Source organism: Albidovulum sediminicola, assembly GCF_025751575.1.
Lineage (GTDB): Bacteria > Pseudomonadota > Alphaproteobacteria > Rhodobacterales > Rhodobacteraceae > Albidovulum > Albidovulum sediminicola.
This window is the reverse complement of the sequence record NZ_JAOWLA010000007.1, coordinates 57,033-170,498: the sequence shown is the minus strand read 5'-3', so window position 1 is coordinate 170,498 and position 113,466 is coordinate 57,033. Positions and strand designations below refer to the sequence as shown.

Below are 113,466 nucleotides of genomic sequence, written 5' to 3'. Positions count from 1 at the left end.
GCCCGAGGATGCCGGGTTCGGCATGACGACGTGGCCTGCATATTCCGGCTTCGTCAGGTCCGCCCAGCTGGTCGGCGCGCTCAGGCCAAGCTTTTCGCCCTCGACCGTATTGTAGCAGATCGCGGCCACCCAGGCGTCCATGCCCACCCACGAAGGCGGGTTGTCGCTGTCACGGAACTTGGGGTCCATGGCGTCCAGCCCGGCGGGCGCGTAGGGCTCCAGCATGCCTTCGGTCTTGAGTACCAGAAGCGAGGTCGCCGCCAGGCCCCAGATCACGTCCGCCTGCGGGTTGTTCTTTTCCGCCAGAAGCTTGGCAGTGATGACCCCGGTCGAATCGCGAACCCAGTTGATCTTGATATCCGGATGATCCTCGTTGAAGGTCGCGGCGTAGCGTTCCAGGTCCTCCGCTTCCACGGCGGTGTAGACCGTCAGTTCGGTTTCCGCCCAAAGTGCCGTGGTGCTCAGCGCCAAGGCGAACGCGCCGAGAGCCAGAGTTTTCGAATTGGTCATGGTTTACCCCAGTGTTGGCCAGTGTGATGTCACTGTGTGTGAGCCCGTGGGCGCGGCGCGCCCCAGACTTCTCGCTGCTGGTAGCGCGCCAATGTGACAACCCGGTGAAACGGAAGCCCATTCGACGCGACCCGAGAGGAAGTTTGCGGAGGGTCGAACAATAAGTAAAATCTATTTATCTTATATATCTGAAAATTCCGCAGATGAACTTGCGCGGCATTCACCCGGTTGCGGCGAAGTTCACGGCGCTTCCGCAGCGATCGCCTGCGCAACGATGTCGAGGGCGCGGTCAAGATCTTCCCGCCCGATGGTCAGGGGCGGCGACAGCGTCAGCACGCATCCCGCGCTGATCTTGAAACTCAGGCCCGCCTCAAGGCAGCGGTAATAGATGCGCTCGGCCGCCGCCCTGCCCGGCACCTTCGCCGCGCGGTCCTCGACGATCTCCACCCCGAACATGAGACCGCGCCCGCGAATCTCGCCGACAAGCGGGCTGCCGCCGACACTGTCCCGCAACCGTTCGAGCGCGTGCGCCCCAAGCTCGGCCGCCCGCGCGACAAGGCCCTCGTCCTGGATCACGGCCAGGGTTTCGAGCGCCGCGCGTGCCGTCACCGGGTTCTTTTCATGCGTGTAATGCCCAATCGCGAAATCGCCACAGACATCGAGATCCCGCCGCGCGAGGACAGCGGCGAGGGGCAGGATGCCCCCGCCAAGCGCCTTGCCCAGCGTAACGATGTCGGGGACCACCTCGTCATGCTCGAAGGCGAACATCCGGCCAGTCTTGCCCAGGCCGGTCGGGATCTCGTCCATGATCAAAAGCGCGCCATGACGGTTGCAGGCGTCGCGGACATGCTTCCAGAAGCCAGGCGGCGGAACCGTGGGCACCGCCCGCATCGGCTCGGCGATGACGGCGGCCACATCGCCCTCGCGCTCCAGCACGAACTCCACCATCTTCGCGCAGGCAAGACCGCAGGCCTCGGGCCCGGCATGGCCATACGCGCATCGATAACAGTTGAACGGCGCGACATGCTCCGCCCCGGGCAGCAGCGGTCCCGCGATATGGGAGCGGAAGGTCGCCTCCCCCCCCACGCTCGAGGCCCCGAAACCTGCCCCATGGAAGGCATCCCAGAAGCTGACGGTCTTGAACCGCCCCGTTGCGGCCCGCGCGATCCTGAGCGCCACCTCGTTCGCGTCCGATCCGCCGGTGGTGAAAAGCACCTTGCCCAGGTCACCCGGCGCGATCTGCGCCAGCCGCTCCGCCAGGTCCACCGAGACCTCGTTGGTGAACCGGCGCGGCGAAAAGCTCAGTGCATCAAGCTGCGCCTTGATCGCAGCGACCACGCGGGGATGACCATAGCCGATGTGATGGACCGAGTTGCCATGGAAATCCATATAGCGCCGCCCGGCCGTATCCTCGATCCAGATCCCCTCGGCCTTGGCGATGGTCGAAAGGCAGGGCGAGGACAGCGACTGGTGCAGGAATGCCTCCGCGTCGCGCGCGAGGAGGTCGCGCGTCGCGGCATCGGGGTGGCGGGACGCCCAGACCCGGCGCGCCTCCGACGTATTGGATTCGCCTTCGGTATGGGTAATCACGGCCTGCCCTTCTTCTTTTTCCAAATATCCCCGCCGGAGGCTCCCGCACGCCCCGCGCGGCTCAGCGTGGCCAGGGGAGCGAATAGGTTTTCACGTTTGTGAAGAACTTCATGGCCTCCGAGACGCCTTCCTTGACGCCGTTGCCCGAGTCCTTGATGCCGCCGAAGGGGGAGGTCTCGATGCGGTAGCCGGGCTGTTCCCAGATGTTCACGGTGCCGACGTTCAGCCCCTCGATATAGGCCTGCATGCGGCGGAAGTCGTTGGTGCAGACGCCGGAGGACAGGCCGAACTCGGTCCCGTTCGAGATCCGCATGACCTCTTCGTCATTGTCGGGCACGCGCACGATGGGGACGATGGGGCCGAAGGTCTCCTCCATCACCAGTTCGCTGTCATGGGGCACATGATCGACGACGATCGGCGGCAGCAGCGCCCCCTTGCGGCCCGGGTCGTAGAGCACCTTCGCGCCCTCATCGGCGGCCATGTAGACGCGCTTCTCGAAGAGTTCGGCCGCCTGCGCGTGGATCACGCAGCCCAGTTCGGTCGCGGGGTCCATCGGATCGCCGAAGCGGATCTTCCTGGCCTTTTCCAGCACCATCGGCACGAAACGGTCGGCGACGCTTTCCTGCACCAGGATGCGCTTGACCGCCGTGCAGCGCTGACCCGAGTTGCCCGTCGCCCCGGCAACGGCGATCGTCGCGGCCTTGTCGAGGTCGGCATCGTCGAGGTCGTTGAGCACGATCAGCGGATCGTTGCCCCCCAGTTCCAGCGCCTGGCGCTTGTAGACCCCCTTGGCCGCGATCATCTTGCCCACCGGCACGCCCCCGGTGAAGGTGATGATGTCGATGTTCTCGTTGGTGATCATCTCGTCGCCGATATCGGCGGGCAGGCCCGTCACCACCTGGAACATCTCCGGCGGCAGGCCCGCCTCGTAGAGGATATCGGCCAGCGCGATCGCGGTCAGCGGCGTCAGCTCGGTCGGCTTGCAGACCATGCAGTTGTTGGTCGCGATCGAGGGCGCGATCTTGTGGCTGACCATGTTCAGCGGATGGTTGAAGGGCGTGATCGCCGAGATCGCCCGCACCGGCTCGCGCTTGGTGTAGATCTTGCGGTCCTTGCCGTTATGGGTCAGGTCGCAGGAAAAGATCTGCCCGTCGTCCTGAAGCGCCTGGGCGGCGGCGAAGGTGTAGACATCCTGCGCGCGCTTGGTCTCGTAGATCGCGTGCTGCCAGCAGATGCCCAGCTCCAGCACCAGCCCCTTGGCCAACTCATCGCGCCGTTCGCCGATCAGCTCGCCCGCGCGCTTCAGGATCTGGCTGCGCTCGTAGCGCGAAAGCGTCGCGCGATAGCTGGCCGCGATCTCGAAGGCGCGGCGGGCATGTTCGGCCGTTCCCGCCGGGACCGTTCCCACCACCTCGTCCGTGTAGGGGTAGCGGACCTCGATCACGCGGTCGGTGAAGACCTTTTCGCCACCGATCCGCATGCCTTCGTGCCGGATCTCGAAAGTCGTCATGCTCGCGTCCTTCATGCTCAGAGCGCCGCCGCCGTGCAGGCGTAAAGGAAGGCGTCGAAATTGCGCAGGACCGGGGCGTTCGGCAGATCGACCTTGCGGTTGACGATGAAGGGCACCTCCTGCTCGGTCAGCCCGCCATGGCTGCGCAGCGGCTCCTTCAGCGCCGCCAGGTCGTGGCGGTGGGCCGAGGTGCCGATGGTCATGTTCTCGCCCGAGATCATGACGATATCGCCGATCCGGTCGGCGGGCAGTTCGAAGCGCGTCACCGCCTCCTCGCGGGTGACGACAAGGGTGATGCCCTCGACCGCGCGGAGGCGCGCCATGATGTCCGCGCGGTCCGCGCCCTCGGGCAGGTAGGCGGTCGCGAAGGACCCCAGCGCGCCGTGGTGGACGACATAGGGGTCGGTGATCGGCAGGATCACGCGGGCCGCGGCCTTGCCCAGCCAATCGTCCAGCAGGTCCTGGACATAGACCACGGCGGGGCTGCCGTCGGCCTTGTGCTTGGGCTTCATGCCATGGTCGGCCGTCACCACGATCGCCGCGCCAAGCGCGTCAAGCTCTCCCAGGTAGCGGTCGAACATGGCGTAGAAGTCCTTGGCCCCCTGCTGGTCGGGGGCGTATTTGTGCTGGATGTAATCGGTCGTCGAGAGGTACATCACGTCGGGCTTCCATTCCCGCAGAAGCTTCACGCCCGCCGCGAAGACAAACTCCGACAGGTCGGCCGAATAGACCTCCGGCACCGGGCGGCCCAGCCAGGCACTGGCGTTGTCGATCCCGTGTTCGGCCTTCGTCGTGGTGTCGGCGCGTTCCGAGGAAAAGGCGATGGCCCGATCCGCGTCGAACTTCAGCCCCGCGCCCAGAAGCGCGCGCAGCTTGTCCTTGGCGGTCACGACCGCGACGCGCGCGCCGGCGTCGTAGAACTGCTTGAAGACCGTCGGCGCGCGCAGGAAACGCACGTCGTTCATCATCACCTCCTGCCCGGTCTCTGGCTCATAGAGGTAGTTGCCGCAGATCCCGTGCACGACGGGCGGGCGCCCGGTCGCGATCGAGAGGTTGTTGGGATTGGTGAAGGACGGGATCACCGAATGCGCCAGCCGGTCCGTCCCCTCCGCCCGCATCCGCTTCAAGGTCGGCATCAAGCCCTCGGCAATCGCCACTTCCAGATACTCCGGCTCGCAACCGTCAAGGCAGATCGCAATCGCAGGCACCTTCGGCCAGGGATAGACGCGGTCATTGGCCGTCACGGGCGCGCGGTTGATCATGTTCATACTCAGTCCTTCCGTCAGATCTCGGGGCCGCCTCAGGCGGCAAGTTTCGCGCGTTCGGCGATGGCGGCTTCGGGCGGCGCGGCTGAGGCGACGCCCATTTCAGCCAGCGCCTCTTTGGCGGCCTGAACCACGCGCCGCATCACATGTTCGTCCATCCGGCCGATGCAGCCGACGCGGAAACTGTCCACGACCGTCAGCTTGCCGGGGTAGATGATGAACCCCTTCGCCTTCATCAGATCATAGAAGCGCGCGAAGACGAAGTTGGGATCCGCCGGGCAGAAGAAGGTCACGATGATCGGCGACAGCCAGCGGTCCTTCAGCAGCGTCTCGAAGCCCAGGCCGCGCATCCCCTCGACCATCACGTCCCGGTTGCGGGTGTAGCGCGCGCCGCGGGCTGGAACGCCGCCTTCCTCTGCATGCAGGCGCAGCGCCTCGAGGAAGGCCGCGACGACATGGGTGGGCGGCGTGTAGCGCCACTGGCCGGTCTTTTGCAGATAGGCCCACTGCGCATGAAGGTCGAGCGCGAGCGAGTGGCAGTTGCCCTTCGCCGCCTCAAGCTCTGACCGGCGGGCGACAACGAAGCCGAAGCCCGGCACACCCTCGATGCACTTGTTGGCGGAGGAAACCATCGCCTCGTACCGGATGCGGTTCACGTCGAGGTCGATGGCGCCGAAGGCCGACATCGAGTCGATCAGCAGCTTGCGGCCGCGCGCATAGACGGCCTCGGAGATCTCGGCCACGGGGTTCAGGATGCCGCTGGAGGTTTCGCAGTGGATCGCGACGACATGGGTAATTGCGGGGTCGGCGTCCAGCGCCGCGCCCACCTCGTCCCCGCGCGGGGGCATGTAGTCGCCCTTGTCGATCAGCGTATAGGCGCGCCCCAGGTAGCGCATGGTTTCCGCCGCGCGCAGACCGTAGGCGCCGTTCGCCAGCACCAGTGCCTTGCCGTCGCGCGGAACGAAAGTGCCCAGCATCGCCTCGACCGAGAAGGAGCCCGAGCCCTGCATCGGCACGCAGACGAATTCGCCCCGCGTATCGCCCGCCAGCGCCACGATCTGATCGCAAATGGATTTCGTCATCGCGCGGAAGTCGGCGTCCCACGACCCCCAGTCCTTCAGCATCGCCTCCTTCGTCGAAAAGGCGGTCGTCAGGGGGCCAGGCGTCAGCAGATAGGGCTCCCCCAGGCGGGGGGCGGGAAACGGGGCGGCGGAAGCGGTCATCGGAGTGTCCTGACTTCGGGTTGCGGCGGGTCGGGGCGTTGCAGCCCCGTATCTCTCACGCGCCGGGGCCATCTGTAAAATCGTTAATTTGTATTGTCATATAAGCCTGACTTACCGATACTTCCCCGCGAAAGCGGGTCAAGCCCCGTGGCGATCGGCAAGGGGAATGACCGGATGCGCTATGTTCAGCTTCGCGCCTTCCACTATGTCGCGATCTGCGGCGGGTTTTCCCGCGCCGCAGAGGAATTGCGCCTGACCCAGCCCGCGATCTCCGACCAGGTGCGCAAGCTGGAGGAGGAATATGACATCCTGCTCTTCAACCGTCACAAGAAACAGGTCGTCCTTACGCCCGCGGGTGAGCGCTTGCTGGAGATCACGCGACGGCTTTTTGACAACGAGCAACAGGCGCTTGAGCTGCTCTCCGAATCCCGTGCGCTGCGGGCCGGCACGCTCAGGATTGTCGCCGACAGCGCCCACCACCTGCTTCACATCCTTGCCAGGTTCCGCCAGCGCTATCCGGGGGTGCGCATCGCGATGCGGGCCGGAAACACCGACACCGTCCTTGAAAGCCTTTACAGCTACGAGGCCGACATCGGCGTTCTGGGCGACATCCCGCAAAGCCGCGACTTCGAGGTGATCCGCCTGAACTCGACCCCGATCGTCGCCTTTGCGGCACGGGGTCATCCGCTGGCCGGGCGCGGCTCGGTCTCCTTTTCCGATCTGGCGGAGCATCCGCTGGTCATGCGCGAATCCGGCTCGCGCACCCGCCAGAAGCTGGAGGCCGCCGCGCGGACGCGCGGGATCGAGCTGACCCCCGTGATCGAAGCCGAGGGCCGCGAGGCCGTGCGCGAGATCGTGGCTTCCGGCGCCGGGGTCGGCTTCGTTTCCGAAGCCGAGTTCGGGCAGGACCCGCGGCTTGTCCAGATCCGGATCGAGGGTGAGGACACGATGCGCATGGACGAGGCCCTGATCTGCCTGCGCGAGCGCCGCGGAAGCACGCGCGTCGCCGCTTTCTTCGACATTTCAAAGGCCTTCACGGAAAAGAAGGCGGGGGCATAAGCCGGGTTTTTCGCCCTTTGTTCAGAAAGTGCGGCCCCTTGGCTGCAAAATCGTCCCACCCTTGGGCATTCTACACTAACCTCAGGTCAAGAGGCCCCGAAACCCGAATCGCAGCGCGCCACCCGCAGGCAAGGCGCGCGCATGCCCCAGACAGGAGAGGGACACCATGCCGATGTCACCCGAAGCGACGGACGAACTGAAGGCCATGATCCCCGTGGCGCGCAAGCGGACGATCGGATTCGGCCTTTGCCTTGGCAAGAAGCCCGAAGGCACGGTGATGATGCTTCACCGGATGAAGGACCCCTCGATCCTTGCGCGCCAGGCCAAGAAGGAAGGGGAGTCGCCGAAGGTCACTTTCGGGATGGTCGAGATCAAGGGCAAGAAGATGATGCTGCATTGCCAGGGCGATATCCTGCCCGGCATGTCGAAGACGCTGCGCAAGTTCCTTGCCGGGATCGACATCAAGATGAAGATCGTCGCGCTCGACCCCGACGGCAACCTGGCCGACGATGACGGCGAACCGGAGGAAGAGGGCGATCAGGCCGAGGACCGCGCGGACGAGCCCCAAAGCCCCGAGGCGCAGAACTGGGCCAAGATCGCGGGTCCGATGGCGGCGATGGTCGAACGGCTTGTCGCCGGGGGCCATGAAAAGGCCGCGCAGATCCAGGCCGCCTGGGCGCGCGCCGAACAGGCGGCGGACGCCGACAACCACCAGGAGGCGCTCACGATCGCCGCCAAGCTGCGTCCCCTGCTCACCGCACCGCAGCCGCAGGGTGGTCCGCAGGACGGCGCGCCCAGCGACAGCCCCGACGCCAAGCGCTGGGGCGCTATCGCCCCCGCGTTGGAGCAGCTTTTCCAGAAGGCCCTGTCCCTCAATCCCGAGAACCGGAGCCAGCTTGGCGCCGCCTGGGCCATGGCGACGGAAAAGGCCGAAGCCGGCGATCACGCCGCGGCGCTCCAGATCGCGGCCCGGCTGAAGACCGCGCTTGAGGCCGTCCTTGCCAAGGGCGGCAGCGGGACGGAGCGCGAGATACCCAAGGACGTCGTGCCATTCCAGAAGTCCCGTGTCCTTTGGGGCGCGACCCGCTCGACCATGATGAAGGAGATGAGCAAGCTCGAATCGGCGATCGTGGATGCCTGCGCGGGCGACCCGGAACTTGCGCCCATCGCCGCGGAGGCGAGCGAACTGCGCCGGCGGCTCGATGTCTTCGACGCGCGGCTTGAGGACGTTCTCGACCGGATCACGAACACCCCCGAAGGGGACGAGCGCACCGCGCTGAAGAACGAGGCCCGCGTCGCGCTGAAGGATTACAGCACCGCGCTTCAGGGCGATTTCTTCGCCGAGGTCGACAATGACAACGGCTTTGCCCAGGTGGCCGTCGCGGCAAGCGCGCGCAAGGCGCTCGAAGCCATCGCCAAGGTCCTTGGCTGACCGCCGCCCCCGCTTGCCGCCCCCTCCGACCTGAGTCCGCCCCGAGGAGACACCCATGCCGTTTTCATCGCTCGACCCCAAAGCCCAGAAGTTCGTGAAGAAATATTTCAAGTCCGGGGGCCTGTTTGGAAAGGGCACCAGCCAGGGCGACAAGGACCAGATGGCCGATGAATATCAGGCCTATGTGAATGCCTGCGCGGCGTTCTCCCTCAAGATCCAGAACTACCCGCCCTACATCGGCACGAAACCCATCGTGAATGCGTTCGACGCAGCGCGAAAGGTTGTCGAGAAGGACAAGAAGACCCTGAACGCGGCGGCGGCGACGCAGGAGATCGCGCAGCTCAGCGCCGCGCTCGAAACGACGGGGGCGAACTATGTGGCCCGGCTGCAAAACGAGGCGCAGCAGGCCGTGACGCGGATGCAGGCGCTGAAAGGCACCGTCCTTCACCGCCAGAAGGCCGAGGCGCGCCTGGGCGAACTGCAGACCGCCGGCGCCAAGACCCCGCCGGATTTCGACACTGTCCGTTCGGCCCATGCGTTTGTCCTGTCGGAAGAAAACCGCGTTACGCAGGTCGCCGCCGCCTATCTGGAAGACTACAACAAGTGCAAGGCTTCGATACAGTCAGTGCGCACCAATTACAGCTACATCAGCGATCCGTTCGTCGCGACCGAACGCCAGGACATCGAAGCGATGATGGTGCAAGCGGACACCAAGCTTGAGGAGCACGGGGTCTCTGTCGCGCGTAAGCTGGTGGACGATGCCCGCGGCAAGCTTTACGCGGCATGGAAGCTCAACAAGGACCGCCTGGAATATGAACAGGTGCGAACCGAGGCCGAGACGGAGATCAACAAGCTTCTGGCCAAACGCTGTCCCGGGGTGGAGGAGGAATGTGCCGACATCGTGCGCCTTCAGGGCGAAGCGGCCAATGCCGTCGCAGCGCGCGATTTCCTGACCCCTTGGCACATCATGAAGGACCTGAAGAAACGCGCGGTGGCGGAACTGCCCTTCGCGCAGGGCTACCTCGACTTCGAGGCCGCGGCGAAAACGGCCAGCGAGGCCATCGATGCGCTGGCAAAGCACCCTCAAGGCAAGTTCGCCCTTGGTCAGGTCGCCGAGGCGCGATCGGTCTTCGCCCAGGCCGAGTCGTTGGCGGGGGTCCGTAAATACGCCCAGTCCGTCGCGCGGCTGGATCTGATCCCGGACATATGCAAGGCCGCGATGGAAAAGGCCGCGGAAGGCGCGCCGTTCACCCGGCTTGAGCAGGCCGTGGGAAGCGAGCCGCCCGAGCGGATCATCGCCCAGGCCGAGACCTTGATCAAATCGCTCGAAGCGCACCCGCGTGCCGCCCAGATCGCCCAGGCGATCGCCGACCTCAAGGCGCGCCACAAGGCCGCCGACGAGGGGGTGGAGAACTTCGACGACGATACCGCGCGCACCCATCTGAAGGAACTGGCCGAGTTGGCCAGCGGCGCCCGGCGGCTGGCAGAGATCATCGACGCCCTGATGAGCCGGGCCGACCGGATTATCGACCGGATCGCGAACCTGCGCGACACCCATGGCCAGGCGAAATACGCCGAGGCCAGCCTCAAGACCGCGATGGAAACCGCCAAAAAGGGCCGCGAGGCGGCCGAAAAGGGCGACGACGCGGCCAATGGGATCCTCGACCGCGCCGAAGCCGGCCTGGACCGCGCGCGCATGCTCGCCGACGGGCAGGAGGTCTACCTGATCCGGCGCGCGGAGGTGAAGTCGGAGGCCGACAATGCCTTGAAACTCAACTTCCCCGACAAGCCGGGCGCGCAGGGCCGCGTCGACAATGCGATGGCGCGGGCTGAGGAGTTCTCCAAGGGACTGGAACCGGCCAAGGCCAAGGGCGCGTTGGAAGGCGTCATGGCGGAGGTCGCCAGCATCAAGGTTGCCGCGAAAGCCAAGGCCGGCACGCCGCCGTCGAAGCAAGAGGTGCTCGACATCATCGCCATGCCGAACGGCCAGAAGATGCTCGACGCGCTGATCGAGCAGCTGGACCCAAACACCGTGACGCAAGAAGTCATGACGGCCATGCTTGGCGCGCGCTTCGACATGAATGTGTTGCTCTTCGACGACAAGGCGAGCCATGAACAGGGCACGGCAAGATCCACGCTGACGGGACCGGCGCCCAACCTGCTGGCCTATTACAAGATGATGACCAAGGTTCCGGACGCCCACACCAAGCTGAACGAAAGCCTGCTTCGGTTCGATGAGGTCGAGGGGCCCGCTGAAACCACGTCCTCCTTCACGGGCGGAGAAGGCAAGATCGTGATGGGCGTCGCGGTCTCCCGGGACGTTCCGGCCGGCAAGCTGAGCGACCCGGGCAAGCTCGAGAATGTGGAACCCGACTGCGTCTGCGTTCCGGATTCCGAAAAACCCCAACCCTCGTACGGGACTTGGACCACCTTGCACGAGATTGGACATGCGGTGGACGACGCCAAGGGCTTCATGAAGGGCCGCGCGGGCAACGCGGCCTTTGGTGGCTGGCGGGAATACGGCGGCAATGTCCGCCCGATCGCCGACGCCGTGGCGAATGAGTACGAGTATGACGCATTCTACGTCGAACGCCTGATCTCGGGCGGCAAACCCGAGGATGCGGACCTGCCTGACGAGTTGAAGGACGACCCGAACGGCCCCGCGACCTGGGAGGCGCGCAAGCAGATGGTTATCAAGTGGTACGATGCGATGAAGACCGGCGCCAAGCCCTGGGACAACAAGCGCGCAAGCACCGACTTCAACATCGGCGGCCTTGTCTATCACGAGGCCTACGATGACTCTTGGGTGTCCTACAGTGCCGCCGCGCGCAAACAGGGGATTACCGGCTACCAGTTCCGGGCGCCGGGGGAATGGTTCTCGGAGCTTTATGCGGCCTATCACACGGGCAAGCTCAACCCCAAGCATCCGGCGGCCAAGTGGCTCTCGGCTCTCTGACACAGTGAAAGGATCAAGCCATGTCGATGTTCTCCACACTGCCGGTGGCCTGCCCGAACTGTGGGACGGAAAACGAAATGGACATCTTCCAAAGCGTCAACGCAGACCGACGGCCGGACCTGAAGGCCGCCATCCTCGATGGGCGTTTTCAGACGAAGCCCTGCACCAGTTGCGCGACGGAGTTTCGGCCCGACCCAGACTTCAACTATCTGGACAGCGCGGCCGGGATCTGGGTGTCAGCGCGCCCGATCGCCGCGCTTGGCCAGTGGGACGCCGAAATCGCGAAGGCCGCGGATGACTTCGCGCTGGCCTATGGCGACCGCGCCGGCGAGGCCGCGCGCGAGATCGGGCGAAACCTGAAGGCCCGGCTGACCTTCGGCTGGCCGGCGATCCGCGAAAAGATCTTGATCGCAGATGCGGGCCTAGATGACGTGGCGATCGAGACGGTGAAGCTCGTCATTCTCCAGACCCGCTCCGGCAACATACTGCAGGAGGGAGCCGAACTGCGCCTGATCGACGCGGATGACGCGCGACTGACCTTCGCCTGGGTCTCGATCGGCGGCGGCGAAACACTGCAAAGCTTTGCCGCCCAACGTGAGCTTCATGACGCTGTGCGCGATGGCGAAGACTGGGCGGAGACACGCACGGGCCTGTCGGGCGATCTTTTCGTGGATATCCAGCGCAATTTCATCGTGCCAGAACCCGTCGCGGGATAAGACGCTTCGGGCGGGGGCCTCAGCCCTCGCTCTCGCGGCGGTGGCTTGCGGCATCAAGCTTCAGCCGGGTTTCGAAGGCCTTGGAGATATGGGCGCGCAACGCGCTTTGCGCGGCGGCCTCTTCGCCGTTGGCGATGGCATTGACGATGGCTTCGTGTTCGGCCAGCGCGGCCTCGCCCCGGCCCTCGGCGGCAAGGGAGGTTGTCGCCAGAAGCGCCATCGAACGGTGAACCAGACCCAGTTGCTGCACCAGGTAGCGGTTGTGGGAGGCCAGGTGGATCTGCTTGTGGAAGCGGCGGTTCGCGCGCGACAGCGCTTCGGGGTCACCCAGATGCGCGCGGTCTTCGTCGATCATGTCCTTGAGAACGCGAATCTCCTCTTCGGTCGCGTGCTTGGCCGCAAGGCGGGCGGCCAGCCCTTCAAGCTCGGCCCGGACGACGTACAGTTCGGCAAGCTGGTTGTGATCAAGCGAGGCCACGATCAGCGACCGCCCGTCCCGCGTCAGCATCGACTGTGTTTCCAGCCGCTGGAGCGCCTCGCGCACGGGCGTGCGCGACACGCCCAGCCGTTCGGCCAGTTCGGATTCCACCAGACGATCTCCGGGGCGGTAGGTCCCGCCCTCGATCGCTTCAAGGATCAGCGTATAGGCGTCTTTCTGCATCGGCATGTCCTGGCCGTCTTTGACAGGGCGCCAACCTAGGGCGCAGACCGCACCCTAGGCAAGAGCCTTCGCCGCCGCAGGGCTGTCCGACCGGCTTGCCCCTCGCGCCCCGGCATGAGACAAACCCAAGGTGCGCCCCAAAGCGATGCCAGCCATGCCCGCCGCCGAGTTCGATCATGTGACCGCCTGGGTCTTCGACCTGGACAACACGCTCTACCCGCCCGAGGCGCGGCTTTTCGATCAGATCGAGGTCCGGATGACCGCCTATGTCATGCAGTCCCTGGGCGTCGCCCGGGACGAGGCGGACCGCCTGCGCCGGCACTACTGGGCGCGCTACGGAACCACGCTTGCGGGCCTGATGAGCGAACATGGCGTCGATCCCGCCCCCTATCTGAATGAGGTCCACGAAATCTCGCTCGACGCGCTGACCCCGGATGCGGCGCTGCGTTCGGCGATCACCGCGCTGCCGGGGCGGCGAATCGTCTATACCAACGGGAGCGGCCCCTATGCCGAACGGGTTTTGGCCGCGCGGGGGCTTTCGGGGATCTTCGATGCAATCTACGGCGTCGAGCACGCAGGCTTCCGTCCCAAGCCAGAGCGCAGCGCGTTTGAGGCCATCTTTGCCCGCGACGGGATAAACCCCACGCGCGCGGCAATGTTCGAGGACGATCCGCGCAACCTCGCCGAGCCGCACGCGATGGGCATGCGCACCGTCCATGTCGCGCCAGAGCCCGCCCCGGCGCCGCATATCCATCACCACACGCGCGACCTTGCGCGCTTTCTCGGGTGTCTGACCTGAGGGCTGCGGCGATCCGCCCCCTCCTGCAAAGCACGGCGTTCGGCTAGGTGGGCGCCGCGAACAGGAGATAGACATGACGGACATGCCCATTGCCGCCGACCGCCCCGGCCGGTCCTGGTTTCATCACATCCCGGTCCTTGGCTGGATCGCCTACGACATCGCCCACGGCGAGGCGGACACGATCTGGTACGCGCTGACCATCCTGGTCACGATCCTCGTGCTGATGGTCAAGACCTGGGGCCTCGTCGCGCTGGCCATGACCGCGCTGGCCACAGTGCCCGTGGTCTTCGCGACGCTGATCCTGATCACGCTGGGCAAGTAGCCCTGGGGCGAAAGTCGCGCGCGGGACGGAAAGTCGCTTGGCCCCCCGGTGCCGGACCGCATATCATCCGGCCGAAGGAGAGCGTGATGCAGGCTGAGGCGACAGATATCCTGATTTCCGGCGGTGGCGTCGCGGGACTGACCGCGGCCGCCGCCTTTGGTGCTGCGGGTTTTTCGGTGATCTGCGTCGATCCCGCCCCCCCGGTGACCGAGGCCGAGGCCGCAGGCGCGGACATGCGCACCACAGCCTTCCTGCAACCTGCGCGCCAGGTGCTGGAACAGGCGGGGCTTTGGGGCCGCCTTGCCCCACATGCCGCCGCGCTGAAGATCATGCGGATCGTTGATGCGGGTGGCGAAACGCCGGAACCCCGGATCGTCAAGGATTTCGACGCCTCGGAGATCGGCGAGGAGCCCTTCGGCTGGAACTTCCCCAACTGGCTCCTGCGCCGGGAAATGGTCGCGCGGATCGCCGAACTGCCCAACGTCGATTTCCGCCCGGGGGTCGCCACGCGCGCCGTTCTGACACGCGAAAGCGAGGCGCGCGTCACGCTGTCGGACGGGGCGACGGTGACCGCCCGGCTGCTGCTGGCCGCCGACGGCCGGGCAAGCCCGGTGCGCGAGGCGGCGGGCATCGGCGTCAAGACGATGCGCTACGGGCAAAAAGCCCTGGCCTTCGCGGTCACCCATCCGGTCCCGCATCAGAACGTCTCGACCGAGATCCACCGGACGGGCGGCCCCTTCACGCTCGTGCCCCTGCCCGACCGCGACGGGCGCCCCTGTTCGGCCGTGGTCTGGATGGAGCGCGGGCCGGAAGCCGAGCGTTTGGCCGTCCTGCCCGTCCCGGAGTTCGAGGCAGCGATGCTTGCCCGCTCGGCGGGGCTCTTCGGACCGCTCACCTTGGTCACGCGGCGTTCTGTCTGGCCGATGATCGCCCAGATCGCGGATCGGTTCGAGGCGGAGCGGACCGCGCTTATCGCGGAAGCCGCCCATGTCGTGCCGCCGATCGGCGCGCAGGGATTGAACATGTCGCTGGCCGACCTGGCCTGCCTGCTCGACCTGGCGACCGCCGCCCCCGAGAAGCTGGGGGAGAGGGCGATGCTTGAAGCCTACCATCGCCGCCGCTGGCCCGAGGTGAAGGCGCGTGTGACCGGCATCGACCTTTTGAACCGCACCTCGATGCTGTCGCCGCGCCCGCTGCGCGATCTGCGGGCGGGAGCGCTGAACGCGCTCTACTCTCTCAAGCCGGTACGCACGACGCTGATGAAAGCCGGACTCGGCATGCGCTGAGCCCGGCCTTTTTGCTCCCGCAAGGCGAAAAGGGCCCGCAAGGTGCGGGCCCGGCGCGCGGTCAGCCCAGGGCCGCGTCCAGTGCGCGACGGACGCGGGCCACGGTGCCTTCCACGTCATAAAGCTTGTCGAGGCCGAATAGCCCGATACGGAAGCTGCGGTAGGCATCGCCCTCCCCCACCTGCAAGGGCACGCCCGCAGCGATCTGGACGCCTGCGGCCAGGAACTTCTTGCCGGTCTGGATGTCGGGATCGTCGGTAAAGCTGACGACGACGCCCGGCGCGCCGAAGCCTTCGGCTGCGACCGACCGAATACCGCGCGAGGCCAATTCCGCCCGAACCGCTTCGCCTAGCGCCCATTGCGCGGCGCGCAGCCGCTCGAACCCATACTCCCGGGTTTCGGCCATCGTGTCGCGGAAAGCCTTGAGCGCATCCGTCGGCATCGTCGCGTGATAGGCGTGGCCGCCGCCCTCATAGGCCGCCATGATCGCGCGCCATTTCTTGAGGTCGAGCGCGAAACTGTTGGAGGTCGTCGCCTCCATCCGCTTCTCGGCCTCGGCGCTCATCATCACCAACCCGGCCGAGGGCGAGGCCGACCAGCCCTTCTGCGGGGCCGAGATCAGGACATCGACGCCCACATCCTTCATGTCGACCCAGATGCAGCCCGAAGCGATGCAGTCCAGGACGAAGAGCGCGCCCACCTCATGCGCGGCGGCCGCCAGCGCCTTCAGGTAGCCGTCCGGCAGGATCATCCCGCTGGCGGTTTCGACATGCGGGGCAAAGACCACCTCGGGGCGAACTTCGGCGATCTTCGCCACGACCTCTTCGATCGGCGCGGGGGCGAAGGGGGCCTGAACCTCGTTCCCGGCGCGCCGCGCCAGGGCGACATGGGTTTCGGCCGCGAAGCCCCCCGCCTCGAAGATCTGGGTCCAGCGGTAGGAGAACCAGCCGTTGCGGACGATCAGCGCCCGCTTGCCAGCGGCGAACTGGCGCGCCACCGCTTCCATCCCATAGGTCCCGCCACCCGGCACCAAGGCCACGGCATCGGCGTTGTAGACCTCCTTCAGCATGGACGAGATGTCGCGCATCACGCCCTGGAACTGCTTGCTCATGTGGTTGAGCGACCGGTCGGTAAAGACGACCGAAAACTCCTCGAGCCCATCGGGGTCGACGTCGGGCAGAAGCGCGGGCATGAAGTCCTCCTGTTTTGTCAGATCCTGCGGTAGCGCAGGCGGGGGCGCAAAGCCAAGGGTTTACCGACAGGATGTGACGGATTCGTGCTTCAGCCCAGGGGGCCGGGGCGCCGTTCCTCGCTCAGAAGCACGTTCGCCTCGACATTGCCCACGCCGGGCAGGGTCATGATCCGGCGGCGCAGGACGCGCTCGAAATCCGCCAGATCGCGGGCCGTGACGCGCAGACGGTAGTCGTAAAGCCCCAGGACGTGCTGCACGGTCTGCACCTCCGGGATGGCGGTGGCGGCGCGTTCGAAATCCTCAAGGCTGACGCGCCCCTTGGCGGCGAGCTTCACGCCCAAAAAGACCGTGACGCCGAAACCCAACGCCTCTGTATCAAGGTCGATGCGCCGGCCCGCGATCACCCCCGCTTGTTCCAGCCGCCGGATGCGCCGCCAGGTCGCGGGCTGCGAAAGGCCCAGCGCCCGCCCGATCGCACCCGCGCTTTGCGTGGCATCTGCGACCAGCGCGCGCAGAACCGCCCGGTCAAGGTCATCAAGCTCGATCACAGCGGAATACTCCCTGTTTCCTTGATGGTCGAAACCAGCATCAGGCTTTCGATATCCGCGATATGGGGCAGCGTCAGGATGCGGTCGCGGTAGACCTCTTGATAATGTCCCATGTCGCGGGCGATGACGTTCAGGCGCACATCGACACGGCCGAGGAAGGTCTGGATCTCGATCACCTCGGGCACGCTGCGCACGGCCTCCAGAAACTCGTCGAACGCGCGCGGGTTGGTCTTGTCGAGCGTGAAGCGCAGCGAAACCTCCACCGCCCAGCCCAGCGCGCGCCAGTCAATTACCGCGTGCTGGCCCTTCAGCACGCCGGCCGCCGTCAGCCGCTCCAGCCGCCGCCAGCAGGTCGCAGCCGTGACGCCCGCGCGCTCCGCCAGATCGGCGGTCGCGACGCCCGGATCGGCGAGCAGTTGGCGCAGGATGCGGCGGTCCGTATCGTCTATCTGCATTTATTTTTCACAAATTTCGTATATTGCGAATAGATTTTCGCACACCTGGCTAAAATCGTCAAATTTTGCACGGGAATTCCGCGAAACCTTTCTATGCTCGCCACCAGAAACGAAGAAAGGAACGCATCATGCGCGTCTATTACGATCGCGACTGCGATATCAACCTCATCAAGGACAAGAAGGTCGCCATCCTCGGCTACGGGTCCCAAGGCCACGCCCACGCGCTGAACCTGCGCGATTCGGGCGCCAAGAACGTGGTCATCGCGCTGCGCGAAGGCTCGCCCTCGGCCGCCAAGTGCGAGAAGGAAGGGCTGAAGGTCATGGGCATCGCCGAGGCCGCCGCCTGGTGCGACGTGATCATGTTCACCATGCCGGACGAACTTCAGGCCGCGACCTACAAGAAATACGTCCACGACAACCTGCGCGAGGGCGCGGCGATCGCTTTCGCCCACGGCCTGAACGTGCACTTCGGCCTGATCGAGCCGAAGCCCGGCGTTGACGTCATCATGATGGCACCGAAGGGCCCCGGCCACACCGTCCGCGGCGAATACGTCAAGGGCGGCGGCGTGCCCTGCCTCGTCGCGGTCCACCAGGACGCGACCGGCAAGGCGATGGAAATCGGCCTGTCCTATTGCTCCGCCATCGGTGGCGGCCGTTCGGGCATCATCGAGACCAACTTCCGCCAGGAATGCGAAACCGACCTCTTCGGTGAACAGGCCGTGCTTTGCGGCGGTCTCGTCGAGCTGATCCGCATGGGCTTCGAGACCCTGGTCGAGGCCGGCTACGAGCCGGAAATGGCCTATTTCGAGTGCCTGCACGAAGTGAAGCTGATCGTGGACCTGATCTACGAAGGCGGCATCGCCAACATGAACTACTCGATCTCGAACACGGCCGAGTATGGCGAATATGTCTCTGGCCCGCGCATCCTGCCCTACGACGAGACCAAGGCGCGGATGAAGGCGGTTCTCTCCGACATCCAGACCGGCAAATTCGTCCGTGACTTCATGCAGGAAAACGCCGTCGGCCAGCCGTTCTTCAAGGCGACCCGCCGGATCAACGACGAGCACCAGATCGAGAAGGTCGGTGAAAAGCTGCGCGCCATGATGCCCTGGATCTCCAAGGGCAAGATGGTGGACAAGTCGCGGAACTGACGCGAAGGTGGCGGGGAGATCGCTCCCCGCCACAACTTCGAGGCTGCTATGGACCCGCTGCATCCGACCGGCATAGACGCCTACAAACCCAAGGAAATCGCCGAACTGCTGGAAGCCGCGGGGGCCGCGAAGGCTCGCCTTCCGCTGGTCTCGATGCTGACGCTGGCGATGCTTGCGGGGGCCTTCATCGCGCTCGGGGCGGCGGCCTATACCATGGTGATGACCGGGGCGGACGCAGGCTTTGGCCCCCACCGCTTTCTGGGTGGGCTGGTCTTCTCGCTCGGCCTCGTCCTGGTGATCGTCGGCGGGGCAGAGCTTTTTACCGGCAACGCGCTGATGATCATGGCTGCCGTTGATGGCAAGGTCGGCGGGGGCGAGTTAGCGCGCGCCTGGACGGTCGTCTATGTCGGAAACCTTCTGGGCGCGCTTGTCCTGGCGGGGCTTTTTGCAGGGACCGGTCTGCTCGATGGAGCCATGGGCGCGACCGCACGCGCCATCGCCGAGGGCAAGGCCGCGCTTGACCCGCTATCCGCCTTCTTCCGCGGGGTGCTCTGCAACGTGCTCGTCTGCCTTGCGGTCTGGCTTTCGATCGCGGCACGCAGCGCGACCGGCAAGATCCTGGCGGTCCTGCTGCCGGTTTCGACCTTCGTGCTGCTGGGGCTGGAACACTCGATCGCCAACATGTTCTTCTTCCCCCAAGGCCTTGCGGCGGGGGCGGACATCGGCCTGACGCCGATCCTGACAAACCTGGCCGTCGTGACCCTTGGCAACATCCTGGGCGGCGCGGGCGGCGTGGCACTCAGCTACCGGCTGGCCTACCGGCCGGTCTGAGCCGTTCAGACGGCGGCTTCGACGGCGGCCACGATCCCACCCACGACCTCGGCCAGAAGCGCCTCGTCCTCGCACTCCGCCATGACCCGGATCAGTGGCTCCGTCCCCGACTTGCGGATCAGCAGACGGCCCGATCCGGTCAGTCGTGCCTCGGAATCTTCGATCACTTTTCGAACATTTTCGGCGGCAAGTGGCTCCTGACCGGCTGCATACCTGACATTCTTCAACATCTGCGGCACGGTCTCAAACTGCCGGACGAGTTCGGAGGCTTTCTTGCCAGTCTCGGCCATTGCGGCCAGGAACTGAAGGCCCGCGATCAGCCCGTCGCCGGTCGTCGCGTAATCGGTCATCACGATATGGCCGGATTGCTCCCCGCCAAGGTTGAATCCGCCCTCGCGCATCCGCTCGACCACATAGCGGTCGCCGACCGCGGTGCGTTCCAGCCTCAGCCCCTGCCCCGTCAGGAAACGTTCCAGACCAAGGTTCGACATCACCGTCGCGACCAGCGCGCCCCCCCGAAGCCGCCCTGCCGCCGCCCAGCGATGCGCAAGAAGCGCCATGATCTGGTCGCCGTCCGCCACCTGCCCGGTTTCGTCCAGGATCATCACCCGGTCGGCATCGCCATCCAGGCTGATCCCCAGGTCCGCGCCATGGGCGACGACCGCCTCGGCCGCCGTCCGGGTGAAGGTCGATCCGCACTTGTTATTGATGTTGAGCCCGTCCGGGGTGACACCGACCGGGATCACCTCGGCGCCCAGTTCCCATAGAACCTCCGGCGCGGCCTTGTAGGCGGCCCCATTGGCGCAGTCGATCACGACCTTCAGGCCGGAAAGCTGCCCGCGCGCGGGGAACGTGGTCTTGGCGTATTCGACATAACGGCCCAGGCCGTCGTCGATGCGCTTGGCCCGGCCGATGTTTTGCGGGCGGGCCGGCTCGATCTGGCTTGCAACGATGGCCTCGACCTCCGCCTCGGCCTCATCGGACAGCTTGAAGCCGTCAGGACCGAAGAACTTGATGCCGTTGTCATGGGCCGGGTTATGGCTGGCCGAGATCATAATGCCGAATTCCGCGCGCATGGAGCGCGTCAGGAACCCGACCGCCGGTGTCGGCACCGGCCCCAGCAGCAGGACATTCATGCCGGTCGAGGTCAGGCCCGCGGTCAGCGCGTTTTCCAGCATATAGCCCGACAACCGCGTATCCTTGCCGATCACGACGCGGTGGCGATTGCGGCCATCGGTGCGGAAAAAACGCCCCGCCGCCGCGCCGAGGCGCAGCGCCATCTCGGCGGTCATCGGATAGGTGTTCGCCGTCCCCCTGACGCCATCGGTCCCGAATAGCTTGCGCGTCATTGCATGTCCCCCGCCGTCACCGCCTGCCAAAGGCGGATGGCCTGCCTCGTTTCGCCGATATCATGCACCCTGTGCCACTGCACGCCCTGCGCGATCCCCGCCAGCGTGACCGCAATCGTACCGGGCCCACGGTCCGCCGCAGTCTCCGCCCCACCTATGGTGCCGATGAAGCGTTTTCGCGAAGCGCCCAAGAGAATGCCGCACCCGAGACCATGAAACAGGGACAATCCGCGTAAAAGAGCCAGATTGTGCTCAAGATTCTTACCAAATCCGATGCCGGGATCGACCAGGATTCGGGCGCGCGGGATGCCAACCGCTTCCGCCTCGCGCACACATTCGGCGAGGTAATCGTAGACATCCAGCAGGACATTGGCGTAGCGCGGGTCATGCTGCATCGTCGCGGGCACGCCCTGGGCATGCATCAGGCAGACCGGCACCTCGCGCGCCGCGACCAGATGGCCCAGCGCCGCATCATAGGCAAAGGCGGAAACATCGTTGACCATCGCCGCCCCGGCATCGAGCGCGGCGCAAGCCACGGCAGCCTTGCGCGTGTCGATCGAGATCGGGGCGGACACGCCCGCCCGCCTGAGCGCGGCGATAACGGGCGCGGTGCGGTCGGTTTCCTCCGCGATCGCCACGTCAGCGGCGCCGGGGCGTGTGCTTTCGCCGCCGATGTCGATGATCTCCGCGCCCGCCAGCGCCATCGAGAGCCCCTGTTCGCGCGCCGCCGCGCCTTCGGCGAAAAGGCCCCCGTCGGAAAAACTGTCGGGCGTGACGTTCAGCACCCCCATGATCCGCGGCCGGCCAAGGCCCATGCCGAGGAAATCGGGGCGCAGGGCGGTCAGGGCCTCACGCGCCTCCTCGGGGATCTCGCTGGCGGGGATCGTCCTCTGCGGCCCCTCGCGGGTCAGCACCTCGGCCCGGTCGAACCAGCACCATCCGCCGGCAAGCTGCAACGCGCCCTCGGGTCGGGCGGGGTCGGTCATCGCGATCGGTCGAAAATATTCCATGAGCGGGTTTTCCGTCGAAGCCGTGGAATTGGCAAGCCAGCTTTCAGGCCCGCTCGACCGGCACGCGGCTTCCCGCCGGGATCGTGACAGCGCCGTGAACGACCAGGCGTCGTGCCTCAAGAAGACCCGCAAGCCAAAGGGAGAGCGCCGCGGCATCCTCGGCCCCTGCGGGCGCGCCGGGCGTGTCGAGCACCAGCTTGGAAGGGGCCCAGACGGCCGCGCGGCCGTTGCGCAGGGCCCAGTCGAGCTCCGTCCGGGTCGCGACGACCTTGAGCCGCGCATCGCGCGCGGCAAAGGCCCAGGCGTTCTGCTCGATCGCCAGAAGCGCGATGCGGCGGCGTGCGTCCTCGGTCAAGGCCGCCGGTCGCGCCTCGGGCGGAAGGTCGAGCGTAAAGACGACAGGGTCCTCCGCCGCGATGTGGCGCCCGATCCGCGCCACCAGATCCGGCAGGGCCAGCGCGTCGGCGCCGAAATGGACGACCACGGGATGCGGCGCCGCAGCCTCCTCCACCCGGTCCTGCGCCGCGTCCCGAACGATTTCCACCCCAAGGACAAAGGGGCCGCGATCCAGCTTCTCGATCCGCAGGAACACGCGCCGCGCCTGCGGCTCCGCCAGGATCCGGTCCGCGATACCTTCGGCCAGTGTCTCCAGCAGATTAAGCCGTTCACGGGCCAGTTCCGCCTGAACCGCCTCGATCAGGCGGTCATAGGACAGGATCTGGTCCACGTCATCGTCAAGCCCCTCGGGCAGGGGCGCGATCTCGACCACGATGTTGAAGCGCAGGCGCTGGATCGCGCCCCGTTCCTCCTGGAAGGCGCCGATGTCGGCCTCGACGATGAAATCGCGCAAGGATAGCCGGTCCGCCGGTCCGCCGGTCGCGCGCGAACGCGCTTCGGGATGCTCGAAGGCAAGTGCGATGTCGTCGGTCATGATCCGTCCCCTGGGTCGTCGCGCCATCCTAACGGGGTGCGACGCCGAAGGGCAGCCCGGAGGCGACTTGCCGGATCAGTTCAGCGCCGTCTTCAGCGGCGGCCGGTAGAACAGGTGCGCGCCGATGGTCGCCGTCAGTTCGAACCGGGTAGACCAAGAGGGCGAGACATAGGGTGTGTGGAAATAGGTCGCGCCCTCGGTCAGGAGCCGCGGCGCACCATCAAGCATCGCGCCCGCGATCTTGGCGGAGCGTCGCCACGCGTCCGGCTCGGCGATCACCTCGGCACGCCCGTCGCAGGTATAGGAGAACTGGCACCCGCCGTTGCCCCCCTGATTCACCACGCCGCAGACCGTCTTCGGGAAGGCGGGGCTGTCGACGCGGTTCAGGATCACTTCGGCGACGGCGGCCTGGCCCTTGATGGATTCGCCCCGCGCCTCGAAATAGAGCGCCTGCGCCAGGCATTCGAGCTCTTCGCTCGGGTTCGGGCGCGGCAGTGCGGCAAGCCAGGTGCTGTCGTAGGACATCACCGATTTGACCTTGGACTTTCCGGGCTTGACCGGCGCGGTCGCAACGGCCGCGATATCGCTGGCGCTCAGCGCGCCCAGCCCCGCACGCTCCTGCCCAAGAAGCGCGGTCATATGGACATCAATGGACCCATCCGGATCGTTCGACTGGCTCACCGTCATCTCGGCTCGAACGCCTCCGGCAAGTCCGAGGAGCAAGACGACCGCGGCCGCCCGGCACATCAGCACTGACATTGGTAGTTTCCCGAATTGCTTCGACGAGCCACAGCCCCCAGGCAATGACCGGCGGCGGCATAACGCGATTTTCCGGGCCTGTCCACCCTTGTTGCAAATGTGCAACAAATACCGTCGAGGGGGCGATTTTGTCCCCGTTTTCTCGACAAGTAGCCGGGATCAGCGCGCGGGTGCCCCGGCCGTGGCGGCGCCTTTCTGCCGCGCCGGTCGCGTCCTTATCCGGGAGTCCGCCGCCGAAAAGTGATTCGTTCGCGCCGAAGATGACCGCCCGGGGCCGGGCCAGATACCCCTCAGGCCCGAAGCCGCCAGCCGGTCCGGAAGATCGCCCAGACCGCAAGGAAACCCAGCCCAAGGAAGATCGCCAGCGCCAGGACCGAAGACAGGACCGGCACATCGGCCATGCCGAAAAAGGTCCAGCGGAACCCCGAGACGAGGTAGAGCACCGGGTTGAGCTTGGCCACGGCCTCCCAGAAGGGCGGCAGCATCGAGGCCGAGTAGAACGCCCCGCCGAGGAACACCAAGGGCGTGATCACCATCATCGGGATGAACTGCAATTGCTGCCAGTCCCTCGCCCAGATCCCCATCAGGAACCCCCAGAGCGCGAAGCCGAAGGAGGTCAGGACCAGCAGCACCAGCGCGAGCACGGGATGGGCCAGCGGCAGGTCCACGAAGGCCAGCGCCGTCAGGTAGATGACGATGGCGATGATGACCGACTTCAGCGCGGCGGCCCCCACGAACCCCGCCACGACCTCGATGAAGGAGATCGGGGCGGCCAGGATCTCGTGAATCGTGCCCACGAACTTGCGCATGAAGATCGCGTTGGAGGCGTTGGCGAGCGATTGCTGCAAGACCGTCAGGATGATCAGCCCCGGCACGATGAAGGCGCCGTAGCTGATGTTGTCGACCGACTCGATGCGGGTGCCGATCGCGGCCCCGAAGACCACGAAGTAAAGGACGGTGGACACCACCGGGGCGGCCAGCGATTCCCAGGGCGTGCGCCAGAAGCGCGCCATCTCGAAGTTGAAGATGGTCAGGATCGAACGCCAGTTCATGCCAGGTCCCTCACAAGCCGCAGGAAAACGTCCTCAAGCGAGGATTGTTCGGTGGCCACATCGCGCACGCCGATCCCCTCGGCCGCGAAGGTGCCCAGAAGCCGGGCGATGCCGGAGCGGTCCGCATGGGTATCGTAGCGGTAGCTGACGGTCAGCCCGTCAGGCGAAAGCTCCAGCCCCGAGAGCGCGGAGGGCAGTTCGGCAAGCGGCGCGGCCAGTTCGACCCGCAGCACCTTCTGGCCGAATTCATGCATCAGGTCCGCCTTGTCGCGCACAAGAAGCAGCCGGCCCTTGTCGATGATGCCCACCCTGTCGGCCATTTCCTCGGCCTCTTCCAGGTAATGCGTGGTCAGGATGATGGTCACGCCCTCGGCCTTCAGCCCGCGCACGACCTCCCACATCTCGCGCCGGAGGTTCACGTCCACGCCGGCGGTCGGCTCGTCGAGGAACAGGATGCGGGGGCCGTGCGACAAGGCCTTGGCGATCAGCACCCGGCGCTTCATGCCCCCCGACAACTCGCGCAGCTTGGCGTCGCGCTTGTCCCAGAGCGACAGCGCCCTCAGCACCCGTTCGAGGTAGGCATCATCCGGCGCCTTGCCGTAAAGCCCGCGCGAAAAGCGCACGGTGTTGATCACCGACTCGAAGAACTCCAGTGCGATTTCCTGCGGCACGAGGCCGATCAGCGACCGGGCGGCCCGATAGTCGCGCAACAGGTCGTGCCCCCCGACGCGCACCTGCCCGCCCGTCGGGGTGACCAGACCGCAGAGGATCGAGATGAAGGTGGTCTTGCCGGCCCCGTTCGGACCCAGCAGGGCAAGGATCTCGCCCTCCCGGATATCGAGCGTCACCCCTTTCAGCGCGGGGGTCCCGCTGGCATAGGTCTTGGAGAGGTCGCTGACCTCGATGATCGGTGACATGAACAGCTCCTTCGCGCGCGGCGGAGGGTAGCCGCGCGGCGCTGGCTCGAAAAGAGCCCTTTTCATCGGGCGGTGGAGCCCGCGCAGGGGTCAGGTCAGCTGCGCGCGCTCAGCGGCGCCGGTCGCGCCGTGCGCTCATCGGCTGGAACGCCACGCCGACATGCGCCTCGCAATAGGGCTTGCCGGGCTGGGCCGCGAGACCGCAGAACCAGAAATCCGGCGTCGCCGGGTCGCCGATGGGCCATTTGCAGGTCCGTTCGGTCAGTTCCATCAGCGTCAGCTTGCGGGCGCGCTTCTCGACCTCGCGGACCGAGGCCAGCGCCTCGGGGCTGATCTCTCCGGCGGAGGGCTGCGGCGGCAGCGGCTGTCCAGCAGGCACGATCGGCTTGCGCACGGCCGGGGTCGCGGCGGTCGCTGCCGGTTGCGGCGCGGGCTCGGGCGCGCGCGCGGCAGGCGCAGGCTTGGCCTCCACACGCGGGGTCGCGGCGGCGGGCTTCGGCGCCTCGGCGGCCGGGGGCGGATCGTTGCGCTGCGGCGTCGCGGCGGGCGCCTTGGGCTTGGCTTCAGGCACCGGGGCCGCGCCAACGCGGTTTGACAGACCAAGCCTGTGCACCTTGCCGATAACGGCATTGCGCGTCACGCCGCCCAGTTCCTTGGCGATCTGGCTTGCGGACTGGCCTTCCGACCACATCCTCTTCAATGTCTCGACGCGTTCGTCGGTCCAGGACATCACTGACCCTCGGGCTTGGTGCCGGCAATCCGGCCATTTGCGGTTGGTCCCATTTTAGCCGGGACGCACCGAGATACAACCAGACGGCGGCGGATTCAAGCGCCCCGGGGCCTCAGCGGAGCAATTGCGCCGCAAGAAGCCGCGTGCGGCGCGCAGGACGCGGGGGCCTTTCGCTTCCCCGGGCATCGCAAGTCTTCGCCTCATGCGCCGCCTCGTGCCAGGAAAGCAGCGTTTGGGACAGGCGCGCAGTGACCGGGTCATCCGGGTCAAGTTCGCGCGCCCGCTTGCAGATGGCCTGAAGCGCCATTTCGCGGAACCGCGCATCGAACTCCGGGCGGGCCTCCTCGGTGATCTCGCGCAGAACGGGCAGGAGGTCCTCGGGCGTCTCGGCGGCGCGGCAGACCGCCTCGTGCCGCTGAACGATCGGGCGCAGCAACTGATTGCGCTGCGCCTTCGCGCGGTCGCTTTCGATGGTTTCGCGCGACACCTCGTATTCCGTCCCCGCCACGACGTCGTGCCAGTCGCGCTCAAGCCGGCGCGTCGTCAGGCTGTCCAGGTCCAGCCGGTAAGCCCGCGCCAGGGCCAGCGAATAAAGCGAGCCTAGCCGGTGACGACCACTTTCCCCCAAACGCTCAAGCCCAAGGACCGGGGCCAGCGCATCGCGAAGCTCCTCGACCTTGCGCGCCCGCCCGATGACGCGCTGCGCCTCGGCCTCCAGATCGCCCAGATCGGCGTCACTGATCCCTTCCAGCGGGGCCGCCGCCAAGCCGTTGCGCGCGCTCGCGAAGCCCTGACGCAGGGCCGTGTCATAGACCGACTGGCCCAGGCGCGTCGGCAGCCGCGTCTCTTCGAGGTTGCGGTCGTCCAGTGCGATCAGCGCGCAGGACCGCATCACCCGCCGTCCCTCGATCGTCCGCAGCAGATCGACGCCCATGCCCTCGGCAAGCCGCAGCAGCGCGGCACGGTCAAGCCGCCCCGCCGCCGCGTTCCCGCCAAGCGCCTCCTCAAAGGGCTGGGGCCGACCGGAGGCGTTGACCTCCCAGTCATCCATCCCTTGGCGGCGTGTTTCGACCCGCCGCAGGATCCGCGCGCCCCGGCGCAGCGTGAAACGGTGCACGCCATCGGTTTCGCCCAGAGTGCAGCTGCGCAGCGAAAGCACCGAGATACCCGGCCGGAAGCGCGCGAGCGCCGTGGGCAGCCAGGGATTCCCGAAATCCTCGATCAGCGTGACGCCTTCCGCGTCGGAAGGTTCGGACAGAACCAGTGGCCAGTGCGCAAGCACCCAGGCGCCGCTTTTCTGCCGCATCCGCTCCGCCATGTTCTGTTCCGCGTTGAACAGCGTCTGCGGGCTGGCCATGACATCTTCCGCCAGCGCGCTCGGCCCGAACCGGGCGCGGAAAAGCCCCGCCGCCGTCGGCGAGACCTTCTCGAACGGAGCGAAGACGAGCGTCACCGAAAGAGGAAGGGTCTGAAGGGACGGGTCGCTGGCGTCCAAGACAACTCGTAGTTTCCGGCTCAACGCATCCTCCCATTCGCTGAAAAAATAGCATGCCGGTAAACTTGGCAAAAATTCGACATTCTCACCGAAATTCTGTGGCCAATGAGCATGCTGGCGCTAACTGTCGTGGTTGGGCCTGCGCGCGCCAGTGTCCATCCGCCCCTTGGACCGCCCTTTTCCGGCGCGGATTTCATTCCCCGTGGACAACGGATGTGATTGTGGCTATGGCGAGCCCATGACCAAAGGGAACCACCTTTTCACCCGTCCCCGACGCCGCCCGGCGCGACGCGCCTGACGGCTGGTCTTTCGCGTGGCCGCGCGCCACGATCTCTCCGAAATCGTTGACACGGCGCCCTCTCTCGGGCACCCCTTGGCCTTCCTGAACAGGAGCATTCCATGATCCCGCACGTCCTGCCGACCTACAACCGCGCGCCCCTCGCCTTCGTGAAGGGCGAAGGCACCTGGCTGACCGCCGAGGACGGGACGCGATACCTCGATCTGGGCTCCGGGATCGCCGTCAACGCGCTTGGCCACGCCAACCCGGCGCTTGTCGCGACGCTTACCGAACAGGCGAACCGGCTCTGGCATGTCTCCAACGTCTACCGCGTGCCGGAGCAGGAACATCTGGCCGACCTGCTGGTCGCGAAGACCTTTGCCGACACGGTCTTCTTCACGAACTCCGGGACCGAAACCGCCGAACTCGCCATCAAGATGGCGCGCAAGTACTGGTATGAGCAGGGCGAGACCGACCGGATCGAGATCCTGACCTTCGAGGGCGCCTTCCACGGCCGCTCGACCGGTGCGATCGCCGCGGCCGGATCGGAGAAGATGGTCAAGGGCTTCGGCCCGCTGATGCCGGGCTTCCGGCAACTTCCCTGGGGCGACATGGACGCGTTTGAGGCCGCCATCGGCCCGCAGACCGCCGCGGTCATGGTCGAACCGATCCAGGGCGAGGGCGGCATCCGCGTCATGCCGGATGAGGACCTGCGCCAGATCCGCACCGCCTGCGAACGCACGGGCGCGCTCCTGATCCTTGATGAGGTCCAATGCGGCGTCGGCCGCACCGGGCGGCTCTTTGCCCATGAATGGGCGGGCATCACGCCCGACATCATGATGGTCGCCAAGGGGATCGGCGGCGGCTTCCCGCTGGGCGCGGTCCTGGCCACGGAAAAGGCGGCGGCCGGCATGACGGCGGGCACCCATGGCTCGACCTACGGCGGCAACCCGCTGGGCTGCGCCATCGGCGCCAAGGTGCTCGAAATCGTCTCCGACCCGGAGTTCCTGGCCGAGGTCGGCCGCAAGGCGGGCCTCTTGCGCCAACGCCTTGAGGCGCTGGTCGCAAGCCACCCGGCGGTCTTCGAGGCCGTCCGCGGCCAGGGCCTGATGATCGGCCTGAAATGCAAGGTGGCGCCCGCCGACCTGGTCGGCGCGGGCTATGCCGAACATATCCTGACCGTGGCGGCCGCCGACAACACGCTGCGCCTTCTGCCGCCGCTGACCATCACCGAGGGCGAGATCGCCGAGGCTGCCCGCAGGCTCGACGCCGCCGCGGCGCGGATCGAACGGACCGCCTCTTCTTCATTGTAGAAATACCCCCGGGGGTCCGGGGGCGGGAAGCCCCCGGCGCCGCCCGACACAGGAGCCGACATGCGTAATTTCCTCGATATCCACACGACCTCTCAGGCGGAACTCCGGGCGATGATCGACCAGGCCCGCGCGATGAAGACGGCGCGCGACGGCCTGCCCAAGGGCACCACTGACGCGCAAACCCCGCTCGACGGGCGCATGGTCGCGCTCATCTTCGAAAAGCCCTCGACGCGGACCCGGGTCTCCTTCGACGTGGGTGTGCGCCAGATGGGCGGCCAGACGATGGTCCTGTCGGGCAAGGAAATGCAGCTCGGCCATGGCGAATCCATCGCCGACACCGCGCGGGTGCTCTCGCGCTTCGTCGATCTCATCATGCTGCGCACCTTCGAGGAAGCGACGCTGCTCGAAATGGCCGAACACGCGACCGTGCCGGTGATCAACGGCCTGACCGACGCCTCGCATCCCTGCCAGATCATGGCCGACATCGTCACCTATGAGGAACATCGCGGCCCGATCGCGGGGCGCAAGTTCGTCTGGTCCGGCGATGGCAACAACGTCTGCGCAAGCTGGCTGCACGCCGCCGGCCAGTTCGGTTTCGATCTGACCTTCACTGGCCCCGAGACGCTGGACCCCGATCCGCGCGCGGTCGAATTCGCCCGCTCGCGCGGTTCGCGGGTCGAGATCCTTCGGGATCCGCTTGAGGCCGCGAAGGACGCCGACGCGATCGTCACCGACACCTGGGTCTCGATGCACGATCCCGAAAGCGCGCGCGAGCGCCGGCACAACCAGCTGCGGCCCTACCAGGTCAACGCCCGCATGATGGGCGAGGCGAAGCCTGACGCGCTTTTCATGCATTGCCTGCCCGCGCATCGCAACGAAGAGGCGACGAGCGAGGTCATGGACGGCCCGCAATCCGTCATCTTCGACGAAAGCGAAAACCGCCTGCACGCGCAAAAGGCGATCCTGCGCTGGTGCCTGGGGGTCTGATCCCCTCAGGTCCCGCGCGGCTTGGCCCTGAGCGTGGGTTCGGCCTGCGTCGGGTCCTCGGGCCAGGGATGCTTCGGGTACTGGCCGCGCATGTCCTTGCGCACATCGCCGTAGCTTGAGGCCCAGAAGCCGGGCAGATCCATCGTCACCTGCACCGGCCGCCCCGCGGGCGACAGAAGCGTGATTCTGAGCGGATGGCGCTTCGGCCCGACCGTGGGGTGCCGGGTCACGCCGAACAGCTCCTGAAGGCGGACGGCGATCGCGGGATGCTCGCCCTCGTAGTCAATGGGCACGCCCCGGCCCAGCGGGCTTTCGAACCGGCCCGGGGCGAGCCGGTCCACCAGCTGCGCCTCCTCCCAGCTCAGGCTCGCGCGCAGCGCCTCGGTCAGGTCCAGCGCGCGCAGTTCCGCCTCGCTCCGCTTGCCCTTCAGATAGGGCAGGAGCCAGTCTTCCCCCCGCGCCAGCAAGCCCTCGTCGGTGAAATCCGGCAGATCCGCGCCCTCGCGCCTCAGGAACTCCACCCGCGCGCGGAAGCGCCGCGCGGGCTCGCTCATCGGCAGGCCGATCCGTCTGAGGCCCTCCAGCGCGGCGAGGGCCACGGCCTCGGCCGGCGCGTCGGTCCAGTTGCGCTCGGCCAGAACAAGTGCGCCCAGCCGTTCCTGCCGGCGGGCGACCACCCTGCCCTCGCGCCGCGACCATTCGCAGACGTCGGCCCAGGCGATCCGATCGGCAAAGAGCTCCCGCACCTCGGCCTCTGAAATCGCGATCCCCTGGCGGATGCGCGCCTCGCGCGGGTCGCCGTCCAGATCGGTCGCGACCAGAAGCCTGGAACGGCCGAGCGCGTCGCCCTCGGCCACCACCGCCCCCTTGCCGCTCGAAAGGACATAGCGCGGTTCCTCCCCCGTCCGGCGCAGGCCGATGCGGTCGGGATAGGCCAGCGCCGCCGCCTGCGCATCGCTGGGCGGCGCATCCTGACCGGGGGCCAGCCGCGCAAGCCGCCGCGCCTCGGCCCCGATACGCTCCACCGTCGCGCGGTCGGCGGGCCAGGGGTGATCTGCGGCGTAGCGCCTTGGATCGCGCACCGCCTGAAGCCGGAGCGCAAGCTCCGCAGGCGCACCACGGAGCGGGTCACGTTCCGCCAGAAGGGCTGCGAGCGGTGCGGCCTGCGGACCGACGACGACCAGCATATGTCCCAACCGCGGATGAAGCGGCAGCGCGGCCAGCGCCCGCCCATGTCCGGTGATCCGCCCGGCACCATCGAGCGCGCCGAGCGAGGCGAGCAGCGCCCGCGCCTCGGCCAGCGCCGGTGCCGGCGGCGGGGTCAGGAAGGCCAGATCGGCCCCATCCGAGCCCCAGACCGCCAGTTCCAGCGCCAGGCCGGTCAGGTCGCCCGCCTCGATCTCGGCCGGGGGGAAGGCCGCCAGCGCCCCTTCCTCGCCCTTCGCCCAAAGCCGGTAGCAGGTTCCTTCCGCGACGCGCCCGGCCCGGCCCCGGCGTTGCTCGGCCTCGGCCCGCGTAACGCGCTCGGTCACCAGCCGCGACATGCCCGACGCCGGGTCGAACCGCGCGCGACGCGCCCGGCCGCCGTCCACGACAACCCGGATATCCTCGATCGTCAGCGAGGTTTCGGCGATCGAGGTCGCCAGCACCACCTTGCGCCCGGTCGCCGCCGGGGCGATGGCCGCACGCTGGGCGGAAAACTCCATCGCGCCGAAGAGCGGACGGACCGCGCAGTCGCCGGGCAGACGGTCGCGCACCATCGCCTCCACCCGCCGGATCTCGCCCTCGCCCGGCAGGAAAACCAGGACGCCACCCTCGGTCTCTTCGACCGCGCGCTGGATGAGGGAGGCCGCCGAGGCCTCGAACCGCATCGCGCGGTCCAGCGGCCGGTCAAGCCAGCGCGTCTCGACCGGGAAGGCCCGGCCCGCCGAAGTGACAATGGGCGCGCCCTCAAGCATCGCCGCCACGGGGCCGGCATCCAGCGTCGCGGACATGACGACGACCATCAGGTCGGGGCGAAGCGCCCCGCGCACCTCCCAGGTCAGCGCAAGGCCAAGATCGGCGTTCAGGGAGCGTTCGTGAAACTCGTCGAAGATCACCGCGCCGGTGCCGGAAAGCTCCGGGTCGGACTGGATCATCCGGGTCAGGATCCCTTCGGTCACGACCTCGATCCGCGTGGCGGCGGAAACCTTGGCCTCCCCTCGGATCCGATAGCCGACCGTCCGGCCCACGGGTTCGCCCAGCGTCGCGGCCATCCGCTCCGCCGCCGCCCGCGCCGCCAGGCGCCGGGGTTCCAGCATCAGGATCCGGCCCGCGACCAACCCCGCTTCCAGCATGGCAAGCGGCACGCGGGTGGTCTTGCCCGCGCCCGGCGGGGCCTGCAGAACCGCCCGCCCCGCGTCACGCAGCGCGGCCAGAAGCCCCGGCAGGGCGTCGTCAATGGGCAACCTGTCCTTCATCCGGCGCTTATCGCCGTTTCAGACGGCCTTTGCCATAGAGCGTGTCCATCACGATTTCCCGCACCCGCAGGCGGCCGTCGCCGATCGGATCGTAGATCAGGCGGAAGGGAAAGCTGACCTTTTCCGCCATCTCCCTCTCCGAGAACCCGGCGAGGCGGCGGTATTCCCCCGCGCAGCTGACCCCGCCCTTGCCGGAAGCCTCGGGCGCGCCCAGCGTCACCTGGCTGCGCCGGCGACCGTCAAAGAGGAGGCGCTGGGAATTGCAGGCCTCCGCCTCGGGCACGTCCCGCAGCGTGGCGTAGATTGCCGTCAGCGGGTCAATCGTGCCGTCCTGCGTCGCCGGGTCGACATCCGTCGGACGCGGATCGCGCGGCGGATCATAGGTCGTCACCTGCGGCACGCCGTCGATGTAAGCCATCACGGCCTTCGACTGGCGCTTGCCGGTGTCGGCGTCCTCCGCGTAGCGGGCGGGTGTGAAGCGGCCGTCCGCGACCCTGCCCTCGGATCGCGCGTCGTAACGCACCTTGCGCACGAAGGCGAGCAGCCCACCGCTTTTCAGAACGCCCGATACGACATACTGATCCCCGCTGATCGCGCCCGAAACCGACAGCGTTCCCGCCGTGATCCCCCGGATCGTCAGGTCGAAGACCGCGCTGTCGGTCTGGTCCGCCGACGCGGCAACGGCGGATAGCGCGAGGCCGCCCGCCATGATTAGGGCCGCGGCCCTGGCTTTGAGTGTCATCATTCTGCTCGCTTCGGTCCACTTGGGCTGGACATCCTTGCGCAGAAGAAGGCAAGAAACGGGCCTGAGGTCAATTCCGGGTCGCCCCGGATCAGCGGAACACTGCCGGAGCCGTAACATGCAAACACGCGATCTTGCGCAAGCCGTGATCGCCGGGGACCGCCGGGCGCTGGCGCGCGCGATCACACTGGTTGAAAGCGGCCGTGCCGATCACCGCGTGGCGGCGGGCGAATTGCTGGAGGCCTGCGCGAAGTCCGGGCGCCAGGCGTTGCGGATCGGCCTTTCGGGGACGCCAGGCGTCGGAAAATCCAGCTTTATCGAGGCGTTCGGCTCGCTTCTGACCGGTCAGGGCCTGCGGGTGGCGGTGCTGGCGGTCGACCCCTCCTCGGCCCGCTCGGGCGGCTCGATCCTCGGCGACAAGACGCGGATGGAGCGGCTCTCGCGCGATCCGCGCGCCTTCATCCGCCCCTCGCCCAGCCAGGCCGAACTGGGCGGCGTCGCGCGGCGCACCCGCGAGGCCGTCGCGCTTTGTGAGGCGGCCGGCTTCGATGTCGTGCTGATCGAGACGGTGGGCGTCGGCCAATCGGAAACGCTTGTGGCCGGGATGGCGGACATCTTCGTGCTGCTGCTGGCCCCGGCGGGCGGCGACGAATTGCAGGGCGTCAAGCGCGGCATCATGGAGATGGCCGACCTGATCGTGGTGAACAAGGCCGACGGCGATCTGAAGGACACCGCGACGCGAACCTGCGCCGATTACGCGGGCGCGCTCAGGCTCTTGCGCAAGCGCCCGCAGGACCCCGAGGGCTTCCCCAAGGCGCTGACCGTCTCCGCCGTTGAGGAACACGGGCTGGACCGCGTCTGGGCCGAAATCAGCACGCTGGCCGACTGGCGACGCGGCAACGGGCACCTTGCCAGCCGCCGGGCCGAGCAGGCCCGCAGCTGGTTCGAGGAGGAGGTGCGCCAAGGCCTTCTGGCACGGCTGACGCGCGATCCGGCCATTCGCGGCGAGATGGACCGGCTGGGCCGCTCGGTCGAGTCCGGCGCGGTCGCGCCCGCCCGGGCTGCCACCGAAATCCTGTCACGCCTCGAGAATTAAAGGGCGGCGCGCCCCTCACGCGGGTCCAGAAGCGCGAAATGCGCGGCCGCGAGGCGCGCGACAGGCACGCGGAAAGGCGAGCAGGACACATAGTCGAACCCCGCCTTGCGGCAAAAGGCGATCGATTCCGGGTTGCCACCGTGTTCGCCGCAGACCGAGATTGTCACGGCGGGACGGGCGATGCGACCGCGCTCGGACCCGATCAGCAGCAGTTCCCCCACGCCGTCGCTGTCGAGGACATGGAACGGGTCCTCGGCATAGACGCCCTGCTGCACATAGGACCCCATGAAGCGCCCCGCGTCGTCGCGCGACAGCCCGTAGGTCATCTGTGTCAGGTCGTTCGTCCCGAAGGAAAGGAAGGCTGCGTGCTCCGCGATCTCGCCCGCGCGTAGGGCCGCGCGCGGCGTTTCGACCATGACGCCCAGCCGGTAATCGAAATTGGCCTTCAGTTCGTTGCGGACCGCCGCCGCCACCGCGTCGATGCGGGTCTTGACCAATTCGACCTCACGCTTGGCGGAGACCAGCGGGATCATGACCTCCGGCACCACGGCCGCGCCGCGACGCGAGGCCTCGACCGTCGCCTCGAAGATGGCGCGGGCCTGCATGTCGTAGATCTCGGGCACGGTGATGCCGAGCCGCACCCCCCGCATCCCGAGCATGGGGTTGAACTCGCTCAACGCCTCGACCCGGCGGGTCACTTCGGACAACGGACGGTCAAGCGCCTCGGCCAGTTCGCGCATCCCCTCGCGGTCCTGCGGAAGGAATTCGTGAAGCGGCGGGTCGAACAGGCGGATGCAGACCGGCGATCCGGCCATAATGTCGAAAAGCGCGATGAAGTCGGCGCGCTGCATCGGCAAGAGCCGGTCCAGTGCCACCTTCCGGTCCTTGGCGGTATTGGCGAAGATCATCTCCCGCATGACGGTCAGGCGGTCTTCGTCAAAGAACATGTGCTCGGTCCGGCACAGGCCGATCCCCTCGGCCTCGAACATGCGGGCAGTGCGGGCGTCATCGGGCGTATCGGCATTGGCCCGGACGCCGATGTCGCGCACGTTGTCGGCCCAGTGCAGAAGCGTCCGGAACCATTCGTCGAGCGCGGGTTCCAGCATCTCCGCCGCCCCGGCAAGTACCTCGCCGTTGGTGCCGTCGATGGTCACCACGTCCCCCTCGCGGAAGACACGTCCGTCGCGGGTGGTAAAGCGCTTTTCCCGCAGGTCGAGCGCGAGGTCGGAGGCCCCGACGATACAGGGCAGACCCAGGCCGCGCGCGATCACGGCGGCGTGGCTCGTCACCCCCCCGCGTTCGGTCAGGACCGCGACGGCGGCGTGCATGCCGCGGATGTCCTCGGGCGCGGTTTCGCGGCGCACCAGGATGCAGCGTTCGTCATGGGCGGCGGCGGCCTGCGCGTCGGCCGCGGAAAAAACGATCTTGCCGGAGGCCGCGCCGGGGCTGGCCGGGATCCCACGCGCCAGCCGGTCGCGCGGGACACGCGGATCGACCTGGTAATGCAGAAGCTCCGAAATCGCGCGCGGCGGCACCCTCAGGATCGCCTCATCGCGGGAAATGATCTTCTCCTGCGCCAACGTGACCGCGGTGCGCACCATTGCGCGCGCCGAGCGGTTCACACGGGTCGCATCGATGACCTTCAGCGATCCGTTTTCCAGCGCGAACTCGATCTGCATCTCCTCGCGCAGCTTCGCGCGGCAGCTGCGGCACTGGTCCTGAAGGGTCGCGAAAACCTCGGGTGCGGCTTCCTCAAGCGAATGGCCGCGCTTGTCCTTGACGAGGTAGAGCGTCTCCTCCGCCTTGCGGTTGGCCGGGTTGAGCCCGCGGAAGCGCCCGGTGACCTGCGGCGCACCGGTGACCGCCTCGATCAACTGGATGGTGCCAGCCCCCGACAGGCCCGGCCCGATCGCCTGCGCCATCTCCTGCACGATAAGGCCAAGGGCTGCATCCGCCGGTGCCCCCTTGGCCTCGCGCAGAAGCCGCGCGGTCGTCCCTTCCCAGGCGCGCGCCATGGAGCGCAGGACCTCGGTCAATTGCTGGGCGGCGGATTGCGGAAATTCCTCGTCCATCTCCGCCTCATAGGCGGCGAGCGCCGCCGCCAGCGCCTCGGACGAGGGTTCGGCGGTGAACATGTCGGGGTCGAGGCGCGCGACATGGACGGCGTAGGACTGCACGAAGCTCAGATAGGTCGCGTCGGCGAAGGCCTGACCTTGCGTCTTGACGAATTCGGCATGTTTGGCGGCGTTCATACCGACGTTCAGCACGGTCCCCGGCCCGCCCCATTCGGGGTCGGCGGGGCTGGGCCGGACCGAGACGAGCACGCCCGGAAAAAGCGCGGCAAGGCGCTTGGTGTCGGGCATCTGGCCGGCGGCGATGGCGCGGACGGTGTCGCAGGGCAAGGCCACCGTGGGCGGCACGGGAAGCTCAAGCCGGATCAGCCGCTGAAGGCATTTCGCCCGCCAGCCGTGGCGCGGGGTCTCGATCCCCGCAGAGGGGGTGATCTCCGTGAACTCGGCGAAGTCTGCGTGTTTCTGCACTGCGGCATTCCCTTCAAGGCGTGCAGAATACGCCCTTCGCGTCACTTGTCCAGCGCTACTCTGGTCGCACGCGGGCGGGGGCTCTGCCCCCGCGCCCCCGGGGTATTTGGGCAATGAAGAAGGGGCTTAGCCCTCGATCCGTGTCAGGTCGGCGACGGAGAGGCAGATCGTGCGGATGCGCGAGAGGAGGTTGAGCCGGTTGCGGCGGACGACCGCGTTGTCGGTGTTGACCTGCACCGCCTCGAAGAAACCGTCGATGGGCGCGCGCAGGCTTGCCATGGCGGACATGGCTTGCGCGAAATCCTCTGACTTCATCGCGGGGGCGATGGCGGCCTCGGCCGTATCGAGCGCGTCGAAAAGGGTGCGCTCAGTGGCGTCCTCGGCGAATTTCGGGTCGGCGCCGAAGGAGTATTCAACGCCATCCTTCGCCTCGGCCTGGGTCAGGATGTTGTTGGCGCGCTTGAAGCCCTGGATCAGGTTTTCGCCGTCGTCGGTCTTGAGGAAGGCGGCCAGCGCCTCTGCGCGCTTGACCAGGAGGGTGAGGTCGTCGTTGCCGGGCATCGCCAGGCAGGCGTCGATCACGTCATGGCGGATGCCCTGGTCCTTGAGGTGGACCTTGAGGCGGTCGTGGAAGAAGGAGAGGAGGTCGGAAGAGATATTGGCAGGCCTCTCAAATCTCCTAGACCGCCCCGCAAAACTCACCTCCATGCAGACTTCGCCAGCCTCGATTGATTGCCGAAGTTCCCTCTCACTTCTCTCAGCGCTGGAACCGTCTGGATAAACTACGGTATCTCCCCAGTTCCAATGCTCATTTCCGTCATCCTCGCCTGCTAGCAGGCCGGCATGACTGGTCCTTATCAACCCAACCAGCAATCGAGTGGTTGCCTCCGACACGATTGGCCGCATCGAAAAGTGCGCACCATTCCCCAGCACCAGCCTAATCACCCCCAGCGCCGCCCGCCTCAGGGCAAACGGGTCCTTGGACCCCGTGGGCTTCTCATCAATCGCCCAGAAGCCGGTCAGGGTGTCGATCTTGTCGGCCAGCGCCACGGCGACCGAGACGGGCTCGGTCGGCACGTCGTCGGAGGGGCCCAGCGGCTGGTAGTGGGCCTTGCAGGCGTTCGCCACCGCATCAGGCAGGCCCGCCGCCTTGGCGTAGTAGACGCCCATGGTGCCCTGAAGTTCGGGGAACTCGCCGACCATCGCGGATTGCAGGTCGGCCTTGGCGACGCGCGCGGCCTCGGCCGCCAGATCGGGGGCGGCGCCGACGAGGGGGGCGATTTCACGCGCCAGCGCCTCGATCCGGGCGATGCGGTCGGCCTGGCTCCCGAGCTTGTTGTGGAAGGTGACATGGGCGAGACCTGCGGCCATGCCCTCCATCCCCACCGATTTCACGGTGCGCAGGTCGTTTTCCCAGAAGAAGCGCGCGTCCGACAGACGCGCCGACAGCACCTTCTGGTTGCCCTTCAGGATCGTGGCGCCGTGGTCGGCGGTCTGGGTGTTGGCCACCGTGATGAAGGCCTCGATCCGCCCGGTTTTCGGGTTGCGGCAGGAGAAGAACTTCTGGTGCTCCTTCATCGAGGTTTGCAGCACCTCGGGCGGCAGGCCCAGGAAGTCCTCCCCGATCTTGCCCATCAGGACGACGGGCCATTCAACGAGCCCCGCGACCTCGGCCAGAAGGCCCTTGTCCTCGACCACCTCAAGGCCGGCGGCGAAGGCCATGTTGGTGGCGTCGTGCCAGATGTGTTCGGCCCGGTCGTCGGACGACAGGATCACATGCGCGCGCTTCAGCTTGGCCGCGTAGTCGTCGAAGCCCGTGACCGCGAAGGCGCCGGGCGACAGGAACCGGTGGCCCCGCGTGGTGTTGCCCGAGGCGATGCCGTCAACGTCCAGCGCCACGACCTCGGCCCCGTGGTCGTCGCTCAAGAGACATAGGATCGAGTGCAGCGGGCGCACCCAGCGAAGCGTCCCCGCGCCCCAGCGCATCGACTTCGGCCAGGGGAAGGCTCGGATCGTGGCTTCCAGCACCTCGGCGATGATCTCGGCGGCCTTGCGGCCGGGCTTCTCGATCACGGCGAAATAGGCCTGGCCTTTGCCGGCGTCGCGGACCTCTAGCTGGTCGAGCGTCAGGCCGGTGGAGCGCAGGAAGCCTTGCAGCGCGGCCTCGGGCGCGGTGGTGGCGGGGCCCTTGCGTTCCTCGCGCACGGCGCGGCTTTCGGCGGTCAGCCCCTCGATCGCGAGCGTCAGGCGGCGGGGCGTCGAGAAGCCTTGGGCGGCGCGGTAGGTCAGCCCCGCCTCCACCAGCCCGTCGGTCACGAGCTTTTTCAGATCCTCGCGGGCCTTGGCCTGCATGCGGGCCGGGATTTCCTCGGAAAAGAGTTCGATGAGAAGGTCGGGCATTTACTTTTCCGCGCTTTCGTTCAGCTGGTGCCAGGCATAGGCCCGGCCATCGGGATAGACCGCGACGACGCGGTCCACGCCGGGGTGGATGTTCTTTTCGGACAGGAAGGCCAGCGCCGCGCCGCTTTCCAGATCCTGACCGATGTTCTCGGCGTCGAAACAGTCGAACCAGGAGGGCGCGACCAGCGGCGTGGGGTCTTCGTAGGGCTCGAAGGTCTCGCTCAGCATGGCGAGCGTCATCGGCGTGACGAAGCAACCCCGGAAGCGCAGGGGCGAACTGTCGGCGTCGATCCCCTCGAAGTCGGAGGTCAGCATCGCCTCGGGCATGCCGCCCAGCGACATGAGCCGGATCGCCGCCGTGGGCGAGGAGACCTCGACCGGGCGGTAGAAGGCGTATTCCTGAAGGTAATACATCGCGCCCCCCGCGACGAGCGCGGTCAGCATGAGAAATCCTCCGATGACCTTGCCATTCACGCCGCGACCCCGCCGCCCGCCTCGGTCGTCACGAAGGCATCGGCGCATTTCTTGGCCAGCGCCCGGACGCGGCCGATATAGGCCTGCCGCTCGGTCACCGAAATCACGCCGCGCGCGTCGAGCAGGTTGAAAAGGTGGGAGGCCTTGATGCACTGGTCATAGGCCGGATGCGCCATGACGATGCGGCGGCCTGCCTTGTCCTCTGCTCCGGCGGCCAGGATGCGCTCACACTCGGCCTCGGCGTCCTCGAAATGCTTCAGAAGCATGTCGGTGTCGGCCTGGTCGAAGTTCCAGCGGCTGTATTCCTGTTCGGTCTGGCGGAAGATGTCGCCGTATTTCAGCGGGATGGGAGAGGCGGGATCGTTGAACGGCATATCCATGACGTGGTCGATCCCCAGCACATACATCGCCAGACGTTCCAGGCCATAGGTCAGCTCACCCGACACGGGCTTGCAGTCATGCCCGCCGACCTGCTGGAAATAGGTGAACTGGCTGACCTCCATGCCGTCGCACCAGACCTCCCATCCCAGGCCCCAGGCGCCGAGCGTGGGGCTTTCCCAGTCATCCTCCACAAAGCGGATGTCATGAAGGGTCGCATCGATGCCGATCGCGGCCAGCGAGCCCAGGTATAGGTCCTGGAGGTTCGCGGGGCTTGGCTTGATCAGCACCTGATACTGGTAATAGTGCTGAAGCCGGTTCGGGTTCTCGCCGTAGCGTCCGTCGGTCGGGCGGCGCGAGGGTTGCACATAGGCCGCCGCCCAGGGACGCGATCCGAGCGCGCGCAGCGTCGTCGCCGGGTGGAAGGTGCCCGCGCCGACCTCCATGTCATAGGGTTGCAGGACAGCGCAGCCCTGCGCGGCCCAATAGGACTGAAGGCGCAGGATGATCTCCTGGAAGGAACGCGGGGCGGTGGTGGTCATGTCGGGCCTGCTGAGCTGCGAAAGCGCGTTCTCAATAGGCAACAGCCCGGGGGCGGTCAATCGGCGCAAGGGGTTTTTGGCGTGACGCCGCTTGCCATCCTGCTAGTTTCGGCCCCGGATTCGTCCGATCGGAAACAACAGGGAAATTCTGGGTATGCGGCGTGCGCTATGGTTCTTCGTTCTGGTCTGCTCGCTTCTGGCGGGGCGCGTCGCGCTGTCGCAGGAAGCCTGGGTGCAGATAGAGGCGCATTCGACCCTGCTTGAGGCGGAGGAACGCGCGCGCGCCTATGGCGGGGCCTTTCCTAACGTGCAGGGCTATGCCATGTCGACCGGCTGGTACGCCGTCGCGCTTGGCCCCTACACGGCCCAAGAGGCCGGCGACGCCCTGACGCGCCTCAAGAGCGACCGGCTGATCCCCTCGGACAGTTATGTGACCGACGGGTCGCGGTTCCGGCAGCGGTTCTGGCCGGTGGGCGCGACGGGCGCCTTCGGAGCGCCCGGCATCGCCCTTGCCGATCCAGCCGACACTGCGACCACCACCGACCCGGCTGCGGCGCCCAGCGAAGCGCCTGCGGTCGAGGCCGCCGCCGCAACACCCGAGCCCGCCGCCATCCTGCCCGTCGAGGAGCCGGAGGAGACCCAGGCCGAGGCCTATGCCTCCGAGGCGCGGCTGGACAAGGAAGAGCGCATGCTGTTGCAGACGGCGCTGAAATGGGCCGGCCACTACCCCGGCGCCATCGACGGTGCGATCGGGGCGGGCTCCCGCCGCAGCATGGGGGAATGGCAGGCCGAGGCCGGCTACCCGGTGACCGGGGTGCTGACCACCCGCCAACGGGCAGCGCTGATCGGCGCCTACCAGGCGGAACTCGCGCTCTTCGGCTTCACCACCGTCAACGAGATCGAGACCGGCATCGAGATCGACCTGCCGCTTGGCCTCGTGGCCTTCGACCGGTATGACCCGCCCTTCGCGCGCTATGCGGAAAAGGACGGCTCCGGCTTTCAGGTGCTGCTGATCTCGCGCCCGGGCGACCAGAACTCGCTTTTCGCGCTCTACGACCTGATGCAGACGCTGACCATCGTGCCGATCGACGGCCCGCGGGAGATCGGGCGCAACAGCTTCACGATTTCGGGCATGAACGGCCATGTCGCCTCTTACACGCAGGCGCGGCTGGACGGCGGGCTGATCAAGGGCTTCATGCTCGTCTGGAGGCCCGAAGATGCGGACCGCGCCGGGCGCGTGCTGGAGACCATGAAGGCCAGTTTCAAGCCCGTCGGCACGCAGGCGCTGGACGACAGCCTGGGTCAGCCCTTGTCCGAGCCGCGCGCGGACCTCATCGCGGGGATCGAGGTGCGGCGGCCTGCGCTCTCGCGCTCCGGCTTCTACCTGGACGCGGCGGGCCATGTCCTGACCACGACCGAGGCCGTGAAGGAATGCACCCGCGTCACGCTGGATGGCACGCACCCCGCGGACGTGGTCTATAGCGACCCGGCGCGCGGCCTCGCCATCCTGAAACCCCGCGAGGCGCTGTCGCCGATGAACCACGCCGGTTTCCGCCCGGACCTGCCGCGCTTCAACTCCGAGGTCGCCGTCGCGGGCTATTCCTACGGCGATGCGCTGACCCAGCCGGTCATGACCTTCGGCACGCTGGCCGATATCAAGGGGCTTGACGGCGAGACCGGGGTCGCCCGGTTGACGCTCAGGGCCCTTGCCGGGGACGCGGGCGGGCCGGTCTTTGACATGTCGGGCGCGGTCGTCGGCATGCTGCTGCCGCGCGAGGACAAGGACGGGCGCGTCCTGCCCGAGGATGTCGGCTACGCGCTCGACGCTGCGGAGATCGCCGCGGCGCTTGGCCAGCAAGGTCTGGCAGCCGTGCCGACGGAGCGGTCCGGCGCGATGGCGCCGGAGGACCTGACGCGGCTTGCGAAGGGAATGACGGTCCTGGTTTCCTGCTGGAACTGACGGGTGGCGGGCCGATGGCCCGCCCTCCCCTGCCCCTGCCTCAGGTCATGTCGGGCGTCATGTGGATAAGCGTCGGCCCGTCCGCTGACAGCGCGGACAGCACCGCCGCCTGCAGGTCGGCCAGCGAAGCGGGTCGGATGGCGCGGGCGCCGTAAGCCTCCGCCAGTCGCAGGAAATCAGGATTGCGCGCGATGACCGCGTTGGGCGCGATCTGCGAACGCACCATGCTTTCCTCGATCTCCTTCAGCTTGCCGTTGTCCCAGACGAGGATCGGCAGCGGCAGGCCCAGTTCCACCGCCGTGCCAAGCTCCTGAATCGTGTATTGCAGCCCGTAGTCGCCGGCGATGGCGAGGACGGGTTCGCCCGGCAGACCGACCTTGCCGCCGATCGCGGCGGGCATGGCGTAACCCAGCGTGCCGAAGCCGAAGGGATGGTGCCACAGGTCCGGCTCGGCCAGGTCCCAGACCTCTTTGGCGACATAGGCGAACTGGGTCATGTCGGAATAGATCCGCGTGCGCGCGGGCAGACAGGCGCGCAAGGCGTCCGCGACGCGCACGATGCCGGGACGTTCCGCATCGGTTTCGGCCCGCCAGCGCGCGCGCGTGGCCGCGATCTCGGCCGCGTCCCAGCCACCCGAGGTACGCTCCGGCAGCGCCTCGGCCAGTGCCTCAAGGAAGGCCGCGGCGTCGCCCAGCACCGACAGATCGGCGGGGTTGCCATCAGAAAGCTCCGCTGGGTCGATATCGACACGGATCAGCGGCACCGCAGGCAGCGGGTCCGGCCGCCAGGCATCGACCTCGGAAAGCTCGGTTCCCACCGCGACGACCAGATCGGCACGGGCAAGCACCCGCTCAGCGTCGGGCCGTGCGAAATAGCTGCCCAGCGACAGCGGATCGTCGGGCGCGACGATCCCGCGCCCGGCATAGGTCACGATGCTGGCGGCGCGCGCCCGGGCCAGAACCCGGCGCGCCGCTTGCCAACCCGCGCGCGCACCGCCGCCGAAAACAAAAAGCGGCCGCCGAGCCACGGAAATCCGGGCGACGACCTCGGACAGATCGGCGGCGACGGGGCGTGCGGGCAAGGGCCGGGCCGGGCCGAACTCGGCGGCAGGCTTCCCCAGAACCTCGATCGGGACCTGCATGTGCTTTGGGCGCGGACGACCGGCGGCAAACTCCGCGAAGGCGCGGTCGATCAGCTGATAGGCGCTCGCTGCATCCATGGCCGTCTTCGACCAGTCGCAGACGGTGGCGGCCGCGCCCTCCTGGTCCTTCATCTCATGCAGGCGGGCGCGGCCGATGCCCAGGTCCGCCCGGTTCAGGCAGGATGAGATCGCGAGCACCGGCACGCTGTCGGAATAGGCCTGGCCAAGCGGCGTCAAGATGTTCGTCAGCCCCGGCCCGGTGATGACATAGGCGACGCCGGGCCGCCCGGTCGCGCGCGCGTAGCCGTCCGCCATGAAGCCCGCGCCCTGTTCGTGGCGGGCAAGCACATGGGTGATCCCGGCCTCCTCGATACCCCGGTAAAGTTCAACATTATGGACGCCGGGGATGCCGAAAATGACCTCGACCCCGCGTGATTTCAACATATGGGACAATTGCGCCCCAAGCGGACGTTCGACCATCAGACCCTCCAGAATCGCGGTAGAAAAAGAACCAGAACCACCAGAAGCTCAAGCCGGCCAAGAAGCATGGCCGCCGTGAGTATCCATTTCGCCGTGTCGTTCAGCGGCGCGAAATTGCCCGCGGGGCCGATGGTGCTCCCAAGCCCCGGCCCGATGTTGGCAATCGCCGTCGCAGCCCCCGACACGGCCGTCGCGAAGTCGAGCCCGGTCATGCCGAGCAGCACGGAGATCACCCCCAGCGCCAGGACGAAGACGCCGAAGAACGAGGCGACGGAACTGATCAGCGCCTCATCCACCGGGCGGCCGTCGTAGTGCTGCACGAACACGCCGTTCGGTGAGTGGATCGCGCGAATCTGGCGCACGACGCTGCCGAACAGGATCTGATAGCGGAAGATCTTGACCGAACAGCAGGTCGAGCCCGCGCAGCCCCCGATAAGCCCGATGAAGAAGAACAGGACGACCGGAAACCCGCCCCAAAGCTGGTAATCGACGCTGGCGTAGCCGGTGCCGGTGATGATCGAGGTGACGTTGAACAGCCCCTCGCGGAAGGCGTGTTCGGCGTGATCGCCGTTGGCCAGGATGCGGTAGGCGGTCACGACGGCCACAAGCCCGAAGATCGTCCACATGAAGCCGCGCACCTGCGCGTCCTTGAGGAAGGCGCGCGCCTGCCCGGCCATGATCTGGACGTAGCGCACGAAGGGAAGGCTGGCGAGCACCATGAAGACCGAGGCGACATATTCGGGCGCCCCCTGAAAGGCCCCGAAAGAGGCGTCGGAGGTGGAAAATCCGCCCGTCGAAAGCGTGGTCAGCGCGTGGTTGATCGCCTGGAACCCGTCCAGCCCCACCGCGAGGTAGGCAAGATGGCAAAGAAGCGTCAGCCCGACATAGATGACGGAAATATGCGCCGCGATGGCGGCCGCCCGCGGCAGCACCTTGCCGCCGGTATCGAAAGCCTCCGACCGGAAGATCTGCATGCCGCCGACGCGCAGTTCGGGCAGGAAGACCATGGCAACCACGATGATGCCCACGCCCCCGAACCACTGCAGCATCGAACGCCAGAGCAGGAGCCCGTGCGGCAAGTCCTCAAGATTGATGAAAACGGTGGAACCGGTCGTGGTCAGGCCCGACATCGCCTCGAAGATGGCGTCGACCGCCGTGGCCTCGGTCGCGCCAAGCAGGAAGGGGATCGCGCCGAAAAGCGGCATCACGGACCAGACGCCGGTGGCCAGAAGGAAGGTCTCCTGCGTGGTGAGCCGGGCGCGCACGCCACCCGCACAGGTCAGGGCAAGCAGCGCCCCCGTCACCGTGGTGATGAGCGAGCTTTCGAGAAAGATCGGCCAGTGGTCGTTGCCGTGCCAAAGGTCAGCGAAAAGCGGAAACAGCATCGTCGCCCCGAAGATCGCGGCAAGGAGGCCGATGACATATCCGACGGGGCGCAGATCGAGCATGGCGAAAGCTCTTCCACCGGGCGGGGACTGTCAAGCCCCGGCCCGTGGGCCTCAGGCACGCCAGAAGCGCGGCAGGATGACGACGAAAACCGCCAGAAGCGACAGCCGGCCCATGATCATCGCAAGGATCATCAGAAGCTTCGCCGCGTCGGGAAAATCGATGAAGGTCCCGGTCCGGGCGAGCATGGGGCCAAGCCCGTAGCCGATGTTGCCGATCGAGGTCCAGGAGGCAAAGACCGCGCTTTCGAAATCCACCCCGCTTTGCAGGATCAGCACGGCGACGACGCCGAAGGTCAGGATATAGGCCCCCAGGTAAAGGACCATGGCGTCGATCGTGTCCATATCGACCGACCGGCCCTGATAGCGGATCGGGGCAACGCGGTGCGGGGCGTGGATGCGTCGGATCTGCTGGTGAAGGGTCGCGAACATCAGTTGCACGCGGAAGACCGACAGCCCCGCCGCGCTCGACCCCGAACAGGCGCCGATCACGCCCAGCCACATCGCCACGACGATCGCAAAACTGCCCCAGGCCGGGAAGGTGCCCATGCCGAACCCTGTGCTCGACATGATCGAGATAAGGTTGAACAGGCTTTCGCGAAACGCGCCCTCCACCGCTTGGCCCGAGGTCGCCACCCGCCAGAGGCCGACTGACACCACCGCCACCGCGATCCAGCCCAGGTAGGCCCGGACCTGCGCGTCGCGCCAGAGCGGCCTGACGCTGCCCTGCATGATCTGGACGTAGCGAATGTAGGGTAGGCTTCCCAGCAGCATGAAAAGCGCCGTGGCGTAGTGGATCGCGGCGGAGTAGTCGGCGAAGGAGGCCGCGCGCGGCGAAAAGCCGCCCGTCGCGATGGTGGCCAGCGCATGTTCCACAGCCTCCGCGGCGGGCATGCCAAGGGCGGCGTAGCTGCCCATGCAGGCCAGTGTCAGCGACACGTAGACGAAGAACAGCTGCCCCGCGATGTCGGTCGCACGCGGCAGGACCTTGCCAAAGGTGTCGAAGCCCTCGGTGCGAAAGAACTGCATGCCGCCGACGCGCATGATCGGCAGGAAGATCATCGCGATGAAGGCGATCCCGAGCCCGCCCAGCCAGTTCAGCATCGCCCGCCACAGATGCACCCCGATGGGCAGGCTGTCGATATCGACGAAGACCGAGGCCCCGGTCGTGGTGATGCCGGACACCGCCTCGAAATAGGCGTCGATCAGGCGGACCTCGGGCGCGCCGATGACCAGCGGCAAGGCCCCGAACAGCGGCACCAGAAGCCAGATCCCGATCGTCAGAAGGAAGGCCTGCCGGACCGTCAGGCTGCGCCCGGCACGGTTCTGGCAAGCCAGCGTCGTCAGAAGCCCCGCCATGGTGGCGATCAGCGCCGCCTCCAGAAAGGCCTGCGCGTTGCCGTCCCCGGTCACCCAGTCAACCGTGAACGGAACAAGCATGGTCATCCCGAGAACCGAGATGATAAGGCCGATCACATATCCGACAGGTCCCAGGTCGATCATGACACCGAAGGCATGATGCGGGTGCGCAGGCCTGTCAATAGGGGCCGAACCGGAGCCCGGCCCTCAGGAGCCGATGCAATCGCAGGACCATCACCGGCGCGCGATGCCCCGCATCCCGGCCGCTCGCCGGGCCATCGTTCAGCGCTGCGGGGCGGCGGCTCTTGCCCGGTCCGTTCCCGCCAAGGACGCCTTGAGCGCCTGGTATTCGGCATTGTTCGGGTCAAGCTGCAGGGCCCTGTCGATGGCGTCGGCTGCGGCCTTGTGGTTGCCGTCCGTCATCTCAAGGCTGCACAGCATGCGATAGGATGGCGCGTGGGTATCCACATCGGCGATGCCGCGAAGGACCTCGCGCCGCGCCGCCGCAGCGTTTCCGAGAAGCTGGTGCATCTCCGCTTGCAGCAGGGTCAGCGCCGGGCGTTCGGGTCGGGGGTGCAGCCGGATCGATCGGGCATTGGCCTCCAACGCCTCCGCCCAGCGCTTCTGCCTCCGCAGCACCCCGGTCAGGGACGCGTGCAACTGTCTGACCCTCGGCCTGCGGGCAATCGCCCGGCGAAGGATCTCCTCGGCCTTGTCGAGGTTTCCGCCCTTCGTTTCCAGTTCAGCCAGCCGCAAGGCAAAGCGGAACTCGCCAGGGAAGGCCTCGTAGCCCTGCCGGTGGATGGCGTTCATCCTTTCGATATCGCCCGCTTCCCGGGCCATGTCCGCCGCCAGAAGAAACGACATCCGCCGGGTCGCGCCCTGTTCGAAGATCTTCGCGACATAGCGCTGGGTCCGCTCGTTCTGGCGCGTGCGCCGCATCATGTCGGCGGCCTGCAACAACCCGTCCTCTGTCCACTCCTCCGCCAGCACGGCGTCGATGTGGTCGACGGCCGCGCGGACACGCGGATGCCGGAAGTTGAACGCGAAGTTGGAGGGGTAGGTATTATCGGCCTTGTAGAACAGGAACCCGTCGCCGTAGCGCTCGATCGATTGCAGGTCTCCGGCAAGGGGGCCGACCTCGGCCGTCGGGTAGTTGGCGAGCATCTCCAGATGGTCGACCTCGACAAAAAGCTGTCTAGCCATCTTCATCAACGGGGCGGAGGGCGCCAGCCGCGCTTCCTCCATCGCGCCGGTCAGGCACACCAGAACCCCGTCCGTTTCCAGCAGGCCGAAGAAATCGGGAACATCCGTCCGGTCCCAGAAGCCAAAAGCCGGCAAATTGCAGACGATCAGGTCGAACTTGTCGTAATCCCCGAAGAAGATGGCCTGATCGATATCCTTCGGATCAAGAAACGCCTCCAGCGATGTCCGGAAGAGGTCGGACCACGCTTTCGTCCAAGCCCGTCCAGTTTCTGCGCCTTCGCTGCCGACGAAAAGGATGCGTGCGGGGCCATCGTCCGGCCCCTGCACCTGTCCGAGCCGGTTGGACGTGATGACGCCGGGCGGTGGGGTATCCTTCGACGCCTTGTGAAGCGCGATCATGTTGTGGAACCGCTCGACGGCCACCACCTCGTCGCTGAGCTCGCTGCCCGTGGCGCGGCCCATGCTGCACTGAATGTCGGCAAAATAGGCGATGCTGTTGGGCGCCTCCAAGGTCAGCGACCCGCCACGGTTTTCGCGAAAAGCCGTCTGGACATCTTCGGCAACGTAGATGCCGCCGGGGCGCAGTGTCGGGAAAAGGATGCGGTAGGATTCGACCACATGTTCGTTGAAGTGGCTGCCGTCATCCACGATGATGTCGAAGGGTCCGTGGTCCAGCACGAGCTGCCTCAGAAACGCCTCATCGACCTGGCTGCCTTGACAAATCGTCACCCGAGGTCCGACATCCAGGTTCTTGGCATGGATATCGATGCCGACGATCTCGGCGTTGGGGAAGAAGTCGCGCCACATTCGCAGCGAGTAGCCGCCACGATCGTCGTCGCCATATCCGCCGACGCCGATTTCGAGAAGCTTCAGCGGCTCTTCCCTGCGACCGTGGAACAGCTTGAAATAATTGGGCGTGTAATCGTGATATCCAAACTTGTCCGCACCATGCACAATCGCCAATCGCGTCAGTTCGTCAAACATTCCTTGGGTTTCCATCGCCTTATCTGGTTTCACGCCAGCCGCGGGCGCAGTCTTTGCCCCCGCGCCCACGCGCATCCTTGCACTTCACATCGCATCGACCTTCCGGCGTGCGGTCGTGGGCATCGGCCGGGGGGATCGCCCGAAACCGCTCATGGCCGCAGCCCTGGGACATAGCGGTGATACTTCTGGCCCTCGACCGCTTCGATCGTCGCCAGTTCTTCGTTCAGCGCCTCCTCCGGGACCGGGCCCCAAGGCTTGTCCCCTGATATGAAGTTCGCATCCTTCAGGGAAGTATATAGAAGCTTCATGTCGAATTCCCCCCAGGAGGAGCGTCCCGGGCGCGGCGAACTCGTGGGCACCCAATCGTTGACCAGGCAGTTCAACGTCACCACATGGCAGTCGTGAAAAGCGCGGAGCTGCTGTTCGAAGATCAGGTTCGTCTCCGCGCTGCGCCGGGCGATGACGGCGACCTTCAGGTTCTGGGCTCCGACATAGGCTAGAAGATGCAGGGGCGATCCGTCGGGGGAGATGACATATTCCGCCGCGCGATAAAGCGCTATCTGCTCCTCGATCGAATGCTGCTGTGGATGAATGACGGTGTAGCCTTCGTCCTCCAGATGGCTCTCCAGGATCTTTTCGGAGAGGTAGCTGGCGCGCTGCCTGGGTAGGGCGGACCGCGAGAGATAGAGTTTCCGGCGCCCTTCGGGAGCCCCCTTGCGTCCGCCCTGTTCGCGAACGAAGCGATGAAAGCCGGGACTGCCGACGCCCCAGTCGTCAAGGCCGATCCCCTGGCTTGGAACATAGAGCTTTTCGACCCTGAGGGGGTGCGCCGTGTTGATGATCGGATGCGGGACACCAAGGGCCTGCACGATACGTCTTTGCACGCGCGCGACCCTTTGAAGGTCGCCGGCGTTCGTCTTGGGGGTAAAGACGATCCCATCGATCTTGTCGCCGAGTTCGCAAACGGCCCAGATCCGCGCGAGCGAGTCCACCAGGAAATGGCCAAAGTGGCCAAATAACACGCCACCGTACATGTAGCGGCCCTTGAGGAAGCGAATGTCGTTCTCCTTCGGGAAGTCGGGCTCGGAGTTGAATTGCCCGACCTTCCGGAAGGTCACACTTTCACGGACAAAGGCCCCGTCTGAATCGAAGACGCCCGATTTCTGGGCAGCGGCATTGGTGCCGTTTGCGGCCCGCGGAACCACGATGGCGTTGTCCAGTTCGACGATCCTGTCGGTCAGGACCTCTTCCATCTTGTTGATCAATATCACCCGTCCCTTAGCGCTCGACAACGCGACTTCCGCGGCCTCGGTTTCTTGTCGTTTTCGGGCGAACGCCCGGGGCGCGCCCATCCGCCAGCACTTGAGGGCTCTAGGCCTTCATCCCACGCACGAAGCTGTTTTGCAACCGTTGGGGACGCCGCTCAGCCCATCGGAAACGAGCGCTGGCGCGATCTCGCCCCTTGGCCTCTTGGCAGGGGCGAGAGGACCCGGCGAAGGTCCGGGTTCTCGTTTGGGGGCGCCATAGCGGGTTGGCCCGGACCTTTGAACGGTATATCCTTCGCAGACGCCCCTTCGGAGACGGTTTTGAACCAGGAACTGCAACAAACGCGCACCAAGACGCGCATCCAGAAACGCAACCGGGAGCTGATCCGGGAGGCGGCGCTGGATGTCTTTTCCCAGCGGGGTTTCCGGGGCGCGACACTGGATCAGATCGCCGAGCTTGCGGGCCTGTCGAAGCCCAACCTGCTTTACTATTTCCCCTCGAAGGAGGCTATTCACCTCGACCTGCTGTCGCGGCTGCTCGACACCTGGCTCGATCCGCTGCGTGACCTCGATCCGGCGGGCGATCCGAAGGCGGAAATCCTCGGCTACGTGCGCCGAAAGCTTGAGCTAAGCCGCGATTTCCCGCGCGAAAGCAGGCTTTTCGCGAATGAGGTCCTTCAGGGCGCGCCCCGCCTGACGGAGGTTCTGGGCAGCGATCTGAAGGCGCTGGTGGATGAAAAATCGGCGGTCTTGCAGCAATGGGCGGCCGAGGGCCGGATCGCGGATCTGCCGCCGAAGCACCTGATCTTCGCGATCTGGGCGCTGACCCAGCACTATGCGGATTTCGAGGTGCAGGTGCGCGCGGTATTGGGCGAGGGCCATGACCCCTATGCGGAAGCGCAGGATTTCCTCGATCTGCTGTTCACCAAGCTTCTGGCGCCCTGAGACCGAGGGGCAGGCACCGGGACCGCAGGGCCGACCCCGGTGCCTTGGCAACCGAACCTACTCTGCCGCCTGCGCGGAGGGGTTGTTCGGATGCGTCGTCCAGTTGGCGTAGGTGCCGACCTTGTTGCCGGTGCGCTCGTCAAGCTCTCCGAGGGCAAGTTCGCGCATGCTGATGCAGCCCTCGACCGGGCAGACATCGACGCACAGGTTGCAGGCCACGCATTCGTCTTCCTTGACGGAAAAGGTGCGGTCTTCGGACATCGCGATCGCCTGGTGACTGGTATCCTCGCAGGCCGCGTAGCAGCGGCCGCACTTGATGCAGGCGTCCTGATCGATCACCGCCTTGGTGACGTAGTTGAGGTTGAGGTACTGCCAGTCGGTCACGTTCGGCACCGCGAGCCCGACGAGCTCGGCCGTGGAGGTCATCCCCTTTTCGTCCATGTACTGGCTGAGGCCCGAGATCATTTCCTGCACGATCTTAAAGCCATAGGTCATGGCGGCGGTGCAGACCTGCACGTTGCCCGCGCCCAGTGCCATGAACTCGGCGGCGTCGCGCCAGGTCGTGACACCGCCGATGCCGGAAATGGGCAGACCGCGGGTCTCGGCGGATCGGGCGATCTCGGCGACCATGTTCAGCGCGATGGGCTTCACCGCCGGGCCGCAATAGCCGCCGTGGGTGCCCTTGCCATCGATGGTGGGTTCGGGCGCGAAACTGTCGAGGTTGACGCTGGTGATCGAGTTGATGGTGTTGATCAGCGACACGGCATCCGCCCCCCCGCGCTTGGCGGCCTCGGCCGGGCGGCGGATGTCGGTGATGTTCGGGGTCAGCTTCACGATGCAGGGCATGCGGCTGTATTGCTTCACCCAGCGCGTCACCATCTCGATATATTCCGGGACCTGCCCCACGGCGGAGCCCATGCCGCGTTCGGCCATCCCATGCGGGCAGCCGAAGTTCAACTCGACCCCGTCCGCGCCGGTATCCTCCACCCGGCGAAGAATGTCCTTCCAGCTTTCCTCGTCACAAGGCACCATCAGGCTGATGACCAGCGCCCGGTCGGGATAATCGCGCTTGACCGACTTGATCTCCCGCAGGTTCACCTCAAGCGGGCGGTCGGTGATCAGTTCAATGTTGTTGATGCCCAGAACGCGGCGGTCCGCGCCGTGGATGACGCCATAGCGCGGGCCGTTCACGTTGACGACCGGCGGTCCTTCGGACCCGAGCGTCTTCCACACCACCCCGCCCCATCCGGCCTCGAAGGCCCGGCGGACATTGTATTCCTTGTCGGTCGGCGGGGCAGAGGCCAGCCAGAACGGGTTGGGGGATTTGATCCCGATGAAATTCGTCGTCAGATCAGCCATCTTCGCCTCCCGTCATGCCATCAGGCTTGCGTGAATGTCTTCTGCCGCATCGCGGCCCTCGGCCACTGCGGTGACGGTCAGGTCCTCGCCCCCCGCCGCGCAGTCGCCGCCCGCCCAGACGCCTTTGACCGAGGTTCGGCCCGGCCCCGTCACGGCGATCTTGCCGCCCTCGATCACGAGCCCTTCGGGCGCACCCTTCAGCGTCTGGCCGATGGCCTTGAAGACCTGATCGGCGCGCAGCCGAAAGGTCTCGGAGGAAAGTTTGAGCCCCTCGGCTGCGTCCTCGGTATAGGCGAACTCCACCTCGCGCGCCGTGCCGTTGCCATGGACGGCGACGGGGGCCGCGTGGTGGATGATGCGAACGCCCGTCTGGGTGGCGTGATCCTGTTCGTATTCGGACGCGCTCATCCTTTCCTTGCCCCGGCGATAGACGATCGTGACGTTTTCCGCGCCCAGAAGCTTGGACTGAACGGCGGCATCCACCGCCGTCATGCCGCCGCCGATCACCACGACATCGCGCCCCACGGGGAGCGCGGACAGATCGCCGGCCTGCCGCAGCTCGGCAATGAAATCGACGGCATTGGCAACGCCCTCGCGATCCTCGCCCTCGGCGCGCAGCGCGTTGACCCCGGCCAGGCCCATGCCCAGGAAGACAGCGTCGAAGTCGGCCCGCAGCCCCTCCAGCGTGATGTCCCGGCCAAGTGCCTTGCCATGTTCCACGACGATGCCACCGATGCCCAACAGCCACTCGACCTCCGCCTGGGCGAAGCCGCCTGCGGCCTTGTAGCTGGCGATCCCGTATTCGTTCAGCCCGCCTGCCTTGGCGCGCGCATCAAAGATCGTGACGGCGTGGCCCTTCATCGCCAGCCGGTGCGCGGCGGAGAGGCCCGCAGGCCCGGCGCCCACGACAGCGACACGCTTGCCCGTCGGGGCCGCGCGGGTGAAGGGCTGGGCGCCCTGGTCCATCAGCGTATCGGTGGCGAAACGCTGAAGCCTGCCGATCTCCACCGGCTTGCCCTCTGCGGTTTCGCGCACGCAGACCTCTTCGCAAAGCGTCTCGGTCGGGCAGACGCGGGCGCACATGCCGCCCAGGATGTTCTGCGACAGGATCGTGCGCGCCGCGGCCTCGGGCGTGCCGGTCGCGATCTGGCGGATGAAAAGCGGAATGTCGATCGACGTTGGGCAGGCCGTCATGCAGGGCGCGTCATGGCAGAAGTAGCAGCGATCCGCCGCGACGCGCGCCTCATGCGGGTCAAGCTTCGGCGCGATGTCGGCGAAGTTGCGCGCATAATCCTCCGCGCCAAGCCGGCCGGCGGCAACGCCCGGCGTCAACTGGCTGTTGGTCATCGTGACCTCCCTTATGTTTCTTAGCATGAACGCTGCCACTGAATCTTTTTTTTATCAAGTGGTAAAATTTTTGGTTCGAAAGTTGCGCGGGGCCCGTCCGGGGCCTTCGAGCCTAGGCACATCGCGCGCCTGAGCGTATAAGCGACTGGACAAGGTGCGCCCCGCATGGAAATACGGGTCGCCAGACAGGACCGATCGAGGACGGAAATGACCAAAACCCCGCACGAAAGCGATGTGGCCTTCATCCAGGCCTTGGCGGAACTTCTGAACAAGAACGACCTGGCGGAATTGAGCGTCAAACGCGAGTACGCCGAAAACGACAGCCTGAACGTAAAGGTGTCGAAATACGGAGCCCCCGCGCCTGCCCCGGTCTATCACCCGGCCCCGATCGCGGCGCCGGCCGCCGCGGCACCGGCCTCAGCCCCGGCGGCAGCGGCGGCGACCGCACCGGCAGCCGGCGGCGATCCGGCGAGCCATCCCGGCGCGGTGACCTCGCCCATGGTCGGCACGGCCTATCTTTCGCCCGAACCGGGCTCGGACCCGTTCGTGACCATCGGCACCCAGGTGAAGGAGGGCCAGACCGTCCTCATCATCGAGGCGATGAAGACCATGAACCATATCCCCGCCCCCCGCGCCGGGACGGTCAAACGTGTCCTGGTCGAGGACGGTACGCCCGTCGAGTTCGGAGCTCCCCTCCTGATCATCGAGTGAGGCGGCGATGTTCGATAAAATCCTGATCGCCAACCGCGGCGAGATCGCGCTTCGCGTCATCCGCGCCTGCAAGGAAATGGGGATCAAGTCGGTCGCCGTCCACTCCGTCGCCGACGCCGACGCGATGCATGTGCGCATGGCCGACGAAAGCGTCTGCATCGGGCCGAACCCGTCCTCGCAAAGCTACCTTTCGATCCCGGCGATCGTCTCCGCCTGCGAGATCACGGGCGCCCAGGCGATCCACCCGGGCTATGGCTTCCTGTCCGAGAACGCGGCCTTCGTTCAGGTTCTGGAGGACCACGGCATCACCTTCATCGGCCCCTCTGCGGAACATATCCGCATCATGGGCGACAAGATCACCGCCAAGGATACCGCCAAGCGGCTGGGCATCCCGGTCGTGCCAGGCTCGGACGGCGGGGTGGCGGATACCCCCGCCGCCAAGAAGGTCGCGGCAGAGATCGGTTATCCGGTGATCATCAAGGCCACCGCCGGCGGCGGCGGGCGGGGCATGAAGGTCGCGCGGTCGGAAGAAGAGCTTGAGGTCGCCTTCCGCACCGCGCGGAGCGAGGCGAAAGCCGCCTTCGGCAATGACGAAGTCTACATCGAGAAATACCTGCAAAAGCCCCGGCACATCGAGATCCAGGTCTTTGGCGACGGCAAGGGCCACGCGGTGCATCTGGGCGAGCGCGACTGCTCGCTTCAGCGCCGCCACCAGAAGGTGTTCGAGGAAGCGCCGGGCCCGGTGATCGACGCCGAGACCCGCGCCCGGATCGGCCAGATCTGTGCCGACGCCGTGGCCCAGATCAACTACATCGGCGCGGGCACGATCGAGTTCCTCTACGAGGACGGCGAGTTCTACTTCATCGAGATGAACACGCGCCTTCAGGTGGAACACCCGGTGACCGAGGCGATCTTCGACGTGGATCTGGTGCGCGAACAGATCCGCGTCGCGGCCGGTCTGCCGATGGAGTTGCGGCAGCAGGACCTCAAGGTCCGCGGCCACGCGATCGAGGTCCGGATCAACGCCGAGAAAGTGCCGGAATTTGCACCGCGCCCGGGCAAGGTGACGCAGTTCCACGCGCCCGGCGGGCTGGGCGTCCGCATGGATTCCGCGCTTTACGACGGCTACACGATCCCCTCCTACTACGACAGCCTGATCGGCAAGTTGATCGTTCACGGCCGCGACCGGTCGGAGGCGCTGGCGCGCCTGAAACGCGCCCTGTCGGAGCTGATCGTCGATGGCCAGGGCGTCGAGACAACGGTGCCCCTGTTCCACGCCCTGCTGGCGGAGACCGACATCCAGAAGGGCGATTATTCGATCCATTGGCTGGAAAAGTGGCTGGCCGCGCATTACGGCTGACGAAAGTCCGGGGGCAGCCCCGGACTTTCTTCTTTCTCTCGAACGGTGCGAGATGGGCTGGACGGTAACACCCGCGATGTTGCTTGCCGGATACGCACGCGGCATCTTCCCCATGGCGGAAGGGCGCCACACGGAGACACTCCACTGGGTGGACCCAGTTCAACGCGGCATCTTCCCCTTGGACGGCTTCCACATTTCGAGGTCCCTGCGCCGGCAGATCCTACAGGCGAATTATACAATTCGAACAGATTCCGCTTTTCGAGCCGTGGTGAGGGCCTGCGCCGACAGGGCCGAGACATGGATCAACGCGGATCTCCTCCAACTCTACTCGCGGCTCCACGACTCTGGTTATGCGCATAGCCTGGAGGTCTGGGAGGACGGCACCCTGGTCGGCGGGGTCTTTGGCGTGGCGCTGGGACGGGCCTTTTTCGGCGAAAGCATGTTCTCGGCGCGAACCGGCGGCTCAAAGATCGCGCTGGCCTATCTGATCGACCGCCTGAACCAGGCGGGCTTCAAGCTGTTCGACACGCAGTTCCTGACGGCGCACCTTGCATCGCTTGGCGCGGTGGAAATCCCGCGCGCCGAATACCGGCAGCGGCTGCGGGATGCGCTGCAAAGCGGGTTGGACTTCACCGCGCCCGCGACGCCTCAGCCGTCGGAGCTCGTCGCAGGAATGAGGCAGCGCAGCAACCACACATCATAGCGCGGATGGTCCAGCGCCGAGAGCGCCGGGCTCGACGCCACCATCCAGCCGTCGAAGGCGGTGAGTTGCGCGGTGGTGTCGAAAACCTTCAGATGCGCGAAGGCATCCGAGGTCGGGTCGTCGGTCGGATAACGGCAGTCGCCCAAGGTGATTTCGATCCGGCCGAAGAAGGCGCTTTCGCCGTTGTGGACCTCGATGTCCTGGGTCAGACCCGACACCTTGTCGAGGGCACGAATAATCGCACCGGGGGAATCTGTCGCCTCCTGCGCGAGGGCGGGTTGGGCGAGCAGGCAAAGAAGGGCGAGGCTATGCCTCACGGTGCCGTCTCCGTATCGCCGCCCGAACCGCTGCCGACGAACTTGGACAGAAGGTTGACGACGCTGACGGCGCCTTGCGTATCCTCGATCTCGGCACCGGGGGCGAGATTTTCGAAGCTGCCGCCGGGCTGAAGCTCGACGAAGGAGCCGCCCAGAAGTCCCTCGGCGCTGATCAGGATCGCACTGTCGTCGGGCAGCAGGATGCCGTCTTTGACCGAGATCGTCGCGTCCGCGAAGAAGGTCTGCGGGTTCAGCGCCAGGCTCGTCACGGTGCCGACCTTCACGCCTGCCAGGCGCACATCGGTGCCAACGGTAATTCCCTCGACCGAGCGGAAGCTGGCCTTGAGCTCATAACTGCCGCTGGCCGGTGCAAGCCCGCTGCCCTGGCCGGCATAGACCAGAAACCCAAGGGCAGCAGCCAGTACGGCGGCGCCGGTCAGAACCTCTGCGGTGTTCTCGGCCATGTTATTCGGGCACCCAGGCCTCGTAATCCCGGCGTTCGGCCTTGGCGGCGTGACGCAGAGAGCCCGGCGGCGCGTAGGCGGCCTCGGTGCCCGTCAGGTTTTCCTGATGCGGCTTTTCCCAGGTCTTGTGCGCCAGCGCCTTTTCCGTTGGCGGCTGGTCCCAGGTGTGGTGCAGCCAGCCATGCCAGTCGGGCGACACGCGGCTCGCCTCCGACTCGCCATTGTAGATCACCCAGCGGCGCTTGCCGTCGCGGGTCTGGTAAAAGACGTTGCCCTCGGCATCCTCGCCCACCTTCACGCCCTTGCGCCAGGTGTAGATTTGCGTGTTGAGCGTCTGGCTGTTCCACCAGGTCAAGAGACGCAGCAGCAATTTCATCGGGAAACCTCCGGGATGACCTGCCCCCTTATAGCGCAGGGCACGGCGAGGTCCAGAGCCAAGGAGACGCATCGCACTGTGCCCGCCGACCCTAGCCGGCGGGCGGGCGCCCTACCGACATCAGCCAGCCGACGCCGACCCTTTCTTAGGCTCCGAATGGATCAGGAGCGGCTTCGCGCCCTTGTCCACGGCGTCCTCGTTCACCACGACCTCTTCGACCGACGCCATACCCGGCAGTTCGAACATGGTGTCGAGCAGGATGTCCTCCATGATCGAGCGCAGGCCCCGCGCGCCGGTCTTGCGCTTGATCGCACGTTTGGCGATGGCGGAAAGCGCATCGGTCGTGAAGGTCAGCTTCACGCCCTCAATATCGAAGAGCCGCTGGTACTGCTTGACCAGCGCGTTCTTCGGCTCCGTCAGGATGGTGACCAACGCCGCCTCATCGAGGTCGGTCAGGGTCGCAATCACCGGCAGACGGCCGACGAATTCAGGGATCAGGCCGAACTTGAGCAGATCCTCGGGCTCAAGCTCCATGAAAAGCTCGCCCGCGCCGCGCGCCTCGGGGTCCTTGACCTCGGCGCCGAAGCCGATCGCAGTCCCCTTGCCGCGCTGAGCGATGATCTTCTCAAGGCCGGCGAAGGCACCGCCGCAGATGAAGAGGATATTCGTCGTGTCCACTTGCAGGAATTCCTGCTGCGGATGCTTGCGCCCGCCCTGCGGCGGAACGGAGGCGACCGTGCCCTCCATGATCTTCAGGAGCGCCTGCTGCACGCCCTCGCCCGACACGTCGCGGGTGATCGAGGGGTTGTCCGACTTGCGCGTGATCTTGTCGACCTCGTCGATGTAGACGATGCCGCGCTGCGCGCGTTCGACATTGTATTCGGAGGCCTGCAAGAGCTTCAGGATGATGTTTTCGACATCCTCCCCGACATAGCCCGCCTCGGTCAGGGTCGTCGCGTCGGCCATCGTGAAGGGCACGTCGAGGATACGGGCGAGCGTCTGGGCCAACAGCGTCTTGCCGCAGCCCGTCGGCCCGATCAGCAGGATGTTCGACTTCGCCAGCTCGATATCAGCCGATTTCGCGGCATGGGCGAGGCGCTTGTAATGGTTGTGAACCGCGACCGAAAGAACGCGCTTGGCATGTTCCTGGCCGATCACGTAATCGTCCAGCACCTTGCAGATGTCGCGCGGCGTCGGCACCCCGTCCGAGGATTTCAGCCCGGTGGCCTTCGATTCCTCGCGGATGATGTCCATGCAAAGTTCGACGCATTCATCGCAAATGAATACGGTGGGGCCTGCGATCAGCTTGCGCACCTCGTGCTGCGATTTCCCGCAGAACGAACAGTAGAGGGTGTTCTTGCTTTCGCCGCCTGAATTGTTCGCCATCGTCATCCTCTGAGGCCCAGCCGGGCTTGCCGTGTCATCCAGAAGCTGCCCTGTTCTTTAAGAGTAGGCCAGCCCCACCATCATCACAATGCGAAATCGCCCTTCCTGTCCCCGGGACAGGAAACAATGTCACGACTTCGGTTCGTCCGTTCCCTTGTCGCGGCTGGCCAGGATCTCGTCGATCAGGCCCCAGTCCTTGGCTTCCTCGGGCGACATGAAGTTGTCGCGCTCCAGCGCCGCCTCGACATCCTTCACCGGCTTGCCGGTGTGGTGGTGGTAGATCTCGTTCAGGCGGTTCTTCAGCTTCTGGGTTTCCTGCGCGTGGATCATGATATCCGTCGCCTGACCCTGGTAGCCGCCCGAGGGCTGGTGCACCATGACCCGGCTGTTCGGGAGCGAGAAGCGCATGCCCTTTTCGCCGGCAGTGAGCAGCAGCGAGCCCATGGAGGCCGCCTGCCCGATCACCAGGGTCGAAACCTTGGGCCGGATGTATTGCATCGTGTCGTAGATCGAAAGGCCGCTGGTCACCACGCCGCCGGGCGAGTTGATGTACATCGCGATTTCCTTCGAGGGGTTTTCCGCCTCAAGGAACAGCAGCTGCGCGCAGATCAGCGTCGACATGCCGTCATGCACGGGACCCGAAAGGAAGATGATCCGCTCCTTCAGCAGGCGGGAGTAGATGTCATAGGCCCGCTCCCCGCGCGAGGTCTGTTCGACGACCATCGGCACGAGCGTATTCATGTAAAGATCAATGGGGTCCTTCATCCGTCCTGCCTCTCGCTGTTCCCGGGGGAAGTCTTGTCCTGAAATCCTTGACCGAGTCTTAGTGGCGCGTGCCGGGGGCTGCAAGGGCTGGCGGTCCGGGTGGGCCGCGAAGAAGTTGTGCCCTACGTTTCGGCCCTCTGGCCTTCGGCGCGAATTGACGCCACTCTGCGCCTGCGCCAACCCGGGGGACCCGATGCTTGACGACTACGCCGCGCAGGATGCGACCGCACTCTCCGCCCTTGTGGCGGCGGGGGAGGTGACGGCCGGGGAACTGCTCGACACCGCCCTGGATGCGGCCGAAAGGCTCAACCCCGCGCTCAACGCGGTGGTTCTGGTGCAGGAGGGCGCGGCCCGCGAGGCGATCCGCAAGGGGCTGCCCGAGGGATCGTTCCGGGGCGTGCCGTTCCTTCTCAAGGACCTGGGCTGCGAAGCGGTGGATTTTCCGTCGCACAACGGATCACGCCTGTTTTCCGACACGCGTTATCCCGTCGACAGCGCGATCTGGGACCGCATTCGCGCAACCGGCGTTGTCACCTTCGGCCGCACGACCGCGCCCGAAGGGGGCGTCGGGCCGGCGACAGAATCGGCGGTCTATGGCGGCCCGACGCGCAACCCTTGGGATCTCGCGCGCACGCCGGGCGGATCATCGGGCGGGGCCGGGGCCGCCGTCGCCGCGGGAATCGTCCCGGTCGCGCATGGATCGGACGGGGGCGGATCGGTGCGCATCCCGGCCTCCTCTTGCGGGCTGTTCGGGTTCAAGGCGACGCGGGCCCGCTTCCCCGACGGCCCCTACACCGGCGAGGGCTGGGCGGGGATGGCGATCGACGGGTTCCTCACCCGCTCGGTCCGCGATGCGGCGGCCTTTCATGACGCTTGTGCCGGGGCCGATCCTGGTGCCCCCTACTGGGCCCCGCCCCTGGGCGCGGGGCATGTCGCGGCGATCGCGCGGCCGCCGCGCCGGTTGCGCGTGGCGCTATGCGACACCATGCTGGACGGTCGACCGATCCACACCGACTGCCGCGCCGCCGTCCATGACGCCGCGCAGCTTCTGGAGGGCCTTGGCCATCATGTCGAACCCGCCCGGCCCACCGCCGACATTGCCGGAATGATGCGCGCCTGGACCGATATCGTCGCCTGCGGCACCGCGCTGTCGATCCGCGCGAAATGTACCGCGCGCGGACGCCCGCTGGAAGCGGAAGAGGTCGAGAACGTTGCGCTCGGCGCGATCGACCATGCCGCGACCGTCTCGGGGGCGGACTACCTCGCGGCGGTCGGAAAGGTCCACGCCTTCGGTCGCCAGCTTGCCGCCTTCTTCCAGCCTTGGGACATCCTCCTGACCGCGACGCTTGCCGAGCCCCCGGCGGCGATCGGACGTTTCGCCCATACCGACCGTGACTTCGTGCATTTCCGCACCGGCCCCGGCATGGTCTTCGACTATTCGCCCTTCTGCGCGGCCTTCAATGCCTCGGGCCAGCCGGCGGCCTCGGTGCCGCTTTTCTGGAACGGCGCGGGGCTGCCCATCGGCATTCACCTCGCCGCCCGGTTTGGCGCGGACGAGGAACTGATGGCGCTTTGCGCCGAACTGGAAGCCGCCCGCCCCTGGGCCCACCGCCGCCCCCCGATCCATGTGTGACCCGATGCTGACAGACCTGACCGCCACCGAACTTTCCTCCCGCCTGGCCGCCCGCGACATTTCCGCGGCGGAGGTGATGGCGGCCTTCCTCGACCGGATCGAGGCCGTGAATCCCGCCATCAACGCCCTCGTCTCGCTGCGCCCGCGCGACGAGCTGATGGCAGAGGCGCGCGCGGCCGACGAAGCGCCCCGCAAGGGCTGGTTGCACGGGATACCCTTCGCGACCAAAGAACTGGTCGAGACGAGGGGGATGCCCACGACGCAGGGGTCCCCGATCTTCAGGGACCATGTCTCGGAGACGGACGACCTGCTGGCCGCGCGAATCCGGGCCGCGGGCGCCGTCTTCATCGGCAAGACCAACGTCCCGGAGTGGGGACTCGGCTCGCACAGCTTCAACCCGGTGTTCGGCACGACGCTGAACCCCTATGACCGGACGCGAAGCGCGGGCGGTTCCTCGGGCGGGGCGGCGGCGGCACTGGCCACGCGGCTGGTGCCCGTCGCCGATGGCTCCGACACCATGGGATCGCTGCGCAACCCCGCAGCTTTCTGCAACGTATATGGGTTCCGTCCCAGCTTCGGACGCGTCCCGCAGGACGCCATTGGCGACACCTTCTTGACCACGATTTCGACCGCCGGTCCGATGGCGCGCACCATCGAGGACCTCGCCCGGCTGCTGGAGGTGATCTCCGGGCCCCATGCCGAAACCCCTTTCGGCCTGCCGCAGGAAAGTTTCGCCGACCGGCTCGAACGCCCCGTCAAGGGCAAGCGGATCGGTTGGCTCGCGGACTGGGGCGGTGCTTATGCGACCGAACCCGGGATTCTTGAGGCCTGCGAATCCGCGCTGGGGGTGCTGGAGGAGCAGGGCGCCATCGTCGAACGCCTTTCGCCCCCCTTCCCGGCAGAGCGGATCTGGGACGCCTGGGTGCGCCTTCGGGCGATGCTCAACAGCAACGCCATGCGCGCGCTCTACGACGACCCGGCCAAGCGCGCGGCCCTGAAGCCCGAGGCGGTCTGGGAGATCGAGCAGGGGCTCGGACTTGCGCCGGAGGCGGTTTACGCGGCCAGCGTGGCGCGGTCGGAATGGTACGCCGCCGCCCATCGCCTCTTCGCCCGTTATGATGCCATGGCGCTCCCCGCGGCGCAGGTCTGGCCTTTCCCCGCCGACTGGCGCTGGCCGCAGGAGGTCGCCGGCCGCAAGATGGATACCTATCACCGCTGGATGGAGGTGGTGATCCCGGTCAGCCTGATCGGCCTGCCGTCGCTCTGCGTTCCGGCCGGTTTCGGCGCAGGCGGCCTGCCGACAGGGCTTCAACTGATCGGACCGCATGGCGCGGACGCGGCGGTCCTCGCGCTGGGGCAGGCCTATCACCAGGCGACCGACTGGCCCGCGCGGCGACCACCTGCGGCCTAAGGATGCTTCCGCCCCGGCTGCCCGGCGCCTATGATCGCGCGCAGGCTGGAAGGACAGGCATGACCGGACGCGCGAAATCACCGAAACAGGGGCTGAAGCTGCGCTTCGTGCTGCCCGACGGAAGCTGGCTTGGCCCCGGCAAGGCCGACCTTTTGCAAGGGATCGTCGAAACCGGCTCGATCTCGGCCGCGGGCCGTCGGCTGGGCATGAGCTACAAGCGCGCCTGGGGGCTTGTCGAGGTCCTCAACACCATGTTCGCCGCCCCCCTTGTCGCATCGAGCCGTGGCGGGGCCGGGCATGGCGGCGCGGAACTGACCGAAACGGGGCAAGAGGTTCTGCGCCTCTTCCGCGCGATGCAGTCCCATGCCGAACGCGCGGTCGAGGCGGAGGAGGCCGAGCTGTTGCGGCTTTTCGATATGGCCGACAAGAAATAACGCTTGCCAGGCAGCGAGAAGACCCGTTATCTCCGATCAGACATAACGAAGGTCTGCCATGCGACTCGTTCTCGCGCTTGCCCTGCATTTTGCCGCCCTTCCCGCCTGGGCCGAAACCGCCACCGTCGCGGTCGCCACGAATTTCCTTAACGTGGCCCAAGCCCTGGGCGCAGCCTACGCGACCGTCTCGGGGCAGGAGATCGTGCTGGTCGGGGGCGCGACGGGCAAGCTCGCGGCGCAGATTTCCAACGGTGCGCCCTTCGACCTTTTCCTTTCGGCTGACGCCGCCGCGCCAGAGCGGTTGATCGCAGCAGGGCTGGCCGAGGCTGAAAGCCGCGTCACCTACGCCACGGGCGATCTGGTCCTCTGGGCGCCCGACACCAACCTGCCGGCAGAGCCCGCCGCGATCCTGGCCGCCGCCCGCCACGTCGCCATCGCGAACCCCGACCTCGCGCCCTACGGACTCGCCGCGGCGCAGGCGATCGATGCGCTGGGGCTTGCCCCGCTGGTCGCGGGCAAGCTCGTGCAGGGTGAGAATATCGGCCAGACCTTCGCACTGGTGCACACCGGGGCGGCGGATGCGGGCTTCGTCGCGGCGAGTGCCACCCACCCCGTCGCGCCTGCAGGAACACTCTGGCCCGTACCCGATACGCTCCACGACCCCATCCGGCAGGATGCGGTGCTGCTGGCCCATGGCGCGGACAACGCCGCCGCAACCGGTTTCCTGGAATATCTCGCCAGTGCAGAGGCCAAAGCCGTGATCACCGCCGCCGGCTACGGGGTGCTGCCATGAGCCTCGCCGACCTTACGCCCTTCTGGCTGACGCTGCGGCTTGCCGGGCTCGTCACGGCGATCCTGATGCTGGTGGCAACACCACTCGCCTGGTGGCTCGCGCATAGCCGAAGCCGCCTGCGGCCCCTGGTGGAGGCGGTGACAGCCCTGCCGCTTGTGCTTCCGCCGACGGTTCTGGGCTTCTACCTGCTGGTCGCCCTGAACCCCTCGACCCCTCTGGGCGGGCTCTGGATGGCGGCGACGGGGACCAGCCTGACCTTCTCCTTCGCAGGCCTGGTCGTGGCCTCGCTGATCTATTCGCTGCCCTTCGCGGTCCAGCCGCTTCAGGCTGCCTTTGCCGAGGTCGGGCGCAAACCGATCGAGGCGGCGGCAAGCTGCGGGGCCAGCCCGCTTGATGCGTTCCTGAGCGTCGGCATCCCGCTGGCGCGCCGGGGTTATCTGGCGGCAGCGGTGCTGTCCTTTGCCCATACGCTGGGCGAATTCGGTGTCGTGCTGATGGTCGGCGGCAATATCCCGGGCCAGACCAAGACCATCGCCATCGCCATCTACGAACGGGTCGAGGTGCTGGACTACCCCGCCGCGCACGGGATGTCGGCCCTGCTCGTGGCGCTCTCCTTCGTCGCGCTTTACCTTCTGTTCCGCACGAACCGGCGCGAGGCGCGGGGATGACGGGGCTTGATCTCGACATCCGCCACGACCGTGCCGGCTTTGCGCTTTCGGTCCGGGCAGATCTGCCCGCGTCGGGCCTGACGGCCGTTTTCGGGCCTTCCGGGGCAGGCAAGTCCACGCTCCTGCGACTGGTGGCGGGGTTCGAGCGGGCAGAGGGGCGCATCGCCTTCGGGGGCGAGGTCTGGTCCGACGCGGGGCATTTCGTGCCACCCCATCGCCGCCGCGTCGCCAGCGTCTTTCAGGAACCACGACTTTTCGCCCATCTCGACGTGCGCGGCAATCTGGCCTACGCCGCGCGGCGCAGCGGGGCCGAGATCGCCCCCGTCGTGCGCGACCTCGGGCTTGAACCGCTGCTCGCCCGCCGCACCGCCGGTCTTTCCGGGGGGGAGGCGCAGCGCGTCGCGCTGGCCCGGGCGCTGCTGACGCGGCCCCGGCTGATCCTGATGGACGAGCCGCTTGCCGCACTGGACCAGACCCGGCGGGCCGAGATCCTGCCCGTGGTCGAGGATCTGCGCGACCGGCTTGGCCTTCCCATCCTTTACGTGAGCCACTCTGTGGGCGAGGTCGCCCGCCTTGCGACCCATGTCCTGGCCCTTGCCGAGGGCCGATTGGCCAGCTTCGGCCCCGCGGAAGAGGTCTTTGCCGACAGCGCCGCCGCAGCGGCTTTCGGGGGCGAAGAGCCCGGATCGCTGATCGCCGCCCGCATCATCGGAATGACCGGGGACGGGCTTTGCCGTCTTGGCTTCCCGGGCGGAGAGATCCTGTCGCCCGAACCCCTGGGGCCGCCGGGCACCGACGTGCGCGTCTTCGTGCGTGCCCGCGACGTGATGATCGCCCTGCCCCGGCCAGAGGCGCTTTCGGCGCTGAACGTCCTGCCCGCCATCGTGCGTGGCGTTGTCGCGGCGGGACCGGCCGCCTGCGACGTGACGCTGGACCTGGGGGGCAGCATGGTGCGTTCACGCGTGACGCTCCGCTCCGTACGGGCGCTGGACCTGGTGCCGGGGCGGGCCTGCCACGCCATCCTGAAATCGGTCGCGCTCGCGCGGGAGTGACAGGAATGCCAAAGGCGGCGCTTTACGGCCCGCACGGGGTCGGCTAGCACAGGGGGCATGTCCCGTTCCGCCCTGATCGTCGCGCATGGCCAACCCTCCGACCCTGCCCCGGCAGAACAGGATCTGGCGCGCATCGTAATGGCCGTCGCCGCCCGCCTGCCGGATTGGCGCATCCGTGGCGCGACGCTGGCCGCGCCGGGCGCTCTGGACGCCGCGTTAGGGGGCCTCGAAACGCCCCGCGTCTTCCCCTTCTTCATGTCGGACGGCTGGTTCACCAAGGTCGAACTGCCCCGCCGTCTGGCCGCCGCTGGCATGCGGGACTTCACCGCGCTGCCCGCCTTCGGCCTCGTGCCCGACGCCGCCACGCTCGCCGTCAGGATCGCGCGCGAGGCCATCGCGAACCAAGGCTGGCGGGCTGAGGACAGCACGCTGCTGCTGGCCGCGCATGGATCGGGCCGCAGCCGCGCGCCCGCCGAGGCCGCAGAGCGCATCCGGCAGGCCATCTTGGCAGCACTACCCCTGCGCGACTGCCGGCTTGGGTTCATCGAGGAGCCCCCGCTTCTGGAAGACGCCGCGAAGGAAACCGGGCCACAGGCGCTTTGCCTGCCGCTTTTCGTGGCGCGCTGGGGTCACGTTGTGGCGGATGTCCCGACCGCACTCGACACTGCGGGGTTTCAGGGGCCGTGTCTTCCGCCGCTCGGCGTCCACGCAGAGGTGCCGGATCTCATCGCGCGGGCCATCGCCGGTTAGGGTCGGGGCGCGTCGGCTCCACCGCAACGCGCCCCTGGCCGAGGGTGCGCGGCTGCAGCGTCCCTTCGGCGTCCCGCAGCGGCCAGAAAGGTCTCAGCCGTGCTTGAGCATTACATGCCTTACTACAGTGTAGTCTTCCAGCGCAAAAGACGACAGGTCCTTGCCGTATCCTGACTGTTTCAGCCCGCCGTGGGGCATTTCGCTTGCCAGCATGAAGTGGGTATTCACCCAGGTGCAGCCGTAGCGCAGGCGCGCGGCGGTCGCCATCGCCCGGCCGACATCCCTTGTCCACACGGAGGAGGCGAGCCCATAGTCGCTGTCATTCGCCCAGGCGACCGCCTCCTCGGCATCCGAGAACGGCGTGACGGAGACGACCGGGCCGAAGACCTCGCGCCGGACGATCTCGTCCTGTTGCCGCGCGCCGGCGATGACGGTTGGCTTGTAGTAGAAGCCCTCGTTGCCCAGAAGCGCGCCGCCCGCGGTGACCTCCACATGGTCCAGTTCCCGCGCCCGCTCGACGAAGCTCGCGACGCGGTCGCGTTGGCGCAGGCTGATGAGCGGCCCGATCTCGTTCGTGGTATCGTCGGCATTGCCAAGCTCGATCGAGGAGACCGCCGCGCTCAGGTCCGCGACGAGATTGTCGTAGATCTTGCGGCCCGCGTAGATGCGGCAGGCGGCGGTGCAGTCCTGCCCGGCGTTGTAAAAGCCGAAGGCGCGGATGCCCTCCACCACCGACGGCAGGTCGGCGTCATCGAAGACCACGACCGGCGCCTTGCCACCCAGTTCAAGATGCGTGCGCTTCACCGACTTCGCTGCGGCGTCCAGCATCTTGCGCCCCGTGGCCACATCCCCCGTCAGGCTGATCATGTCGATGCCCGGGTGGTTGATGAGGTAGCTTCCCACCGTCTCGCCCCGGCCCGGCGTGACATTGACCACGCCCGGCGGCAGTTCCTCCGCCAGGATGCGCGCAAGCTTCAGCGCGGTCAGCGGGGTCTGCTCGGAGGGCTTGAAGACCACGGTGTTGCCGCCCGCGACCGCCGGGCAGAGCTTCCAGGCCATCATCATCAGCGGATAGTTCCAGGGCGCGATGGAGGCGATCACGCCCACTGCGTCGCGCCGGATCATCGAGGTGTGCCCCGCAAGGTATTCCCCCGCCGCCGTCCCGTGCTGGCAGCGCACCGCGCCCGCGAAAAAGCGGAAGCAATCGACCACGGCGGGCAATTCGTCGCCACGGGCCGCGTTGATCGGCTTGCCGCAATTGAGCGCCTCAAGCGCGGCGAAGTCCTCCGCCGCGGCCTCGATCCGGTCGGCGATCCTCAGTAGCGCCGCCGCGCGGTCGCCCGGCGTCGTGCGCGACCAGCCGTCGAACGCCCGCCGGGCGGCGGCCACGGCGCGGTCGACCTGGTCGGTCGAGGCCTCCGGCACCTCAAGGATCAGCGCGCCGGTCCGCGGGTTCAGCACCTTTTCGGCGCGCTCCTGCCCGCCCTCGAACGCGTCACCGATCAGCAGGGCGGTGTCGATGTGCAGGGTCATTCCACGGTTCCTTTCATTTGCCGCCGCCGGCGGTCTCTTCGCCGCCACGGGTCAGGTAGTAGGCCGCCAGGATCGGCAGGAAGGTCGCGGTGAAGACCACGATCGCAACCACGTTGGTGACCGGCCGCTGGCGCGGGCGGACCAGCTCGTTCAGCATCCAGATCGGCAGGGTCGATTGCTGGCCCGCCGTGAAGGTCGTCACGATCACCTCATCGAAAGAGAGCGCGAAGGCGAGCATCCCGCCCGCCAGAAGCGCTGAGCCAAGATTGGGCAGGATCACATGGCGGAAGGTCTGGAAGCTGTTGGCGCCTAGGTCGGCCGAGGCCTCCAGCATCGACGCCCCCAGCCGCCGGAAACGCGCGACGGCGTTGTTGTAGACGATGACGATGCAGAAGGTCGCGTGCCCCAGAACGATGGTCCAGGTCGAAAACGGGATGTCGGCGACCGCGAAGGCAGACCGGAGTGACATCCCCGTGATGATCCCCGGAAGCGCAATGGGCAGGATGACCAGGAGCGAGATCGTGTCACGCCCGAAGAACCGCGCGCGCGCCATCGCCGCCGCGCAGAGCGTCCCGAGGACCAGCGCCATGCCCGAGGATATCGCAGCGACCCGCAGCGACAGGTAAAGCGGCGGCCAGATATCCTCCCGGTTCCAGGCGACGGCGAACCATTTCGTCGTCAGCCCCGGGGGCGGAAACTGGTAGCTGCGATCCTCGGTCGTGAAGGCGTAGAGGAAGATCAGAAGGATCGGCAGGTGCAGGAACAGGAGCCCCAGGATCGCACCGATGGTCAGGCCGAGCGGCGGGCGGGCGTCAGAGTGCATCGAAGGCCCCCATCTTCCGCGCGACCGCCAGGTAGACTAGCATGATCACGATGGGCACGACCGCGAAGGCCGCCGCGAGCGGGATGTTCCCCGCCGTCCCTTGCAGCGAATAGACCGCCTGGCCGATGAAGAAGCGGCTCGACCCGATGATCTGGGGGATGATGTAATCCCCGAGCGTGAGCGAGAAGGTGAAGATCGACCCCGCGATCACCCCCGGCAATGCCAAGGGCAGGATCACGCTGCGGAAGGTCCGCCAGCCGCGCGCACCAAGGTCGGCCGACGCCTCCAGCATTGAGGTCGGCACACGTTCCAGCGAAGCCTGCATCGGCAGGATCATGTAGGGCAACCAGACGTAGACGAAGACCAGGAACGTCCCGATGTAGGAGGTGGAAAGCGAGTTGCCGCCGATCACCGGAATGGCAAGCACCGCGCCCAGGACGTTGCCCGCGCCGATCCCCTCGGCCGCCCAGGTGATGATCCCCTCCTTCGCCAGGATCAGCTTCCAAGCGTAGACCTTGACCAGGTAGGACGACCAGAGCGGCAGCATGACGCCCAGGTAGAACACCGCCTTCCAGCGCCCCTTGGCGTGGCGGGCCGCGAAAAAGGCCACCGGAAAGGCGATCGCGACAGAGGCGAGCGTGACGGCGGCGGCCATCGTCACGGTGCGCACGATCACGTCGTAATTCGACGGGATCAGCAGCTCGGCATAGGTCTTGAGCGTGAATTCCGGCACGACGATGCCCGAGAATTCGTCAATCGAGTAGAAGCTTTGCAGCAGCAGCGCCGCGAGAGAGCCGACATAGACCACCCCAAGCCATAAAAGCGGCGGCGCGATCAGCAGCGCGGTCAGAAGCTTCGGGCGGCGCCAGAAAAGCGCGGTCATGCGGTCAAAGGCGCCGCGCGCGGGATGGGCGCTTTCCATCACGCGCCCTCCATCAGGTGCAGCGCATCGCTGTCCCATGTCAGGCCCGCGCGGTCCCCGACAGCGGGAAGGGGGTTGCCCGCAGGCACCAGGACCGCGATCTCCTGCCCTCCGGCCTCAAGCGCCACGCGCGTCCCGGAACCGAGATAGCGCAGGGCGCTCACGCGCCCCGTTGCGCGCGCCTCGGCGGCCGGGGCAAAACGGATGGCTTCGGGGCGCAGGCTCGCCCAGCACTCAGGCCCGCCGAAGCTGCGGGTCAGGTCCGGCGGCAGGACGTTCGACGATCCGACAAAATCGGCGACGAAACGGGTCGCGGGGCGGTCGTAGACCTCGGACGGGGTTCCGACCTGGGCAATCCGCCCTTCGTTGAAGACGGCGACACGGTCGGCCATGGACAGCGCCTCGCCCTGGTCGTGGGTGACGAATACGAAGGTGATACCCAAGCGCCGTTGCAGCGCCTTCAGCTCATCCTGCATGGCCTCGCGCAGCTTGAGGTCGAGTGCCCCCAGCGGCTCATCCAGAAGCAGCACGCGCGGTTCGTTGACCAGCGCGCGCGCCAGCGCCACGCGCTGCCGCTGCCCGCCCGAAAGCTGCGCGGGCTTGCGGTCGCCGAAGCCGTCGAGCTTCACCAGCGACAGCATCTCCTCGGCCTTGTCGCGGCGGCTGCGGCGGTCCACGCCCCGCACCATCAGCCCATAGGCCACGTTGTCGCGCACGTTCATGTGGGGAAAGAGCGCGTAATCCTGAAAGACGGTGTTCACATGGCGCCGGTTCGGCGGCACCTCGCCCATGTCCTCGCCGAAGATGCGGATCGTGCCGGCGGTGGGCTTCTCGAACCCCGATATCAGCCTCAGGCAGGTCGTCTTGCCCGACCCCGAGGGCCCCAGCATGGCGAAGAAGGACCCCTCAGCGATGGAGAGGTCGACGCGATCCACGGCGCGGACGGTGCCGAAGTGGCGCGAGACGTTCAGGAATTCGACGGCAGCGGTCATGAGATCACGGAAGGAAAGTGTTGGCTATACCCTCCCCCGCAGGCGGAGGAGGGGTGCGACGGTCCCGGGCGCAGGGGCGCCCCTTCCCCGGTGCCGGAGAAGGGGTATGGTCCTATCGACCGCCGATCACGCCGATATAGTCGGATACCCAACGGTAATAGGGAACGCAGGCGCCTTCCCCCTGGCTGCAATTCGCAACCGGCGTCGTCCAGAAGTGGATCTTCTCAAAATCGGCAAGGCCGTTCGCATCGCAGCCCTCCTGGTTCTGCATCCCGCGCCCGTCGGTGCAGGCCGCCGGAACCGAGGGCACCGCGCCGAACCAGACCGATAGATCCGATTGCAGGTTGGACGACAGGGTATGTTCCATCCACAGGTAGGAACAGGTCGGATGGGCCGCATTCACATGCATCATCGTGGTGTCGGCCCAGCCGGTCGCCCCTTCGGAGGGGATGGTCGAGGCGATGGGCTGGCCCTCGGCCGCCAGCAGGTTGACCTGGAACGGCCAGGAGCCCGAGGCGACGACGCCCTCGTTCTTGAAGTCATCCATCTGGATGAAGGCGTCGTGCCAGTAGCGGCTGACCAACTCGCGCTGACCCCGAAGCAGGTTGAGTGCCGCGGCATACTGATCCTCGTTCAGCTCATAGGGCGAGGTGATGCCAAGCTCGGGCTTGTGCGCCATCAGGTACTGGGCGGCGTCGGCCACGTGAATCGGGCCGTCATAGGCCTGAACACGGCCCTTGTTGGACTGACCGTCGGGCAGGGCCTGCTCCTCGAAGACGACCGACCAGGAGGTCGGCGGCTCGGGGAAGACGGTGGTATTGTACATCAGCACGTTCGGCCCCCACATGTAGGGCGTGCCGTAATGGGCGCCGTCCACCGTGTGCCAGGGCGCATCCTTCAGCCGGTCATCGACCGAGGCCCAGGACGGGATCAGGTCAATGTTGATGGGCTGGACCCGGCCGCCCGCGACCAGGCGCAACGAGGCGTCGCCCGAGGCCGTCACGAGGTCGAAGCCCCCTTCGTTCATCAGCGCCACCATCTCGTCCGAGGTATTGGCGGTCTTGACGTTGACCTTGCAGCCCGAGGCTGCCTCGAACTTGGTCACCCAGTCGAAGGCGGGATCGGTTTCGCCGCGCTCGATATAGCCGGGCCAGGCCACGATATCGACCTGCCCCTCCGGCGTGCCCAGCGCGGTCATCATGTCCGCGGCGGCGACGTTGGCGGCGACCATCGCCATCGCCGTGGTGGAAATCAGAAGTTTCGTCATGATGGTCCTCCGGTTGAGTTTCGGGCGCGCCCGCGTGGTTTCAATCCACGCTTGTCGGCAACCGGAAGGACCCGGCGTGCAGCGCGTCATCCGAAGACTGCGCCGCGCCCCGATCATTCTCAATATCAAAAGGCAGAAAGGTGGTATCGGTAAAACCGATAGATCTAGCGCTCTGGCACCGCCCCTTGCGCGGCGCGAATGAAATTGCGGGCGACGGAGGAAAGCGGCGCGCCCTTGCGCCAGACCAGCCCCACCTGCACCGACGGCAGATCGCCCGAGACATCGCGGATCTCGATCCGGTCGCCCTCCAGCGACCAGGGCCGGTAGACGAGCGACGGCAGCAGCGCCACGCCTGCCCCCGTTGCGACCAGCGAGCGCACCGCCTCGACCGAGCGGGTGCGGAAGGCGATGTCGGGCTTGACCGATAGCGCCCCCATCAGGCGGCGGGTCGATTCCTCGATCTCGTCCACCGTCAGGACGATCAGCTGCTCCCCCGCCAGATCGTCCAGCGTGATCGCCTCGGCATCGGCCAGCCGGTGGCCGAGCGGCAGCCAGAGCCGGTAGGGCGAGACCAGCAGGGATTCGACCTGAAGCGCGGCCCGGTCGCGGATGGTCGAGCTGAGCATGACCGCCACGTCCAGTTCGCCCCCGATCAGCAGGTGCTGAAGATAGTCGCCGTTATCCTCGATCGCCGAAAGCTCCACCTGCGGCCAGGCGCGGCGGAACCGCGACAGGATGTCGGAGAGCACATAGCCCGCGACAAGCGAGGTGACGCCCAGCGAAAGCCGCCCCGAAACGCTGCTGATTTCCTCGCGGAAGGCCATCCGCGCGGTCGAGACGTCGCCGAGGATTTGGGTCGCATGGCGCAGGAAAAGCGAGCCCTTGTGCGTGAGGTCCAGCCCCCGCGCCCGCCGCTCGAACAGCACGACGCCCAGGTCGTCCTCCAGCGACTGGATTGCCTCGGTGACCGAGGACTGGGAAATCGACAGCGCGCGCGCCGCCCCCGACACGCTGCCACGTTCGGCCGCAGCAACAAAAAATTGCAACTGCCTGAGGGTGAATGCCAAGGCCAACTCCTGTACTGATGGCATCAGGCGTCGTCCGCCTCGGTTGGTCAATGCCCATTCGCCCGTCGGCCCCTTGCGTTCGCCGGAGTTTTGTGACGGTTTCATGACGGAATTGTAACGGCGAGCGTGTAAGCCGAGCGAGGTTAGCCAACTTGGAAAACTCCCCCCTTCTCTTCGTCTTGCATGTCGCGGGCGCGGCGGCGCTGCTTATCTGGGCGGTCCGCCTCGTGAGAACGGGGGTGGAAAGAGGCTGGTCCGTGCAATTGCGGCGCTGGCTGCGGCACGGGGGCGAGACGCGCTGGGTGGCGGCGGTGTCGGGGATGGTGGCGGCGATCCTGCTGCAAAGCTCTACCGCCGTGGCGATCCTGACCTCGAACTTCGTGGCGGCAGGGACGCTGGCGGCGACCGCGGGCCTGGCGATCCTTCTGGGCGCGGATGTAGGGTCGGCGATCGTCGCGCAGATCCTTCTGTCGCGTGCAGACTGGGCCGTGCCGCTCTTGCTGGTGGCGGGGGTTGGCCTGTTTCTCAAGGCCGAGCGGCGGGAATACCGCCAGGCGGGGCGCGTGCTGATCGGGCTCGCGCTCGTCTTCGTATCGCTGGGCATGATCCGCGACGCGACCGAACCCTTGCGCGACGCGCCCGCGCTGGTGGCCGCGATGCGCTACCTGGGCGGCGATCCGATCACCGCCTTTGCCATCGGCGCGCTTTTTGCCTGGGCGGTTCACTCCTCCGTCGCGGCGGTCCTGCTGTTCGTCACGCTCGCTGCCGAAGGGGTTCTGCCCGTTCCGGCGGGCATGGCCATGGTGCTGGGCGCCAACCTCGGCGGCGCGCTCATCGCCTTTGTCCTGACGCTGAGCGCCGAGATCGAGGCGCGCCGGATCGTCGTCGCAAATCTTGCGCTACGCGGCGGCGGGGCGGCCCTCGCGCTGGCCGCGCTGTCGGCGGGGGCGATGACACCGGACCTGTTGGGAGCGACACCTGCGCGCCAGGTGATCAACCTGCACCTGGCTTTCAACCTCGTCCTGGCGCTGCTGTCGCTGCCGATCACGGGGCCGGTCCTTGGCGCGGCGCGCAAGCTGGTCAGTGTCCCGGCCACCCCGGCGATCCTTTCGCGCGTCAGCGCGCTCGACGCGGCGGCGCTCACCAATCCCGACCGCGCGCTCGCCTGCGCCTCGCGCGAGATCCTGCAGATGGGCGAAGGGATCGAGGCGATGCTGCGTTCGGTCATCGGGCTTTACGACCGCTGGGACGATCAGGTCGCCGAGGCGATCACGGCGAAAGAGGCCGAGATCGACAAGATGCATTTCGAAACGAAGCTGTACCTCGCCAAGCTCAACCGCACCCATGCGGAGGAAGACGTCACCCACAAGGGGCTGGAACTTGCCAATATGGCGGTGAACCTCGAAAGCGCGGGCGATGCCATCGCGCGGTCGATGGTGGGCCTGGCCAAGCGGCTCAACGACAGCGGCACCGCCTTTTCCGAAACCGGACGGAAAGAGGTCCGCGACTTCCACGACCGGGTTCTGTCGAACGCGCAATCGGCGCTCAACGTCCTGATGACGCTGAACCCCGATGCCGCGCGCGCCTTGGTGGAGGAAAAGGAGCATGTCCGCGCACTGGAACAGGACCTGCAACGTTCGCATCTCGACCGGCTGAAGATGGGCCGGGTCGAAAGCATCGAGACCTCGAACATCCACCAGGAAACGCTGCGCGCGCTCAAGCAGATCAACACCGCCTTTTCGATGGTCGCCTATCCGATCCTGTCGGAGACAGGCGACCTCCTGTCCAGCCGGCTGGCAAAGCCCCACCGGGGCTGATCACCGCCGCCCGTAATAAAGACCGACGACATGTTCGGCCTCGGCGAAGAACAGCCAGCGCCCGACCAGCGCGCCCGCGAGGTGCAGCGCGGCCGCGAGCGCGATGGCGACAAGCCCGGACGGCAGCGCCAGCAGCACCAGCGCCGGCAGGACGGAGACGCAAAGCAGCGCAATCACCCGCAGCTTCAGCGCATGCTTGCGCCCGACGACGTGGATCATTTCGCGCATCAGGTAGTTCGTGCCTGTATGCGGCGGCGCAAAGGAGCGCACCGCCCCCCCCCTCAGGCCGGTCGCGGTCGCAAGGGTATGGCCCCGATCGGCAAAGCGGCGGTCGCCGGTCCGGAAGCTGAGCGCCATGAAAAGCCCCAGGAGCAGCAGCAGGACCGGCGCGTTGCCAAGACCGGCCAGAAGCGCGCCGCCCGCGACCGCGTGGCCGAAGAAAAGCGCCGGCGTCGTCCAGTGGTTCCAGCGCGGCACGGTCTTCAACTGCGCGTAGATCATCGAGGTCGTCAGCACCGTGACAAGGCACAGCACCGCAGCAAGTCCACCGAGGACAGGCATCAGCCGCCCCATGAACACCGCCCCCGCCGCGACCGGCGCCATGAGCAGGAGCGAGGCGACAGAGGCCCAGCCCTCTCGTGAAAGCCAACTGCTGCGCCACTGGGTGAAGGCGCGCAGCGCGCGCTGCGGGTTTCCAAGGTGAAAGGTCGAGGCAAGCAGGCCCGCCACGGCAAGCGCATAGCCCACGCCGTAGAACAGGAGCGCCGCCCAGCCGGTCACGGGCAACAGCCCGAAGCCCAGCGTTGCCAGAAGCCCGAAGCCCATGCCGGAGAGGACGGTGAAAAGGATGACAGAAGGCGCGGGATGCATCAGATACGGTCCAGAAGTCGGTCGAGCCATCCGGCGAAACCGGTGGCCTTAATGTCAAGCAGGGGGGCCAGGGGGGCGGTTTCTTCCAGCCGGTCCTTGGGGCGTGGCGGCAGGTAGCGGTTGACGGGCTTCGTGCCCTGCTCGGGCATCAGCTCGATCCCGCCGCGTTCCGCGACCAGTTGGCTGACCGCGCTGTCGGGATCGCCCAGGTCGCCGAAATGACGCGCGCCCGCCGGGCAGGTGCGCACGCAGGCAGGGATACGGTCCACCTCTGGCAGGTTCTCGTTGTAGATGCGGTCCACGCAAAGGGTGCACTTCTTCATCACCCCCGCCGCCTGGTCCAGCTCCCGCGCGCCATATGGGCAGGCCCAGGCGCAAAGCCCGCAGCCGATGCAGGCGCTTTCGTTGACAAGGACGATCCCGTCCTCGGCCCGCTTGTAGCTGGCCCCGGTCGGGCAGACCGTCACGCAAGGCGCGTTCTCGCAGTGCAGGCAGGACTTGGGAAAATGGACCAGTTGCGCGACACCGGCCTCGGGCGTGACCTCGTAGCTGTGGACGCGGTTCAGGAAGGTGCCCGAGGGCGCGGGCCCCCAGGCGTCCTGGTCGGACAGTGGCGCGCCGTAGCCCTGATCGTTCCATCCCTTGCAGGCGGTTACGCAGGCGTGGCAGCCCACGCAGGTATCAAGATCGATGACAAGACCGAGCTTTTTTTCGGACGGGGGCGGAAGCGTCGTCATGGCCGGTTCCTCTTCGCCGGGGGAACGGGGGAGGGGATGGGCGGGAAGGCGGGCTGCGCCTGATCCGGCGGATCGACACGCTCGATCCGGACCCGCAGGTCGAACCAGGCCGCCTGCCCGGTGATCGGGTCAGAGTTCGACCAGCGATACCCATCGCCGCGGTCGGGCAGAAGCTCTGAAATCAGGTGGTTCAGCAGGAAACCCTTCGTCGCCTCGGGCGCCGCCGGGTCCAGCGCCCAGGCCCCCTTGCGCTTGCCGATCGCGTTCCAAGTCCAGACCGTGTCCCCGTTCAGCGCCGCCATATGCGCGACCGGCACCACGATCGCGCCGTTGGGCGAACTCAGCCGCGCCCAGTCGCCGTCCTTGAAGCCCTCCGCCTCCCAGACGTTCGTCGGGACGTAGAGCGGGTTTTCGCCGTGGATCTGCCTCAGCCAGGCGTTCTGCGACCCCCAGGAATGATACATCGCCATCGGGCGCTGGGTCAGCGCATGCAGTGGGTAGCCCGTGGCGCCCTCTTCGCCGAAGGGTTCGTACCAGATCGGCAGCGGGTCCATCGTCGCCTTGATGCGGTCGCGCAGATGATCGGGCGGCTGGCGTTCGTGATACCCTTCCGCAGCAAGCTGGAAGCGGCGCATGGGCTCGCAATAGATCTGGAACAGATAGGGCTGGGGCGTGTCGTAGAAGCCCATGCTGACCGCCCAGTCCTGATAGGCGCGGTTCCAGGGCTTGAAGAACTTGGCCGCGTCCGGAACCTCGGCGGCGAAGAAACCGCCATTGCTGATATAGGCGTTGATCTGGTTCGGGTTGGGCGCGCCGCGCCCCACGTCCTTGCCATGGCCGCGGAAGCCGAACAGAGGCCCCACGCCCGGCCGGCGCTGGTGGTTGACGATGTAGTCCGCATAGTCGCGGTACTTGCGCCGCCCGTCATCCGTGACGAACCCCGGAAGCCCGAGCCGCCCGGCAAGGTCCACCAGAACCGACTGGAAGCCGCGCACGTCGCGGTCGGGCTCCACCACCGGCCAGCGGATCGCATCGGCGGCATGGTCTGCCTCGCAGATCGGGCGGTCCAGCAGGCTGATGCAGTCGTGACGCTCAAGATAGGTCGTGTCCGGCAGGATCAGGTCGGCATAGGCGACCATCTCCGAGGCATAGGCATCCGAATAGATGATGCGCGGGATCATATATTCGCCGTTCCCGTCCTTCCGGGTCAGCATGCCCATCACCTCCTTCGTGTTCATGGAGGAGTTCCAGGACATGTTCGCCATGTAGAGCATCAGCGTGTCGATGCGGTAGGGATCGCCCGCCACCGCGTTCGGGATCACCATGTGCATCAGGCCATGCGCCGACAGCGGGTTTTCCCAGGTAAAGCCCTTGTCGATCCGAGCTGGGCTCTGGTCGTCGAGCTTCAGCGCCAGATGCTCGGGCCCATGCGGGAAGCCCAGGTGCGGCCCGTCGAGCGGCCGCCCCGCCATATAGTAGCTATGCGGCGTCGGATGCGCGTGGGCGGGCTTGGGATAGGGTGGCTTGAAGCGGAAGCCGCCCGGCACCTCGACCGTGCCAAGAAGGATCTGAAGGACGTGCAGCGCGCGCGCGGTCTGAAATCCGTTGGAATGCGCGGATATCCCGCGCATCGCGTGGAAGCTGACCGGGCGGCCCACCATCTTCTCATGCGTCTCGCCGCGGAAATCGGTCCAGCTTTGGTCGATCTCGATCGTCTGGTTGAACGCGACCTCCGCGATCTCGGCCGCGAGCGACCGGATGCGCGCGGCGGAAACACCGCAGCGCGCCGCGACCGCCTCGGGCGCGTATTCCGGGTCCAGGTAGCGTTCCGCCATGTGCTGGAACACGGTCCGGCAGCCGCGATGCGTGGCACCCAGATCCGGGCGGACGCCCGCCGTGTCATAAGGCACCGCATCCCCGGTCCGCCGGTCGATGACGAAGGGCTTGCCCAGGTCGTCGCGCAGCAAGAGGCCCTTTTCCTCCCCCTCGGTCTCGTCGATCAGGCAGGCGGCGTTGGTCCACCGCGCGAGGTAATCGAGATCGACCTTCCCCGCCCGCAGCAGTTCGTGGATCAGCGACAGGATCAGCAGACCATCGGTGCCGGGCGTGATGCCGATCCAGTCATCGGCCACCGCGTTGTAGCCGGTGCGGATCGGGTTCACCCCGATGATCCGCCCGCCCCGCGCCTTGACCTTGCCGATCCCCATCTTGATCGGGTTGCTGTCATGATCCTCCGCGACCCCGAACAGCACGAAAAGCCGCGTCCTGTCCCAATCGGGCTGGCCGAATTCCCAGAATGCGCCCCCCATGGTGTAGATGCCCGCCGCGGCCATGTTGACCGAGCAGAACCCGCCATGGGCCGCATAGTTGGGCGTCCCGAAGGCCTGCGCCCAGAAACTCGTGAAGCTTTGCGACTGGTCGCGCCCGGTGAAGAAGGCGAACTTTTCCGGCGCGGTCGCGCGCAGGGGCGCCAGCCACTGGGTCGCGATGCCCAGCGCCTCGTCCCAGCTGATCTCCTCGAAGGCGCCGGAGCCGCGGGGACCCACCCGGCGCAGCGGTTTTTCCAGCCGCGAAGGGGCGGTCACCTGCATGATCCCGGAGGATCCCTTCGCGCAAAGAACACCCTTGTTGACCGGGTGATCGCGGTTGCCCTCGATGTAGCTGACCTTGCCCGACTTCAGGTGCACGTTGATGCCGCAGCGGCAGGCGCACATGTAGCAGGTCGTCCGCCGGACCTCGTCCGATACCTTGGGCGAGGTCTCCAGTCTCGGTTCGTGCCGCGTCATATTTGTTGTCCCCCCTGCCCGTCTGCCCTGCGGGCCTTCTGTCTCGATCCGCCTACTATGCCCGTTCCGCGATCGCCTCCGCGATCCGGGCGATGCCCTCCGGGATCTTGCCCGGCGCGATCGAGGAGTAGGCGATGCGATAGGCATTCCCTCCCTCGCGGCCCGGCGCGAAGAATTGCCGCCCCGGTTCGATCAGCACCCCCCGCTCCCTGAGCCGCCGGGCGAGATCCTCCGTATCGACCCCCTCCGGCGCCGCCATCCAGAAGCTCGACCCGCCGAAGTCGCCGCGCCCCGCGACGGTCAGCCCGGCCTCCCGGATGGCTTCGTTCATCACCACCCGCCGCCGCCGGAACGCCTGATGCAGCCGGTTCAGATGCGCGTCGTAATGGCCAAGCGCCAGGAAGTAAGCGACCGTGCGCTGGACATGGCCCGGCGGGTGACGCAGGACCGCCCCCCGCAGCGCCCGCGCCTCCCGCACGAAGGCCTCGGAGGCCACGATGTAGCCCAGCCGCACCCCCGGAAAGAGCGATTTCGAAAACGACCCCACATAGATCACCCGCCCCTCGGTATCGAGCGACTTGAGCGACGGCGCCGCCGGCCGAAGGAACGACATCTCGAACTCGTAATCGTCCTCGACGATGACAAAGTCGTCGCGCTGCGCGCGCTCCAGCAGGGCCAGCCGCCGCTCCACCGGCATCGTGGCGTTCGTCGGGCTCTGATGCGAGGGCGTGACAAAGACCACATCCGCCCCCTGCGGCAGCACGTCGGGCGGCAGCCCCTCCTCGTCCACATCGACCGGCACAACCTCGGACTCGGTCTGCCCGAGGATGGAGCGCAGCCCCGTATAGCAGGGGTTTTCGGTCACCGCCCGCCGCCCCGGTCCCAGCAGGACCTGCGCCGAGAGCCACAGCGCGTTCTGCGCCCCGAGCGTCAGCAGCACCTCGGACGGCTCCGCGACGATCCCGCGCCGCGGCAAGAGCGAGCGCAGCACATACTCGATCAGCATCGGGTCGTCGCGCTCGTAGTAATCCTCCGTCAGCGCGTCGAAATCCCGCCGGCCAAGCGCGCGCAACGCGCATTGGCGCCAGTTCTGGTGATCGAAGAGCGCCGGGTCCGCCTGCCCGTAGATGAAAGGATAGGGATAGCTGCGCCAATCCTCCGGTCGCCCGACGATCCGGTGACCGGAAAAGTCGCGCACCATGCGCCGCCCCCAATCGACAGCGCTGCCCCGCCCGTCGGGCCGCCCCACCGCTTCGGGGCGCACGGGCGCGGTCTCCGACACATAGTGCCCCGACCGGCCGCGGGCAGAGAGATAGTCCCCCGCCACCAGTTCCGTGTAGGCGAGCGTCACGGTGATCCGGCTGACGCCCAGGTGATCGGCCAGCCGCCGGCTCGAGGGCAGCTTGTCCCCCGCCCGCAGACGCCCCGCCAGGATGCCATCGGCAATCATCGCGCGGATCTGCTGTTGCAGGGTTCCGCCCGCTCCCTGGGCAAGAAAGAAGGTTTCGACCGGGATCGTCATCTCTGGACTTATTGCACGGCAGATCTGGCTCCATCAATCCTTCCCTGCCTGGCCTGTCCTTCTTCATTGCCCAAATACCCCGGGGGTGCGGGGGCTGGCCCCCGCGTCGGTGCCCGCGAACCCGCGGGCGCTCCCCCTTGCGCCAACGCCTAGCCGAAGACCTTGGTCAGCGCCTTGTCGATCGCACCGGTGATGGCGTCGATGTCGTCGGCGGTCGCGATCAGCGCCGGGCTGAGGCAGAGCACGTTATTCAGCCCCGGAACGGAGCGGTTCGACGACCCGATGATGACCCCTTGAGCGAAGCATTCGCCGACCACGGCCGCCACCTGCTTCTCGCTCACCGGCTCCTTGGTCTGACGGTCGGCCACAAGCTCGGCCCCGCAGAACAGGCCCTTGCCGCGCACATCCCCGATGACCCGGTGCTTTTCCATCAGCGCGCGCAGGTTGTTCACCGTCCGCTCGCCCATCGCCACCGTGTTCGCGAGCAGGCCCTCGTCCTCGATGATGCGCATGTTCTCCAGCGCCGCCGCCGGACCCGCCGTGCAGCCGCCAAAGGTCGAGATATCGCGGAAATAGCCCAGCGGATCGTCCGGGTTGTCCTTGAACATCTCAAAGACGGCCTCGGTCGTGACGCAGCAGGCGATGGCGGCGTAGCCCGAGGCCACGCCCTTCGCCATGGTCACGAAATCGGGCTTGATACCGTAGTGCTGGTAGCCGAACCAGGTGCCGGTACGGCCCACGCCGCAGACGACCTCGTCGATGTGCAGAAGGATGTCGTATTTCTTGCAGATCTCCTGCACGCGCTGCCAATAGCCTTCCGGCGGCGTGATGACGCCCCCCCCGGCGGTCACGGGTTCAAGGCAGAGGCCGCCCACCGTGTCGGGACCCTCGGCCAGGATCACCTTCTCGATCTGGTCCGCCGCCCATTCGCCGTAATTCTCCACCGGCGCGCCGTCCTGCTGGTGGCGGCGGTACTCCATGCAGTGGGGAACGCGCACGAAGCCCGGCGCCAGCGGCCCGTACTGCATCACCCGCTCATCCTGGCCGCCCGCCGACATCGTGGCCAGCGTGCCGCCGTGATAGTCGCGGTCGCGATAGAGGATCTTGTACTTCTTGCCGCCGTATTTCTTGTGGGCGATCTGGCGGATCATCTTGAAGGCCTTCTCGTTGGCCTCCGAACCCGAGTTCGTATAGTAGACCCGGCTCATCCCCGGCATCTTCTCGATGAGCCGCTTCGCGAAGAGCGACCCGGGGATCGAGCCGGCCGAGTTCGCGAAGTAGTTCATCTTCACGAGCTGTTCGTAGACCGCCTTCGCGATCGTCTCGCGGCCGTAGCCGACGTTGACGGTCCAGACGCCGCCCGACACCGCGTCGATCCGCTCGACGCCCTTGGCGTCCCAGACGCGCATCCCCTTGCCTTCGACCATGACGCGCGGGTCGATGGTCTCGAAGGGCTTGTGCTGGATGAGATGGTGCCAAAGGTGGGCGCGATCTGCCTCGATCACCTCGGTCAGGTCGTTGCCGAGAACGGGAATGGTCATGATTCTACCCTCGCAATGCGAATAAGGACCGGCGGTGCCGGCATCGTTTCCCAGATCACACGGAAGCAGGGCTCAGAGATAGGTCCAGACGAATCCGGAGTTTATAGCCAGCGACCCGACCTAACCCGCGATCCGCACCGGCTGACCGTGCGGTGTGGACAGATAGGCCGCCTCCCAAAGCGCGCGGAAGCGGTCCGCTTCCTCCCGCGCGGCCATGCCGGTCCGCGCAAGCAACCCCTCCAGCGTGACCAGCCAGGCGTTCCAATAGTCGCCCTGCCCGTCCAGCGGTCGCGCGCGCCCGTGTTCTTTCAGCGTCGCACCAAAGCTTTCGGTCCATTCCGCCCAGGAAAACCGCCCCGCCTCGCTCAGCGCGACGGTCAGGGCGAAAAGCTGCGCCTGCCAGGGTTCGTCGAAGGGGGCCAGGGCGTCCTCGGTCATGCGCGCTCCAGATAGCTTTCCCAAAGGTCGAGCGTCACCTCATCCCCCGCGCGCTCGGGTGCGCCCCACAGGTCGGCGGCGCCGAAGGCCACCGTGTAAAGCGACTGGGGCTGTTCGCCCAACCCATGGGCGTTGGCGTCCGGAAAGACATGCGCGCCGTGGAGCAGCACCACGGTCCCGACCTGCCCCGCCGCATAGGACGGCAGGCGGGTATGCCCGCCTGGCACCAGGGCATTGCGCGCCGGAAGCCGGGCGCGCACCCGGTCGCCGGCCGCGAAAGCGGGGGCGCCACCCGACCGAACATAGGGCGAGCCCTTGGCCAGCGCGGGCGTGACCGCCTCGGACCGAAACAGCCGGGGATGGGGCGGAGCATCTTCCGCAGTGCCGGCAGCCAGTTCGGCCTCCGTGACCAGACCCTTGGCAACCAGCAGATCGGCCAGCGCCGCGATCCACTTCTCGTAATACGAAAACCGCGCGTAATCCTTTGGCGCGAGGCATTCCCGCGCGTGGCGCGAGGTGTCGATGTTCCAAGCCCCGAGCCCCCCGGCCGCCAGCGTCAGCGCCAGCGCGCGGCGATGCCAGTCGTTTTCGAAGGGCACGATGCCCTGCGGCTCGGGCACCACCGGCCCGTCGCCGTAGCGCCCGCCCATGTCATGGACGCGGGTCATGCGGGCCGCCCCGGCAGTCCGGTGCCGATCATCGAATCACGGGTGACGAGCGCGGCAAGCGCCGCATCGTCCAGCCCATCAGTGCCCTCGGGCCGCATCGGGATGACAAGGTATCGGACCTCGGCTGTTGAATCCCAGACCCGGACCTTCTGCCCCTCGGGCAGGGTAACGCCGAATTCGGCCAGAACCTTGCGCGGTTCACGCACCGCGCGGGCGCGGTAGGCGTCCGATTTGTACCAGGCGGGCGGAATCCCCAAAAGCGGCCACGGGTAGCAGGAACAGAGCGTGCAGACGACCATGTTATGCACCTCGGGCGTGTTTTCCACCGCCACGACATGTTCGCCCTGCCGCCCGGAAATCCCCATGTCTGCAAGGGCGCCCGCCGCATCCGTGCGCAGCGCCGCCAGGAATTGCGGATCGGACCAGGCCCGCGCCACCACCTGGGCCCCAAGGTGCGGTCCGACCTTCTTTTCGTAGGTCTCAAGGATCACATCCAGCGCGGCAGGATCGACCAGCCCCTTCCGGGTCAGGATCGTCTCCAACGCCTTGACGCGCAGCGCGGGGTCGGAGGGCAGAAGCGAATGCGGGTGGTCGTGGTGATCGTGGGGCATGGCGCGCAGGATGCGCCGTGACCGCGCGACTGTCCAGCGCCCGAAACCCCGCGCCCGCAACGCCGCCGCACACCTTGGCCGAACTGCGCGAAGGCACCCGGGCGCGCTTGACGCTCCGGGCGATTCCGCGTAAGAGCGCCCAACAGAATTCAAGGCGTGGCCCCTGCCGCGTCCAAGAGTGTTATGGACATGCGGGTTCGGCCATGCGCGCCGGGTCCAGCCGAACGAAGGAAAAGAAAATGTCGCGCGTCTGCGAACTGACCGGTAAGGGCCCGATGTCGGGCAACAACGTGAGCCACGCGAACAACAAGACGCGTCGCCGCTTCCTTCCCAACCTGAACGAAGTCACCCTGATCTCTGACGCTCTGGGCCAGTCGTTCAAGCTGCGCATCTCGGCCGCGGCGCTGCGGACCGTGGATCACCGCGGCGGGCTCGACGCCTTCCTCGCCAAGGCGAAGGACGAGGAACTGTCCTCCAAGGCGCTGAAGATCAAGAAAGACATCGAAAAGGCCCAGGCCGCCTGAGGCCAGCCCTACGGTATGATTGATGCGGCCCCGACCGAAAGGCGGGGCCGCTTCATTTTGCCCCCTCGCAAAGCCGCGTGGTTTGCGGTAGCTCCGGCCCCATGACACCCTTGGCCCGCTCAGCCGCCGCCGTCGCCGTGTCGCTGGCCCTGATCCTGACGGGCTGGGCGGCCGCTTTCGCGCGCGGCCAGGTGACGGACGGCCATGGCCAGGTGCTTGTTCTCTGCGCCCAGGGCGGACTGGTTCAAGTCACGCTCGATTCGCAGGGGCGACCGACGGGCGAAAGCCGCCTGTGCCCGGATCTGGCCGCCAACCTGATGGCGGCGCTTTCGGCCCCCCTGCCCGATGCCGCCCTCCCGCGCCAGGCACTGCGCCTTCACATCAACCGCGCTGGCCGCCCCGAGCATGGCCGCGACATGCCCGGAAACTCTGCGCGCGATCCCCCCTTTCTTGTCTGAGCCCCGAACCCCAACCAATCAGACAGGACGAAATCATGACACTCCTCAAATCTGCGCTCGCTGCGCTTGCCTTTTCGCTCGCCTCCCCCGCCTTCGCGGCAGAGGACGTGACCATCACCGACGCCTATGCCCGCATGATGCCGGGATCGAAGGCCGGCGCGGCCTTCTTCGTGATCGAGAACCATTCCGACACCGACGACCGCCTGGTCGCTGTGGCCTCTGATGCCGCGATGAAGGTGGAACTTCACACCCACCAGCAGGCCGCCGACGGCACCATGCAGATGATCCATGTCGAGGAAGGCTTCGCGGTCCCGGCGGGCGGCGCCCACACGCTGGCACGCGGCGGGGACCATGTCATGTTCATGGGCCTGCAGGGCGAGCGCGGCGCGACGGTCACCGTCACGCTCACCTTCGAACATGCCGGCGACATGACGGTGGAGATCCCCGTCGACAACGACCGCTGAGGCCCGGACGCGGCGCCCCGGACGGGCCGCTCGGACGGGGCGCTCGGACGGGGCGCTCGGACGGGGCGCCCTGACCCGCAAGGTTACCCCAAGCGTGCATCCGTCAACGGCCGGATGCACGCCCCCGCTTTCGGCGCGGCAACCGGCGCGCGCTCTCCCTCCGGCGGAGTCGAATTCCGACTTTCGCGCGATTTTTCGTGGTAGCCTTCGGGCTTCAAGCCGAAAATAAGGGGGATTGCGTTATGGGGTTCTACCTGTTCCAGGGGCGCTATACGGCCGCGTCCATGAAGGCGATGATCGACAATCCGCAGGACCGCAAGCAAGCGGCCGCCAAGATGATCGAGGCGGTCGGCGGCAAGCTGCACCACATGTTCTTCGCCTTCGGGTCGGAGGATATCTACGCCCTGATCGAGGCGCCGGATGATAAGGCCATGATTGCCGGCTCCCTGATCGTGGGGGCGAGCGGGGCGATGTCGTCGGGATCGACAACCAAGCTCATCTCGGTCGAGGATGCGGCGGAAAGCATGCGCATGGCGCAGAAGGCTGCCGGATCCTACGCACCGCCGAAGGCCTGACGCCCAAGGGAACCGATAGGGCCCGCAGACACCGGAATTGACAGCGGTCGCCCGGCTCGCGTAGCGCTGGAGCCATGCCGGTTCGCTTGATCTTTGTGTGTCTGGGCAACATCTGCCGCTCTCCCACGGCCGAGGTCGTCCTGCGCGCCAAGGCGCAGGGTCGCGGCGTTGAGCTGACGCTGGACAGCGCAGGCACGAGCGGCTGGCATGTGGGCGAGCCGCCCTATGCGCCGATGATCCGGGCCGCCGCGCTGCGGGGCTACGACCTGACGCCGCTGCGCGCGCGCCGGTTCGAAGCCGGGGATTTCCTGCGCTTCGACGTGGTTCTGGTGATGGACGAGGCGAACCGCCAGGCGGTCGAGGCGCTGCGCCCTGCCGGCAATCAGGTGCCGGTCCGGCTGTTCCTGGACCACGCCCCGGACTGCGGGACCTCCGAGGTCCCGGACCCCTACTACACGCGCGACTTCAATGGCACGATCGACCTCATCGAACGCGCCGCCGAGGGCTTGCTGGACGCGCTCGGAACCTAGCCCTGTGCGCAGAAGCTTTCCGCGGTTTCGCCGAAATTCTTGTAGCGCAGCCAGAACGCCTCATGCTTTGCGTTGTCGGAGGTGCGGATTTCCTGCGCCTTGTCCGGGTCCTTGATGAAGCGGGCGGCCATCTTCTGATCCGAACCCGACAGCGTCATGTCCGCGACATACTGGATACAGGTGCATGTGGCGGGGCTGGCGGCGGATCGGCCCGATTTCAAGCAGGCGCTTTCCACGGGTCCTGCGAAAGCCGCTCCGCCGCAAACTGCCACAGCCGCGCAAAGCGCCGCGGCGACTACCGACAATTTCATACCGTCCCCCTCTGGACAGACAATCCGTTCTCCGGACGCGATTTACGGCGCCGGATTATGCCGACGAAGGTCCCGCCTGGCAATGCCCCCTTCAATCGAGCCGGGTGGCCGGATAACCCTCTTCGGCCAGGGCGGCCATCACCTTGTCCGCGCTCAGCGCGCCCTCGACGCTGACCTCGTGCGCCGCCAGATCGACCGCGACCTTTGCGCCCGCGTCCTGGGCCGCGATGGCGCGCTCCACCGCTGCCTTGCAGTGGCCGCAGCTCATGTCGGGTACCGAGAATTTCATGCCGTCGTCTCCTGCCAGGATGCAGGATCTAGATCGTCCGCGGGGCGACGAAGGTCAAGCCCCCCCTCAGGCCGCAAAGGCCGCCATGCGATCGGCGACCACCCGTTCCGCCACCTGGTTGGGGCTGACGCCCTCGGACGCGGCCCGCGTCAGGATCGCGTCCATCGTCGCGTCAAGCCGCGCGAGGCGCTCGGCGACCCAGGCCTCCCGGTCCGGCCGCCGCAGGATCTCGGCCGCGACATTGATGATACCCCCGCCGTTGGCGACAAAATCAGGCGCATAGAGAATGCCACGCCGATGCAGCGCCACCCCGTCTTCGGGCGTCGCAAGCTGGTTGTTCGCGCCACCCGCGACGATCGTAGCCGCGATTTCGGGCACGGTGCGGTGGTTGACGATCCCCCCGATGGCGCAGGGGGCAAAGACATCGGCCGGCACCGCTTGGATCCGGTCCACGGTGGCAACCTCCGCGCCCCAGGCCGCGACAGCCGCAGAAACGCGCCCGGCATCCACGTCGGCCACCACAAGCCGCGCCCCCGCAGCATGCAGCAGCGCGCCAAGGTTGCGGCCGACATTGCCAAGGCCCTGGATCGCGACGACCCGCCCCGTCAGCACATCCGTTCCCATGCGGTGACGCAACGCGGACCGCATGGCATTGAACACGCCCCGCGCGGTCACCGGCGACGGATCGCCCGATCCGTGCGCGCCGCCAGCGAGCCCCGCGACAAACCGGGTTTCTTCCGCGATCACCGCCATGTCCGCCGTGGTCATCCCCATGTCCTCGGCCGTCCAGTAGCGGCCATTCAGGCTCTCGACCGCGCGCCCCACCGCCCGCAGCAGCGCAGGCGTCTTGCCCGTCGCGGGATTGCCGATGATCACCGCCTTGCCGCCGCCCAGCGGCAGGCCCGCCGCCGCGTTCTTCAGCGTCATCCCGCGCGAAAGCCGCAGGACATCCTCCAGCGCCTCGTCCTCCTGGCCGTAGGGGCGCATCCGCAACCCTCCGGCGGCGGGACCAAGCTGGGTGGAGTGGATGGCAATGAAGCCGATCAGCCCGCTTTCAGCGTCCTCAAGGCGATAGACCTCCTCATGGCTCTCGATGGTCAGCCGGGTGATTTGCATGGTGTCCTCCGCACAGCGCTTCCCAAGTCAGAATATCACCAGCGTCGAAGCGGATTTCAGCGTTTCTATTATGTACTAACTTTGATTCTAGTGTAATTCACTAATATTGAATGATTTGGTGGAGAAACCCTCCATGGACACCATAGACCGCCGCATCATCGCGGCACTTCAGAAGGATGGGCGGATCAGCGTCACCGACCTGGCCACCGCGGTCGGGCTGTCGCCGACGCCCTGCGCCCGCCGCGTTGCGCGGCTTGAGCGCGAAGGGATCATCAGGGGCTTCACCGCGCGGATCGACCAGCAGGCGCTTGGCCTGCCGGTGTCGGTCTTCATCTGGGTGGAGCTTGAAACCCAGTCGAAAGAGGCCATCGACACTTTCGAGCGCGCGATCCGGGGGTTTGACAGGGTGATGGAGTGTCACCTGATGACCGGCTCGCGCGATATCCTGATGCGGGTTGTCGCCGCCGATCTGTCCGATTTCGACCGCTTTCTTGAGGAGCGCCTGATGCGTGTGCCCGGCATCCGCTCGATGCGCTCCTCCTTCGCGCTGCGCAGCATGGTGGACCGCCCGGCGCTTCCGATCGTGTGACCACCGCGGCGCGCCGTTTCGACCCGCCCCAAGGGCTCGCCCGAGACGGCGCGCGGCCGACCTCAGACGAAGCGGTTCACCAGGTTTTCCAGGCGCTCCTGCCGGCCGGAGCGGGGTTGCGGGTCGATGCCCTCCCGCTCGACCGCCGCCGCGATGGAGGCGAGGTCGCTTTTCAGCATCGCCCGCGCTTCGGGCGCGTCCCAACCGGCATAGCGCTCGGCGCGCAGCCGCTCCAGCGTGCCATCGGACAGCATGGCGGCGGCGGATTTCAGCGCCCGCGCGCAGGTGTCCATGCCGCCGACATGGGCAAGGATCAGGTCCTCCGGCTCCAGCGACTGGCGGCGGATCTTGGCGTCGAAGTTCGTGCCGCCGGTCGTGAACCCGCCCGCGCGCAGGATCTCGTAATAGGCCAGCGTGACCTCGGGCGCGTTGTTCGGGAACTGGTCGGTATCCCAACCCGACTGGTAGTCGTTGCGGTTCATGTCGATCGACCCGAAGATGCCGAGCGAGGCCGCCAGCGCGATCTCATGCTCGAACGAGTGCCCGGCCAGGATCGCGTGGCCCTGTTCGATGTTCACCTTGACCTCGCCCTCAAGCCCGAACCGTTTGAGAAAGCCGTAGACGGTGGCCACGTCGTAGTCATACTGATGCTTCGAAGGCTCCTGGGGCTTCGGTTCGATCAGGATCGCGCCCTTGAAGCCGGTCTTGTGCTTATAATCGACGACCATCGAGAGGAAGCGGCCCGCCTGCTCGGCCTCGCGCCCCAGGTCGGTGTTCAGAAGCGTCTCGTACCCCTCGCGCCCACCCCAGAGGACGTAGTTTTCGCCGCGGAGCTTCATCGTGGCATCCATGCAGGATTTCACGGTCGCGGCGGACCAGGCAAAGACCTCCGGGTCGGGGTTGGTGGCCGCGCCCGACATGAAGCGGCGGTCGCTGAACAGGTTCGCCGTGCCCCAAAGGAGCCGCGTGCGGCTCGTCTGCATCTTTTCGCCGAAGTAATCGACGATCTCCTCAAGGTTGCGGCGGCTTTCGGCAAAGTTCGCGCCTTCCGGGCGGGCGTCGGCATCGTGGAAGCAGAAGAAGGGCGCGCCAAGGATGTCGAACATCTCGAACGCGACATCGGCCTTGATCTTCGCGAGCGCCATGCCATCGCCGAACCAGGGCCGTTCGAAGGTCTGCCCGCCAAAGGGATCGCCGCCGGGCCAGGCAAAGCTGTGCCAATAGGCGACGGCGAAGCGCAGGTGATCCTCCATCCGCTTGCCCATGACGACCTCGTCGGGGTTGTAGTGGCGGAAGGCGAATTCGTTCTCCGTCTCCGGCCCTTCGTAGCGGATTTTCGGGATGTCGCGGAAGAAGTCGGTCATGTGATCCTCTTGGATTGATCCTGTGTGTCGGCGGCCGGGGCGTTCCAGCGCCGCACCGCCTGCCCGTCGTCGAAAAACGCCTCGAAGACGGGTGAAGCCAGAATTGCACTCATGTGCAGCATGCCGGTTCCGGCGTTGGTGAACCCGTGGCTCTCCCCTTCCGGGACGACCACGGACTGGCCACGTTCCAGTCGCAGGTGCGTCGTCCCCAGCCACAGGTCGGCCACGCCGTCGAGAACCGTCAAGATCTCCTCGACCGGATGGCGGTGCGTCGGCGCGCCGGCGCCCGGTTCGATCCATTGCTCGAAGACGCATAGATGCCGCGCGCCGGTCACCCCGGACACCTGCATTCGCGTCGTTACCCCGGGGCGCCAGGCCTCGGGCGGATGATCGTCGTGACGAATCGCCTGCATGGTTGGCAACCTCCTTCGATCAGACGAGGGCCGCGCTCATCAGAAGATCGCGCGCCGCGTGGTAGCGGGCGTGCGCCTCGGCGAAGGCCGGGACAAGCGCGGCGTCGGGCATGACGACGCGTTCGGTCGCGGGCGGGGTCGCGATGCCGGTGTCGCCGGTCGCGGCCATCATGCCAAGCCGCGCCGCACCAAAGGCTGCGCCGAAATCGCCCGCGGCGGGGATCGTCAGCGGCAGGTCTAGCGCGGTCGCTATGACCTTCAGCCAGTAGTCGGAGCGGCTGCCGCCGCCCACGGCCACGCAGGTCTCGATCCGGGTGCCGGTCGCGGCCAGCGCATCGCGGCAGTCGCGCAGCGCGAAGGCCACGCCCTCCAGCACCGCGCGGGTCGCGGCGGCGCGGTCCGTCGCATGTTCCAGGCCTAGGAACGCGCCGCGCACGCGCGCGCTGTTCAAGGGCGTCCGCTCTCCGCCCAGGTAGGGCAGGAACAGCGTTCGGCCCGGCGCTTGCAGCGCGCCGAGCGCGGCGGTCAGCTCGGCCGCGCCTGCCCCCGCGATCCCCGCGAACCAATTGAGCGCATCGGTCGCCGACAGGATCACCCCCATCTGGTGCCATGTGCCCGGCAGGGCGTGGCAGAAGGTGTGAACGGCAGTTTCCGGCGCGGGCCGGTAGCCTTCGTTCGCGGCAAAGAGCACGCCGGAGGTTCCGAGCGAGACAAAGGCCTGGCCGGCGCGCACCACCCCCATCCCGATGGCAGAGGCCGCGTTGTCGCCGCCCCCGCCCGCGACGGCAACACTGGACGAAAGCCCCCAGCGGCGCGCCAGTTCCGGGCGCAGGGTGCCTGAAACATCGGACCCTTCGACCAGCCGGGGCATCGCGCCCCGGTCAAGCTGGCTCAGCGCCAGTAGCCGGTCGCTCCAGTCCCGCTTGCCGGTGTCGAGCCAGCTTGTCCCGGCCGCGTCCGACATTTCCGCCACATGGTCGCCCGTCAGCCAGAGCCGCAGGTAATCCTTGGGCAGCAGCACATGGGCAACCTTGCCGAAGATCGCGGGCTCGTGCTTGCGCACCCAGTGCAGCTTCGGCGCGGTGAAGCCGGGGAAGACGATGTTTCCGGTCACGGCGCGCCAGAGCGGATCGGCGTCCATCGCCGCCGCCTCGGCGTGCGACCTGGTGTCGTTCCAAAGGATGCAGGGGCGCAGCACCTGGTCGGCGCGATCAAGCAGCGTCGCGCCGTGCATGTGACCCGACAGCCCGATCGCCTTCACGCCCGCCAGAGATTGCCGGGCGGCAAGCGCATCCAGCACCGTTTCGGCCGCGGCGATCCAGCTGTCGGGCGCCTGCTCCGACCAGCCTTCTTGCGGCCGTGTCACCACCAGCGGCGCGCTTGCCTCCGCGAGAACCCGCTGATCCTCGTTGATCAGAAGCGCCTTGAGCGCCGAGGTTCCAAGATCGAGCCCGATATACATCACGCGGCCAGGTGTTCGGGTTTCTTGCCTGCGATGATCATGGCCAGGATGTCATCCTCGCTGACCTCATCGACCTTGACCACGCCCACAAGCTGGCCGTTCTTCATCACCGCCGCGCGGTCGCAAAGCTTCTTGACCGCATGCACGTCGTGGTCGATCAGGAAGATCCCCAGGCCTTGGCGCTTCAACTCCTGGATCAGCTCGGCGACCATCTGGGTTTCCTGCGGACCAAGCGCCGCGGTCGGTTCGTCCATGATCAGGATGCGGGCGTTGAAATAGACCGCCCGCGCGATGGCGACCGACTGCCGCTGGCCACCCGACAGGGCCGAGACGGGGTCCTTGAACTTGCGGAAGTTCGGGTTGAGGCGCGCCATGATCTTGCGCGTCTCCGCCTCCATCTGCACGTCGTCCACGGTGCCGAAGGGGGTGGTCAACTCACGCCCCAGGAACAGGTTCGCGGCGGCGTCGAGGTTATCTGCCAGCGCCAGCGTCTGATAGATCGTCTCGATATTGTAGGCCCGGGCGTCGCGGGGGTTGGCGATTTCCACCTTCGCGCCGTTGATGAAGATCTCGCCCGCGTCCTTCTGGTAGGCGCCCGACAGGCACTTGATCAGCGTCGACTTGCCCGCGCCGTTATGGCCCAGCAGGCCCACGACCTCGCCGGGGTAAAGATCGACGCTGACGTGATCCACGGCCTTGATGCCACCAAAGGCGATCGAGATGTCGCGAAGTTCGACAAGCGGGGCTTCCTTGCGGTTCTCAGTCATGGCGGACCTCACTTCGAGCGGCGGCGATAAAGGGTGTCGATGTAGACGGCGACGACAAGGACCGAACCGACGACGATCTGCTGGACGGCCGCGTCGAAGCCGATCAGAACCATGCCCGTCTGGAGCGACTGCATGACGAAGGCGCCAAGGATCGCGCCGTAGATCGTGCCGATGCCCCCGGCAAGCGAGGTGCCCCCGATGACGGCCGCGGCGATCACGTAAAGCTCGTCCAGCGTGCCCAGCGCATTGGTCGCCGAGTTCAGGCGCGCGGAGGCCACGACCGCGGACAACCCCGCAAGCGTTCCCATCAGCGCAAAGATCTTGACCGTCATCCAGCGGGTGTTGATCCCGGCAAGCTCGGCGGCGTCGGGGTTCCCGCCCATGGCGTAGACATAGCGGCCAAAGCGCGTGCGGGTGGAGATGAAGGTCATCACCATGGCCACCGCGACAAGGATCAGCACCGGAATGGCGAAACCATGCGAGATGAAGAGCCCGCCCTCGGGAATCTCGATCCCGCTCGCGTCGGCATATTGCTTCACGATGCCTTTCGGCCAGGGATAGGAATTGACCAGGACCGTCGCGCCCAGGATCAGCGCGCAGCCCGCGCCGGCCAGGAAATACTCGGCCCAGACCGGGCGCAGGGGGAATTCAAACTTCTTGCGCTGGCGCCGTCCGTTCAGGATCAGCCCGATCACGCCCGCGCAACCTGCGAGCCCGACGATCCAACTGCCCGTGGCGCCGATGGCGCCGTAGGGCCCGCCGCCCAGAAGGGCAAAGGTCGAATCCACGGGCGAAATCGTCTCGCCGCGCGCCACAAGGAAGGCCGCGCCGCGCCAGACCAGAAGCCCGCCCAGCGTGACGATGAAGGCGGGTATCTTGCGGTAGCCGATCAGCCAGCCGTGGAAGGCGCCGATCAGCGCGCCAGTGATCATGCCCGCGATCACCGCGATGATCCAGATCAGCGGATGGCCCAGCCCAAGCACCTTGGGCAGGCCGTAGACCTGCACGACCCCCATGATGGTCGCGGTGAAGCCCAGCATGGATCCGACGGAGAGGTCGATGTTGCGGGTGACGATCACCAGAACCATGCCGCAGGCCATGATCCCGATGGAGGCGGTCTGCACCGACAGGTTCCACAGGTTCCGCGGCGTGAGGAAGGCGCCGTAGCCGTTCACGAAGTGACCATAAAGGTGAAAGCCGATCCAGATCGCCAGGAGAGCCCCCGCCATGCCCAGCAGGCGGGTGTCGATCTCGGTCGCGCGCAGGAAGCGCGTCAGGGCGCCCTCCTCGCGGCCGGCGGTCGATGTGATGGGTTTCGAAGAAGAATCTGACACGGTCCGTGCTCCTTCAGGGGCGACGCCGCTACGGCAGGCCGAGGTTGTCGGACGGGCGCGGCCCTCCGCGTCCTTGCGGCGGCCGGCGGATGCGACCGGGGCGCCGGCACCGGGCCGGCACCCCGAAAAAGGCTTACTGACAGGCCGCCACGTCGGCCATCGCGCCCTCGCAGGCCTGCTCTTTCGAGATATGGCCAGCGTCGATCACGACGTTCAGGTTATCCTTGGTGACAGGGGTCGGCGCGAGGAAGATCGCGCTCATCTCGACGCCCTTCTCACCGCCGGACCACTTCACGGCGCCTTCGACCGCGTCCATGGCCGCGCCGCCCGCAAGCGCCACGGCGATCTCGCCCGCCGCCTTGCCAAGCTGGCGGCTGTCCTTCCAGACCGAAACAGTCTGGCTGCCGCGCGCCACACGGTTCAGCGCGGCAAGGTCGCCGTCCTGACCGCCGACCGGGATGGTCATGCCCTGCGCCGAAAGCGCCGCGATCACACCGCCGGCCATGCCGTCGTTTTCCGCCAGAACCGCGTCCACCGCGTTGTTGTTGGCGGTCAGGATCTGCTCCATGTTCTTCTGGGCGTTTTCGGGCTTCCAGCCGTCCGAGAACGCCTCGCCCACGATCTTGATCGCGCCGGATTTCACCTTGTCGCCGATCACTTCCATCATGCCTTCCAGCAGGAACTGCGCGTTCGGATCGCCCGGATCACCCTTGATGATCGCGTAATTGCCGTCACCGGCGACGCCCGACACGGTTTCGGCGATGATGCGGCCGACGCCCTTGTTGTCGAAGGTCAGGTAGAAGGCGCGCGGATCCTCGATCAGGCGGTCATAGCCGATGACGGGGATACCCTCGGCCGCGGCCATATCGACGGCGGGTCCGATCGCGTCCTTGTCCATCGCCAGGATAATCAGCGCGTTCGCGCCCTGCGCGATCAGCGCCTCCACATCCGTGAGCTGCTTGGCCGCCGAGGCCTGCGCGTCAGCCGAGACATAGGAGGCACCGGCCGCCTCCAGCGCGCCCTTGATTGCGGCCTCATCCGTCTTCCAGCGCTCTTCCTGGAAATTCGACCAGCTGACCCCGACCGTGATGTCCTGCGCGAAGACCGGCGAGGTCATGCAGGTCGCCAGCATCGCCGCGGCGAGAAGCGTTCTTCTCTTCATTGATATCCTCCCTGGGTGTTGGCCCATCCTCAAGAGCCATACCGGCAGATTCGCCGGAACGCAGACAGATTAGCCAAATTAATTCGGTTGTCAAAATAATATTATCACGCAATACTGGAATTCCGGCGAGAAACGGCAGCATAAGCATACCTGGCCGCGTGGATCGGCGAGAGATAAGCGAAGAATCCTCTCTTTTACTTTGGTGGCAAAAACAAATGACCGATGACACCGAAAAAGGTGATGCGGGTCGGACCGATCCCGGAGGGATGGCGCGCCGTGGCTGCGGGCCGCTGATCGCACCGCTGTCGGAATCGATGCGCCCGCTGCGCCAGCAGATCTTCGAACGCGTTCGGGCCGGTGGGCTCATGCCGCGCGTCCAGGTCGCGAAGGAGCTCGGGATCAGCCCCGCCTCGGTCACGACGCTGACATCGGAGCTGATCGAGGCCGGATATCTGGAGGAGGTCGCCGTCCCCCGCGAACCGGGCGACAGCGGGCGGGGAAGACCCCCCGTGGCGCTTGGCGTCCGGGCCGATGCGCATCACGTCGTGGGCGTGAAGCTCTCGGATTCCTTCCACACCGCGGTGGTGGTCGATTTCGCCGGCACCGTCGTCGCCTCGGAGGCCGTCCAGGTCCAGCCCGGCCTTCAGGCACCCGAAACGTTGATCGACGCCTGCCACGCCCTGATCCTGAGCGTGGTCGCCAAGGCGGGGGTCGCGATGGCCTGCATCTCCGCCATCGGCGTCGGCGTCCCGGGCTTCGTCGACAGCGCCCGGGGTCGCATCTTCTGGTCTCCGATCCTGCGCGAGCAAGACTATCCGCTGGCCGAGGCGATCTCTGTTCGTGCCGGGCTTCCGGTGATGCTGGACAATGACGCGAACCTCGTGGCGCTGGCGGAGCTCTGGTACGGTGCGGGACGGGAGATCGCGGATTTCGCGGTCGTCACCATCGAACATGGCGTGGGCATGGGCATGGTCATCAACCACCGGCTTTACCGCGGTTCACAGGGCCTCGGGATGGAGCTTGGCCACACCAAGGTGCAGCTTGACGGCGCGCTCTGCCGCTGCGGCCAGCGCGGCTGCCTTGAGGCCTACGTTGCCGACTACGCGCTCGCGCGCGAGGCGACGACCGCGCTCAACTGGATGCACAAGGCGGGCCAGCCGATGCATGTGCTGATCGAAAGCCTTTACGATCACGCCAAGGCGGGCAACGCCGCCGCGCGTTCGATCTTCCGGCGGGCGGGGCGCTACCTGGCGGTGGGCCTCGCGAATGTCGTCAACCTTTTCGACCCGGCGCTGATCATCCTGTCGGGGGACCGGATGCGCTACGACTATCTTTACGCCGCCGATACGCTGTCAGAGATGGAGAAGCTCGTGCTGAACACCGGCCGCCCCACCCCGCCGATCGAGGTCCACGCCTGGGGCGATCTGCTGTGGGCGCATGGCGCCGCGGCGCTTGCCCTGTCGAGTGTGACCGAGGGCCTTCTGGGCCCTGCGCGCGACATGGCCGCGCAATGAGCCGCTGGCCCCTCCTTCTGTCCGTCCTGGCGGCCCCCGTGGCCGCCGACCCCGTTTTCGTGGATCGTTCTGCGACGCTTCCGGAACGGGTGGTTTATTCCGGCGACTGGGAACATTTCGTCGGCGGCGGCGTGGCGGTCTTGGACTGCAACGGTGACGCGCGGCCCGATATCGTCGCGGCGGGCGGCGAAACCCCGGCGGGGCTTTTCGTCAACGAGACCCCGGCGCCCGGAGCGGATTTCGCCTTCGCCGATGGCGGCTTGATGGAGATAACGGGTACGACCGGCGCCTATCCGCTCGACATCGACGGCGACGGGCACCTGGACCTCGCGGTGCTGCGGGTCGGGCCGGACCTGCTCTTGCGGGGCGACGGGGCCTGTGGCTTTCGCGATGCGACGGCGGACTGGGGCCTGGCCCCCGACGACCGATGGACCACCGCCTTTACCGCCACCTGGGAAAGCGGTCGGGCGCTTCCCACGCTTGTCTTTGGCCACTACGTTGACCGCGCCAACCCCGATGGCCCGTTCGAGGCCTGCGACACCAATACCCTCTACCGGCCCGAGGGCGACCGATATGGTCCGCCAATCACGCTTTCACCCGGCTTCTGTGCGCTGTCGATGCTGATCTCCGACTGGCAGCGCCGGGGCACGCCGGAGCTTCGGATCTCCAATGACCGACACTATTACGTCCGCGGCGGCTACGAGCAGATGTGGCGGCTCGATCCGCTGGCCGAGCGGACCGAGGCCGAGGGCTGGCGCAAGGTGTCGCTTTGGGGCATGGGGATCGCCAGCGGCGACCTGACCGGCGACGGTCTGCCCGAGGTCATGCTGACCTCAATGGGCGACCAGTTGCTGGAGATCAACCGAGGCGACCGGCTGGAGCCCGCGCCCTATGCGATCGGCACCTATGCCCAGCGCCCGTTCCTGGGGGACGACGGGCGCCCTTCCACCGGGTGGCATGCGGAGTTCGGGGATGTCGACAACGACGGTCGGCTCGACCTGTTCATCGCCAAGGGCAATGTCGACCAGATGCCCACGAACGCAATCCACGATCCCAACAACCTGCTGATGCAGCAGCCCGATGGCACCTTCGCCGAAAAGGCCGATGCCGCAGGCGTGGCGACGACCGAGCGGTCGCGGGGCGCGGCGCTTGCCGATTTCGACGGCGACGGCAGGCTTGACCTGGTCGTGATGAACCGCCGGGCTCCGATGGAGCTTTACCAGAACCGAACGGAAGGCACCGGCAACTGGATCGCGGTGGCGCCGCGCATGCCCGCCCCCAACACCCGCGCCATCGGCGCCTGGATCGAGTTGCGCTCGGGCGACCGCGTCCAGTCGCGGGAGGTCACGGTCGGCGGGGGCCACGCGGGCGGACAGGCCGGGCCGGTCCACTTTGGCCTTGGCCCTGCGTCCACGGCAGAGTTGCGGGTGATCTGGCCAGACGGAACCGCAACAGACTGGACCGCCTACGACGCGGGTCAATCCGTTCGCGTCGATTACTGAGGCCCTAGCGTTCGACCGGCAGGCCGCTCGGTACGGTATCAGGAATGCCCAACCGTCCCGCGATCGACAGCGGGTCGGTCAGGCTGCCGAGAAAGGCCATCAGGTCGTCCAACTCGTCGGCACTTAGGGCAACGGCGGGCGTCTGGACCGATCCCGAAATCGCCGCCCGCTCCGCCGGGTCCTCCAGCGGTGCGAAATCTGGTTTGGCGGGCGCGAACGGAGACAGGACCGCCTCCGGTCGATAGCTTTCCAGCGCAGCTTTCGGGTCCAGATGCGCCTCGACGAAGCGGCGCAGGTCGGAATAGGCGCCCGTGTGCCCCCAGGGTCCGGTCGCTGCCACGTTGCGCAGGGGCGGCGTGCGGAAGGCATAGGCATCCCCTGCCCGGCCCGTGACCCGCATGCGGCCGACGTCCTTCTGATGGCTTTCGAACCGCTCCGCCTTGCCTGGACCGATCTGCGGCTGGCCCATCGCGTGAAAGCCCATGTCCGACAGAAGCGGGCCGGAATGGCACGCGCCGCACCCCGCCTTGCCGAAGAACAGCGCCGCCCCCCGTGCCGCCGCAGGCTCCAGTTCTGTCCCGCCGCGCAGGAAGCGGTCGAAGGGGCTGTCGTCGGCGCGCCACTCGAAGCTCATGAAGGCTGCGATGGCGTTGGAGATATCGGTGAAATGGACCGGCCGCCCGGCGGCGATTTCCGGATAGACCGCACGGAACGCCTCCCCGTAGGCCGGGATCGCTGCCACGCGGGCGGCGATCGCATGCCACGCGCCGCCGTCGCCGGTCAGGCGCCCCTGGCGGACGAGCCTGGAGATGTCGTTTTCCTGATAGTGCCCGGCCATTTCGTCGGGCGACAGCACGGGAAACATTGTCTGTGCCGAAAGAAGGTTCGCGAAGCCCGCGACCATCTCGTCCTCAAGGGGCGTGCGGAATCCGGTCGGACGCGACGGGTCGACCTCGATCCGCCCGTCCGCGAAGAGCGCCGTCATCTGCCGCGCGCCCATGTTGAAAAGCGGCGGGGCGTTGCGCGGGATGCGCTGTTCGGGAAGGTTCGCGGGATCGGGCCTGCGGTCCGGGCCCAGGCCGATGCCGCCCTCGCCCAGACCCAGCGACAGCCCGTCGCCGGTGGCGAAGCGCGGGTGATGACAGCTTGCGCAGGAGATGTTGCGGTTGCCCGACAGCACCGGGTCGAAGAACAGAAGCTGTCCCAGCCGCACCTCGTCCATCATGGCGGGCGGGTAGTCCTGATCCGTGAGAGGTTGCGGCAGGTCTCCGGCCCCCGCACCGGACGGGACCAGAAGCATCAGGGCAAGGATTGGTCCACGCATGTCATCGCCTCCCGTTAGCGCAAGCATCGGGCTTCACCCGGCAAGGTCAAGGGGGATCAGGAGGCCAGCCGCAAGCTGGGGTCCCCCAGCGCCTCACGCAGGGCCATCAGGTCCGTCGGCCGGCGGCCCGTGAACCGCTCGAACGCCGCGATCCCCTGGAAGAAGAAAAGCTCCCACCCCGACAGAAAACGGGCACCTGCGGCCAGCGCCTGGTCGCGGAACGGCGTCGTGACAGGTGTGTAGACGGCATCGAAGGCCCATCCGCCCGCCGGAAACGCGCCCTCGGCCACCGGCGAGCCGGGGTAGCCGTCCATCCCCAAGGGTGTCGCATTCACGACGCCATCGGCGCGCGCCAGCGCCTCGGCCCCGGCAAGGCGCACACGGGTGTCGCCAGGCGGTGTCAGTGCCGCCTGAAGCGCCCCGGCCCGCGCCGGGTCGGTGTCGATCAGCGCGATCTCCTCCGCGCCAAGTGCGCAAAGTCCGAAGGCGATGGCGCGTCCGGCACCCCCGGCCCCGATCAGCGCGACACGGCCCGGCCGAGCGGCGCCGAACGCGTTGCGATAGGCTGCGACGAAGCCTGAAAAGTCGGTGTTGAATCCGAGGGGGCCGACCTTGGTGAACAGCACCGTGTTGACCGAACCGATCCGGGCGATGGCGGGGTCATCGACCCGGACCAGCGGCACCACGCGTTCCTTGTAGGGCAAGGTGACGTTCACGCCGACAAGACCATCGGCACGGCAAGCCTCGAAAACCTCCGGGAAGCTCATGCCCATCGCGGGCGGAATGAATAGATCGTAGCGGACATCCAGCCCGGTCATCGCGCCCGCGATCCTGTGCAGGTCAGGCGAGCGGGAGGTCCGGATGTTGTCGCCGATCAGGCCCAGGCGGATCGTAGGCATGGGCTCAGCCTTCGTAGCCCGCAAGGCGCGGCAGGAAGAGGACGATGCCGGGCACCAGGATCATGACCAGAAGCGCCGCGACCAGAACCCCCAGGAAGGGCCAGACCTCGGCGATGATCTCGCGCAGGGATATCCCGGTGACGGCGTTGATCACGAAGAGCAGGATCCCATAGGGCGGCGTGATCAGGCCGATCATGCAGTTGACCACCGCGATCACCCCGAAATGGACAAGGTCGATCCCAAGGTTCTGGCAGGTGGGCAAAAACAGCGGGATGATGACGAGGATGATGGTCGTCGCATCCAGAAAGCAGCCCAAGACCAGCAACAGCAGGTTGACGCAAAGCAGGAACACGAGGGGCTGGACATCGATCGCCACGAGCCAGCCCGCCAGAAGGTTCGGGATGTTCTCGGACGCGACGATGTAGTTCAGGATCAGCGCCCCACCGATCACAAGCCCGACAGCGGCCGAGGAGCGGGCGGATTCGACCAAGATCCCGTAAAACGCCCGCAGCGACAGCGCGCGGTAGAATAGCGCGGCCAGAACCAGCGCGTAGAAGGCCGCGACGGCCGCCGCCTCGGTCGGCGTGGTGACGCCGCCGTAGATGCCGTAAAGCAGGATCGCGGGCATCAGCAGCGCGGGAAAGGCATTGGCCGTCTTGCGCGGCAGCGCCCTGAGGGGCACCGGCGCCTCAACCGCGAAACCGCGCCGGTGCGCGAGCCAGGCGTTCATCCCCATCAGCACCGCCCCCATGACCAGCCCGGGCAGGATGCCGCCCAGGAACAGGTAGCCGATGGAGGCGTTGGAGACGAGCGCATAGAGCACCATGGGGATCGAGGGCGGAATGATCGGCCCGATCGTGGCCGAGGCGGCGGTGACCGCCGCCGCGTAGCCGGGCGGAAAGCGCCCGTCCTTGCGCATCATGTCGATGATGATCCGCCCGATCCCCGCTGCGTCCGCCACGGCCGACCCCGACATGCCCGAGAAGATCAGCGAGGCCATGATGTTCACATGGCCCAAGCCACCCCGAAAGCGCCCGACCACCGCCACGCAGAACCCCAGCAGCCGGTCGGAGATGGTGCCCGCGTTCATGATGTTGGCCGCGACGATGAAAAGCGGCACCGCCAGCAGAAGGAAGCTTTGGTAAAGACCGTCCAGAAGGTTCTTGCCGACGATCCCGATCCCCTGCCCGCCCGCGCCGACATAAATGATCGCGGAGACCAGGATCGCGTAGGCGACCGGAACGCCGATGCCGGCGAGCACGAAGAGCGAGCCGAGACAAAGGAGGAACTCGACGCTCATTCCACGCCGCCTTGCGGAAGGTGGTGGCTCTCATCCGTCGCGCCGTGACGCAGGACGGCAACGACACGCCAGAGATAGCGCAGGCCGACCGCCGCCAAGAAGACGAAGTAGATCGAATAGATCGGCAACATCTTGACCGGCAGCGTGGCCGAGGATTTCAGCCGCAGGATCCTCAGCTTGTCCCATGTCGGCCCGATCGAGAGGAGAAGCGCCGCCGCGATGATCGCCGCCCCGATCACCGCCAGCCATTTGCGCACCCCTGGCCGGACCCAAAGGTAGAGGATGTCGAAGGTGACATGGTCGCGGTCCCGGACCACGAAGGCATTACCCCAGAACACGATCCAGAGCCACATCACCAGGCAGAACTCCAGCGTCCAGCCAAAGTGCACCGGATCGACCAGATGACCTAAGCGGGCGATGAACCATTCCGATCCGGCGACGTAGCGGACCGCGATCTGGATCAGGAAGGTCGCGAACATGGCGGCCATCATCAGGGCCGCCACGCCCTCGGTCAGGCGCGCGAAGATCGTGGCAAGCCGTTTCATCGCGCGCCCCTGCCTACCGCCCGATCAGCCGCCGAGCGCGTTGATCTGATCGAGAACGCCGGCGGGCCAGCTGCTGGCGAAATCCGATTCCAGATAGGCCTTTTGCACATGGTCCCGGAAGGCTGCGACATCGGGCTCGTAAACGTCAAGGCCCTGGCCTTCGAGGAAGGACACAAGCTCCCCTTCCTTGGCAAGCTGGTTCTGGCGGCCGAATTCGGCTGCGGCATCGGCGGCTTCCTGCACCTTGGCCTGCTGTTCGGCGCTCATCGCATCCCAGGCGGCCTTGGAAAGCGCGATGTAGTTCAGGTCCACCAGGTGAGAGGTCAGGATGATCTGCTTCGTCACCTCGTAGAACTTGGCGTCCACGACGGTCGGCAGGGGGTTGTCCTGGCCATCGACTGCGCCGGTCTGAAGCGCGGTATAGACCTCGGTGAAGGCCATGGGCGTCGGGTTCGCCCCAAGCGCGCGGCCCAGGAACTGCCAGGCGTCTGAGCCGGGCATGCGCAGGTTGACCCCGGCGAGGTCCGCGGGCGTCATCACCGCGCGCTCCGATTTCGGCATGCGCAGGTTGACCTGGCGGCGACCCAGATACATGACCGAGAGGAGCTTCACACCAAGCTCATCCGCGACCTTCTGCTTGAACGGGTCCATCAGCGGATCGTTGAACACCTTGACCTGGTGTTCCGCGCTTTGATGCACGTAACCGGCAGTGAAGATCGAGAATTCCGGGAAGAAGGTCGCCAGTTCCTGCGCCGAGGTGATCGACATTTCCAGATCGCCCGAGGCGATGGCCTCAAGCTCGGTCCCCTGCTGGAAGAGCGTGCCGTTCCAGTGCGGTTCGAAATCGGCGAAGTCGGCGACCATCGGCCCGAACTTTTCCAGCATGGCGACGGAACGCTGGTCGGTTTCGGACTGAACGGCCGAAAGCCGGAGGCGGATCTTGTCCTGGGCAAAAGCGGGCGCGGCCCCTGCGGCAAGGGCGGCGGTTGCGACGGACAGGAGCGTCCGGCGGGTCAACGTGGCTGTCATCTGTTCCTCCCTGGAATTCGCCCGCCTCCGCGGACGATCATGGCGGGGAAGAATACGAAGAATCCCGATTCAATCAACCAATGAATGCAAATTCATTCTCTGAATTCAGTTTTGCCATATGCAGCAATAATAATCGATTATCATAATTGATGAGACGGGGCCGAACTCATGCTGTGCGCCACTCCCCCTTCGATATGCGTACGCAAGATCGCCTGGGCGCGGGCGACATCGCGGTCCAGCGCCGCCCCGAGCAGCGCGCGATGCTCATTCGCCGCGGTCGCACCACGATAGGTCAGCCGCCGCATCTGGTAACGAAGGTACTTGTCGAAGACGGTTCCGTGGACATCCATCAGCGAGCGCGATCCGCAGGCCCGGATAAGCGCCTGGTGAAATTCCCAGTCGTATTGCTTCCAGGTCTCGCGCACCGACAGGTCGCCTGCGGCCATCCGCTCCTCCATCCGGCTGAGCTTGTGATGGGCGGCAACGATCGCCCCCTCCCATTCCGTGTCACCGGCCTGGATCGACAGGCCAAGCGCATGGCTTTCGACCAGGATGCGCAGATCGGCGATCTCGCGCAGTTCGGCATCGGACATGGTGGCCACGGAAAATCCCCGCTGCCCGGTCGCATCCACCAACCCCTCCGTCACCAGGCGGCTCAGCGCCTCACGGATGGTCGAGACGCTGGCGCCGTAGTCGGCCTTCATCCGCTCCAGCCGCAGCCGCGCACCGGCGTCAAGTTGCCCGAAGATGATGTCGCGGCGGATCGCCCGGTAGACATCCTGCCCAACGAGGCCGGATTCGGTTCTTGGATGCATCGTCCTCTCCCATTGCCGGGCGTTTCCCCCTTGATAGCCGAGAACGCAATTCCGTCATAGCATCCAACACAAAATCGATTAAAGTGGACCTCATGTGACGAAGCGGCCGGAGACCCCGGCAGAGAGGCCCCGGTGCAGGCAAGGACCAGCCCAGCAAAGGCGACCCGTTCAAGCCAGCTGGCGGAAGATATCCGCCAGACGATCCTGAGCGGTCGGATGCAGCCCGGCACCAAGATCAACCTGGACCGGATGCGTGCTGCCTATGGCGTTTCTCTCAGCCCCCTTCGGGAAGCGGTGGCGCGGCTGACCCATACCGGCCTGGTGGCGTTCGAGGACCAGCGCGGCTACCGCATCGCCGGGATCTCGCCCGAAAACCTGGCCGAGGTCACGCGGCTTCGCGTGGAACTGGAAAGCCTCGCCCTGGCCCTCGCCATCGAACGCGCCGGGCTGGAGTGGGAGGCCGAGGTCATGGCTGCGCTCCACCGCCTTACCCGCGCCGACCGAACCCAACCGGACGCCTGGGATGCCGCCTGCACCGCCTTTCACCAGACCCTCGTCGGTGGGGCCGACATGCCGATCCTGTCGGGCACCTGCGGCGTGCTGCTCGGGCTGAACGAACGCTACCGGCGCATTCTTGCAGCCCAACCCAGCGACGATCATGCCGCGATCGCCGAGGCCGCAGCGGTCCGACGCGACGCAGGCCTCGCCCGCGCACTGCTGCGCGATCACATCGAACGCGGCGGCGCCTGTCTTGCGCGGCGTCTGGAAGAATACCGGCCATTGCCGGCACGCCCTGAGACAAACCCACTCGAGGACAAGCCATGACCCAGACCATCTACATCCTGAACGGCCCCAACCTGAACCTGCTCGGCAAGCGCCAGCCGGAAATCTACGGGCACACGACCCTCGCGGATGTGGAGGCCGACTGCGCCGAGGTGGCGAAAGGCTTCGGTCTTGCGGTCACGCTGATGCAGTCGAACCATGAAGGGCAGATCGTCGACTGGATTCACGAGGCGCGCGAAAAGGCCGCCGCCATCGCCATCAATCCCGGCGCGCTGACCCATACCTCGGTCGCGATCCTCGACGCGCTCAACACCTTCGACGGGCCGGTCATCGAGGTCCATATCTCCAACATCCACAAGCGGGAATCCTTCCGCCACCATTCCTACGTCTCGCTGCGCGCCGAGGGCGTGATCGCAGGTTGCGGGGTCGAGGGCTACGCGCTCGCCGTGCGCAGGATCGCCACGCTTCTGGCTCAGTGACGAGAGGCCCGGGGCGGGTCCTGGCGGATTGCGCCACTGCGTAACCTGCCCTTGACGGCCACAGGCGAACCGCCATCACGCCCCGCGCGGGGGCAGGCAGGACTGCATCCGTGCCACCCCCGTGGCGATCCGCCCCTCGTCGATCGAGGAATAACCCATGCGGAAGAAGCGGCAGGGCGAGGGCGGCTGGGAAAAGAACGGCTGACCGGGCTCGACCAGAACGCCGCGTTCGCGGAACCGCTCGTTCAGCGCCGCGCTGTCGATGCCTTCGGGGGCCGCGACCCAAAGGCTCGACCCGCCGTGGCGCGCGGCGCCGAGGATCTCGAAATCCGTCCCTTCCAGCGCGGCGACCAGCGCCTCGCGCCGGCGGCGGAAGGTCTGGCGCAGGCGGACGACATGGGCGTCGTAATGGCCGAGCGCCAGGAAATAGCCGGTGACGCGCTGCATGTGTCCTGGTGCATGGCGCAGCATCATCGCGCGCAGCGCGCGCGCCTCGCGGATGAATTCGGGCGGCGCGACCATGTAGCCGATCCGCAGCCCCGGAAAGAGCGACTTGGAGAAGCTGCCGATATAGATGACCCGCCCCCCGGCATCGAGCGACTTGAGCGCGGGCGAGGGCGGTTCGAGAAAGCTCATCTCGAACTCGTAATCGTCCTCGATCACCAGGAAATCCTGTGCGTCCGCCCGGCGCAGCAACTCCAGCCGGCGCGCGCGGGGCAACGTGGCACCGGTCGGGATGTTGTGGCTGGGCGTCGCGATGACCAGCCCCACGCGGTCCGACAATGCGGCGGGATCAAGCCCCTGCCCATCGACGGGCACATATTCGATCGGCATGCGGGCATAGCTCAGCGCCTCGGCGAAGTCGGGAAAACCCGGGTCCTCGACCGCGGCGGTCCGGTCGGCGCGCGCCAGCAACTGGACCGCGATCCAGACGGCATTCTGCGCCCCCAGGGTGATCAGCACCTCGTCCGCCCCGGCGCGGATCCCCCGGCGCGGCAGCGTATTCTTGCGGATGTAATCGACAAGGACCGGGTCGTCCTGCGTCAGCTGATCGTCGGCGAGCCCGGTGAAGTCCCGCGTTCCAAGCGCGCGGCGCGCGCAGTCGCGCCAGGCGCTGTGGTCGAACAGCTTGGGGTCCACCTGGCCATAGACGAAGGGGAACTCATAGCTGCGCCAGTTCTGCGGCTTCAGGATCTGGCGCCGCCCGCCCAGGCTGCGCGGTAGCCAGTTATCCCAGTTCACCTCGCGCGTGGGAAGCGAACGCGGCGGCTGGTCGATCCGCCGCTGCGGCGCGCGCTCCGACACCACGAAGCCGGAGCGCGGCAGCGCGTCCAGATACCCCCGGGCCACCAGTTCCTGATAGACCAGCGTCACGGTCAGCCGCGAAACCCCGAGATATTCCGCCAGCTTCCGGCTGGAGGGCATGCGGGTGCCGGCACCCGCGCGCGTATCGAGGATCGTCGCGATGATCGAGGTCGCAAGCTGCATCTGCAGCGTCCGCCCGTCCCGGCGATCCACAAAAAACATTTCCGCTGCAATGCGGTCCGCCGAAGACATTCCAACCACCCGATCTGGAACGGTATCTAAGTCACTCTGGATATAACGATCCGGGCGCCGGTCTGACAACGTCCCCCGCAGCCGGGGAGGAAGATTCGGCCCTGCCCTGTCCGCCCCGACACGAGATATCTGCGGCCAAGACCGCAAAAACCGGAGACCACCCCATGAAAATGACCACCGAGGAAGCCTTCGTCAAAGTGCTTCAGATGCACGGGATCGAACATGCCTTCGGCATCATCGGCTCCGCCTTCATGCCGATTTCGGACCTGTTCCCCAGGGCGGGCATCACCTTCTGGGACTGCGCGCACGAAGGCTCGGGCGGGATGATGGCCGACGGCTACACCCGCGCCAGCGGCAAGATGAGCATGATGATCGCCCAGAACGGCCCGGGCATCACCAACTTCGTCACCGCCGTGAAGACCGCCTACTGGAACCACACGCCGCTTCTGCTGGTCACGCCGCAGGCCGCGAACAAGACCATCGGCCAGGGCGGCTTCCAGGAGGTCGAGCAGATGGCCGCCTTCAAGGACATGGTCTGCTACCAGGAAGAGGTCCGCGACCCCACCCGCGTGGCCGAGGTCCTGAACCGCGTGATCATGCAGGCCAAACGCAACAGCGCACCCGCCCAGATCAACATGCCGCGCGACTATTTCACCCAGGTCGTCGACATTGCCCTGCCCGCCATTGTCGAGTTCGAACGCCCCTCCGGTGGCGCCGACGCGCTTGACCGCGCTGCCGAGCTTCTCTCGAACGCGCGCTTCCCGGTGATCCTGAACGGCGCCGGCGTCGTCATCGGTGGCGCAATCCCCGCGTCGCAGGCGCTGGCCGAACGGCTTTCCGCCCCGGTCTGCTGCGGCTACCAGCACAACGACGCGTTCCCCGGTTCGCATCCGCTGCACGCCGGCCCCCTGGGCTACAACGGCTCGAAGGCCGCGATGCAGCTGATCGCCAAGGCCGACGTGGTCCTTTGCCTCGGCACGCGCCTCAACCCGTTCTCCACCCTTCCGGGCTACGGCATCGACTACTGGCCGCGCGAGGCGAAGATCATCCAGGTCGACATCAATCCCGACCGCATCGGCCTGACCAAGCCGGTTAGCGTCGGCATTGTCGGCGACGCGAAGAAGGTCGCGGCCGCGATCCTCGACCGGCTGTCGCCGACGGCGGGCGACGAGGGGCGGCAAGACCGGCTGAACCTGATCTCCACCACCAAGTCGGCCTGGGCGCAGCAACTGTCCTCGATGGATCACGAGGATGACGATCCCGGCACCACCTGGAACCAGCGCGCGCGCGCGGCGAAGCCAGAGTGGATGAGCCCGCGCATGGCCTGGCGCGCGATCCAGTCGGCACTGCCGAAAGAGGCGATCATCTCCTCCGACATCGGCAACAACTGCGCCATCGGCAACGCCTATCCGGCGTTCGAGGCGGGTCGGAAATACCTGGCGCCCGGCCTCTTCGGCCCCTGCGGCTACGGCCTGCCCTCCGTCGTCGGCGCCAAGATCGGCTGCCCGGATGTGCCGGTCGTGGGCTTTTCGGGCGACGGCGCCTTCGGCATCGCGGTGACCGAACTGACCGCCATCGGCCGTCCGGAATGGCCGGCGATCACCCAGATCGTCTTCCGCAACTACCAATGGGGCGCGGAAAAGCGCAACTCGACCCTCTGGTATGATGACAACTTCGTGGGGACCGAACTGGACACCCAGGTGTCCTATGCCGGGATCGCGAAGGCCTGCGGCCTCCAGGGCGTCGTCGCCCGGACGATGGAGGAACTGACCGCCGCGCTGACCAAGGCGATCGAGGACCAGATGAAGCATGGCAAGACCACGCTGATCGAGGCGATGATCAACCAGGAACTGGGCGAACCCTTCCGCCGTGACGCGATGAAGAAGCCGGTCGCGGTGGCGGGCATCGACGCCGCCGACATGCGCCCGCAGCAGGTCTGATCCATGCGCGAAGACCCGGCCCTTGCGCCGATCCTGGTCGCCAATGCCGGGTCTTCGTCACTGAAGGTCCGGGTCTTCGCCGCGACCGGCGAGACCCTTTTCGCCGGGATCGCATCCGAGATCGGCGGCCATTCTCAGTTGACCGCAGGCGGGCGCAGCGAGGCCCTGCCGCTGCCCGACCATGCCGATGCCCTTGCGGCCCTTCTGAGCGCAGCCGAGGCGGGCGGGTTCGACCCGGCTGCCCTTGGCGCGGCCGCGCACCGCGTGGTGCATGGCGGCCCCGATCTTGCGGCCTCGGCCGAACTTACACCCGATGTCCTGGCGCGGGCCGAGGCCGCATCGGCGCTGGCCCCGCTTCACAACCCGCCCGCGCTGGCCGTCATCGCCGCCGTCGCACGGGCCTGGCCGGGCCTGCGGCAAGTCGCGGCCTTCGACACCGCCTTTCACGCGACCATTCCCGAGGTCGGATGGCGCTACGCCCTGCCAGACATCCCGGAAACACGCGGCATCCGCCGCTACGGTTTCCACGGCCTTTCCTACGCGAGCCTCGTCGCGCGCCTGCCATCGGCGACGGGTCTGCCCCTGCCGCGCCGCCTGCTGGCCGCGCATCTGGGCAACGGCGCCAGCATTTGCGCGATCCGCGACGGGCGGTCCGTCGCCACGACGATGGGGTATTCGCCGCTTGGCGGCCTGACCATGGGCACGCGGACCGGCGAGATCGACGGCAACGCGGTGCTGGAGATCGCGCGGCGCAGCGACATCAACCGCGCGGCCCAGATCCTCAACCGCGAAAGCGGTCTGAAGGCCCTGGGCGGCGCCAGCGACATGCGCGCCCTGGAAGCCGCCGGCACGAAAACCGCGGCCTTTGCGATCGACCACTTCATCCACTGGGCAATCCACCAAGCCGGCGCGATGGTCGCCGACATGGGCGGCTGCGACGCGGTGGTCTTCACCGGCGGCATCGGCGAAAACTCCGCCACGGTCCGCGCCGGTATCCTGGGCGGTCTGGCCTATCTTGGCCTGACCTTCGACCCCGAGGCCAACGCGCGCGGTAACCGGCGGCTTGACGCGGCGGGATCGCGCGTTCTGGCGCTCATCCACCCCGCCGATGAAGAAAGCTGGATCGCGGAGGAGGCGCGGCAGGTGATCAGCGGGTCCTGACGCCCTCGGTGCCGGGCGTCACGGCGGAACCACCACCGCGGCGCAAGCGAATCAGCGCGGGCTTCAGCGTCCCGCCGCCCCGAGCGGGACCCGCGCCGACCGCACCGTCGATGATCCCATGCGCCGTCTTGTCCCAATAGAAGGGGCGGCACACGACCTCGTAAATCGCCTTGTAGGATGAAAGCGAGGCGAGCGGCATGTAGAGATGCATCAGCGGAACCCACTTGATCAGGTGGCGATGCTTGCGCCCGCGCAGCGACCAGGCCGCCGAGGCCAGGGTTACGGCCTCGCTCACCATGAACAGCGACCAGAGCGCGGCGAGCCATCCGCTTCCGGCCATCGCAGCCGCCGGATGCGGCAAACCGAGGCTCAGCGCCCAGAACGACCACAGGACCGGCGCAAGCACCGCCTGAGACAGCGAGCCGAGGAACAGGATCTGCACCCCCCAGAAGCCCCGCGCGCCGAGTTCCCGCCAGAGGCGGACCGGATCGCGCATATGGACCGCCCAGGTGATCGCATAGCCCTTCTGCCAGCGGGAGCGTTGGCGGATCCAGGGCAGGACGCGGCAGTTCGGTTCCTCCTCGGTCACGGTCGCGACAAGCTCCGTCCGGTAGCCGTGCCGCGCGAGCCTGAGGCCGAGGTCAGCGTCCTCGGTCACGTTATGCGCATCCCATCCGCCCAGATCCTCAAGCGCCTCCCGCCGGAAAAAGACCGTGGTCCCGCCCAGCGGCACGACGAGGCCCAACCGCGCGAGGCCGGGCAGCATGGCCCTGAACCACGCCGCGTATTCGACGGTGAAGCAGCGGGTCAGCCAGTTGTGGTCGGCGTTGTAGTAGTCGAGCACACCCTGCAGGCAGGCGACCTCCGGCCCCACCTCGGCGAAGCGGCGCACGATCTGGTGGATCTGGCCGGGCTCCGGGGCGTCCTCCGCATCCCAGACCCCGATGATGCGGCCGCGGCAGAAGGCGAGCGCGTAGTTCAGCGCCCGCGGCTTCGTGCGGATCGGCCCGTCGGGCACCAGCACCAGCCGCATCCAGTTCGGAAGCCGCACCCTGGCGAGCGCGGCCTGGGTCTTCGTGTCCACCTCCTCGACGACGAGGACGATATCGAGAAGTTCGCGCGGGTAATCGATCCGGCCAAGCCGCGCGACGAGGCGGGGCGCGATGTCGTCTTCCCGGAACAGTGGCACCATGACCGACACGACCGGCAGGCGGCCGGGCGAGGGCGCCAGGAGCGCGGGGCTTGCGCGCCGAACGGCGCGCCACTCCGCCCAAAAGGCCAGCGCCTTCAGCGCCGTCGTCAGGAACAGCGTGACAATCGCCCAGAGCGCGAACGCGACGAAGACCGGACCTGGGGCAAGCAGGCCGGCCAGCGCGAGGGTGGCAAGTGCCCCCCAGCCCATGAGCGTCGCCCGCGACGAGCCCATTCCCCGGCAACTTTCACGTTCGGGGGTTCGGGTTTCAGCCTTGCGCGCGAGGCTGCGGTCGCGGGAGGAGGCGATCGCCGCGCGCACCGCCCGTTCGGACGCGATGGCGGGAACGCAACGGCCAAAGATCGGCCTAAGATCCTGCCTAAGCCGCGCGAACGCCTCCGGCCGCGCGGTGGCGATGACGGTGACGGCCCCGACCCGGCGCCAAGGGACCACCCCCTCGGCCAGGCAGCGCTCCGCTCCGAAGCTTTCGATCAGGCGCGCGTCGGGGGGAGTGGCCGCCAGATCGACGGCCTCTGCGCCCCACTGCTCGCAAAGCGCGGCGACCAGATCCGCCTCGTCGACCCAGCGATGCGCCAGAAGGATATCCCCCAGCCGAGCCTCTGCGCGGGCCTGAAGGGCGAGCGCACGGAGCATGTGGCCGGGGTCGACGGCGCGGCGATCCAGAAGGATGCGACCCAGCGGGGTACGCTCCGGCCTGGCACAGCGGCGCGGGCCGTCCGAAACCGCCACGGGGCGCGGCAGAGCCACGGACGGCATCGCTGTGTGTCGCGCGATAAGCGGCATCTGCCCCCTCGTCGGTTCGGGGGCATGCTGCGCCGAGGCCGGTTAACGGCCCGTTAACGGCCTCAGGCGGCGCGGCGTGCGCGCATGGCCTGGGCGAACCGCTCGAACAGATAGAAGCTGTCCTGCGGGCCGGGGCTCGCCTCGGGGTGGTGCTGGACCGAAAACACCGGGCGATCGGCAATGCGGATACCGCAGTTCGAGCCGTCGAAGAGGCTGACATGGGTTTCGACCACGCCCGCAGGCAGGGTCTGGCTGTCCACCGCGAAACCGTGGTTCATCGAGGTGATCTCCACCTTGCCGGACTCGAGGTCCTTGACCGGGTGGTTGGCGCCGTGGTGGCCGTGGTTCATCTTGATGGTCTTCGCCCCAAGCGCGAGGGCGAGCATCTGGTGGCCCAGA

General features: G+C 66.9%; 104 protein-coding genes (2 of these 104 running past the window's edge). 37 read left to right on the top strand and 67 right to left on the bottom strand.

Features of this window, described 5'->3' with window-relative positions; translation table 11 throughout:
- The 5 genes from OE647_RS09430 to OE647_RS09410 form a co-directional block, all read right to left on the bottom strand.
- On the bottom strand, positions 1-510 hold the beginning of the coding sequence (locus tag OE647_RS09430; RefSeq protein WP_263721479.1) for a putative 2-aminoethylphosphonate ABC transporter substrate-binding protein. 513 nt of this gene lie to the left of the window's left edge; only the first 510 of its 1,023 coding nucleotides appear in the window; its start codon is at positions 508-510; the stop codon falls past the left edge of the window.
- A 240-nt stretch (positions 511-750) separates the two neighbouring features.
- Positions 751-2,124, bottom strand: coding sequence for a (R)-1-hydroxy-2-aminoethylphosphonate ammonia-lyase (gene pbfA / locus OE647_RS09425; RefSeq protein WP_263721478.1), 1,374 nt, complete (start codon positions 2,122-2,124; stop codon positions 751-753).
- A 37-nt stretch (positions 2,125-2,161) separates the two neighbouring features.
- On the bottom strand, positions 2,162-3,610 hold the full coding sequence (gene phnY / locus OE647_RS09420; RefSeq protein ID WP_263721477.1) for a phosphonoacetaldehyde dehydrogenase: 1,449 nt from the start codon (positions 3,608-3,610) through the stop codon (positions 2,162-2,164).
- A 17-nt stretch (positions 3,611-3,627) separates the two neighbouring features.
- Positions 3,628-4,878, bottom strand: coding sequence for a phosphonoacetate hydrolase (gene phnA / locus OE647_RS09415; protein WP_263721476.1), 1,251 nt, complete (start codon positions 4,876-4,878; stop codon positions 3,628-3,630).
- A 32-nt stretch (positions 4,879-4,910) separates the two neighbouring features.
- Entirely contained in the window at positions 4,911-6,098 is a 1,188-nt protein-coding gene (locus OE647_RS09410; protein ID WP_263721475.1) for a 2-aminoethylphosphonate--pyruvate transaminase, read from the bottom strand.
- 174 nt (positions 6,099-6,272) lie between these two features.
- Between OE647_RS09410 and OE647_RS09405 the strand changes: the two genes are divergently transcribed.
- The 4 genes from OE647_RS09405 to OE647_RS09390 all read left to right on the top strand — a co-directional run bounded on the left by OE647_RS09405 (position 6,273) and on the right by OE647_RS09390 (position 12,261).
- Positions 6,273-7,157: a LysR substrate-binding domain-containing protein gene (locus OE647_RS09405; RefSeq protein ID WP_263721474.1), complete on the top strand. Its 885-nt coding sequence runs from the start codon at positions 6,273-6,275 to the stop codon at positions 7,155-7,157.
- Between the two features lie 166 nt (positions 7,158-7,323).
- Entirely contained in the window at positions 7,324-8,589 is a 1,266-nt protein-coding gene (locus OE647_RS09400; RefSeq protein ID WP_263721473.1) for a hypothetical protein, read from the top strand.
- A 55-nt stretch (positions 8,590-8,644) separates the two neighbouring features.
- Complete coding sequence (locus OE647_RS09395) at positions 8,645-11,545, top strand: hypothetical protein (RefSeq protein ID WP_263721472.1); 2,901 nt, start codon at positions 8,645-8,647, stop codon at positions 11,543-11,545.
- Positions 11,546-11,565: 20 nt separating this feature from the next.
- Positions 11,566-12,261, top strand: coding sequence for a CpXC domain-containing protein (locus OE647_RS09390; protein WP_263721471.1), 696 nt, complete (start codon positions 11,566-11,568; stop codon positions 12,259-12,261).
- 19 nt (positions 12,262-12,280) lie between these two features.
- On the opposite strand, the gene OE647_RS09385 is transcribed toward OE647_RS09390, so the two are convergent.
- Entirely contained in the window at positions 12,281-12,922 is a 642-nt protein-coding gene (locus OE647_RS09385) for a GntR family transcriptional regulator (protein ID WP_263721470.1), read from the bottom strand.
- A gap of 154 nt (positions 12,923-13,076) precedes the next feature.
- On the opposite strand from OE647_RS09385, the gene OE647_RS09380 reads away from it, so the two are divergent.
- The 3 genes from OE647_RS09380 to OE647_RS09370 all read left to right on the top strand — a co-directional run bounded on the left by OE647_RS09380 (position 13,077) and on the right by OE647_RS09370 (position 15,329).
- On the top strand, positions 13,077-13,721 hold the full coding sequence (locus tag OE647_RS09380; RefSeq protein ID WP_263721522.1) for a pyrimidine 5'-nucleotidase: 645 nt from the start codon (positions 13,077-13,079) through the stop codon (positions 13,719-13,721).
- Positions 13,722-13,794: 73 nt separating this feature from the next.
- Positions 13,795-14,043 carry a hypothetical protein gene (locus OE647_RS09375; RefSeq protein WP_263721469.1) on the top strand — a complete coding sequence of 83 codons (249 nt, stop codon included), beginning with the start codon at positions 13,795-13,797 and terminating at the stop codon, positions 14,041-14,043.
- Between the two features lie 86 nt (positions 14,044-14,129).
- Entirely contained in the window at positions 14,130-15,329 is a 1,200-nt protein-coding gene (locus tag OE647_RS09370; RefSeq protein ID WP_263721468.1) for a UbiH/UbiF family hydroxylase, read from the top strand.
- Positions 15,330-15,390: 61 nt separating this feature from the next.
- Here the strand turns inward: OE647_RS09370 and OE647_RS09365 are convergent, their stop codons facing one another.
- The 3 genes from OE647_RS09365 to OE647_RS09355 form a co-directional block, all read right to left on the bottom strand.
- Complete coding sequence (locus OE647_RS09365; protein ID WP_263721467.1) at positions 15,391-16,521, bottom strand: aminotransferase class V-fold PLP-dependent enzyme; 1,131 nt, start codon at positions 16,519-16,521, stop codon at positions 15,391-15,393.
- Positions 16,522-16,610: 89 nt separating this feature from the next.
- Complete coding sequence (locus tag OE647_RS09360; RefSeq protein ID WP_263721466.1) at positions 16,611-17,069, bottom strand: Lrp/AsnC family transcriptional regulator; 459 nt, start codon at positions 17,067-17,069, stop codon at positions 16,611-16,613.
- A complete protein-coding gene (locus tag OE647_RS09355) occupies positions 17,066-17,524 on the bottom strand; it encodes an Lrp/AsnC family transcriptional regulator (protein WP_263721465.1) in 459 nt (152 codons plus the stop codon). The genes OE647_RS09360 and OE647_RS09355 overlap by 4 nt, the downstream gene beginning before the upstream one ends.
- Positions 17,525-17,589: 65 nt before the next feature.
- Here OE647_RS09355 and ilvC point away from each other — a divergent pair, with 65 nt between their 5' ends.
- Together ilvC and OE647_RS09345 are read left to right on the top strand one after the other, a co-directional pair.
- Positions 17,590-18,675: a ketol-acid reductoisomerase gene (gene ilvC / locus OE647_RS09350; protein WP_263721464.1), complete on the top strand. Its 1,086-nt coding sequence runs from the start codon at positions 17,590-17,592 to the stop codon at positions 18,673-18,675.
- A 48-nt stretch (positions 18,676-18,723) separates the two neighbouring features.
- Positions 18,724-19,506, top strand: a complete 783-nt coding sequence (locus tag OE647_RS09345) for a formate/nitrite transporter family protein (RefSeq protein WP_263721463.1) — start codon at positions 18,724-18,726, stop codon at positions 19,504-19,506.
- Positions 19,507-19,511: 5 nt separating this feature from the next.
- On the opposite strand, the gene glmM is transcribed toward OE647_RS09345, so the two are convergent.
- The 8 genes from glmM to OE647_RS09305 form a co-directional block, all read right to left on the bottom strand.
- Positions 19,512-20,855, bottom strand: a complete 1,344-nt coding sequence (glmM, locus tag OE647_RS09340; protein WP_263721462.1) for a phosphoglucosamine mutase — start codon at positions 20,853-20,855, stop codon at positions 19,512-19,514.
- Positions 20,852-21,865, bottom strand: coding sequence for a dihydropteroate synthase (gene folP / locus OE647_RS09335; RefSeq protein WP_263721461.1), 1,014 nt, complete (start codon positions 21,863-21,865; stop codon positions 20,852-20,854). The genes glmM and folP overlap by 4 nt, the downstream gene beginning before the upstream one ends.
- A gap of 43 nt (positions 21,866-21,908) precedes the next feature.
- Positions 21,909-22,796 (bottom strand): dihydroneopterin aldolase, encoded by an 888-nt coding sequence (locus OE647_RS09330; RefSeq protein WP_263721460.1) that lies wholly within the window; start codon positions 22,794-22,796, stop codon positions 21,909-21,911.
- Positions 22,797-22,871: 75 nt separating this feature from the next.
- A complete protein-coding gene (locus OE647_RS09325; RefSeq protein ID WP_263721459.1) occupies positions 22,872-23,555 on the bottom strand; it encodes a cell wall hydrolase in 684 nt (227 codons plus the stop codon).
- Between the two features lie 290 nt (positions 23,556-23,845).
- Positions 23,846-24,607, bottom strand: a complete 762-nt coding sequence (locus OE647_RS09320; RefSeq protein WP_263721458.1) for an ABC transporter permease — start codon at positions 24,605-24,607, stop codon at positions 23,846-23,848.
- Positions 24,604-25,524 carry an ABC transporter ATP-binding protein gene (locus OE647_RS09315; protein WP_263721457.1) on the bottom strand — a complete coding sequence of 307 codons (921 nt, stop codon included), beginning with the start codon at positions 25,522-25,524 and terminating at the stop codon, positions 24,604-24,606. Before OE647_RS09315 ends, OE647_RS09320 begins: the two co-directional genes overlap by 4 nt.
- Positions 25,525-25,633: 109 nt before the next feature.
- Positions 25,634-26,254, bottom strand: coding sequence for a GcrA family cell cycle regulator (locus tag OE647_RS09310; RefSeq protein WP_263721456.1), 621 nt, complete (start codon positions 26,252-26,254; stop codon positions 25,634-25,636).
- A 112-nt stretch (positions 26,255-26,366) separates the two neighbouring features.
- Entirely contained in the window at positions 26,367-27,749 is a 1,383-nt protein-coding gene (locus tag OE647_RS09305) for a hypothetical protein (RefSeq protein ID WP_263721455.1), read from the bottom strand.
- Positions 27,750-28,148: 399 nt separating this feature from the next.
- On the opposite strand from OE647_RS09305, the gene OE647_RS09300 reads away from it, so the two are divergent.
- Both OE647_RS09300 and argF read left to right on the top strand, forming a co-directional pair.
- Positions 28,149-29,339: an aspartate aminotransferase family protein gene (locus OE647_RS09300; RefSeq protein WP_263721454.1), complete on the top strand. Its 1,191-nt coding sequence runs from the start codon at positions 28,149-28,151 to the stop codon at positions 29,337-29,339.
- Between the two features lie 60 nt (positions 29,340-29,399).
- Positions 29,400-30,326 carry an ornithine carbamoyltransferase gene (argF, locus tag OE647_RS09295; protein ID WP_263721453.1) on the top strand — a complete coding sequence of 309 codons (927 nt, stop codon included), beginning with the start codon at positions 29,400-29,402 and terminating at the stop codon, positions 30,324-30,326.
- 5 nt (positions 30,327-30,331) lie between these two features.
- Here the strand turns inward: argF and hrpB are convergent, their stop codons facing one another.
- Both hrpB and OE647_RS09285 read right to left on the bottom strand, forming a co-directional pair.
- Positions 30,332-32,785, bottom strand: a complete 2,454-nt coding sequence (hrpB, locus tag OE647_RS09290) for an ATP-dependent helicase HrpB (protein WP_263721452.1) — start codon at positions 32,783-32,785, stop codon at positions 30,332-30,334.
- Between the two features lie 7 nt (positions 32,786-32,792).
- Positions 32,793-33,530: a DUF3108 domain-containing protein gene (locus tag OE647_RS09285; RefSeq protein ID WP_263721451.1), complete on the bottom strand. Its 738-nt coding sequence runs from the start codon at positions 33,528-33,530 to the stop codon at positions 32,793-32,795.
- Positions 33,531-33,645: 115 nt separating this feature from the next.
- Here OE647_RS09285 and meaB point away from each other — a divergent pair, with 115 nt between their 5' ends.
- On the top strand, positions 33,646-34,623 hold the full coding sequence (gene meaB / locus OE647_RS09280; RefSeq protein ID WP_263721450.1) for a methylmalonyl Co-A mutase-associated GTPase MeaB: 978 nt from the start codon (positions 33,646-33,648) through the stop codon (positions 34,621-34,623).
- On the opposite strand, the gene OE647_RS09275 is transcribed toward meaB, so the two are convergent.
- The 4 genes from OE647_RS09275 to OE647_RS09260 form a co-directional block, all read right to left on the bottom strand.
- Positions 34,620-37,163 carry a pyruvate, phosphate dikinase gene (locus OE647_RS09275; RefSeq protein WP_263721449.1) on the bottom strand — a complete coding sequence of 848 codons (2,544 nt, stop codon included), beginning with the start codon at positions 37,161-37,163 and terminating at the stop codon, positions 34,620-34,622. The two genes, meaB and OE647_RS09275, sit on opposite strands and share 4 nt — an antisense overlap.
- A 126-nt stretch (positions 37,164-37,289) precedes the next feature.
- Positions 37,290-39,563, bottom strand: coding sequence for a glycine--tRNA ligase subunit beta (gene glyS, locus OE647_RS09270; protein WP_263721448.1), 2,274 nt, complete (start codon positions 39,561-39,563; stop codon positions 37,290-37,292).
- Positions 39,564-40,037: a DUF6446 family protein gene (locus OE647_RS09265; protein ID WP_263721447.1), complete on the bottom strand. Its 474-nt coding sequence runs from the start codon at positions 40,035-40,037 to the stop codon at positions 39,564-39,566.
- Positions 40,034-40,957: a glycine--tRNA ligase subunit alpha gene (locus OE647_RS09260; protein ID WP_263721446.1), complete on the bottom strand. Its 924-nt coding sequence runs from the start codon at positions 40,955-40,957 to the stop codon at positions 40,034-40,036. The genes OE647_RS09265 and OE647_RS09260 overlap by 4 nt, the downstream gene beginning before the upstream one ends.
- A 154-nt stretch (positions 40,958-41,111) precedes the next feature.
- On the opposite strand from OE647_RS09260, the gene OE647_RS09255 reads away from it, so the two are divergent.
- Positions 41,112-42,917, top strand: coding sequence for a trypsin-like peptidase domain-containing protein (locus OE647_RS09255; protein WP_263721445.1), 1,806 nt, complete (start codon positions 41,112-41,114; stop codon positions 42,915-42,917).
- A 40-nt stretch (positions 42,918-42,957) separates the two neighbouring features.
- Here the strand turns inward: OE647_RS09255 and OE647_RS09250 are convergent, their stop codons facing one another.
- The 5 genes from OE647_RS09250 to OE647_RS09230 all read right to left on the bottom strand — a co-directional run bounded on the left by OE647_RS09250 (position 42,958) and on the right by OE647_RS09230 (position 50,824).
- Entirely contained in the window at positions 42,958-44,538 is a 1,581-nt protein-coding gene (locus OE647_RS09250) for a 5-guanidino-2-oxopentanoate decarboxylase (RefSeq protein ID WP_263721444.1), read from the bottom strand.
- Positions 44,538-45,986 carry a TrkH family potassium uptake protein gene (locus tag OE647_RS09245; protein WP_263721443.1) on the bottom strand — a complete coding sequence of 483 codons (1,449 nt, stop codon included), beginning with the start codon at positions 45,984-45,986 and terminating at the stop codon, positions 44,538-44,540. The genes OE647_RS09250 and OE647_RS09245 overlap by 1 nt, the downstream gene beginning before the upstream one ends.
- A gap of 51 nt (positions 45,987-46,037) precedes the next feature.
- Entirely contained in the window at positions 46,038-47,486 is a 1,449-nt protein-coding gene (locus OE647_RS09240; protein WP_263721442.1) for a TrkH family potassium uptake protein, read from the bottom strand.
- Between the two features lie 138 nt (positions 47,487-47,624).
- Positions 47,625-49,532, bottom strand: a complete 1,908-nt coding sequence (locus OE647_RS09235; RefSeq protein ID WP_263721441.1) for a class I SAM-dependent methyltransferase — start codon at positions 49,530-49,532, stop codon at positions 47,625-47,627.
- Between the two features lie 149 nt (positions 49,533-49,681).
- Positions 49,682-50,824: a glycosyltransferase family 61 protein gene (locus OE647_RS09230; protein WP_263721440.1), complete on the bottom strand. Its 1,143-nt coding sequence runs from the start codon at positions 50,822-50,824 to the stop codon at positions 49,682-49,684.
- Between the two features lie 306 nt (positions 50,825-51,130).
- On the opposite strand from OE647_RS09230, the gene OE647_RS09225 reads away from it, so the two are divergent.
- Positions 51,131-51,742, top strand: a complete 612-nt coding sequence (locus OE647_RS09225; RefSeq protein WP_412174940.1) for a TetR family transcriptional regulator C-terminal domain-containing protein — start codon at positions 51,131-51,133, stop codon at positions 51,740-51,742.
- Between the two features lie 57 nt (positions 51,743-51,799).
- Here OE647_RS09225 and preA read toward each other — a convergent pair whose 3' ends face one another.
- Both preA and OE647_RS09215 read right to left on the bottom strand, forming a co-directional pair.
- The gene (preA, locus tag OE647_RS09220; RefSeq protein WP_263721438.1) at positions 51,800-53,101 is read right to left on the bottom strand and encodes an NAD-dependent dihydropyrimidine dehydrogenase subunit PreA; all 1,302 of its coding nucleotides are present in this window, start codon (positions 53,099-53,101) and stop codon (positions 51,800-51,802) included.
- Positions 53,102-53,113: 12 nt separating this feature from the next.
- The gene (locus OE647_RS09215; protein ID WP_263721437.1) at positions 53,114-54,448 is read right to left on the bottom strand and encodes an NAD(P)-dependent oxidoreductase; all 1,335 of its coding nucleotides are present in this window, start codon (positions 54,446-54,448) and stop codon (positions 53,114-53,116) included.
- A 207-nt stretch (positions 54,449-54,655) separates the two neighbouring features.
- Here OE647_RS09215 and accB point away from each other — a divergent pair, with 207 nt between their 5' ends.
- The 3 genes from accB to aat are packed head-to-tail and all read left to right on the top strand — an operon-like array spanning position 54,656 to position 57,222.
- The gene (accB, locus tag OE647_RS09210; protein ID WP_263721436.1) at positions 54,656-55,159 is read left to right on the top strand and encodes an acetyl-CoA carboxylase biotin carboxyl carrier protein; all 504 of its coding nucleotides are present in this window, start codon (positions 54,656-54,658) and stop codon (positions 55,157-55,159) included.
- A gap of 7 nt (positions 55,160-55,166) precedes the next feature.
- Positions 55,167-56,519: an acetyl-CoA carboxylase biotin carboxylase subunit gene (gene accC, locus OE647_RS09205; protein ID WP_263721435.1), complete on the top strand. Its 1,353-nt coding sequence runs from the start codon at positions 55,167-55,169 to the stop codon at positions 56,517-56,519.
- Positions 56,520-56,571: 52 nt separating this feature from the next.
- Positions 56,572-57,222 carry a leucyl/phenylalanyl-tRNA--protein transferase gene (aat, locus tag OE647_RS09200; protein ID WP_263721434.1) on the top strand — a complete coding sequence of 217 codons (651 nt, stop codon included), beginning with the start codon at positions 56,572-56,574 and terminating at the stop codon, positions 57,220-57,222.
- Here aat and OE647_RS09195 read toward each other — a convergent pair.
- The 5 genes from OE647_RS09195 to OE647_RS09175 all read right to left on the bottom strand — a co-directional run bounded on the left by OE647_RS09195 (position 57,168) and on the right by OE647_RS09175 (position 60,530).
- Positions 57,168-57,539 carry a DUF2155 domain-containing protein gene (locus tag OE647_RS09195; protein ID WP_263721433.1) on the bottom strand — a complete coding sequence of 124 codons (372 nt, stop codon included), beginning with the start codon at positions 57,537-57,539 and terminating at the stop codon, positions 57,168-57,170. The two genes, aat and OE647_RS09195, sit on opposite strands and share 55 nt — an antisense overlap.
- Positions 57,536-58,003 (bottom strand): outer membrane lipid asymmetry maintenance protein MlaD, encoded by a 468-nt coding sequence (gene mlaD, locus OE647_RS09190; RefSeq protein WP_263721432.1) that lies wholly within the window; start codon positions 58,001-58,003, stop codon positions 57,536-57,538. Before mlaD ends, OE647_RS09195 begins: the two co-directional genes overlap by 4 nt.
- 1 nt (position 58,004) lies before the next feature.
- The gene (locus OE647_RS09185) at positions 58,005-58,379 is read right to left on the bottom strand and encodes an NADH:ubiquinone oxidoreductase subunit NDUFA12 (protein WP_263721431.1); all 375 of its coding nucleotides are present in this window, start codon (positions 58,377-58,379) and stop codon (positions 58,005-58,007) included.
- 120 nt (positions 58,380-58,499) lie between these two features.
- The gene (gene clpX / locus OE647_RS09180; RefSeq protein ID WP_263721430.1) at positions 58,500-59,765 is read right to left on the bottom strand and encodes an ATP-dependent Clp protease ATP-binding subunit ClpX; all 1,266 of its coding nucleotides are present in this window, start codon (positions 59,763-59,765) and stop codon (positions 58,500-58,502) included.
- Between the two features lie 129 nt (positions 59,766-59,894).
- A complete protein-coding gene (locus tag OE647_RS09175; protein ID WP_263721429.1) occupies positions 59,895-60,530 on the bottom strand; it encodes an ATP-dependent Clp protease proteolytic subunit in 636 nt (211 codons plus the stop codon).
- Positions 60,531-60,723: 193 nt separating this feature from the next.
- Here OE647_RS09175 and OE647_RS09170 point away from each other — a divergent pair, with 193 nt between their 5' ends.
- Genes OE647_RS09170 through OE647_RS09140 form a run of 7 tightly spaced genes read left to right on the top strand, consistent with a single transcriptional unit; the run spans position 60,724 to position 67,271 of the window.
- The gene (locus OE647_RS09170; protein ID WP_263721428.1) at positions 60,724-62,163 is read left to right on the top strand and encodes an amidase; all 1,440 of its coding nucleotides are present in this window, start codon (positions 60,724-60,726) and stop codon (positions 62,161-62,163) included.
- A gap of 4 nt (positions 62,164-62,167) precedes the next feature.
- Positions 62,168-63,574, top strand: a complete 1,407-nt coding sequence (locus OE647_RS09165; protein WP_263721427.1) for an amidase — start codon at positions 62,168-62,170, stop codon at positions 63,572-63,574.
- 59 nt (positions 63,575-63,633) lie between these two features.
- On the top strand, positions 63,634-64,008 hold the full coding sequence (locus OE647_RS09160) for a winged helix-turn-helix domain-containing protein (RefSeq protein WP_263721426.1): 375 nt from the start codon (positions 63,634-63,636) through the stop codon (positions 64,006-64,008).
- Positions 64,009-64,066: 58 nt separating this feature from the next.
- Entirely contained in the window at positions 64,067-64,801 is a 735-nt protein-coding gene (modA, locus tag OE647_RS09155) for a molybdate ABC transporter substrate-binding protein (protein ID WP_263721425.1), read from the top strand.
- Positions 64,798-65,469 carry a molybdate ABC transporter permease subunit gene (modB, locus tag OE647_RS09150; protein WP_263721424.1) on the top strand — a complete coding sequence of 224 codons (672 nt, stop codon included), beginning with the start codon at positions 64,798-64,800 and terminating at the stop codon, positions 65,467-65,469. Before modA ends, modB begins: the two co-directional genes overlap by 4 nt.
- Positions 65,466-66,521 carry a molybdenum ABC transporter ATP-binding protein gene (gene modC, locus OE647_RS09145; RefSeq protein WP_263721423.1) on the top strand — a complete coding sequence of 352 codons (1,056 nt, stop codon included), beginning with the start codon at positions 65,466-65,468 and terminating at the stop codon, positions 66,519-66,521. The genes modB and modC overlap by 4 nt, the downstream gene beginning before the upstream one ends.
- Positions 66,522-66,578: 57 nt before the next feature.
- Complete coding sequence (locus tag OE647_RS09140; RefSeq protein WP_263721422.1) at positions 66,579-67,271, top strand: sirohydrochlorin chelatase; 693 nt, start codon at positions 66,579-66,581, stop codon at positions 67,269-67,271.
- A gap of 93 nt (positions 67,272-67,364) precedes the next feature.
- Here OE647_RS09140 and OE647_RS09135 read toward each other — a convergent pair whose 3' ends face one another.
- From OE647_RS09135 to OE647_RS09110, 6 genes are all read right to left on the bottom strand, one after another.
- Positions 67,365-68,792, bottom strand: a complete 1,428-nt coding sequence (locus OE647_RS09135; protein ID WP_412174939.1) for a gamma-aminobutyraldehyde dehydrogenase — start codon at positions 68,790-68,792, stop codon at positions 67,365-67,367.
- A 25-nt stretch (positions 68,793-68,817) separates the two neighbouring features.
- Positions 68,818-69,627 (bottom strand): ABC transporter permease, encoded by an 810-nt coding sequence (locus tag OE647_RS09130; protein WP_263721420.1) that lies wholly within the window; start codon positions 69,625-69,627, stop codon positions 68,818-68,820.
- A complete protein-coding gene (locus OE647_RS09125; RefSeq protein WP_263721419.1) occupies positions 69,617-70,549 on the bottom strand; it encodes an ABC transporter permease in 933 nt (310 codons plus the stop codon). The genes OE647_RS09130 and OE647_RS09125 overlap by 11 nt, the downstream gene beginning before the upstream one ends.
- Entirely contained in the window at positions 70,549-71,541 is a 993-nt protein-coding gene (locus OE647_RS09120) for an ABC transporter ATP-binding protein (protein WP_263721418.1), read from the bottom strand. The genes OE647_RS09125 and OE647_RS09120 overlap by 1 nt, the downstream gene beginning before the upstream one ends.
- Positions 71,542-71,653: 112 nt before the next feature.
- Entirely contained in the window at positions 71,654-72,808 is a 1,155-nt protein-coding gene (locus tag OE647_RS09115) for an ABC transporter substrate-binding protein (RefSeq protein WP_263721417.1), read from the bottom strand.
- Between the two features lie 164 nt (positions 72,809-72,972).
- Complete coding sequence (locus tag OE647_RS09110; RefSeq protein ID WP_263721416.1) at positions 72,973-73,875, bottom strand: LysR family transcriptional regulator; 903 nt, start codon at positions 73,873-73,875, stop codon at positions 72,973-72,975.
- 152 nt (positions 73,876-74,027) lie between these two features.
- Between OE647_RS09110 and OE647_RS09105 the strand changes: the two genes are divergently transcribed.
- Positions 74,028-75,692 carry a Na/Pi cotransporter family protein gene (locus OE647_RS09105; protein WP_263721415.1) on the top strand — a complete coding sequence of 555 codons (1,665 nt, stop codon included), beginning with the start codon at positions 74,028-74,030 and terminating at the stop codon, positions 75,690-75,692.
- On the opposite strand, the gene OE647_RS09100 is transcribed toward OE647_RS09105, so the two are convergent.
- The 8 genes from OE647_RS09100 to nthA all read right to left on the bottom strand — a co-directional run bounded on the left by OE647_RS09100 (position 75,693) and on the right by nthA (position 84,865).
- A complete protein-coding gene (locus OE647_RS09100) occupies positions 75,693-76,562 on the bottom strand; it encodes a dimethyl sulfoxide reductase anchor subunit family protein (protein WP_263721414.1) in 870 nt (289 codons plus the stop codon).
- Positions 76,562-77,299, bottom strand: a complete 738-nt coding sequence (locus OE647_RS09095) for a 4Fe-4S dicluster domain-containing protein (protein WP_263721413.1) — start codon at positions 77,297-77,299, stop codon at positions 76,562-76,564. Before OE647_RS09095 ends, OE647_RS09100 begins: the two co-directional genes overlap by 1 nt.
- A complete protein-coding gene (locus OE647_RS09090; RefSeq protein ID WP_263721412.1) occupies positions 77,296-80,085 on the bottom strand; it encodes a molybdopterin oxidoreductase family protein in 2,790 nt (929 codons plus the stop codon). The genes OE647_RS09095 and OE647_RS09090 overlap by 4 nt, the downstream gene beginning before the upstream one ends.
- 55 nt (positions 80,086-80,140) lie before the next feature.
- Positions 80,141-81,607, bottom strand: coding sequence for a MocR-like pyridoxine biosynthesis transcription factor PdxR (pdxR, locus tag OE647_RS09085; protein ID WP_263721411.1), 1,467 nt, complete (start codon positions 81,605-81,607; stop codon positions 80,141-80,143).
- A gap of 149 nt (positions 81,608-81,756) precedes the next feature.
- Positions 81,757-83,148 (bottom strand): aminotransferase family protein, encoded by a 1,392-nt coding sequence (locus OE647_RS09080; protein WP_263721410.1) that lies wholly within the window; start codon positions 83,146-83,148, stop codon positions 81,757-81,759.
- Between the two features lie 120 nt (positions 83,149-83,268).
- Positions 83,269-83,586, bottom strand: coding sequence for a nitrile hydratase accessory protein (locus tag OE647_RS09075; protein ID WP_263721409.1), 318 nt, complete (start codon positions 83,584-83,586; stop codon positions 83,269-83,271).
- Positions 83,583-84,254, bottom strand: a complete 672-nt coding sequence (gene nthB, locus OE647_RS09070) for a nitrile hydratase subunit beta (RefSeq protein WP_263721408.1) — start codon at positions 84,252-84,254, stop codon at positions 83,583-83,585. The genes OE647_RS09075 and nthB overlap by 4 nt, the downstream gene beginning before the upstream one ends.
- The gene (gene nthA / locus OE647_RS09065) at positions 84,251-84,865 is read right to left on the bottom strand and encodes a nitrile hydratase subunit alpha (protein WP_263721407.1); all 615 of its coding nucleotides are present in this window, start codon (positions 84,863-84,865) and stop codon (positions 84,251-84,253) included. The genes nthB and nthA overlap by 4 nt, the downstream gene beginning before the upstream one ends.
- Before the next feature lie 239 nt (positions 84,866-85,104).
- On the opposite strand from nthA, the gene rpmB reads away from it, so the two are divergent.
- The 5 genes from rpmB (at position 85,105) to OE647_RS09040 (ending at position 87,416) form a co-directional block, all read left to right on the top strand.
- Positions 85,105-85,389, top strand: a complete 285-nt coding sequence (gene rpmB / locus OE647_RS09060; RefSeq protein WP_263721406.1) for a 50S ribosomal protein L28 — start codon at positions 85,105-85,107, stop codon at positions 85,387-85,389.
- Positions 85,390-85,490: 101 nt separating this feature from the next.
- Positions 85,491-85,847 (top strand): hypothetical protein, encoded by a 357-nt coding sequence (locus OE647_RS09055; RefSeq protein WP_263721405.1) that lies wholly within the window; start codon positions 85,491-85,493, stop codon positions 85,845-85,847.
- A gap of 35 nt (positions 85,848-85,882) precedes the next feature.
- Positions 85,883-86,311: a copper chaperone PCu(A)C gene (locus OE647_RS09050; RefSeq protein ID WP_263721404.1), complete on the top strand. Its 429-nt coding sequence runs from the start codon at positions 85,883-85,885 to the stop codon at positions 86,309-86,311.
- A gap of 242 nt (positions 86,312-86,553) precedes the next feature.
- Complete coding sequence (locus tag OE647_RS09045) at positions 86,554-86,886, top strand: GYD domain-containing protein (RefSeq protein ID WP_263721403.1); 333 nt, start codon at positions 86,554-86,556, stop codon at positions 86,884-86,886.
- 74 nt (positions 86,887-86,960) lie between these two features.
- Complete coding sequence (locus tag OE647_RS09040) at positions 86,961-87,416, top strand: low molecular weight protein-tyrosine-phosphatase (RefSeq protein WP_263721402.1); 456 nt, start codon at positions 86,961-86,963, stop codon at positions 87,414-87,416.
- Here OE647_RS09040 and OE647_RS09035 read toward each other — a convergent pair.
- The 3 genes from OE647_RS09035 to OE647_RS09025 all read right to left on the bottom strand — a co-directional run bounded on the left by OE647_RS09035 (position 87,413) and on the right by OE647_RS09025 (position 89,132).
- Positions 87,413-87,727: a hypothetical protein gene (locus tag OE647_RS09035; RefSeq protein ID WP_263721401.1), complete on the bottom strand. Its 315-nt coding sequence runs from the start codon at positions 87,725-87,727 to the stop codon at positions 87,413-87,415. The genes OE647_RS09040 and OE647_RS09035 overlap by 4 nt on opposite strands.
- Before the next feature lie 91 nt (positions 87,728-87,818).
- Positions 87,819-88,016: a heavy-metal-associated domain-containing protein gene (locus OE647_RS09030; RefSeq protein ID WP_263721400.1), complete on the bottom strand. Its 198-nt coding sequence runs from the start codon at positions 88,014-88,016 to the stop codon at positions 87,819-87,821.
- Positions 88,017-88,082: 66 nt separating this feature from the next.
- Positions 88,083-89,132, bottom strand: coding sequence for a Glu/Leu/Phe/Val family dehydrogenase (locus OE647_RS09025; protein WP_263721399.1), 1,050 nt, complete (start codon positions 89,130-89,132; stop codon positions 88,083-88,085).
- A 133-nt stretch (positions 89,133-89,265) separates the two neighbouring features.
- Here OE647_RS09025 and OE647_RS09020 point away from each other — a divergent pair, with 133 nt between their 5' ends.
- Positions 89,266-89,721, top strand: coding sequence for an Lrp/AsnC family transcriptional regulator (locus OE647_RS09020; RefSeq protein WP_263721398.1), 456 nt, complete (start codon positions 89,266-89,268; stop codon positions 89,719-89,721).
- A gap of 62 nt (positions 89,722-89,783) precedes the next feature.
- Here the strand turns inward: OE647_RS09020 and xylA are convergent, their stop codons facing one another.
- The 6 genes from xylA to OE647_RS08990 all read right to left on the bottom strand — a co-directional run bounded on the left by xylA (position 89,784) and on the right by OE647_RS08990 (position 96,223).
- The gene (xylA, locus tag OE647_RS09015) at positions 89,784-91,085 is read right to left on the bottom strand and encodes a xylose isomerase (protein WP_263721397.1); all 1,302 of its coding nucleotides are present in this window, start codon (positions 91,083-91,085) and stop codon (positions 89,784-89,786) included.
- Positions 91,082-91,498 carry a cupin domain-containing protein gene (locus OE647_RS09010; RefSeq protein WP_263721396.1) on the bottom strand — a complete coding sequence of 139 codons (417 nt, stop codon included), beginning with the start codon at positions 91,496-91,498 and terminating at the stop codon, positions 91,082-91,084. Before OE647_RS09010 ends, xylA begins: the two co-directional genes overlap by 4 nt.
- A gap of 19 nt (positions 91,499-91,517) precedes the next feature.
- A complete protein-coding gene (gene xylB / locus OE647_RS09005) occupies positions 91,518-92,960 on the bottom strand; it encodes a xylulokinase (RefSeq protein WP_263721395.1) in 1,443 nt (480 codons plus the stop codon).
- Positions 92,960-93,727: an ATP-binding cassette domain-containing protein gene (locus OE647_RS09000; RefSeq protein WP_263721394.1), complete on the bottom strand. Its 768-nt coding sequence runs from the start codon at positions 93,725-93,727 to the stop codon at positions 92,960-92,962. Before OE647_RS09000 ends, xylB begins: the two co-directional genes overlap by 1 nt.
- Positions 93,728-93,735: 8 nt before the next feature.
- Entirely contained in the window at positions 93,736-95,061 is a 1,326-nt protein-coding gene (locus tag OE647_RS08995) for a sugar ABC transporter permease (RefSeq protein WP_263721393.1), read from the bottom strand.
- A 133-nt stretch (positions 95,062-95,194) separates the two neighbouring features.
- Positions 95,195-96,223, bottom strand: coding sequence for a substrate-binding domain-containing protein (locus tag OE647_RS08990; protein WP_412174937.1), 1,029 nt, complete (start codon positions 96,221-96,223; stop codon positions 95,195-95,197).
- 266 nt (positions 96,224-96,489) lie between these two features.
- On the opposite strand from OE647_RS08990, the gene OE647_RS08985 reads away from it, so the two are divergent.
- The gene (locus tag OE647_RS08985) at positions 96,490-97,737 is read left to right on the top strand and encodes an ROK family transcriptional regulator (protein WP_263721520.1); all 1,248 of its coding nucleotides are present in this window, start codon (positions 96,490-96,492) and stop codon (positions 97,735-97,737) included.
- Positions 97,734-99,239, top strand: a complete 1,506-nt coding sequence (locus tag OE647_RS08980; protein WP_263721392.1) for a CRTAC1 family protein — start codon at positions 97,734-97,736, stop codon at positions 99,237-99,239. The genes OE647_RS08985 and OE647_RS08980 overlap by 4 nt, the downstream gene beginning before the upstream one ends.
- A gap of 4 nt (positions 99,240-99,243) precedes the next feature.
- Here the strand turns inward: OE647_RS08980 and OE647_RS08975 are convergent, their stop codons facing one another.
- From OE647_RS08975 to OE647_RS08950, 6 genes are all read right to left on the bottom strand, one after another.
- Positions 99,244-100,563, bottom strand: a complete 1,320-nt coding sequence (locus OE647_RS08975; protein WP_263721391.1) for a cytochrome-c peroxidase — start codon at positions 100,561-100,563, stop codon at positions 99,244-99,246.
- Positions 100,564-100,619: 56 nt separating this feature from the next.
- The gene (locus OE647_RS08970; RefSeq protein WP_263721390.1) at positions 100,620-101,462 is read right to left on the bottom strand and encodes a shikimate dehydrogenase family protein; all 843 of its coding nucleotides are present in this window, start codon (positions 101,460-101,462) and stop codon (positions 100,620-100,622) included.
- Between the two features lie 4 nt (positions 101,463-101,466).
- On the bottom strand, positions 101,467-102,762 hold the full coding sequence (locus OE647_RS08965) for a TRAP transporter large permease (protein WP_263721389.1): 1,296 nt from the start codon (positions 102,760-102,762) through the stop codon (positions 101,467-101,469).
- A complete protein-coding gene (locus tag OE647_RS08960; protein WP_263721388.1) occupies positions 102,759-103,307 on the bottom strand; it encodes a TRAP transporter small permease in 549 nt (182 codons plus the stop codon). Before OE647_RS08960 ends, OE647_RS08965 begins: the two co-directional genes overlap by 4 nt.
- Positions 103,308-103,331: 24 nt before the next feature.
- Positions 103,332-104,336, bottom strand: coding sequence for a sialic acid TRAP transporter substrate-binding protein SiaP (locus OE647_RS08955; protein ID WP_263721387.1), 1,005 nt, complete (start codon positions 104,334-104,336; stop codon positions 103,332-103,334).
- Between the two features lie 140 nt (positions 104,337-104,476).
- Complete coding sequence (locus OE647_RS08950; protein ID WP_263721386.1) at positions 104,477-105,151, bottom strand: GntR family transcriptional regulator; 675 nt, start codon at positions 105,149-105,151, stop codon at positions 104,477-104,479.
- Between the two features lie 132 nt (positions 105,152-105,283).
- Here OE647_RS08950 and OE647_RS08945 point away from each other — a divergent pair, with 132 nt between their 5' ends.
- Together OE647_RS08945 and aroQ are read left to right on the top strand one after the other, a co-directional pair.
- Positions 105,284-105,976, top strand: coding sequence for a GntR family transcriptional regulator (locus tag OE647_RS08945; protein ID WP_263721385.1), 693 nt, complete (start codon positions 105,284-105,286; stop codon positions 105,974-105,976).
- Complete coding sequence (gene aroQ / locus OE647_RS08940) at positions 105,973-106,413, top strand: type II 3-dehydroquinate dehydratase (protein ID WP_263721384.1); 441 nt, start codon at positions 105,973-105,975, stop codon at positions 106,411-106,413. Before OE647_RS08945 ends, aroQ begins: the two co-directional genes overlap by 4 nt.
- 75 nt (positions 106,414-106,488) lie before the next feature.
- Here aroQ and pdxR (OE647_RS08935) read toward each other — a convergent pair whose 3' ends face one another.
- On the bottom strand, positions 106,489-107,901 hold the full coding sequence (gene pdxR, locus OE647_RS08935; RefSeq protein WP_263721383.1) for a MocR-like pyridoxine biosynthesis transcription factor PdxR: 1,413 nt from the start codon (positions 107,899-107,901) through the stop codon (positions 106,489-106,491).
- Positions 107,902-108,134: 233 nt separating this feature from the next.
- Here pdxR (OE647_RS08935) and xsc point away from each other — a divergent pair, with 233 nt between their 5' ends.
- Together xsc and OE647_RS08925 are read left to right on the top strand one after the other, a co-directional pair.
- Positions 108,135-109,910, top strand: coding sequence for a sulfoacetaldehyde acetyltransferase (xsc, locus tag OE647_RS08930; protein ID WP_263721382.1), 1,776 nt, complete (start codon positions 108,135-108,137; stop codon positions 109,908-109,910).
- Positions 109,911-109,913: 3 nt separating this feature from the next.
- Positions 109,914-111,071 (top strand): acetate/propionate family kinase, encoded by a 1,158-nt coding sequence (locus OE647_RS08925; RefSeq protein ID WP_263721381.1) that lies wholly within the window; start codon positions 109,914-109,916, stop codon positions 111,069-111,071.
- Here OE647_RS08925 and OE647_RS08920 read toward each other — a convergent pair.
- The gene (locus OE647_RS08920) at positions 111,058-113,040 is read right to left on the bottom strand and encodes a glycosyltransferase (RefSeq protein WP_263721380.1); all 1,983 of its coding nucleotides are present in this window, start codon (positions 113,038-113,040) and stop codon (positions 111,058-111,060) included. The genes OE647_RS08925 and OE647_RS08920 overlap by 14 nt on opposite strands.
- An 89-nt stretch (positions 113,041-113,129) precedes the next feature.
- On the bottom strand, positions 113,130-113,466 hold the 3' portion of the coding sequence (carA, locus tag OE647_RS08915) for a glutamine-hydrolyzing carbamoyl-phosphate synthase small subunit (protein ID WP_263721379.1). The gene runs 830 nt beyond the window's last position; the window shows 337 of its 1,167 coding nt (coding positions 831-1,167); the start codon falls outside the window, past its right edge; its stop codon occupies positions 113,130-113,132.

Bases quoted from the DNA above. Each gene is read 5' to 3' on its own strand.
- phnY (WP_263721477.1), bottom strand. From the start codon at position 3,610: ATGACGACTTTCGAGATCCGGCACGAAGGCATGCGGATCGGTGGCGAA.
- phnA (WP_263721476.1), bottom strand. From the start codon at position 4,878: ATGAACATGATCAACCGCGCGCCCGTGACGGCCAATGACCGCGTCTAT.
- OE647_RS09410 (WP_263721475.1), bottom strand. From the start codon at position 6,098: ATGACCGCTTCCGCCGCCCCGTTTCCCGCCCCCCGCCTGGGGGAGCCC.
- OE647_RS09405 (WP_263721474.1), top strand. From the start codon at position 6,273: ATGCGCTATGTTCAGCTTCGCGCCTTCCACTATGTCGCGATCTGCGGC.
- OE647_RS09400 (WP_263721473.1), top strand. From the start codon at position 7,324: ATGCCGATGTCACCCGAAGCGACGGACGAACTGAAGGCCATGATCCCC.
- OE647_RS09395 (WP_263721472.1), top strand. From the start codon at position 8,645: ATGCCGTTTTCATCGCTCGACCCCAAAGCCCAGAAGTTCGTGAAGAAA.
- OE647_RS09390 (WP_263721471.1), top strand. From the start codon at position 11,566: ATGTCGATGTTCTCCACACTGCCGGTGGCCTGCCCGAACTGTGGGACG.
- OE647_RS09385 (WP_263721470.1), bottom strand. From the start codon at position 12,922: ATGCAGAAAGACGCCTATACGCTGATCCTTGAAGCGATCGAGGGCGGG.
- OE647_RS09380 (WP_263721522.1), top strand. From the start codon at position 13,077: ATGCCCGCCGCCGAGTTCGATCATGTGACCGCCTGGGTCTTCGACCTG.
- OE647_RS09375 (WP_263721469.1), top strand. From the start codon at position 13,795: ATGACGGACATGCCCATTGCCGCCGACCGCCCCGGCCGGTCCTGGTTT.
- OE647_RS09370 (WP_263721468.1), top strand. From the start codon at position 14,130: ATGCAGGCTGAGGCGACAGATATCCTGATTTCCGGCGGTGGCGTCGCG.
- OE647_RS09365 (WP_263721467.1), bottom strand. From the start codon at position 16,521: ATGCCCGCGCTTCTGCCCGACGTCGACCCCGATGGGCTCGAGGAGTTT.
- OE647_RS09355 (WP_263721465.1), bottom strand. From the start codon at position 17,524: ATGCAGATAGACGATACGGACCGCCGCATCCTGCGCCAACTGCTCGCC.
- OE647_RS09345 (WP_263721463.1), top strand. From the start codon at position 18,724: ATGGACCCGCTGCATCCGACCGGCATAGACGCCTACAAACCCAAGGAA.
- glmM (WP_263721462.1), bottom strand. From the start codon at position 20,855: ATGACGCGCAAGCTATTCGGGACCGATGGCGTCAGGGGGACGGCGAAC.
- folP (WP_263721461.1), bottom strand. From the start codon at position 21,865: ATGGAATATTTTCGACCGATCGCGATGACCGACCCCGCCCGACCCGAG.
- OE647_RS09330 (WP_263721460.1), bottom strand. From the start codon at position 22,796: ATGACCGACGACATCGCACTTGCCTTCGAGCATCCCGAAGCGCGTTCG.
- OE647_RS09325 (WP_263721459.1), bottom strand. From the start codon at position 23,555: ATGTCAGTGCTGATGTGCCGGGCGGCCGCGGTCGTCTTGCTCCTCGGA.
- OE647_RS09320 (WP_263721458.1), bottom strand. From the start codon at position 24,607: ATGAACTGGCGTTCGATCCTGACCATCTTCAACTTCGAGATGGCGCGC.
- OE647_RS09315 (WP_263721457.1), bottom strand. From the start codon at position 25,524: ATGTCACCGATCATCGAGGTCAGCGACCTCTCCAAGACCTATGCCAGC.
- OE647_RS09310 (WP_263721456.1), bottom strand. From the start codon at position 26,254: ATGTCCTGGACCGACGAACGCGTCGAGACATTGAAGAGGATGTGGTCG.
- OE647_RS09300 (WP_263721454.1), top strand. From the start codon at position 28,149: ATGATCCCGCACGTCCTGCCGACCTACAACCGCGCGCCCCTCGCCTTC.
- argF (WP_263721453.1), top strand. From the start codon at position 29,400: ATGCGTAATTTCCTCGATATCCACACGACCTCTCAGGCGGAACTCCGG.
- hrpB (WP_263721452.1), bottom strand. From the start codon at position 32,785: ATGAAGGACAGGTTGCCCATTGACGACGCCCTGCCGGGGCTTCTGGCC.
- OE647_RS09285 (WP_263721451.1), bottom strand. From the start codon at position 33,530: ATGATGACACTCAAAGCCAGGGCCGCGGCCCTAATCATGGCGGGCGGC.
- meaB (WP_263721450.1), top strand. From the start codon at position 33,646: ATGCAAACACGCGATCTTGCGCAAGCCGTGATCGCCGGGGACCGCCGG.
- glyS (WP_263721448.1), bottom strand. From the start codon at position 39,563: ATGCCCGACCTTCTCATCGAACTCTTTTCCGAGGAAATCCCGGCCCGC.
- OE647_RS09260 (WP_263721446.1), bottom strand. From the start codon at position 40,957: ATGACCACCACCGCCCCGCGTTCCTTCCAGGAGATCATCCTGCGCCTT.
- OE647_RS09255 (WP_263721445.1), top strand. From the start codon at position 41,112: ATGCGGCGTGCGCTATGGTTCTTCGTTCTGGTCTGCTCGCTTCTGGCG.
- OE647_RS09250 (WP_263721444.1), bottom strand. From the start codon at position 44,538: ATGGTCGAACGTCCGCTTGGGGCGCAATTGTCCCATATGTTGAAATCA.
- OE647_RS09245 (WP_263721443.1), bottom strand. From the start codon at position 45,986: ATGCTCGATCTGCGCCCCGTCGGATATGTCATCGGCCTCCTTGCCGCG.
- OE647_RS09240 (WP_263721442.1), bottom strand. From the start codon at position 47,486: ATGATCGACCTGGGACCTGTCGGATATGTGATCGGCCTTATCATCTCG.
- OE647_RS09235 (WP_263721441.1), bottom strand. From the start codon at position 49,532: ATGTTTGACGAACTGACGCGATTGGCGATTGTGCATGGTGCGGACAAG.
- preA (WP_263721438.1), bottom strand. From the start codon at position 53,101: ATGGCTGATCTGACGACGAATTTCATCGGGATCAAATCCCCCAACCCG.
- OE647_RS09215 (WP_263721437.1), bottom strand. From the start codon at position 54,448: ATGACCAACAGCCAGTTGACGCCGGGCGTTGCCGCCGGCCGGCTTGGC.
- accB (WP_263721436.1), top strand. From the start codon at position 54,656: ATGACCAAAACCCCGCACGAAAGCGATGTGGCCTTCATCCAGGCCTTG.
- accC (WP_263721435.1), top strand. From the start codon at position 55,167: ATGTTCGATAAAATCCTGATCGCCAACCGCGGCGAGATCGCGCTTCGC.
- aat (WP_263721434.1), top strand. From the start codon at position 56,572: ATGGGCTGGACGGTAACACCCGCGATGTTGCTTGCCGGATACGCACGC.
- mlaD (WP_263721432.1), bottom strand. From the start codon at position 58,003: ATGGCCGAGAACACCGCAGAGGTTCTGACCGGCGCCGCCGTACTGGCT.
- OE647_RS09185 (WP_263721431.1), bottom strand. From the start codon at position 58,379: ATGAAATTGCTGCTGCGTCTCTTGACCTGGTGGAACAGCCAGACGCTC.
- clpX (WP_263721430.1), bottom strand. From the start codon at position 59,765: ATGGCGAACAATTCAGGCGGCGAAAGCAAGAACACCCTCTACTGTTCG.
- OE647_RS09175 (WP_263721429.1), bottom strand. From the start codon at position 60,530: ATGAAGGACCCCATTGATCTTTACATGAATACGCTCGTGCCGATGGTC.
- OE647_RS09170 (WP_263721428.1), top strand. From the start codon at position 60,724: ATGCTTGACGACTACGCCGCGCAGGATGCGACCGCACTCTCCGCCCTT.
- OE647_RS09165 (WP_263721427.1), top strand. From the start codon at position 62,168: ATGCTGACAGACCTGACCGCCACCGAACTTTCCTCCCGCCTGGCCGCC.
- OE647_RS09160 (WP_263721426.1), top strand. From the start codon at position 63,634: ATGACCGGACGCGCGAAATCACCGAAACAGGGGCTGAAGCTGCGCTTC.
- modA (WP_263721425.1), top strand. From the start codon at position 64,067: ATGCGACTCGTTCTCGCGCTTGCCCTGCATTTTGCCGCCCTTCCCGCC.
- modB (WP_263721424.1), top strand. From the start codon at position 64,798: ATGAGCCTCGCCGACCTTACGCCCTTCTGGCTGACGCTGCGGCTTGCC.
- modC (WP_263721423.1), top strand. From the start codon at position 65,466: ATGACGGGGCTTGATCTCGACATCCGCCACGACCGTGCCGGCTTTGCG.
- OE647_RS09140 (WP_263721422.1), top strand. From the start codon at position 66,579: ATGTCCCGTTCCGCCCTGATCGTCGCGCATGGCCAACCCTCCGACCCT.
- OE647_RS09130 (WP_263721420.1), bottom strand. From the start codon at position 69,627: ATGCACTCTGACGCCCGCCCGCCGCTCGGCCTGACCATCGGTGCGATC.
- OE647_RS09125 (WP_263721419.1), bottom strand. From the start codon at position 70,549: ATGGAAAGCGCCCATCCCGCGCGCGGCGCCTTTGACCGCATGACCGCG.
- OE647_RS09120 (WP_263721418.1), bottom strand. From the start codon at position 71,541: ATGACCGCTGCCGTCGAATTCCTGAACGTCTCGCGCCACTTCGGCACC.
- OE647_RS09115 (WP_263721417.1), bottom strand. From the start codon at position 72,808: ATGACGAAACTTCTGATTTCCACCACGGCGATGGCGATGGTCGCCGCC.
- OE647_RS09100 (WP_263721414.1), bottom strand. From the start codon at position 76,562: ATGCATCCCGCGCCTTCTGTCATCCTTTTCACCGTCCTCTCCGGCATG.
- OE647_RS09095 (WP_263721413.1), bottom strand. From the start codon at position 77,299: ATGACGACGCTTCCGCCCCCGTCCGAAAAAAAGCTCGGTCTTGTCATC.
- OE647_RS09090 (WP_263721412.1), bottom strand. From the start codon at position 80,085: ATGACGCGGCACGAACCGAGACTGGAGACCTCGCCCAAGGTATCGGAC.
- pdxR (WP_263721411.1), bottom strand. From the start codon at position 81,607: ATGACGATCCCGGTCGAAACCTTCTTTCTTGCCCAGGGAGCGGGCGGA.
- OE647_RS09080 (WP_263721410.1), bottom strand. From the start codon at position 83,148: ATGACCATTCCCGTTCTCGGCAACGACCTGACCGAGGTGATCGAGGCA.
- OE647_RS09075 (WP_263721409.1), bottom strand. From the start codon at position 83,586: ATGACCGAGGACGCCCTGGCCCCCTTCGACGAACCCTGGCAGGCGCAG.
- nthB (WP_263721408.1), bottom strand. From the start codon at position 84,254: ATGACCCGCGTCCATGACATGGGCGGGCGCTACGGCGACGGGCCGGTG.
- nthA (WP_263721407.1), bottom strand. From the start codon at position 84,865: ATGCCCCACGATCACCACGACCACCCGCATTCGCTTCTGCCCTCCGAC.
- rpmB (WP_263721406.1), top strand. From the start codon at position 85,105: ATGTCGCGCGTCTGCGAACTGACCGGTAAGGGCCCGATGTCGGGCAAC.
- OE647_RS09055 (WP_263721405.1), top strand. From the start codon at position 85,491: ATGACACCCTTGGCCCGCTCAGCCGCCGCCGTCGCCGTGTCGCTGGCC.
- OE647_RS09050 (WP_263721404.1), top strand. From the start codon at position 85,883: ATGACACTCCTCAAATCTGCGCTCGCTGCGCTTGCCTTTTCGCTCGCC.
- OE647_RS09045 (WP_263721403.1), top strand. From the start codon at position 86,554: ATGGGGTTCTACCTGTTCCAGGGGCGCTATACGGCCGCGTCCATGAAG.
- OE647_RS09040 (WP_263721402.1), top strand. From the start codon at position 86,961: ATGCCGGTTCGCTTGATCTTTGTGTGTCTGGGCAACATCTGCCGCTCT.
- OE647_RS09035 (WP_263721401.1), bottom strand. From the start codon at position 87,727: ATGAAATTGTCGGTAGTCGCCGCGGCGCTTTGCGCGGCTGTGGCAGTT.
- OE647_RS09030 (WP_263721400.1), bottom strand. From the start codon at position 88,016: ATGAAATTCTCGGTACCCGACATGAGCTGCGGCCACTGCAAGGCAGCG.
- OE647_RS09025 (WP_263721399.1), bottom strand. From the start codon at position 89,132: ATGCAAATCACCCGGCTGACCATCGAGAGCCATGAGGAGGTCTATCGC.
- OE647_RS09020 (WP_263721398.1), top strand. From the start codon at position 89,266: ATGGACACCATAGACCGCCGCATCATCGCGGCACTTCAGAAGGATGGG.
- xylA (WP_263721397.1), bottom strand. From the start codon at position 91,085: ATGACCGACTTCTTCCGCGACATCCCGAAAATCCGCTACGAAGGGCCG.
- OE647_RS09010 (WP_263721396.1), bottom strand. From the start codon at position 91,498: ATGCAGGCGATTCGTCACGACGATCATCCGCCCGAGGCCTGGCGCCCC.
- xylB (WP_263721395.1), bottom strand. From the start codon at position 92,960: ATGTATATCGGGCTCGATCTTGGAACCTCGGCGCTCAAGGCGCTTCTG.
- OE647_RS09000 (WP_263721394.1), bottom strand. From the start codon at position 93,727: ATGACTGAGAACCGCAAGGAAGCCCCGCTTGTCGAACTTCGCGACATC.
- OE647_RS08990 (WP_412174937.1), bottom strand. From the start codon at position 96,223: ATGAAGAGAAGAACGCTTCTCGCCGCGGCGATGCTGGCGACCTGCATG.
- OE647_RS08985 (WP_263721520.1), top strand. From the start codon at position 96,490: ATGGCGCGCCGTGGCTGCGGGCCGCTGATCGCACCGCTGTCGGAATCG.
- OE647_RS08980 (WP_263721392.1), top strand. From the start codon at position 97,734: ATGAGCCGCTGGCCCCTCCTTCTGTCCGTCCTGGCGGCCCCCGTGGCC.
- OE647_RS08975 (WP_263721391.1), bottom strand. From the start codon at position 100,563: ATGCGTGGACCAATCCTTGCCCTGATGCTTCTGGTCCCGTCCGGTGCG.
- OE647_RS08970 (WP_263721390.1), bottom strand. From the start codon at position 101,462: ATGCCTACGATCCGCCTGGGCCTGATCGGCGACAACATCCGGACCTCC.
- OE647_RS08965 (WP_263721389.1), bottom strand. From the start codon at position 102,762: ATGAGCGTCGAGTTCCTCCTTTGTCTCGGCTCGCTCTTCGTGCTCGCC.
- OE647_RS08960 (WP_263721388.1), bottom strand. From the start codon at position 103,307: ATGAAACGGCTTGCCACGATCTTCGCGCGCCTGACCGAGGGCGTGGCG.
- OE647_RS08955 (WP_263721387.1), bottom strand. From the start codon at position 104,336: ATGACAGCCACGTTGACCCGCCGGACGCTCCTGTCCGTCGCAACCGCC.
- OE647_RS08950 (WP_263721386.1), bottom strand. From the start codon at position 105,151: ATGCATCCAAGAACCGAATCCGGCCTCGTTGGGCAGGATGTCTACCGG.
- aroQ (WP_263721384.1), top strand. From the start codon at position 105,973: ATGACCCAGACCATCTACATCCTGAACGGCCCCAACCTGAACCTGCTC.
- pdxR (WP_263721383.1), bottom strand. From the start codon at position 107,901: ATGCAGCTTGCGACCTCGATCATCGCGACGATCCTCGATACGCGCGCG.
- xsc (WP_263721382.1), top strand. From the start codon at position 108,135: ATGAAAATGACCACCGAGGAAGCCTTCGTCAAAGTGCTTCAGATGCAC.
- OE647_RS08925 (WP_263721381.1), top strand. From the start codon at position 109,914: ATGCGCGAAGACCCGGCCCTTGCGCCGATCCTGGTCGCCAATGCCGGG.
- OE647_RS08920 (WP_263721380.1), bottom strand. From the start codon at position 113,040: ATGCCGTCCGTGGCTCTGCCGCGCCCCGTGGCGGTTTCGGACGGCCCG.